Origin of the sequence: Brevibacillus brevis, assembly GCF_022026395.1 — a bacterium.
GTDB lineage: Bacteria > Bacillota > Bacilli > Brevibacillales > Brevibacillaceae > Brevibacillus.
On sequence record NZ_CP041767.1, the window covers coordinates 2,951,185 to 3,066,527 of the forward strand.

At 44.9% G+C, this 115,343-nt stretch carries 94 protein-coding genes and 1 riboswitch (2 of these 95 only partly in view); of the genes, 85 read left to right on the forward strand and 9 right to left on the reverse strand.

Going from position 1 to position 115,343, the window contains the following annotated elements; all coding sequences use genetic code 11:
- The 11 genes from FO446_RS14415 to FO446_RS14465 all read left to right on the forward strand — a co-directional run.
- On the forward strand, positions 1–1,263 hold the 3' portion of the coding sequence (locus FO446_RS14415) for an ABC transporter ATP-binding protein (protein WP_173609243.1). 519 nt of this gene lie to the left of the window's left edge; only the last 1,263 of its 1,782 coding nucleotides appear in the window; its start codon lies off the left edge, out of view; it ends in the stop codon at positions 1,261–1,263.
- A gap of 2 nt (positions 1,264–1,265) precedes the next feature.
- Complete coding sequence (locus FO446_RS14420; RefSeq protein ID WP_237900954.1) at positions 1,266–3,065, forward strand: ABC transporter ATP-binding protein; 1,800 nt, start codon at positions 1,266–1,268, stop codon at positions 3,063–3,065.
- Complete coding sequence (locus FO446_RS14425; RefSeq protein WP_237900956.1) at positions 3,062–3,769, forward strand: 4'-phosphopantetheinyl transferase family protein; 708 nt, start codon at positions 3,062–3,064, stop codon at positions 3,767–3,769. The genes FO446_RS14420 and FO446_RS14425 overlap by 4 nt, the downstream gene beginning before the upstream one ends.
- A gap of 29 nt (positions 3,770–3,798) precedes the next feature.
- Positions 3,799–4,527, forward strand: coding sequence for a thioesterase II family protein (locus FO446_RS14430; RefSeq protein WP_237900958.1), 729 nt, complete (start codon positions 3,799–3,801; stop codon positions 4,525–4,527).
- A 51-nt stretch (positions 4,528–4,578) separates the two neighbouring features.
- Positions 4,579–6,162 carry a lipase family protein gene (locus FO446_RS14435; RefSeq protein ID WP_237900960.1) on the forward strand — a complete coding sequence of 528 codons (1,584 nt, stop codon included), beginning with the start codon at positions 4,579–4,581 and terminating at the stop codon, positions 6,160–6,162.
- Positions 6,163–6,418: 256 nt separating this feature from the next.
- Positions 6,419–7,222, forward strand: a complete 804-nt coding sequence (locus tag FO446_RS14440; RefSeq protein ID WP_221866969.1) for an extracellular solute-binding protein — start codon at positions 6,419–6,421, stop codon at positions 7,220–7,222.
- 12 nt (positions 7,223–7,234) lie between these two features.
- Positions 7,235–7,711: a COG4315 family predicted lipoprotein gene (locus FO446_RS14445; RefSeq protein WP_173609237.1), complete on the forward strand. Its 477-nt coding sequence runs from the start codon at positions 7,235–7,237 to the stop codon at positions 7,709–7,711.
- Positions 7,712–7,807: 96 nt separating this feature from the next.
- Complete coding sequence (locus FO446_RS14450) at positions 7,808–8,353, forward strand: RNA polymerase sigma factor (RefSeq protein ID WP_173609236.1); 546 nt, start codon at positions 7,808–7,810, stop codon at positions 8,351–8,353.
- Entirely contained in the window at positions 8,350–9,069 is a 720-nt protein-coding gene (locus FO446_RS14455; RefSeq protein ID WP_237900962.1) for an anti-sigma factor, read from the forward strand. Before FO446_RS14450 ends, FO446_RS14455 begins: the two co-directional genes overlap by 4 nt.
- Positions 9,070–9,538: 469 nt before the next feature.
- On the forward strand, positions 9,539–10,960 hold the full coding sequence (locus tag FO446_RS14460) for a serine hydrolase domain-containing protein (RefSeq protein WP_237900964.1): 1,422 nt from the start codon (positions 9,539–9,541) through the stop codon (positions 10,958–10,960).
- 24 nt (positions 10,961–10,984) lie between these two features.
- On the forward strand, positions 10,985–11,821 hold the full coding sequence (locus tag FO446_RS14465; protein ID WP_173609233.1) for a M55 family metallopeptidase: 837 nt from the start codon (positions 10,985–10,987) through the stop codon (positions 11,819–11,821).
- 51 nt (positions 11,822–11,872) lie between these two features.
- Here FO446_RS14465 and FO446_RS14470 read toward each other — a convergent pair whose 3' ends face one another.
- A complete protein-coding gene (locus tag FO446_RS14470; protein WP_237900966.1) occupies positions 11,873–12,535 on the reverse strand; it encodes an S-layer homology domain-containing protein in 663 nt (220 codons plus the stop codon).
- A gap of 234 nt (positions 12,536–12,769) precedes the next feature.
- Here FO446_RS14470 and FO446_RS14475 point away from each other — a divergent pair, with 234 nt between their 5' ends.
- Positions 12,770–13,621: a M15 family metallopeptidase gene (locus FO446_RS14475; RefSeq protein ID WP_173609231.1), complete on the forward strand. Its 852-nt coding sequence runs from the start codon at positions 12,770–12,772 to the stop codon at positions 13,619–13,621.
- Positions 13,622–13,742: 121 nt separating this feature from the next.
- Here the strand turns inward: FO446_RS14475 and FO446_RS14480 are convergent, their stop codons facing one another.
- A complete protein-coding gene (locus tag FO446_RS14480) occupies positions 13,743–14,486 on the reverse strand; it encodes a C40 family peptidase (protein WP_173609230.1) in 744 nt (247 codons plus the stop codon).
- A 147-nt stretch (positions 14,487–14,633) separates the two neighbouring features.
- Between FO446_RS14480 and FO446_RS14485 the strand changes: the two genes are divergently transcribed.
- The 3 genes from FO446_RS14485 to FO446_RS14495 all read left to right on the forward strand — a co-directional run bounded on the left by FO446_RS14485 (position 14,634) and on the right by FO446_RS14495 (position 17,278).
- The gene (locus tag FO446_RS14485; RefSeq protein ID WP_237900968.1) at positions 14,634–15,320 is read left to right on the forward strand and encodes a response regulator transcription factor; all 687 of its coding nucleotides are present in this window, start codon (positions 14,634–14,636) and stop codon (positions 15,318–15,320) included.
- A gap of 12 nt (positions 15,321–15,332) precedes the next feature.
- Positions 15,333–16,697, forward strand: coding sequence for a sensor histidine kinase (locus tag FO446_RS14490; protein ID WP_237900970.1), 1,365 nt, complete (start codon positions 15,333–15,335; stop codon positions 16,695–16,697).
- A 125-nt stretch (positions 16,698–16,822) separates the two neighbouring features.
- Positions 16,823–17,278: a hypothetical protein gene (locus FO446_RS14495; protein ID WP_237901064.1), complete on the forward strand. Its 456-nt coding sequence runs from the start codon at positions 16,823–16,825 to the stop codon at positions 17,276–17,278.
- A gap of 160 nt (positions 17,279–17,438) precedes the next feature.
- Here the strand turns inward: FO446_RS14495 and FO446_RS14500 are convergent, their stop codons facing one another.
- The gene (locus FO446_RS14500; RefSeq protein WP_221866964.1) at positions 17,439–18,332 is read right to left on the reverse strand and encodes a LysR family transcriptional regulator; all 894 of its coding nucleotides are present in this window, start codon (positions 18,330–18,332) and stop codon (positions 17,439–17,441) included.
- A 127-nt stretch (positions 18,333–18,459) separates the two neighbouring features.
- On the opposite strand from FO446_RS14500, the gene FO446_RS14505 reads away from it, so the two are divergent.
- From FO446_RS14505 to FO446_RS14520, 4 genes are all read left to right on the forward strand, one after another.
- On the forward strand, positions 18,460–19,143 hold the full coding sequence (locus tag FO446_RS14505) for an MOSC domain-containing protein (RefSeq protein WP_221866963.1): 684 nt from the start codon (positions 18,460–18,462) through the stop codon (positions 19,141–19,143).
- 131 nt (positions 19,144–19,274) lie between these two features.
- Entirely contained in the window at positions 19,275–19,844 is a 570-nt protein-coding gene (locus FO446_RS14510) for a cupin domain-containing protein (RefSeq protein ID WP_221866962.1), read from the forward strand.
- A gap of 138 nt (positions 19,845–19,982) precedes the next feature.
- Positions 19,983–21,803 carry a PAS domain S-box protein gene (locus FO446_RS14515; RefSeq protein WP_237900972.1) on the forward strand — a complete coding sequence of 607 codons (1,821 nt, stop codon included), beginning with the start codon at positions 19,983–19,985 and terminating at the stop codon, positions 21,801–21,803.
- 107 nt (positions 21,804–21,910) lie between these two features.
- Positions 21,911–22,552, forward strand: coding sequence for a YczE/YyaS/YitT family protein (locus FO446_RS14520; protein WP_237900974.1), 642 nt, complete (start codon positions 21,911–21,913; stop codon positions 22,550–22,552).
- Positions 22,553–22,585: 33 nt separating this feature from the next.
- On the opposite strand, the gene FO446_RS14525 is transcribed toward FO446_RS14520, so the two are convergent.
- The gene (locus FO446_RS14525; protein WP_173609221.1) at positions 22,586–23,785 is read right to left on the reverse strand and encodes an MFS transporter; all 1,200 of its coding nucleotides are present in this window, start codon (positions 23,783–23,785) and stop codon (positions 22,586–22,588) included.
- Between the two features lie 330 nt (positions 23,786–24,115).
- Between FO446_RS14525 and FO446_RS14530 the strand changes: the two genes are divergently transcribed.
- The 20 genes from FO446_RS14530 (at position 24,116) to FO446_RS14620 (ending at position 45,519) form a co-directional block, all read left to right on the forward strand.
- Positions 24,116–24,973, forward strand: coding sequence for a histidine racemase CntK family protein (locus tag FO446_RS14530; protein ID WP_237900976.1), 858 nt, complete (start codon positions 24,116–24,118; stop codon positions 24,971–24,973).
- Positions 24,970–25,776 carry a methyltransferase domain-containing protein gene (locus FO446_RS14535; RefSeq protein ID WP_237900978.1) on the forward strand — a complete coding sequence of 269 codons (807 nt, stop codon included), beginning with the start codon at positions 24,970–24,972 and terminating at the stop codon, positions 25,774–25,776. The genes FO446_RS14530 and FO446_RS14535 overlap by 4 nt, the downstream gene beginning before the upstream one ends.
- Positions 25,777–25,794: 18 nt before the next feature.
- Complete coding sequence (locus tag FO446_RS14540; protein WP_237900980.1) at positions 25,795–27,111, forward strand: opine metallophore biosynthesis dehydrogenase; 1,317 nt, start codon at positions 25,795–25,797, stop codon at positions 27,109–27,111.
- A 24-nt stretch (positions 27,112–27,135) separates the two neighbouring features.
- The gene (gene cntA, locus FO446_RS14545; protein ID WP_173609217.1) at positions 27,136–28,743 is read left to right on the forward strand and encodes a staphylopine-dependent metal ABC transporter substrate-binding lipoprotein; all 1,608 of its coding nucleotides are present in this window, start codon (positions 27,136–27,138) and stop codon (positions 28,741–28,743) included.
- 22 nt (positions 28,744–28,765) lie between these two features.
- Positions 28,766–29,698 (forward strand): nickel/cobalt ABC transporter permease, encoded by a 933-nt coding sequence (opp1B, locus tag FO446_RS14550; protein ID WP_173609216.1) that lies wholly within the window; start codon positions 28,766–28,768, stop codon positions 29,696–29,698.
- On the forward strand, positions 29,699–30,601 hold the full coding sequence (gene cntC, locus FO446_RS14555) for a staphylopine uptake ABC transporter permease subunit CntC (RefSeq protein ID WP_173609215.1): 903 nt from the start codon (positions 29,699–29,701) through the stop codon (positions 30,599–30,601).
- Complete coding sequence (cntD, locus tag FO446_RS14560) at positions 30,598–31,419, forward strand: staphylopine uptake ABC transporter ATP-binding protein CntD (protein ID WP_173609214.1); 822 nt, start codon at positions 30,598–30,600, stop codon at positions 31,417–31,419. Before cntC ends, cntD begins: the two co-directional genes overlap by 4 nt.
- Positions 31,406–32,149, forward strand: coding sequence for an ABC transporter ATP-binding protein (locus FO446_RS14565; RefSeq protein ID WP_173609213.1), 744 nt, complete (start codon positions 31,406–31,408; stop codon positions 32,147–32,149). The genes cntD and FO446_RS14565 overlap by 14 nt, the downstream gene beginning before the upstream one ends.
- A gap of 50 nt (positions 32,150–32,199) precedes the next feature.
- On the forward strand, positions 32,200–33,387 hold the full coding sequence (gene cntE / locus FO446_RS14570; protein WP_221866949.1) for a staphylopine family metallophore export MFS transporter CntE: 1,188 nt from the start codon (positions 32,200–32,202) through the stop codon (positions 33,385–33,387).
- 300 nt (positions 33,388–33,687) lie between these two features.
- Positions 33,688–34,761 carry a PAS domain-containing sensor histidine kinase gene (locus FO446_RS14575; protein WP_237900981.1) on the forward strand — a complete coding sequence of 358 codons (1,074 nt, stop codon included), beginning with the start codon at positions 33,688–33,690 and terminating at the stop codon, positions 34,759–34,761.
- The gene (locus tag FO446_RS14580; protein ID WP_173609210.1) at positions 34,758–35,402 is read left to right on the forward strand and encodes a response regulator; all 645 of its coding nucleotides are present in this window, start codon (positions 34,758–34,760) and stop codon (positions 35,400–35,402) included. Before FO446_RS14575 ends, FO446_RS14580 begins: the two co-directional genes overlap by 4 nt.
- Before the next feature lie 133 nt (positions 35,403–35,535).
- A complete protein-coding gene (locus FO446_RS14585; RefSeq protein ID WP_221866946.1) occupies positions 35,536–36,735 on the forward strand; it encodes an FAD/NAD(P)-binding oxidoreductase in 1,200 nt (399 codons plus the stop codon).
- 2 nt (positions 36,736–36,737) lie between these two features.
- Positions 36,738–36,860: a hypothetical protein gene (locus FO446_RS28935; RefSeq protein ID WP_255675804.1), complete on the forward strand. Its 123-nt coding sequence runs from the start codon at positions 36,738–36,740 to the stop codon at positions 36,858–36,860.
- A gap of 27 nt (positions 36,861–36,887) precedes the next feature.
- Positions 36,888–38,306 (forward strand): MBL fold metallo-hydrolase, encoded by a 1,419-nt coding sequence (locus tag FO446_RS14590; RefSeq protein ID WP_237900984.1) that lies wholly within the window; start codon positions 36,888–36,890, stop codon positions 38,304–38,306.
- A 30-nt stretch (positions 38,307–38,336) separates the two neighbouring features.
- Entirely contained in the window at positions 38,337–39,125 is a 789-nt protein-coding gene (locus tag FO446_RS14595; protein ID WP_237900986.1) for a sulfite exporter TauE/SafE family protein, read from the forward strand.
- A 51-nt stretch (positions 39,126–39,176) separates the two neighbouring features.
- A riboswitch (SAM riboswitch) is annotated at positions 39,177–39,303 on the forward strand.
- A gap of 149 nt (positions 39,304–39,452) precedes the next feature.
- A complete protein-coding gene (locus FO446_RS14600) occupies positions 39,453–40,715 on the forward strand; it encodes an aminopeptidase P N-terminal domain-containing protein (RefSeq protein ID WP_232772869.1) in 1,263 nt (420 codons plus the stop codon).
- A 157-nt stretch (positions 40,716–40,872) separates the two neighbouring features.
- A complete protein-coding gene (locus FO446_RS14605; RefSeq protein WP_237900988.1) occupies positions 40,873–42,267 on the forward strand; it encodes a helix-turn-helix domain-containing protein in 1,395 nt (464 codons plus the stop codon).
- A gap of 354 nt (positions 42,268–42,621) precedes the next feature.
- Positions 42,622–42,852: an aspartyl-phosphate phosphatase Spo0E family protein gene (locus FO446_RS14610; RefSeq protein ID WP_173609204.1), complete on the forward strand. Its 231-nt coding sequence runs from the start codon at positions 42,622–42,624 to the stop codon at positions 42,850–42,852.
- A gap of 197 nt (positions 42,853–43,049) precedes the next feature.
- Positions 43,050–44,540 (forward strand): aminotransferase-like domain-containing protein, encoded by a 1,491-nt coding sequence (locus FO446_RS14615; protein WP_237900990.1) that lies wholly within the window; start codon positions 43,050–43,052, stop codon positions 44,538–44,540.
- Between the two features lie 46 nt (positions 44,541–44,586).
- Positions 44,587–45,519, forward strand: a complete 933-nt coding sequence (locus tag FO446_RS14620; RefSeq protein WP_237900992.1) for a D-alanine--D-alanine ligase — start codon at positions 44,587–44,589, stop codon at positions 45,517–45,519.
- Positions 45,520–45,578: 59 nt separating this feature from the next.
- Here FO446_RS14620 and FO446_RS14625 read toward each other — a convergent pair whose 3' ends face one another.
- Positions 45,579–46,136, reverse strand: coding sequence for a helix-turn-helix domain-containing protein (locus FO446_RS14625; RefSeq protein WP_173609201.1), 558 nt, complete (start codon positions 46,134–46,136; stop codon positions 45,579–45,581).
- Between the two features lie 359 nt (positions 46,137–46,495).
- Here FO446_RS14625 and FO446_RS14630 point away from each other — a divergent pair, with 359 nt between their 5' ends.
- The 4 genes from FO446_RS14630 (at position 46,496) to FO446_RS14645 (ending at position 51,781) form a co-directional block, all read left to right on the forward strand.
- Positions 46,496–47,518 (forward strand): MerR family transcriptional regulator, encoded by a 1,023-nt coding sequence (locus FO446_RS14630; protein ID WP_221866938.1) that lies wholly within the window; start codon positions 46,496–46,498, stop codon positions 47,516–47,518.
- 97 nt (positions 47,519–47,615) lie between these two features.
- Complete coding sequence (locus FO446_RS14635) at positions 47,616–49,235, forward strand: ABC transporter substrate-binding protein (RefSeq protein WP_237900994.1); 1,620 nt, start codon at positions 47,616–47,618, stop codon at positions 49,233–49,235.
- Between the two features lie 27 nt (positions 49,236–49,262).
- Complete coding sequence (locus tag FO446_RS14640; RefSeq protein ID WP_237900996.1) at positions 49,263–50,699, forward strand: serine hydrolase domain-containing protein; 1,437 nt, start codon at positions 49,263–49,265, stop codon at positions 50,697–50,699.
- Complete coding sequence (locus FO446_RS14645; RefSeq protein ID WP_173609197.1) at positions 50,696–51,781, forward strand: serine hydrolase domain-containing protein; 1,086 nt, start codon at positions 50,696–50,698, stop codon at positions 51,779–51,781. The genes FO446_RS14640 and FO446_RS14645 overlap by 4 nt, the downstream gene beginning before the upstream one ends.
- A 58-nt stretch (positions 51,782–51,839) precedes the next feature.
- On the opposite strand, the gene FO446_RS14650 is transcribed toward FO446_RS14645, so the two are convergent.
- A complete protein-coding gene (locus tag FO446_RS14650) occupies positions 51,840–52,022 on the reverse strand; it encodes a response regulator transcription factor (RefSeq protein WP_173609196.1) in 183 nt (60 codons plus the stop codon).
- 3 nt (positions 52,023–52,025) lie between these two features.
- On the reverse strand, positions 52,026–53,099 hold the full coding sequence (locus FO446_RS14655; protein WP_237900998.1) for a hypothetical protein: 1,074 nt from the start codon (positions 53,097–53,099) through the stop codon (positions 52,026–52,028).
- Between the two features lie 397 nt (positions 53,100–53,496).
- Between FO446_RS14655 and FO446_RS14660 the strand changes: the two genes are divergently transcribed.
- From FO446_RS14660 to FO446_RS14855, 40 genes are all read left to right on the forward strand, one after another.
- On the forward strand, positions 53,497–55,752 hold the full coding sequence (locus tag FO446_RS14660; RefSeq protein WP_173609194.1) for an ATP-binding cassette domain-containing protein: 2,256 nt from the start codon (positions 53,497–53,499) through the stop codon (positions 55,750–55,752).
- A gap of 254 nt (positions 55,753–56,006) precedes the next feature.
- Positions 56,007–56,669 carry a TetR/AcrR family transcriptional regulator gene (locus FO446_RS14665; protein WP_237901000.1) on the forward strand — a complete coding sequence of 221 codons (663 nt, stop codon included), beginning with the start codon at positions 56,007–56,009 and terminating at the stop codon, positions 56,667–56,669.
- Positions 56,656–57,540: an amidohydrolase family protein gene (locus FO446_RS14670; RefSeq protein ID WP_237901004.1), complete on the forward strand. Its 885-nt coding sequence runs from the start codon at positions 56,656–56,658 to the stop codon at positions 57,538–57,540. The genes FO446_RS14665 and FO446_RS14670 overlap by 14 nt, the downstream gene beginning before the upstream one ends.
- Entirely contained in the window at positions 57,527–58,297 is a 771-nt protein-coding gene (locus FO446_RS14675) for an enoyl-CoA hydratase/isomerase family protein (protein WP_173609191.1), read from the forward strand. The genes FO446_RS14670 and FO446_RS14675 overlap by 14 nt, the downstream gene beginning before the upstream one ends.
- A 26-nt stretch (positions 58,298–58,323) precedes the next feature.
- Positions 58,324–59,889, forward strand: a complete 1,566-nt coding sequence (locus FO446_RS14680) for an AMP-binding protein (protein ID WP_229088223.1) — start codon at positions 58,324–58,326, stop codon at positions 59,887–59,889.
- Between the two features lie 25 nt (positions 59,890–59,914).
- The gene (locus tag FO446_RS14685) at positions 59,915–60,994 is read left to right on the forward strand and encodes a M42 family metallopeptidase (protein ID WP_237901006.1); all 1,080 of its coding nucleotides are present in this window, start codon (positions 59,915–59,917) and stop codon (positions 60,992–60,994) included.
- A 40-nt stretch (positions 60,995–61,034) separates the two neighbouring features.
- On the forward strand, positions 61,035–62,678 hold the full coding sequence (locus FO446_RS14690) for an ABC transporter substrate-binding protein (RefSeq protein ID WP_237901008.1): 1,644 nt from the start codon (positions 61,035–61,037) through the stop codon (positions 62,676–62,678).
- Between the two features lie 31 nt (positions 62,679–62,709).
- Positions 62,710–64,014 carry a serine hydrolase domain-containing protein gene (locus FO446_RS14695; RefSeq protein WP_237901010.1) on the forward strand — a complete coding sequence of 435 codons (1,305 nt, stop codon included), beginning with the start codon at positions 62,710–62,712 and terminating at the stop codon, positions 64,012–64,014.
- A gap of 35 nt (positions 64,015–64,049) precedes the next feature.
- The gene (nikB, locus tag FO446_RS14700) at positions 64,050–64,988 is read left to right on the forward strand and encodes a nickel ABC transporter permease (protein ID WP_237901011.1); all 939 of its coding nucleotides are present in this window, start codon (positions 64,050–64,052) and stop codon (positions 64,986–64,988) included.
- A 1-nt stretch (position 64,989) separates the two neighbouring features.
- Positions 64,990–65,883, forward strand: coding sequence for an ABC transporter permease (locus tag FO446_RS14705; RefSeq protein WP_232772883.1), 894 nt, complete (start codon positions 64,990–64,992; stop codon positions 65,881–65,883).
- 36 nt (positions 65,884–65,919) lie between these two features.
- Entirely contained in the window at positions 65,920–66,915 is a 996-nt protein-coding gene (locus FO446_RS14710; protein ID WP_237901013.1) for an ABC transporter ATP-binding protein, read from the forward strand.
- The gene (locus tag FO446_RS14715; RefSeq protein WP_237901015.1) at positions 66,912–67,895 is read left to right on the forward strand and encodes an ABC transporter ATP-binding protein; all 984 of its coding nucleotides are present in this window, start codon (positions 66,912–66,914) and stop codon (positions 67,893–67,895) included. The genes FO446_RS14710 and FO446_RS14715 overlap by 4 nt, the downstream gene beginning before the upstream one ends.
- Positions 67,896–67,926: 31 nt before the next feature.
- Positions 67,927–68,769, forward strand: coding sequence for a diaminopimelate epimerase (dapF, locus tag FO446_RS14720; RefSeq protein ID WP_237901017.1), 843 nt, complete (start codon positions 67,927–67,929; stop codon positions 68,767–68,769).
- 167 nt (positions 68,770–68,936) lie between these two features.
- Positions 68,937–69,491 carry a dihydrofolate reductase family protein gene (locus FO446_RS14725; RefSeq protein WP_173609181.1) on the forward strand — a complete coding sequence of 185 codons (555 nt, stop codon included), beginning with the start codon at positions 68,937–68,939 and terminating at the stop codon, positions 69,489–69,491.
- A gap of 273 nt (positions 69,492–69,764) precedes the next feature.
- Positions 69,765–71,012 (forward strand): peptidase T, encoded by a 1,248-nt coding sequence (gene pepT, locus FO446_RS14730; RefSeq protein ID WP_173609180.1) that lies wholly within the window; start codon positions 69,765–69,767, stop codon positions 71,010–71,012.
- Positions 71,013–71,300: 288 nt separating this feature from the next.
- Complete coding sequence (locus FO446_RS14735; RefSeq protein ID WP_173609179.1) at positions 71,301–71,897, forward strand: class I SAM-dependent methyltransferase; 597 nt, start codon at positions 71,301–71,303, stop codon at positions 71,895–71,897.
- A 354-nt stretch (positions 71,898–72,251) separates the two neighbouring features.
- Positions 72,252–74,435 (forward strand): catalase/peroxidase HPI, encoded by a 2,184-nt coding sequence (gene katG, locus FO446_RS14740; protein ID WP_173609178.1) that lies wholly within the window; start codon positions 72,252–72,254, stop codon positions 74,433–74,435.
- 305 nt (positions 74,436–74,740) lie between these two features.
- The gene (locus FO446_RS14745; RefSeq protein WP_173609177.1) at positions 74,741–75,526 is read left to right on the forward strand and encodes a hypothetical protein; all 786 of its coding nucleotides are present in this window, start codon (positions 74,741–74,743) and stop codon (positions 75,524–75,526) included.
- Between the two features lie 87 nt (positions 75,527–75,613).
- A complete protein-coding gene (locus FO446_RS14750) occupies positions 75,614–76,267 on the forward strand; it encodes a response regulator transcription factor (protein ID WP_173609176.1) in 654 nt (217 codons plus the stop codon).
- Positions 76,268–77,704 carry a sensor histidine kinase gene (locus FO446_RS14755; RefSeq protein WP_173609175.1) on the forward strand — a complete coding sequence of 479 codons (1,437 nt, stop codon included), beginning with the start codon at positions 76,268–76,270 and terminating at the stop codon, positions 77,702–77,704.
- A 261-nt stretch (positions 77,705–77,965) separates the two neighbouring features.
- A complete protein-coding gene (locus FO446_RS14760; protein WP_173609174.1) occupies positions 77,966–78,097 on the forward strand; it encodes a gallidermin family lantibiotic in 132 nt (43 codons plus the stop codon).
- 84 nt (positions 78,098–78,181) lie between these two features.
- The gene (locus FO446_RS14765) at positions 78,182–81,388 is read left to right on the forward strand and encodes a lantibiotic dehydratase (RefSeq protein ID WP_237901023.1); all 3,207 of its coding nucleotides are present in this window, start codon (positions 78,182–78,184) and stop codon (positions 81,386–81,388) included.
- On the forward strand, positions 81,369–83,243 hold the full coding sequence (locus FO446_RS14770) for an ABC transporter ATP-binding protein (RefSeq protein ID WP_237901024.1): 1,875 nt from the start codon (positions 81,369–81,371) through the stop codon (positions 83,241–83,243). The genes FO446_RS14765 and FO446_RS14770 overlap by 20 nt, the downstream gene beginning before the upstream one ends.
- Before the next feature lie 16 nt (positions 83,244–83,259).
- Entirely contained in the window at positions 83,260–84,660 is a 1,401-nt protein-coding gene (locus FO446_RS14775) for a lanthionine synthetase C family protein (protein ID WP_237901025.1), read from the forward strand.
- Between the two features lie 18 nt (positions 84,661–84,678).
- Complete coding sequence (locus FO446_RS14780) at positions 84,679–85,272, forward strand: flavoprotein (RefSeq protein WP_237901026.1); 594 nt, start codon at positions 84,679–84,681, stop codon at positions 85,270–85,272.
- 196 nt (positions 85,273–85,468) lie between these two features.
- Entirely contained in the window at positions 85,469–86,188 is a 720-nt protein-coding gene (locus tag FO446_RS14785) for a lipoprotein BA_5634 family protein (RefSeq protein WP_237901027.1), read from the forward strand.
- A 25-nt stretch (positions 86,189–86,213) separates the two neighbouring features.
- The gene (locus tag FO446_RS14790) at positions 86,214–86,900 is read left to right on the forward strand and encodes an ABC transporter ATP-binding protein (protein ID WP_221866914.1); all 687 of its coding nucleotides are present in this window, start codon (positions 86,214–86,216) and stop codon (positions 86,898–86,900) included.
- Positions 86,901–86,924: 24 nt separating this feature from the next.
- Positions 86,925–88,913, forward strand: coding sequence for an ABC transporter permease (locus FO446_RS14795; protein WP_237901028.1), 1,989 nt, complete (start codon positions 86,925–86,927; stop codon positions 88,911–88,913).
- 85 nt (positions 88,914–88,998) lie between these two features.
- Positions 88,999–89,697: a response regulator transcription factor gene (locus FO446_RS14800; RefSeq protein ID WP_217367011.1), complete on the forward strand. Its 699-nt coding sequence runs from the start codon at positions 88,999–89,001 to the stop codon at positions 89,695–89,697.
- A gap of 4 nt (positions 89,698–89,701) precedes the next feature.
- Positions 89,702–90,937 (forward strand): HAMP domain-containing sensor histidine kinase, encoded by a 1,236-nt coding sequence (locus FO446_RS14805; protein WP_237901065.1) that lies wholly within the window; start codon positions 89,702–89,704, stop codon positions 90,935–90,937.
- Positions 90,938–91,008: 71 nt separating this feature from the next.
- Positions 91,009–91,353, forward strand: a complete 345-nt coding sequence (locus FO446_RS14810) for a ribosomal maturation YjgA family protein (protein WP_237901029.1) — start codon at positions 91,009–91,011, stop codon at positions 91,351–91,353.
- A gap of 47 nt (positions 91,354–91,400) precedes the next feature.
- A complete protein-coding gene (locus FO446_RS14815; RefSeq protein ID WP_237901030.1) occupies positions 91,401–92,012 on the forward strand; it encodes a DUF4304 domain-containing protein in 612 nt (203 codons plus the stop codon).
- 158 nt (positions 92,013–92,170) lie between these two features.
- A complete protein-coding gene (locus FO446_RS14820) occupies positions 92,171–92,641 on the forward strand; it encodes a hypothetical protein (RefSeq protein ID WP_237901031.1) in 471 nt (156 codons plus the stop codon).
- Positions 92,642–93,010: 369 nt separating this feature from the next.
- Positions 93,011–93,268 carry an autorepressor SdpR family transcription factor gene (locus tag FO446_RS14825; protein ID WP_007729097.1) on the forward strand — a complete coding sequence of 86 codons (258 nt, stop codon included), beginning with the start codon at positions 93,011–93,013 and terminating at the stop codon, positions 93,266–93,268.
- Between the two features lie 16 nt (positions 93,269–93,284).
- Positions 93,285–93,908, forward strand: coding sequence for an SdpI family protein (locus FO446_RS14830; RefSeq protein ID WP_173609162.1), 624 nt, complete (start codon positions 93,285–93,287; stop codon positions 93,906–93,908).
- A gap of 1 nt (position 93,909) precedes the next feature.
- Positions 93,910–94,665, forward strand: coding sequence for a CPBP family intramembrane glutamic endopeptidase (locus FO446_RS14835; protein WP_221866909.1), 756 nt, complete (start codon positions 93,910–93,912; stop codon positions 94,663–94,665).
- A gap of 238 nt (positions 94,666–94,903) precedes the next feature.
- Complete coding sequence (locus FO446_RS14840) at positions 94,904–98,023, forward strand: efflux RND transporter permease subunit (protein ID WP_232772898.1); 3,120 nt, start codon at positions 94,904–94,906, stop codon at positions 98,021–98,023.
- A 24-nt stretch (positions 98,024–98,047) separates the two neighbouring features.
- A complete protein-coding gene (locus FO446_RS14845) occupies positions 98,048–99,382 on the forward strand; it encodes an efflux RND transporter periplasmic adaptor subunit (protein ID WP_232772899.1) in 1,335 nt (444 codons plus the stop codon).
- Between the two features lie 21 nt (positions 99,383–99,403).
- A complete protein-coding gene (gene lgrE, locus FO446_RS14850; RefSeq protein ID WP_221866906.1) occupies positions 99,404–100,186 on the forward strand; it encodes a linear gramicidin aldoreductase LgrE in 783 nt (260 codons plus the stop codon).
- A complete protein-coding gene (locus tag FO446_RS14855; protein WP_232772900.1) occupies positions 100,183–101,727 on the forward strand; it encodes an aldo/keto reductase in 1,545 nt (514 codons plus the stop codon). The genes lgrE and FO446_RS14855 overlap by 4 nt, the downstream gene beginning before the upstream one ends.
- An 83-nt stretch (positions 101,728–101,810) precedes the next feature.
- Here FO446_RS14855 and FO446_RS14860 read toward each other — a convergent pair whose 3' ends face one another.
- Entirely contained in the window at positions 101,811–102,575 is a 765-nt protein-coding gene (locus FO446_RS14860) for an ABC transporter permease (protein WP_173609156.1), read from the reverse strand.
- Position 102,576: 1 nt separating this feature from the next.
- Complete coding sequence (locus FO446_RS14865) at positions 102,577–103,512, reverse strand: ABC transporter ATP-binding protein (RefSeq protein ID WP_237901032.1); 936 nt, start codon at positions 103,510–103,512, stop codon at positions 102,577–102,579.
- A 490-nt stretch (positions 103,513–104,002) separates the two neighbouring features.
- Between FO446_RS14865 and FO446_RS14870 the strand changes: the two genes are divergently transcribed.
- Both FO446_RS14870 and lgrB read left to right on the forward strand, forming a co-directional pair.
- The gene (locus tag FO446_RS14870; protein ID WP_237901033.1) at positions 104,003–110,830 is read left to right on the forward strand and encodes a non-ribosomal peptide synthetase; all 6,828 of its coding nucleotides are present in this window, start codon (positions 104,003–104,005) and stop codon (positions 110,828–110,830) included.
- A 4-nt stretch (positions 110,831–110,834) separates the two neighbouring features.
- Positions 110,835–115,343 carry the start of a linear gramicidin non-ribosomal peptide synthetase LgrB gene (gene lgrB, locus FO446_RS14875; protein WP_269137336.1) on the forward strand. Its footprint extends 18,726 nt past the window's final position, so the window shows 4,509 of its 23,235 coding nt (coding positions 1–4,509); its start codon is at positions 110,835–110,837; its stop codon lies beyond the right edge, outside the window.

Below are 115,343 nucleotides of genomic sequence, written 5' to 3' on the forward strand. Positions count from 1 at the left end.
ATCCTCCCCGTCGCTATCGCGATCACAGGGTGGATGAGCAGACCGCTTCAAAAATATTCGGAGCAAATGCAGGACCATCTGGGTAAAACGAACGCAATCGCTCAGGATACGCTTTCCGGGATTCACATGGTCAAAGCTTTTCAATTGGAAGGTGTCCTGTATCGTAAATACCATGCGGGTATGAAGCAGGTTTTGAAAAATGCGTTCCAGGCAGAGAAGAAACGTGCGTGGATGACAGCACCAGGGATTTTATTGTTTTCTTCCCCCATTCTGTTTTTTGTTGCTTATGGTGGGTACTTGATTCAGGCGGGAGAATTGGATCTGGGCAGCTTGGTCGTTTTCAGCTATTTGCTTCACTTCATTATCGAACCTCTTTCACTCGCGCCCGTGTTGTTTGCCCAAGTACAAGAGACCTCAGGTGCGGCAAAGCGGCTGCAAGAAATTTTTTCACAGCCAGTTGAACAAAATGATCTGCCTGCGATTCCTGTTGATCCACAAGCGATTCCTGTACAGTTTGAGAACGTTACGTTTGGCTACGATCAGGTAAGGATTCTTGATGATGTTAGCTTTACGTTACATCCAAATAAGACCGTTGCGTTAGTTGGTGCAAGCGGAAGTGGAAAGAGCACCATCATGAAATTGCTGTGCGGGTTTTATCAAATGGAACCGGGCAACGGAAGACTCAATGTATTCGGGCATTCCATGACGGAGTGGAATATGCCGGACATGCGGAGCTATCTTTCCATGGTTTCTCAGGATACGACGCTATTTCCCGTGTCTATTGCGGAAAATATCTCATATGGACGAATTGATGCGACACAAGACGAGATTATCGCAGCGGCAAAAGCAGCCAATGCGCATCACTTTATCATGGAGCTGCCGCAAGGATATCAAACAAAAGTGGGAGAACGAGGCTCTCGTTTATCCGGAGGACAGAAACAGCGGATCGCGATTGCCCGAGCGATTTTGAAGGACGCCCCGATTCTGCTGCTGGATGAACCAACGTCTGCTTTAGATACAGAATCGGAAGCTCTGGTACAGGAAGCACTGGAAAATGTAATGAAAAATCGGACGGTTCTCGTCATTGCTCATCGACTGTCTACGATAAAAGACGCGGATGAAGTGCTCGTTTTGGAGCAAGGACAAATTGTTGAACGGGGTACACATTATGATTTGCTTGCCCAAGACGGCGCTTACACCAGATTGTATCAAAAACAGTTTGCCACAGAGACGCACAGCTCACTGGCAGCAGGGAGGGTATAGGCATGTTCATCAAGAGTTTGATGCGGGAACTACTTCAACTGCTGTCGTTTATGAAATCGAAAAAGCGAGCGTATATATTGGGACTCGTAGGAGACGGAATCGGTCAAGCAGCTGTATTGGTATCTTTACCTTTCGTATTCATGGATCTGACGGATTTTGCGAACACAAAAGACCCTGCTTTATTAACCAGAGCGATTGCCACCATGGCTGTGATGTTCCTCTTGCTAAGTATCCTGTCTCCATTTTTCAGCTACATCTATCGTCGATGCGTCCGTGAGCTCATTGCCAACATTCGGCTTCATGTCTATCAACGTTTGAGCAAGCTGCCTTTCGATTACTATGAGCAGCACCATTCGGGAGATACGATGTCGAGACTGGGCAATGATGTTGTCCTCATGGAAAACGCGTACGCAGAGCAATTGAAAACATTGAGCATCATCCTGCTGTCACTGATTGGCTCGATCATAGGAATGTTTGCAATGGATTGGAAAATTGCCGTCGTCTTGTTGATCGTAAGCGCATTGACTCTTTATGTGAATACGCTGTTTGCCAAGTCTGTACGGCGCATTGGAGACCGAATGCAGCAGCAGATGGGGATTGGGACAGAAAGATTAAACGATTTTTTGTCTGGGTTGCCCATCATCAAAATGTTTCATTTACATAACGTTGTGACCGCCCGTTACACGGCAGCAAATGAAGAAGTAGCTTCGTCTGCCATCAAACAAGGGCATAAACACGGATTATTGGAAGGGACCAATTTCTTCATCCAATTCGTAAGCTTCGGAGGAATGCTTGTTTTTGGAATCATGATGGTGTCCAAACAAATAATCGGGTTGGGTGTGCTGGTTGCTCTGGTTCAACAACAGATGCTTGTAACACTGGCCTTTCTCCAGCTTGGCCAAGTCATTACAGCGTTGCAGAGCTCGCTAGCTGGCGCTTCTCGGGTTGTCGATTTTCTGAATGAACCTCTCGAACCGGAAGAGTATCAGCAGAGCACCGACAAACACCAGTATTGCGAAAGCATGCTGAAACTGGAGCAGGTCGTTTTCGGATACAACGAAGATACAAATGTGCTGGATGGTGTTTCGTTACGAGTCGAGCAAGGCCAAATGGCTGGCCTAGTCGGATCGAGTGGAAGTGGAAAAAGCACCGTCATGAAACTTCTGTTAGGGTATTACCCACCTGCGAGCGGCTCTCTTTATTTACTGGGCAAGCCCATGGGCGCCTATTCTCTCGCAGAAATCAGAAGCTTGATCTCATACGTGCCTCAGGATGCCTTTTTGTTCGAAGGAACGATTGAAGACAATATCCGTTACGGCTGCTTGAATGCTTCGGAAGAGGATGTCATCCAGGCAAGCAAAGCTGCGTATGCGCATGATTTTATTATGGAACTGCCAGATGGCTACCAGACAAAAACAGGAGAACGCGGTGCCAAGCTATCCGGCGGCCAGCGTCAGCGAATTGCCATTGCCAGAGCTATCTTGAAAAATGCACCGATTCTTTTACTGGACGAAGCAACCTCTGCTTTGGATGCAGAATCGGAATATTGGGTGCAGCAAGCATTAACTGCACTCATGAAAGATAAAACAGTACTTGTCATCGCTCATCGCCTGTCGACTGTAGAGGCTGCCGATGTGATTTACGTGATGGATCAAGGAAAGGTTATCGAGCAAGGGCGCCATGTGGAATTAATGCAGTACAACGGCATCTATGCCAACTTGTATGAAGTGCAGCAGCGAAAGGATCGAGCAGATCAAATGAGTAGCCTGGAATTGACCGAAAGAAGGGTGAGCGCTACATGATTGCCATTTACGCTTTGAAATGTCCTGCTGTCATGGAGAAAGAGTCGTTCAACCGATTTTTACAAGCACTGCCCGAAGAAAAACGGGAACGGGTCAATCGTTTCAGAAATCCGGCTGACTCCTATCGGGCGTTGCTCGCGGACGTGCTGGTACGTTCTCTCATTTGTGAAGTCTACGAGATTTCCAATGACGAAATCGAGTATGACTACAATGCATACGGAAAACCTTTTTTGAAATCATTTCCCAACTTCTGCTTTAACGTCTCGCATTCCGGGGAATGGGTCGTCTGCGCCACGCATGACGCGCAGGTGGGGATTGATGTGGAGCAAATATGTCCGATTGATTTGGATATTGCCACTCATTATTTTGCAACAGCCGAAGTAGAGGATCTCTTGGCAAAACATCCAGATGAACAGGTTTCATATTTTTACGACCTTTGGACTTTGAAGGAGAGCTATATAAAAGCGAGAGGCATGGGGCTATCCATCCCGTTGCAATCATTCGCCATAAGAAAAAACCTGGACCAATCGATTACGATATCGCAAAGTGATTCCCGCGATGCTTGGGCATTTCATCAGTATGAGATCGATCCAGGTTACAAATTATCAGTATGCGCGACTGCCAATCGGTTTGCTGCTCAAGTAGTGATGAGGGATTTACAAGATTTGGATCAGGCTATTTTTCATAGAAAGATGTCGAGATAATACGCAATGAGGAAAGGGAGGGGTAAGAGATGAAATTGTTCTGCTTTCCGTACGCAGGTGGGCTTCCCAGCATCTATTACGGGTGGAAGCGGGTAGTGTCGCCAGCGTTATTGGAAATTGATCCATTCGAGGTACGGCCTTCATTAATTGGCGATAGCATGGTTCTTTCCACCTCGTTTTATGAGGTCTTGGAGGATGTATACAACCGGATTACACCAGAGCTGGGGGAAGAACCTTTTGCCTTTTTTGGCCACAGTATGGGCGGATTAATTGCGTTTGAACTGACGCGAAAGCTGTTGCAGAATGGAAAGCCACTGCCCCAGCACTTGTTCCTGTCTGCCTCCCGCGTGCCACATGCGTATCAGAAGCTGGTGAAAACATACAACCTGCCGCATGACGAGTTCATCGAATCGCTTCGTACACTTGGGGGCACTCCCAATGAAGTTTTGGATAATCACGAGATCTTGGAGGTATTTTTGCCTATGATTCGCGCTGATTTCCAGGCCGTGCAAACTTATGAAATGAATTATGAGCTTCCCAAACAAATCCCTGTCAATATGACGGTATTGTTTGGGAAAGAAGATTCTATTGAAATCCAAGATATTGTGGCATGGCGAGACTATTGCGGGGGAGAATGCAAATTTTACCCCATGCCTGGTGGGCATTTCTTTATTCATCAGCAAATGAATACGATCATGGTGATTATTCAAGACACATTGAAGGTAGAACAGGCAGTTGCAATCCGTGCACCATTTTAACAATTGTGTACGGCAACAATAAATCCAAAGGTGAAGGTTGGTGTTCTTTTCATGAATCAGAAAGCACTATCTCGTTTGCTAGCGGCCGTTACATTATCAACGGCGCTGGTCTACCCGCAAGCAGCAAGCGCAGCCGCTCCAGCTCCGGTTTTGCATGACGACAATCCAAGTGGTCATTTTGGTGACTGGTACACAGGTGCGGTTCCTCCCAATGCATCCAAAGACAAGCCCGTGATCCTGTTTGTCCAGGGTCTGCACTCCACCTACAATACCTGGTATACAACAGACGGATATTATGATGCAGCCTATAACGCCGGGTATCGTACCGCATTTGTACAACTGAAGGACGCGGATGGTACTGGTGGCAACATGTGGACAAACGGAGCGAAGCTCGCCGAAGTCATTAAAAAGGTTGCAGATTATTACGGTGTTTCCAAAATCAATATCATTGCACATTCCAAAGGTGGCATCGATACACAGACAGCGCTCGTTCACTATGGCGCACATCCGTATGTCAACGTAGTTCACCAGCTTTCCACGCCAAACAAAGGTTCAGAATTGGCTGACATGGCGTACAGCAACTGGGCGGGATGGCTCGCTGACATTCTTGGCAAAAAAGATGATGCCGTGTATTCCCTGCAAACGTCCTATATGGCCAACTTCCGTGCGCAGACTGACAGCCGTAGCGAAAATAGTTCAACAAAGACATACATGGCCGCTGGAACAGGGGATGATGGCTGGTTTAGTGCTACCTGGTTTGGTCATGCGGTTCTTCCTGGTGAAGACGATGGAGCCGTTTCTGTTGAGTCTGCCTTCGGTTTGCCGTATGGGATCAAGAGCTTTACAAAAGACGTTTCCCACGGTCAAATAGCGAAAGCCTCACAAACATGGGATCTGGTTCAGCCAAAATTGCAAAACGCATCCATTAAAGAACGTGCAAATAAAATAAGCAAAGACAAATCGAAAGAAACCACTGTGGAAGAAAGCTCCGTTATTCTCCGCGGAGGCGAAGTGGAAGACAACACCTCCGAAACATTTTTCTTGGAGAGCGGAATCGATAAGCTGAATCTTGATACGATGACCTCGTCGGAAGACACCGTTGTGACCCTGATCAGTCCGTCTGGCAAAGAGTATGAGGCCGATCTTAGTAAAAAAAGCAACTCGGAAGATGAGCCCGGGATATTCCAAGATGCTGTTCATCACTTCATTGAAGTAGAGGAACCTGAAGCAGGCGAATGGACACTTGAAGTGGAGGGCTCTGACGACGCCTTTTTCATGGTTGGTTCCGTGGATGGTGGAGAAGAAGCGAAAGTAAAGGCGAGCAAAAAGGTATTCAAGAAAGGCGACAAAGCGAAGATTTCCGTCGACCTGGGCAAAAACGAAATTGATCAATCGTTACTGGAAAAAGCAAACCTGACTCGTTCCATGAACGGCGAAAAAGCAAGCGTCCTTGATGAAGTGAAGTTTGCCGTAAAAGAAGATGAGCTTACTGGCAATTTTACTGTGCCGACGAAGCCAGGTGTTTATAATCTCTCCTTTGACGTAACTGGCATCAATGAGGATGGCGAACCATTTACACGCTCTATTAATTACAACTTTGCGGTAACAAATAACGATGGAGAATTAGAAAAATAAGAGCAAACTATTTTACGGCCCTGAAAAAGGGTCGTTTTTTTCTGTTTACAACGGCATCTCAAAGACAAAGATCACCACACCTGGCCAGACTGGCGTAGGTTGTGCGGAGATCTTTATTTATTCTTCACCAGTCTAGTTTTTCATCGTTTCATGTAACTTTCTAACTATTTCACAATTACAATCAAACCGTTTACAGCCTCCCTTCGTTTCCTTTGATAGTACCATTAAAAAACAAGTGTGAAATGGAGGAAGAATCATGAGGAAGACCGTGTGCCTAGCAGTTCTACTGCTTTTTTTCACTACGGCTGCCGGAATGTCAGCCTATGCACAAATGGACGGTAAGCCAGCGTCCCAGGCGACACCAAATTCTAGCCAAAGTGACCAAGTCATCCGGGTGTACGGACCAGGTGGACCACTTGGACCGATCAAAGAAGCTGCTGAACATTTTTCAGCTGAGACGGGAATGAAGGTGGAAATAACAGCCGGACCAGAGAGCAAGTGGATCGGTCAAGCAAAGCAAGATGCAGATATTATTTTCGGTGGCTCCGAGTATATGCTGCAGGACTTTATCTTTAACTACCCCGACATGATCGACACCAAAACACGTACGGAGCTTTACGCACGTGCTGCAGGAATATTGGTGAGGAAAGGAAATCCTAAGAAGATTGAAAGTCTGGAGGATTTAACGAAAAAGGGAGTAAAAATAATGGATGTGAATGGGGCTGGCCAGCTTGGCCTGTGGGAAGACCTGGCAGGCAGAAAAGGGCTGATCGGAGGCATTACTCAAAATATTACCGTTTCTGTAAAGTCGAGTGCCGAAGCCATTGAACGATGGAAATCGAATTCCAGTCTGGACGCCTGGATTACCTATGAATCGTGGCATTACCGGCTCCAGGATGTGACTGACCTGGTCGAACTGCCCGAAGAAGAAAAACTCTATCGTGGAACGCCGATCGCCCTGACAAAAATCACTGATCAGAAAAAAGAGGCACAGCAATTTATTGATTATTTAAGAACGGAAAAATCTCACCAAATCTTTCAAAAATGGGGCTGGAAGTAAGGAGGAACATACATGAAAAAAGTAGTTTTTACACTTGCACTGCTTTTGATTATTTTTGCTTTGGCTGCTTGTGGAAAAAGCACGGAGGTAAAAACAGAGGCGGTTCAACCCGATCAAGCCCAAACGGAACCAACTAAATCGGAACAAGCCCTCCAGCTTTTGAAGAATGAAAAAGCTGGAGAGTATTTGGCGGATCCACAGGGAAGGGCCCTGTATTACTTTAAAAAGGACGAAGCAGGAAAAAGCAATTGCAGCGGGGAATGCCTGGCAAACTGGCCGGCATTTACCCAGGAGAATTTCGCAGTCCCAGAAGGTTTTGACAAAAAGGATTTCGGTACGATCACAAGAGAAGACAACGGGAAGAAGCAGGTTACATACAAAGGCTTTCCTCTCTATTATTTTGCAAAAGACCAGCAAGAAGGGGATATAAACGGACAAGGAGTAAAAGAAGTATGGTTTGTCGTAAACAGCGAAACAACATTTGAATAAGCCTCCCAGGGAACGATCAGTCGCGGTCGTTCCCATCTTTACTTTTAAAAAAGGGTTATGGCAGTATAATTTTTATCCAAAAGCAGGGAGTGCCACATGAAAGAAAATTACGATGCGGAATTAATGCGATTGGTTAACGAAAAAAATGGTCACGCATTAGAGGAGCTCTATGATCGATATATAAAGCTTGTTTACGGCTTCGTTATGAAGTTTTGCAATGGGAATGAGGATAAGACGAAAGAAATTATTCAGCTGGTCTTTTTGAGGCTATGGACAACAAACAGCCATTACGATCCTGCTCAAGGCAGCTTTGTAAATTGGCTGCTCACGATTACCCGCAATATATGCATTGACTACCTTCGCAAAGAGAAGAAGCATACGCAACACCATCAAGAGGAACATGAAGAGATCGCCGATCCTGCAAATGCAGTCGAGCAACGAGTAAATACGAATGATATTGCGATGGCGAAAAACAAATTGCCGACGGCCCAAAGAAAATTAATCGATCTGCTATATTGGAAAGGGTATTCTCTTTCAGAGATCGCCAAGCTGGAACAAGAGCCGCTTGGCACGATTAAAAGCAGGCTTCACCAGGCTCTTAAAGGATTGAGGAAGCATCTGGAACTGGAGGATATAAAATGAGAAGGGTTTGTGATCATTTAATTTCATATATAGCAAATGAGCTCAAGGAGAGCGAACACATGGCCTTTGCTGAACATTTAAAGAATTGTGTGGAGTGTAAAAAAGAATATCAGGAATTATCCCAGGCCTGGCATGCTTTGCCGTTCGATTATACCGAAATCGAGGTGCCTGAATCGCTAAAAGGCGAGGTACTGGGGTTTGTTTTTGAGCCCAAAAGAAGCGGTACGGAAACATTCATGGCTAAGATGAGCAAGCTCGCCATGATGCTTAAAAGCCAGTTCACTCCCGTTTCAACGAGTATGGTGACCGTCTTGTTTCTCGCGTTTATTGGCCTTGGAATAGCGAATATACAAGTAGAAAATCGCCATGCGGAAAATGTCCCCATTGAAATTGTAACGGCGATTCCCTTAAAAGCAGCCAATCAAAGCCACCCGGAAACAAACGGTATCGCCTATATTGTCCAGCAGGGATCAGAGAAAAATTTGGTGGTGCAGGTTCACGAATTGCCCGGCGTCGAAGGTTCACAGGTTTACCAGGTTTGGCTGCTGAAAAACAGCAAGAGAGAAAATGGTGGCATATTCAAGCCGGACGAAAACGGATTCGGATTACTGACCTACCAGCTCGCCGAAGGGCAGACTTTTGATCAAATCGGCATTACTGTCGAACCAGACGCAAACAGCAGACAACCAAGAGGAAAAAAAATAGCCGGCTCATAGATGGTAACAGAAAAGGACAGATTCATATTTTAAATATCTGGTTAACCGTATCGTGCGAACGTGTGCTCATCTTCAAGAAACTTCCCCTATGGATTCCGCATATGTCCACACGGCTCGGCCAGTTGAGCCTTATGGGTTCGATAGTAAGGCAAACACAAACAGAGGCTGCTGGTGTTAAAACCGGCAGCTATTACTCTATTTTTTATTCTAATAAGAGATTGTTTCTTTTACATTTTAAAGTTTCTGATTGACGTGCGTCATACAAGACGAAGGGCCATTTTTATTTAATTGTGTTTCGTTGTGAAAATTAATTATTTTCAGAATTATATATTGTTGTTTTTTCATCTGCCGCTTATAATTCTACTAGTGCATGAACTTCATATCCTTGTTTTTTTGAAGTGTACACTTCGGAATTAAAAAACTGAAATTGCTTTCCGGTTTGTATGTAATAAATCTAAGGAGGTATGACATGAAGATGAATGAGTGGGAAGCGTCATTTGAAGCATACGTCGAAAAGCTGATGGATGATTTTCAGGTTCCCGGTGCGATCATTGCGGTAGCCAAAGACGGGGAACTCGCTTACGAAAAAGGGTTTGGTTATCGAGACCGCGAAAAGCAAGCTCCTATCGATCTGGATACGGTATTTGGCATCGGGTCAATTACGAAGTCGTTTACATGCATGGCGATCATGCAGCTTCAGGAAGAAGGAAAGCTTTCCGTACATGATCCGGTCATCACGTATTTGCCTGAGTTTCGCACACCGGATGAAGCCCAAACGAAGAGCATCACCATTCATCATTTCATGACCCATACCCTCGGATTTCCACCACTTCCATCTCTCATTCCCGCAATGCTACGCAGTTTACAAGCCGATCCGACAGCACAAGAATTACTCCAACATTTTGAAGCGCAATGTAAACACCCAATCGATACCTTCGAAGACCTCATGGCATATATAGAGAAGCTGCCCTTCGAATTGTTGGGACCTGCCGGGACAGAATTCAGCTATTCGAACGAAGCTTTTGGCTTGCTGGGGGCAATTATTGAGGGTGTCAGCGGCAAAACATATGAAGACTATGTTAAAGAGCATATTTTACAGCCGGTTGGCATGGAACGAACGGTTTTTCATGTAGAGGAATTAGGAGAGGACGACAATACTACCATGCTGTACACATGTCGCATGAATGATGGTGTTCGTGAGGTTGTACGTGCCCCTGGTTGGTGGGATGCTCCCTCCATGCGTGCAGCAGGCTTTCTCAAATCGTCCGCACGTGACATGCTTCGGTATGCGGATGTCTATCGGACAGGCGGGCTTTCAAATGGAGCGAGAATCATCTCGGGAGATAGCGTGTCACAAATGGCTGCTCCTCATGTACGCATTGACTTGAGTCGCAGCTATGGTTACGGACTCGGCGTACTTCCATTTACTGAAGATTACACGTTACTCACCCATACCGGCGGCTTAAAAGGGATCACAGCACAAATGTTCATCATCCCAGAGGCGGGAGTAACCGGCGTTCTTTTGACCAACATGGATGATGCCCCCATTACCAATCTGACATTAGGTTTATTGAACAGCATGTTCGGTCGCCCGCTCGAGACGCAGTTCGCCACGTTTCCCGATAGGGAAGTGTCGCTTGATTCCTTGCAGCAATGCCCTGGTACATATAAATCAGGAGAAGGAGACGCAGTAGAGATTAGATTCGATGAAGCACAGAGACAGCTCTTACTCGTTTTAGGCAATGATGTGTTTCCACTGCGTTCCGTGGGCGAAGACACGTTTCTGTTCACGCGCCACAACATCGATTCACTCATCCGCTTTGTTCGCCATCCAGACGGTAAGATCAAGCGCATGGCCTTTGGATCACGCCAAATACCGAAAGCAACCTAATCGAAGATAGGGAGGAAGTTTCTCATGAAGGTGTTTATTTCGTTGGACATGGAAGGGATATCCGGACTTAGTGAATGGGAGGATGTGATCCCCGGTCGTAGACATTACGAAGCGGGGAGAAGACTGCTGACCCAAGATGTTAATGCGGCGATTGAGGGTGCACTGGAAGCAGGAGCTACCGAAATTATCGTCAATGAGTCTCATGGACCGATGAACAATATCATCCTGGAAGAATTGCACCCACAGGCAGATGTCATCCGCGGTTTTTTCAAGCCTCTCTGTATGATGCAGGGAATCGACAGTAGCTGCGATGCCGCATTTTTCATCGGTTATCATGGAAAAGCGGGAACAGGAGATGCAGTACTCAATCATACACTGTCTGGCCTCGCTATCCATAGGCTTATCTTAAATGGCAAAGAGGTGGGCGAAGCGGGTTTAAATGCAGCAATCGCAGGAGCCTTCGGTGTCCCAGTCGTACTCGTTACCGGAGATTCCCAAACGGCTAAGGAGGTGGAAGAACATATCCCTGGAGTCTTTACAGTCGCTGTAAAAACAGGGATAACTGGACTCTCGTCGCAAGCGATGCATCCCGTCCGTGCGAGAGAGCTGATCCGTCAGCGGGCAAAAGAGGCATTGCTCCATCGCAATACAGTGAAACCGCTTGAGCAAAGAGTAGAGAATACGATAGAAGTCGAGTTTACAAAATCACAATTTGCCACAGCAGTCAGCTGGATGCCAGGAATTGAACTCATCGAAGGACGCACGGTACGCTTCCATTCGTCTGATCTTGTCAGTATGATGCCTGTCTTGCAAGCGATGCTGTTGATAACCGGGCAAGTAAATCAGATGATTACTGGTTAAGTAAGTAAAAAATGCAGCCCCTCTTCACGAGGATCGCTGCATTTTTTTGTTTTAGTTCAAAGGCTTATGGTTTTTCAAATAAGCAAGGGCATTATAAATAATTTCGGCTGCCTCTTCACGCGTGATGGGCTTTTGCGGATGGAGCTTGTTTTCCTTATCCAATTCGATCACATCTCTTGCCAAAGCTCGTTGAATGGAGCCTTGATAATCCACGGTGAGGTCATGATCATCTTTGATTTCTACCGGCACTAGTTTGATCATGGGAAGATTACCTTTGGTCTCCATCACTCTCATCAGCTGGTGAATGAATTGCTCTTTAGTCCATTCAGCGTTCGGATCGAGATCAGCTGGTAACTCCAAACCGTTCACAGCCGCTATGATGAGACTCTCTGCATACCAAGCCTCGTTATCTGCTTTGGAAAAAAAGTCAGTGGCTTGTGGAGCTTTTACAAAACGGATCGCTGCCAGATTCAAATCAAAGGCATTTACAATCAGTTGAATACCTTGAGCAGCTGTTATCGTTTCATTAGGTGCGAACTTGTTATCATCTACGCCTTTTATCACACCTTCTTGCTGTAAGGAAAGAATTTTATCCTTTGCTCCAGATTGGACGAGATCCGTAAAAGGAGTCGTTGCAGCAAAGCTTGGTTGGGCGAATGACACGGTTAACAATGCAAGGAAAGAAAGAGAAATCGTACGTTGTCTGACATTCATGGTAGCCACCTCGTCTATTTTTGAAGTTTCACTCCATTTGACGAGCAATAATTGACAACGTTTCAGCTTTCCTTTGCTCCTATCGAATATCAAGGGACCTTGAAAATTTTCAGTTTGTTTACAGTAAAAATATTTAAGGAAAACTTTATCTTTTGACCACGATTTCATTTAACATTGCCTAGTACCATCATATTGAAAAAAACAACATGCGCTCGAACCATGGAGGAAATGGAAATGAAAAAGAGGTTTCTCTTACTAGGTATTCTTTTATTGCTATTGGGTTATCCATTCTTGCGGACATTCATAGATGCTTTATGGGAACAAAAAGAGCCGTACACGGCAGCTTTCCCGAAATACAAAGCGATTCGCGTTGAACAAGACCAGATTTATCAGGGCGATCTGTTATTAGTCAACAAGAACCATCCGATCCATTCAGAGGCTGTCCCATCCGATGTGATCCTTTTGTCTTCGCACAAATATTTGGTGGAAGGCTATCGCTTGCAAGATAATTCTATTGAATTGTCTGAGAACGCAGCGGAGGCGTTCAACGAGATGGCCGGTGCAGCAAGCAGTGACAATGTAAATGATTTTATGATCAAAAGCGGCTATCGAAGTTTGGAAAAAACGGGAAAACCGGCTGAAGAAAAGGGACATGACGAAGGTGCATTGCCAGATTGTTTTAACGAACATCATTTGGGAACAGCCTTGGATGTTGCATCCACACAAATGAAAATCGACCAATCTCCTGAAGGGAAGTGGCTACAAGAAAACGCTTGGAAATACGGGTTCATTCTTCGCTATCCAAAGGAAAAGGTCACAATCACTGGCATTCCTTATAATCCTATGCATTACCGATTTATAGGTTTGCCACACAGCGCTATTATGCAGGAGCGTCAATTCTCCCTGGAGGAATACGTGAATTACTTGCGAGAAGCAAAGGAAGTGTCGGGGAGTATAAATGGTGGCGACTACAAAATTTATTATTATCCGGTAAATACTAGCATCATGATTCAAGTGCCTACCAATGGAAAATATGTGCTTTCAGGCGACAATCAGGAAGGTGTCATTGTGACAGAGTTTTTGTAGTTTAATGATTCTTTTTCAAGGAGGGCGTAACGGAACATGTTTCTCTTGCTTCCTTCGTTACAGTGATGATGAAAAAGACTGCTGAAGCACTCAGCAGTCTTTTTGTGTTGCACGAAGATGATTAAATCACACGTCTTCCAAGCTCAAAGCGTTTTTCCCAGGAAGTCCCTTTGAATTTAGTTGTTGTAACTCCAGGCTTACCGTACGTGTGCAGCAGCTTATTGTCTCCAGCGTAGATGGCAACATGGGTAATGCGAGAAGACGAGCTGCCATAGCTGTGGAAGAACACGAGATCCCCTTTTTGCAGTTGATCCTTCGAGACTTTTTGACCGACTTTGGACTGTTGTCGCGAGTCTCTAGGCAGTTTTACGCCAACCTCTTTAAACACTCGCTGTGTAAAGGAAGAGCAATCAAATGTACGTGTTGTTTTTTTGCTCGAACCGTATTTATAGGGAACGCCTTTATACTTCAATCCTTCGGAAATGACCTGATCGGCAATGTCGGAAGAGGAGGCAGAAGTATTGTGATCAAATGAAGGAGCAGTATCTTTCGTCTGTTTATTCAGATTACTATCAGTAGTACTTTCCTCGTTGGCTGCCAGGTCGTTATTCATACCATCTTGAACCATTTGATCAAATTGGTCCATTTCAGCCTGTCCATTGCCCTGATTTGCAATGGATTCTTCGATAATCTGTTGCAGGTTCTGGTCATTCTTATGTTTTTTCTGCAGTTTATCCTGATTATGTGTAGTTGTGGAGGTGAGACCTGTCTCAGAAGCCGCGTAGGCTTGTCCGTTCATGAGAAGAGAAGTTCCCATTAGAATAGCTACGACCGCAGTAGTACCTTTCCAGTTTCGCTTTGTCATGATGTTCCTCCTTCTGAATGGTTCATCTTGTTGTATGTTTCTCATCCACGCTTTTATCGTACAGAATAAAACTAAGATTCCCGGTAGAATTTCATGAGAGTTTCCTGAGAAAACTGTTGGTAAGATATTCAAACGGAGATGATATGCATGCCTACGCCAGATGGAAAAGGCTATTTGCTGCTCGTGGAGGATGAGCATAACTTGGCAAGATACTTACAGTTGGAGTTGGAGAATGAAGGATTTTCGACGGATATTGAATACGACGGGCTTTCCGGATTAGAAAAGGCACTGACGATTGAGTACGACCTCATTCTTCTGGATGTCATGTTGCCCGAATTATCGGGGATCGAACTATGCCGGCGCATACGGGAAACCAAGGATGTCCCCATTATCATGATCACGGCTCGTGGAGAGGTTCCAGATATCGTCACGGGGCTAGACAGTGGAGCCAATGACTATCTGGCGAAGCCGTTTGCCATCGAGGAGTTGTTTGCCCGGATTCGGGCCTTGTTACGTCAGCGGGAATCAAAAGCAAATCAGGAGATAGTGGTTGGTCGCTTGCGTATCCAGCCCAACGCACGGCGAGTGTTCTTCGATGACGAGGAAATCATGTTGACCCCACGCGAGTTTGATTTGCTTTATTATCTGGTTCAAAACAAAGAGCAAGCGGTCTCGCGAGAGCAAATTCTTACAGCCGTTTGGGGCTTTGACTTTATGGGGAATACCAACATCGTGGATGTGTATATCCGGTATTTGCGGAACAAGATTGAAAGTGATCCATCCGTCAAACTGATACATACTGTTCGAGGAATCGGCTATACACTACGAGATTAGAAGGAGAACGCAGTGCTTACACCTCGCAGATACTCACTCAAATGGAGACTGACACTGTTTTTTAGCTCTGGCATGCTGGTTTTGCTTCTCTTTTTGTCTATTTTTATTTTTTTCAGTACCTCTAATCTCGTCCATCAACATGAGCAAAAATTACTCAATCAAAAAGCGACGGCCATCGCAGCCGATTTGAAAACAGAAATCACCGAAGAAGCATCGCTGAGGATTCCCTATTTGACTCGTTTGTTAACGAATTACGCTGACGTCAATCAATTCATCAACATCAGCGACCAAAACGGCAAGGAAATCGCTTCGATACGGGGAGCCAATTGGACAAAAGAGCCGGAAGACTATTATGAAAGGACCTTGGTCGCTAAAGAACCTGTGCAGCTACCGTTCACATCGGAGCTTTTGTTTGTGCAAATTTCTACTACGACAGAAGCGCTTGAATGGTATTTTTCCATCCTGCTCACGATTCTTTTTCTTTCGGCCTTTTTTACCTTGCTACTTTCGGCGATAGGAGGCTACTGGTTGAGCAACTGGGGACTGAAGCCTCTCGATCATCTTATCCAGCAAATCCATTCCATTTTCCCTCAACGCCTCTCCCAGCGAATTCACCATCATCACGTAGAGAGTGAAATCTACGAGTTGATCCATGCCTTTAATCTGTTGTTAGATCGCATGGAAGAAGCAATGGTCTATCAGCAGCGATTCGTCACAGATGCCTCTCACGAATTGCGTACACCGCTCTCGATAATTGAAGGCTATGTAAGTCTTCTGCAAAGATGGGGGCAGCACAAACCTGAAGTAAGGGACGAAGCACTCGCAGCTGTGGAGCAGGAGTGTAAACGACTTTTCAAACTCATTGATGACCTGTTGTCGCTAGCCAAATTGCAGCATAACTCACAACTAGGCTCAAGGAAAGTCGTGCAGCCACTAACCCCTCTGCTTCTGGAAGTAAAGCAAGCGTGGGTTCCCATTTTCCCTCCACAAATTAAGCTGCTTTTTGAATGGGAAGAAGCGATTGTCCTTTTGATGGATCGGGAGCGGATTCGCCAGTTGTTGGACATCCTTTTGGACAATGCACGGAAATATACAGATGAAGGACAAGTGAAGGTACGCGCATATGGGGATGAAGAGGCTGTGCACATTGTGGTAGAGGATACAGGGATCGGTATTCAGGCAAAAGAGATTCCCCACCTTTTTAAGCGATTTTATCGTGTGGACAAATCCCGTACGCGAAAAAGGGGCGGAAGCGGGATTGGTCTGGCCATCGCCCAAGCGATTGTCGCAGATCACGAGGGAAGCATCTCTATTGCTCCTTCTGCGGATAGAGGCTTGAGTGTTCATGTTTCGTTGAAAAAAGCGGGAATAGATTGACGACATGAAAGAGTAACGATTGGCTCTGTGAGCGTGCATTCCAGAGCCTTCGTTTCTCATAGTGTTCTGATTTATGAACATGTAAAATGAAAGGGAGTCAATACAAAGAGTCATCCTTGACGGAGGTGCTTATAGTGGGTAAGGCCCATAAATACATACATAGTAAAATCGAAATACGCCAAGATCAGATGAAGGGTTTTCAGCATCCCCAATACGTCATTACAATCAATGACATCACTTTGAATGACTATTTGAATCAAAATACTCAGAGTCGTTCTTTTGATTTATTAGTGCCACCTATCGGACTGTTTGATAATCGCGATCAACAAAAAGTCCTCGCATTGCTTTCTTTTACAAATGTTGCTCTTCCTATTTTGGTTTGTTCGGATGACATGGATTTCTCTTGTACAGTTGTCACCACGTATGTAGAGGAGGCGAAGGATTACATCATTTGGAAAACGTTCGGATATGGCGTGGAGATGTCAAAACCGATCCATGTTCCGCCTTTAGCTTTCGAAAAAAGCCAGTATAGAGAATTTGTTGAAGCGTTCAAAGGCTTTATTCATCGTGATTCCCTATGATAACCATAAGCTGCATTCATTTTCATTTTAAGCCGAATACAGGTGATTCATAAGTACCTGAGTACCTGACAAATGATAGGGAATACCTATCGAAATGATAACAACGATGCTATTGAACAATGATTCGCCTCATCATAAACTAATCTTGACTCACGCATGATCAACCTTCATCACGCTTAACCGAAGCAATCAACTGCTCCATAAAAACTCGGCTTGCTGCACACAAATACTTGTTTTTCCGGTAAACGATACCGATTTGCGCCGTCATATTAGGTTGTTGGATCGGAATCGTGCGAATCCGTTTATCATCGATATAGTCGAGGTAGCCTTTCGAAAGTACCGTGACACCGACACCTTGCCCGACCATATTCGTAATCGATTCCATTGTGGTCATTTCCAAAACAGGCTGTGGCGAGAAGCCCAGCTCCTTACACCTTTCATCAATCAACTGACGCAAAAAGTACGTGTTCGGTAATAAAATGCAGGGGGTTTCTTTCAAAATCGCAAGCGAAACAAACGTTTCCTTCGCGAGCGGATGATCCGCAGGAACTCCTAATGCCAGATTTTCTGTATAGAGCGGAATGGTTTCCAGATCGTCATGCTCCATAGGCAAAAAAACAATCCCCAGATCGAGTTCGTTTTTCAGAAGTCCTTCATAAATATCACCGGTTCTCAACCCGAAAACAGACAATTCAACCTTTGGATAACGCTGGTGAAACTCAATAACAGTAGGTGGGAGCAAGTAATTGACAACTGTCAGCAGTACACCAATCTTTAAGGCACCTCTGCTTAAGCCTTGCAGCTCGCTAATCGCTGCACGCGCCTGTGACAATTCATGAAACACATGATAGCTATGGTGAAGCAATGTTTTGCCTGCTTCCGTCATAACCGTTCGTTTGCCGATGCGATCAAACAAGGGCATGCCGATTTCATGCTCAAGCAAGCGGATTTGCTGACTGAGTGAAGGCTGTGCAATACCCAATTTCTCGGCTGCACGAGTAAAATTCAACTCCTGGCACAGTGCCATAAAGTACTCTAATTGCTTGAGCTCCAACGACCATCCCTCCAGCGATTTATGATCTAATAATAGGATTTTCCTATCATTATAGAATAAACCATTATGAATTTATATGAATGTACTGCACAATATACATTTTCATGAAAGTATGAGGTGATCGCTTGTGAATATCGAAATCCTTTCGATAAATGTAGGGAAACCCAAACAGGTACCGTATCAAAACAAAGAGGTTTCTACCGGTATTTACAAAACCCCGACCACAAAGGCTCTATATTTATCCTTTTTGAACTTGGAGGGAGATGGGCAAGCAGATCTTGTCCACCATGGAGGGAAAGAAAAGGCTGTATGCGTCTATCCCTATGAGCACTACCCATTTTGGGAGGCTGAATTACAGACGGAGCTTCCAATCGGTGCCTTCGGAGAAAATTTGACGATCCGAGGATTAGTAGAAACGGATGTTTGTATCGGTGATACCTTTCAGCTAGGGGAAGCGGTCGTACAGGTGAGTCAACCGAGACAGCCCTGTTACAAATTGTCTGTACGATACGGTGTACCTGAAATGCTGCTTAAGGTACAGGAGACAGGCTATACCGGCTTCTATTTTCGCGTGTTGAAAGAAGGGCTGGTATCGCATTCAGATGTGTTGACAAGGCTCTCGCGCCATCCAAAGGCAATAACTGTATCGTATGCAAACCGAATCATGCATCAAGAAAAAGACAATATCGATGGCATGAAGAATCTGTTGGAGGTAGAAGAACTGTCCTCAAATTGGCGAGCGACCTTTAGCAAACGATTATCCGGCGTGGAAATTGATACCCGTGAAAGGATGACCGGCCACCAAGCATAACGACAATAAAGGCAAGGAAGAATGTGATGGTTGTGTAGTACCATCTGAAGTTGCTCTTCGGCATAGTTACCTGTCATCAGGTAGCTACATAGGCTAAAGGGTAAATCCTTTACACTGGAGAGGAGATTGAGATGTACAACAACTATTACCATTACCATCAAGGGTATTATCCCGTGCTTGCCGGCTGGAATAACAGCCATTTTCACTATGGGTGGAGCCCTCATTATTACAACTGGGGCCATGCAAATGGGAATCGATACTGGGATCGTTATCAGAATACCATCGAATTGAGAGATTATGGACCAAAGCCTTTTGTCGTGAATATTGAGCAAGCCACAAAGCAAAACAACACATTTCGTACGGCATTATGGACAGGGAAGCACTTGCAGGTGACGCTAATGAGCATAAATGTTGGAGACGACATTGGTTTAGAAAACCATCCGAATACAGATCAATTCATCCGAGTGGAAGAAGGTCAAGGACTGGTTCGGATGGGCGATCGCCAAGATCATTTAGATTTTGAACGAAGAGTCAATGATAACGATGCCATCATGGTTCCCGCGGGCACATGGCACAATGTCATCAATACAGGCAATACGCCGCTTAAGGTATATTCCATCTATGCGCCACCGCAACATCCCTTTGGCACTGTTCATGAGACAAAAGCCAGTGCCATGGCTTCTGAGCAAAACCCTCAATAAGAAATGGTGCCAGAATATCCCGCTCCTTTTTAAGGGGCGGGATTTTTTTAGTGGGATAGATATTTTCTCAAGGATATTTTCAACGGGCATAGAATATTAACATTATTCACAATCTTCGTTTAAGGAAGGTATAAACCTATGGATAAAGAAGCTCAGCGAATCAACCTTAGACAAGAACAGTTCAACATGAAAGAGCTGCTTCAGTCACTTGTTGAAACGACTACGGACGCGATTTCAATTAGGGACATGCAGGGTAATATACTTTTTTTGAATAGTGCTTTTGAAAAAATCTATGGTTGGACATATCAAGATCTCCTGAATGACCCGTACTGTCTTGTACCTGAAGATCTCATTAACGAGACAAAGGACATTTTCCACGAGATTAAATTTGCAGGAAAAAATATAACGGGCTATGAGACCGTGCGTCAACGAAAAGATGGCGAGATCGTTCAAGTTGGTCTAACAGCTTCCCCTATAAGAGATACAGAAGGTACGATTGTAGGCACTTCAGTCATCGCCAGAGATATAACGGACCGCAAAATGGCGGAAGAAGCACTTGTGAAAAGCGAGGCAAAGTACCGCATCCTTGTAGAAAATACGAGTGATGTTATTTGCCAACATGATGTACACATGAATAATCTTTTTGTATCTCCTTCTATCGAACACCACTTGGGATACACTCAGGATGAATTTCTTCAAACGAATAGTTTTGATCTCATTCACCCTGATGATGTAAAAACCGTGAAAGATCTGCGTTCCTTAATCTCTATGCATCCCCAAAATGTTCAAATGGAGATTCGATTACGTCATAAAAATGGATCGTGGGTGTATTGGGAGTCACGTTGTGTTCCGATTATGTCTGAGAACAAAGAGATTGATAGCTTTCTATTCGTTTCACGCAATATCACCGAGCGGAAACACTCCGAAGAAGCCTTGCGCAAGAGCGAGGAACAATATCGCTTCATTGCCGAACACACGGCGGACTTCATTTCCGTGATGGATAAGTACGGTCACGTATCATATAGTTCACCTTCCCATGTGAAGAAATTAGGTACGAGCCATATTATTTTTGAGAACATACATCCAGAAGATGCAGCACTCGTCTGTGAGCGATTTTCCACGATGATTCAGTTCGATATCCCGGTTACATGTGAGTATCGATACAAACTGGAAAACGAGAAATGGATCTACCTCGAATCAAGAGGGATGCCGTTTTTTAGCTCGGATGGCGGAAATCAATACTTCATCAACATTACACGTGACATAACGGAGAGGAAACAAAATGAAGAACTTCTCCGCAGAACAGAGAAGTTGTCCGTCATCGGTGAATTGGCTGCAAGTATCGCGCACGAAATAAGAAATCCGCTTACGGCATTGAAAGGCTTTATCCAATATTTGCGGCCAACACTATCGGGGGGCGCTACTTATACAGACATTATGTTGTCCGAGTTAGATCGAATCAACTTTATCGTGAGTGAGCTACTTGTATTGGCCAAACCGCAAACGCTGAATGTGAAGCGGATTCTTTTACACCCGCTCATTGAAAGCGTGGTAAAGTTTCTTGAATCAGAAGCAAGTCTAAACAACACTACAATCAACACAATATTCAGTCATTCTCCGATAGCGATTAATGGAGAAGAAAATCAAGTAAAACAAGTCTTTATCAATATATTGAAGAATTCCCTCGATGCTATCACGACGAATGGCATAATCAGCATAGAAACCACATGTCTACCTAATAACCAAGTGCTGATACGTTTTACCGACAATGGATGTGGCATTTCCCAAGAACTGCTGCCCAGGCTCGGTGAACCGTTTTATACCACGAAAGAGAAAGGAACAGGCTTAGGTTTACTTGTCAGCAATAAAATAATGAAAGATCATCAAGGAACCATCACCATCTCAAGTGAGATCAACCAGGGTACCATCGTGGAAATCATGTTTCCCATTTCGAAATAGGAAGGTGATCCTTATGAATTCGCAAATCGTTTTTGATAAGGTAGCATTCACCAAATCTCCACCTACGCGCGTTGGAAAAGTCAGAATAATTAAAGGGGGAGAAATTCATGTGGAGGAAGTTTCTGCTTCATCCGCTTGCAGTTCGATACAGTGTGTTTATGATCGGACTGGCGGTCATGGCGTTAGGCATAGGCATGATGATTGAGGCTCATTTAGGTGTTGCGCCATGGGATACACTGCATATTGGATTACAGAAGACATTTGGACTGACCATCGGCATATGGTCGCAGATCGTGGGAGCCATGATCATTCTCGCTTCCTACATCATTGGCAAGATCCGGCCTAACGTGGGTATGTTTTTAAACATGTTTTTCTTTGGGCTGTTTATTGACATTTTTATGTGGCTGAACTGGATTCCTACAGGAGAGACGGTTGTAGAACGAGCTATTTTGTTCGTTGTCGGTCTGCTTATCTATACGATCGGAACAGGGATGTATATATCACCACGATTGGGAGCAGGTCCACGTGACAGTTTTATGTTAGCATTACATGAACGAATGGGATGGGGCATCGGTAAAGTCAGGATCGGTATAGAGTGCACGGTCATGGTGTTGGGCTTGTCACTTGGCGGGCCTGTTTCGGTGGGGACATTTGTGACGGCCCTTGCCATTGGACCGCTGATCAAGCAGTTTATTCCGATGTGGGAACGAATTTTGGCAAAACCGTACGGAACAGCAAAAACAGGGTAAAAGAAAAAAGGGTGCTCATACTGAGTACCCTTTTCAACTTTGTTGCGGCTTGCGTTCAGCCAGATAGGATGCGATTCCCAAAATCAGACCCATTCCTACGAGCATCGCACCGACCCATGGGAGGGAGGTTATATCAAGATGTGTAATCACCCATCCACCAATGAAAGCGCCAGTAGCATTTCCTAGATTTCCGGCAGAATGACTGGAGGTAGAAGCAAGTGCTGGTGCATTCTGAGCGAGATTCATCACCCGTACTTGCAGCCCTGGAAATACAGCGAAAGAAGCAGCTCCCCAAAGAAAGATGGTCAATATGGCAGCTATGGGACTATACAGGGTAAACGTAAACAGCGTCAGAATGATGCATATTGTTAAGTAAAGTCCGAGAATGGAGGGCATCAGCTTCCAATCCGCAAGCTTTCCGCCCACGATATTGCCGATGGTCACACCACAGCCGAAGAGGACAAGAATCCACGTTACATGATACTCAGCAAAACCGGTAATTTGCGTCAGCAGTGGCGTTATATACGTAAATACGGTGAATAAACCTGCATTGCCTAGCGCTCCGATCAAGAGGTATAGAAGAAGCTTCGGCTTGAGTAGGGCAGTAATTTGCCCAGTGATACTCCCCGTATTTTCTTGCCGGATGTTTGGGACGAAAATGAGTATTCCGATCAGTGCTATCATTCCCATGATCGCAATAGAGCCAAATGAGGCCCGCCATCCCATGTGTTGACCAATGAAAGTCCCCAGAGGCACACCAATAATATTAGCAATCGTCAGACCTGCCATCATAATGGAAACCGCTGCGGCACGTTTGTCAGGACTTACAAGACTGGAGGCTACAACAGCCCCAACCCCAAAGAACGTCCCGTGCGTCAAAGCGGTGATCAGGCGTGCTCCCATCAGTATTTCGTAGTTGGGAGCAAACACAGAGATTCCGTTCCCGAGAATAAATAGAATCATAAGGAGACAGAGTAGCTTCTTTTGGGGAATCCGATGGGTGAGGACTGTCAGGATCGGTGCGCCGACGGCTACCCCCAGAGCATACATGGTAATGAGTTGTCCCGCAGATGAAATACTGACATTCAAATCCTCTGCAACATTCGGCAAAAGCCCCATAATGACAAATTCCGTCATCCCAATGGCAAAAGAACCGACGGTAAGAGAGAGCAATGAGATAGAAGACTTTTCCTTGTTGACCTGTTTCTTGGTAGTAGTTTGAGATAACGCCATGAAGTCAATACAACCTTTCTGTACGATAAAATCCGTTTGTGGTGCGGGTAAAGATTACCTGTTCCACTTTGTTAAGTCAAGGTATTCTTCTTGTATAAATGTAAAAATCCTACTAGAAAATACTAGAGCGCATCCCTGGAAGGGTGATCGAGTTCGAGAAAAGGAATAAAGAACGACAAGTCTACCGTTGACAGACACCCAAATTGTGGTTATGATTTACTCGATAATAATCGTAATCATTACGGTTTATTTTTTTAAACATTAAATCGTAATGATTACGATTAATCTAAGGTCATTAGCTTTTTATCAAAAATAAGAGGGTAGGTTGAGATGAAACGGGAAATCGATTTTATAAAGTTTAATCCCACACAAAATATGACCATTCTTGTGAAAAACGATCATCCAGCTGAAGAGTATACGCACATCGCCTCAAAAATGATGTCCTACGCTAGTGTCCATGCTGAACAAGTGGGTTTTATTGAAAAACCGAATAATCATGGAGCAGCAGCACATCTACAAATGGCTGGGGGTGAGTTTTGCGGCAACGCATGCATGGCATTAGCGTTGCTTATCGCACATGAAAATGGTCTACAGCATCATGATTTGACCGAAATTGTTTTGGAAGCTTCCGGCACAGATCATTTCGTTGTTTGTCAAGTGAAAAGAATTAAAGACGAATATTACTGTCAAGTTTCGATGCCTCTTCCCAAAAAGATCGAGCAGCAGTCAATCAACTATGATGGCGACGAAATAAACATGGTGATTGTGAGGTATCAAGATTTCTTTCACATCGTGATTGAAGTAGACCAGTTCAGTGAGGCGGTAAGAAAACGTGCGGAATCTTTAGCCAAGCTGCTTGGTGTAACAGTAGGGTTGAGTTTAATCGGGGTGCTATTGTATCAGCCAGCTTCGAATGAATTGGCTCCACTTATCTTTGTTCCGTCATTAGATAGCATGATCTGGGAAAACGGCTGTGGGTCAGGTACTGCTTCACTTGGGGCCTATCTGGCTTGGAAAAAGCAAGGCGATATTGCTGCTCACATCAGGCAACCGGGAGGCACGATTCATGTAACGGCCTCTTGGCAAAAAGAAGAAGTAACAAGTCTCAAAATAGAGGGTGCAGTCGGAATCGTGGCACAAGGCAAAGCATTCATCGAGATTCAAGATAGCAAGGGGAGAACAGAATGAATAGACCAGAACAGTTGCATCAACAGTTGACTGCATTTCTAGAAAGGTTCACCCATTTAGCCGATCGATATGACGGTACCATCCATTACAGCTCGGAGTTAGAGACGATCATCGATGAGTATTCTACTTTCATAACGGATGAAAGAAACAAAGAAGCCTGGGAGCAGATAGAACAGCCAATCGCAAACCAATTGAACCAGCTTGTGGAGAATGTAAGGAAATCGTCGGCGATTTGCGTTGCGATTATGGAGAAATATCGTGCGCTGAAGCTGCTAAAAGGGATTGACGATAAGACCGACTACTTTCAAAACATAGAATCTTGTATTGAAAAAGAATTTGGGAGTTTTCAAGTTACTGTTGATTCAAAGGTGTTGATGGTAGGCTCAGGTTCCTTTCCCATGACGCCATTATTGATTGCGAAGCGGACTGGAGCAGAAGTAGTTGGTATCGACATTGATGAGGAGGCCATCGAACTAGGGCGGAGTGTTGTAGAAAGGCTGGGAAGTGGATTGTCTATCCGCTTGGAGAAAGAGTTTGTGGAACGACTTGATATGACGAAGGATGCAACCCATATCATCTTTAGTTCAACGGTTGCAAATAAGTATGATCTCCTGGAACAATTACATCCATTGACAAATGACCAAGTGATCGTGGCGATGCGATACGGCAATCAAATGAAATCCCTTTTTAACTACCCGATGAGAGAGGTAGATCAGCGGAAATGGAGGCTGATTGAAACCATCTTGCGTCCCGAGCATGTATTTGATATCGCGTTGTACAAAAAAGCATCGGCTGCATGCTGATCTTAAAAGGAGGTTTCTATGGGTGATATGAAACGAATCTTGCTATTGGGAACAGGTCCTGCTTCCATTCAAATGGCTGTCATGCTTAAAAAACATTGGAATTGTTGCGTCGGGGTCGTTGGGCGTGAGTCTGTTCGTTCCAAATCATTCTTTACTGCACTTAAGCAAAGCAGTCAGCAAATTCGCGCAGATATTCAAAATGAAAAGCATCAAAAGATGGAAGGCGAATGCCAAATCGATCATGTATTCCATGGATACGGGAGCGTTACAGGGGAATGGGATACCTTCATATTATCTGTCACAACAGATGCATATACAGAGGTTTTACAACAAATAAATGATCAGGTTTTACAACGAATAACGTGCATGGTTTTGGTTTCTCCCACCTTTGGTTCCAACAGTTTACTACGCCATTATTTAAACAGGATTGGTTCGAATGCGGAGATTATCAGTTTTTCTACATACCTTGGCGATACACGCTGGTTCCATGATAAGCCTTCAAATCGAGTGATTACGACAGGGGTTAAGAAAAAGCTTTACATCGGCTCGACGCGCTCTTTCTCCCCGAATGTAAAAAGACTTTGTGAGTTATTTGAGCAAGTAGGTATTCAGTTGGAAGTCATGGACTCTCCTATCGAAGCGGAAACGCGAAACATATCGCTATACGTGCATCCGCCACTGTTTATGAATGCTTTCTCCCTTCGTGTGATATTTGGAGAGGAACCAATCAAAAAGTACGTATACAAAATGTTTCCAGAGGGCCCCATCACGCAATATCTCATACGCGATATGCTGGCTCAATGGAAAGAGATTACCAAAGTGGTGGAAAAGCTCAATATAAAAGGGCTCAATTTGCTAAAGTTCATGACAGATGACAACTATCCGGTCAGGCTGGAAAGTCTATCACGTGATGATATCGAAAACTTCGTTCAGTATGAAACGATTCATCAAGAGTATTTATTGTTCATTCGATATACCTCACTGTTGATTGATCCTTTTTCGGAGCCAGATTCAGATGGTAGATACTTCGATTTTTCTGCTGTCCCCATCCAGAAAATATTTATGAATAAAGAAGGGTATTGGGATATCCCGCGCATGCCAAAGGAAGATTACTATCGGATAAAAATGATTCAGGGCATTGCAAGATACATAGATATCAGCTGCCCGACAATTGATACATTCATTGAAACGTACGAGAGTAAAATTTCGGAAGCTGCGCGAACACGTAAGGGTGAACAGTTATCGGATGCGTTCGTTGTGCAAAGCTTTGCAGAAGATTTGAAAATGATATGTAGTGAGATCGAAAAGGGTATCGGATCAAAGAAACCATACTAACACGTATTTTCTGGAGGAAATGGTATGACAAGAAGAATGGGATCTTTATTAAGGACTTTCATGGTCTCCGTCGTTCTGCTGGTTGGCTGCAGTAACGGTGATATGGAAAAAACGGAGTCAACCAATAAAGGGAAAGAGATCGTGTATGCCACTTCGAAAGATATTAACGATATGAACCCACATTTTTATTCCGGCTCCATGCCAGCTCAAGGGATGGTGTACGAATCGTTGGTGGAAAATACAGAAGATGGGATCAAACCTTCGTTGGCTGAATCTTGGGAAGTTTCCGAAGATGGAAAAGTCTACACGTTTCATTTGAGAAAAAACGTGACGTTTCATGATGGAGAGCTGTTTAATGCGGAAGCAGTAAAAAAGAATATCGAAGCGGTGCAAAGCAATGCAAGCAAGCATTCCTGGATCAAGCTATCAACAAAGATCGTGGCCTGCAATGTACTCGATGAGTATACGGTTGAACTGGTCTTATCCGAACCGTACTACCCGACTCTGGTCGAATTGTCGATGACAAGACCTTATGTATTCATCTCGCCAAAAAATTTTGTGAACGGGGGAACCAAAGATGGTGTTAGTGGTTATAACGGAACGGGTCCCTATAAGCTCACTGAGCATAAAGTCGATCAGTATGCCGTATTTGAAACGAATGAAAATTATTGGGGTGGCCCACCTAAAGTGAAGAAAATCACAGCCAAAGTACTTCCCGCAGGAGAAACTACTTTCTTGGCACTGCAAAAGGGAGAAGTCAACTTTGTATTTACGGATGATCGAGGAGCTAATAGTCTCGATGTGGCAGCCATGAATCAATTTGTTGAATCAGGTGAACACCAAATCATTCGCAGTCAACCAATGAACACAGGCATAATTGTCGCCAATAGCAGCAAAACAGAGAGCCCTGTATATGAAAAGGCTGTACGCGTAGCGTTTTGGCATGCGATTGACAGAGAGACCATCAGCAAACAAATATTTGAAGGCACGGAACAACCAGCGTATACCCTTTTCTCTTCGAATGTGAATTACGCCAACGTGAAATTAGAGAAGCGGGGGTACGATTTGGAAAAAGCGAAGAAGATTTTGGAGGAGGAAGGCTGGGTTATCGGGAATGCGGGCGAATTCAGAACGAAAAACGGAAAGCCATTAACAGTGAAGCTCTATTATGATGTAAATTCGTCCACGCAAAAAACGCAGGCTGAATTGATTCAAAATACGGTAAAAAGGATTGGGGTTCATCTGGAGATTATTGGCGAGGAGTCATCTTCGATTGCGAACAGAAGGTCTACAGGTGACTATGACCTGCTTTTTAATCAAACATGGGGACTCGCGTATGATCCGCAGAGCACAATCGCTGCTTTTACCTCCAAGTCTTCCTATTACCATTCGACAAGAGGCATCGCGCAAGCTGATGAGCTCTATAAAAAAATAGAAGAAGTCATGGTGACGACTGATGAGGAACATAGAAAATCGTTATATACCGATATTTTGACCATGGTCCATGAGGAAGCCGTATTTATTCCGATTACGAATGGAAGAGTCACGATCCTGGCTCCCAAAAACCTGCAGGGTATCTCGTTTAAGCAAACGCAATTCGAGCTTCCATTTGAGCGGATGTACTTTGAATAAATACGGAAAAAAGGAGCATGCCATGGGTAGCTATATCATCAAAAGGTTCATGCTATCGATTCCTTTGGTCCTGATCGTATCGTTTGTAACGTTTTCTTTCATTCATCTATCTCCCATGGATCCTGCCGAAGTGGTCCTGCATTCGCAAGGCATCCCCACAATAACGGATGAGTTACTTGCGCAAACCAGAGCGAAACTTGGGATGGACCAACCCTTTTTGACCCGGTACGTAAACTGGGTTGCTTCATGCTTGCAGCTTGATTTTGGAGATTCATACATAACGGGAAAACCCGTGTGGTCTATGCTAGGACCAGCCTTTTTCCACACATTAAAGCTGACGTTGGTTTCGGCCTTTGCCATCGTTTCGCTGTCCATCGTTTTGGGAGTGGCATGCGCATTGAACGCAGGCAAATGGGTGGACAAATCAGTCAGAGGCGTTTCATTTTTCCTGACATCGATGCCGTCCTATTGGCTCGCCGCTCTGCTGATCTGGTATTTTTCCGTCAAGCTGGATTTGCTTCCGACAAGCGGAATGGAATCGTACAAAAGCTATGTATTGCCCGTTGTTGTGATTACAATCAGCTATGCCGGCATCTATTTTCGAATCATCAGAAGTTCCATGTTAAGCAACATGAATGAAGACTATGTTCTCTACGCAAGGGCATGCGGCTTATCGGAGAAAAAGATCGCGATGCACATTCTCAGAAATTCATTGCAGGTGGCCATTTCCGTATTTTGCATGGCGATTCCCATCATTTTGGGAAGCACAGTCGTCGTGGAAAACATCTTTGCTTGGCCGGGACTCGGTACGCTAAGCGTCAAATCCATTTTAAGCAGGGATTTTCCGATCATTCAAGCCTATGTCCTTGTGTTGGCAGTCGCTTTTATTCTGTTCAACACCGTTTCCGACATCATCAATGCGGCATTGAAACCCAAAATAAGGGATGGTCTATAGATGAATCGATTACAAAATGTGTGGAAAGACAAGGTTGCTGTCCTATCCTTATCCATTATCTCGCTTACAGCAATGGCTGGGATATTTGCACCTTTCGTTGCACCGCATGATCCCGCAGAAGTACATATGGAGCTTCGATTTGCATCCGCATCATGGGAGTATCTCTTGGGCAACGACCACTTAGGGCGATGCGTTTTATCCAGACTCATTTACGCGATTCGTCCCAGCATGCTATGGGTCTTCGCTGCGCTGCTCCTATCTGTATTGATTGGGTCAATTGTAGGGGTTCTTGCGGGTTACTTTCGTGGAAAAACAGATGCCTTCTTGATGCGTGTTTGCGATGTAATCCTTTCTTTTCCGGGATATGTCATGACCCTGGCGATTATCGGCATTTTGGGAGTAGGCTTTGAAAATGTAATCATCGCCTTTGTATTGATGAAATGGGCGTGGTTTGCTCGAATCATCAGAGCGTCAGTCATGCAATATGCGGAATCCGACTATGTAAAATTCTCAAAGGCAATCGGCGCAAGCAATATGGGAATCATGATCAGGCACATGATTCCGGTTGCATTGCCCGACATTGCTGTCATTTCAAGCAGCTCCTTCGGTTCGATGATTTTGCAAATATCGGGATTCTCTTTCCTCGGTTTAGGCATTCAAGCACCGGAAGCAGAGTGGGGCATGATGTTGAATGAAGCGAGAGACGTCATGTTTTCCCGCCCGGAATTCATGCTAGCACCCGGTTTGACCATCGTGATCGTCGTATCGGCCATTAACTATTTGTCTGATACGCTTCAAGTTGCTTTAGATCCCAAATTGATGACTTCTACCTATAACCAGCAAGGGTTAATAAGAGCCTCTGCCGTGAAGCTCGAAGGAAAAGGGGTGGCAACCGGGAGATGAACATTTTGGAGGTAAATAACCTGAAAATCTGGGACAGCCGCAATGATCAAGTGATCGTTCCAAACAGTTCCTTTCATGTGAAGCAGGGAAGCTGTCTGGCCATTGTTGGAGAAAGCGGAAGCGGGAAGTCGGTTACGTGCAAGGCTATCATGCGATTGAATAAGGCCGGGCTTCGCCAATCGGGAGACATTCTATTACGAGGAGAAAACCTCATGGAGCTCTCAGAACAGGAGATGAGGAAAAAGAGGGGAAAGCAGCTTTGTATGATTTTACAGAATGGCATGCGTGCCTTTGATCCCTCTTGCGTGGTGGGCGTTCATTTAAAGGAAACGCTAGTGGAGCATTTTGGATGGAGCCGTGACGAAATCACAACCAAAATGAAAAATGCCATGGAAAGCGTCATGCTGAAAGACCCGATAGAGGTAATGAATAAGTATCCCCACCAGTTGTCGGGTGGAACGCTGCAGCGGGTCATGATTGCGCTGGCTATCGTATTGGAGCCTGACATTCTGATTGCGGATGAACCCACGACAGCACTCGATACAATCTCGCAGTTCGAAGTGGTTGAACAGTTCCTGCAATTGCGCGATCGAATGGGCTGCTCGATGATCTTCATCTCTCACGATTTAGGGATTGTCAAATTAATGGCAGATGAGGTTCTCGTCATGAAAGAAGGAGAAATTGTTGAAAACGGGATGACCCAAGCCATCTTCTCTGAACCGCAGCATACCTATACCCGCTACTTGCTCTCCACGAAGCTGGCGATGAATCAACATTTTAAGAGGGTCATGGGAGGAGTTAGTATTGCTGAGCGTTGAGTGTGTAGAGAAATCATACAGAAAAGGCGGATTGTTCTCAAGGGAAAGAGAGCAAGTGTTGAGTAACATTAGCTTCGAATGCAAGTCTGGGGAGTGTCTCGGCATCATCGGAGAAAGCGGAAGTGGTAAATCGACATTAGGAAGATTGCTCCTGGGGATAGAAAAGCCTGATCGAGGTACCATCTTGTTTGAGGGCAAAAAAGTAGAGGATCGAAAAGTAAGAACAGGGAATATCAGCGCTGTATTTCAAGATTACACTTCTTCGATCAATCCATTATATACGATTGAGGATGCCATTCGGGAGCCTTTGCAAATGAAAAGAAGGGGACGAAAAGATGTTCGAAGCGAGATTGATCATTTATTAAGTCAAGTAGGGTTGGATCCTTCCTATCGAAAGAAATATCCTCATGAGCTATCAGGGGGGGAGGCTCAGAGGGTATGCATAGCGAGAGCCATTTCAACGGAACCGAGATGCATTCTATTCGATGAAGCAATCAGTTCATTGGATGGGTCTGTGCAAATGCAAGTGCTTGATTTACTAAAAGACTTGAGAAAACGTTACAAGATTGGCTATATCTTCATCACTCATGATATACAGGCTGCCGCCTATATTTGCGACAGAGTCATGATCATACGAAATGGTGAGATCGAAGAGATTGTGAGGGTTGAAGAATTAAAAGATGTTCAATCCGCCTATACGAAGAAACTGCTGCAAATGACTATTGCTTAAAGGAATTGGCAATGAGAGTGAGCAGAGGATCAGAGGGAGGAGCAAGAGCTATGAGAGGGGCTCTGTCTTGGCCATTTTTACGATTATACATATTGACTCTTTTGTATTTTAGTGCGAACTCTATTCTGAATGTCATTATTCCGTTAAAGGGTGCAGAGTTGGGTGCGACCAATACAACAATTGGAGTCGTTATGGGAGCGTATCTGTTTACAACCATGTTTTTTCGGCCGTGGGCAGGCCATATCATCCAAAAACATGGACCAATCAAAGTGCTCCGCACGATTCTTATTTTCAATGGAGCGGCTCTCATTTTATATACGTTTACTGAATTAGAGGGGTTTATTGTTGCCCGAATTCTGCAAGGGATGTGTACCGCTTTTTTCTCCATGGCCTTACAGCTAGGGATTATTGATGCGTTGCCGGACAAGGATCGTTCACAAGGGATCTCTCTGTATTCCTTATGTGCTTATTTGCCTGGTATTATTGGCCCTCTACTCGCTTTAGGCATCTGGCAAGCGGGGGATAGCTCATATTTTACAGTTGCCATGGTCACCATTGCGATCCTTACAGGAGTAGTGGGTTATAGCGCCAGCATCGACAAAAAAGTAGCTGAGCCTGCTCCGGGTCAGACTGAACAGGGAGCAACCATGCTTGGTTCCGTGAGCCAATTGGTCAAAAACCCGTATTTATGTAAATGCAGCGTCCTGATGCTGGTGGCATCCATTATATTTGGAGCTGTGACAACCTTTATACCGCTGTACGCTGTACAAATCAACTACGGGAATGCGGGAATTTTCCTGATGCTTCAAGCGGGTACCGTCGTATTATCACGGTTTGTGTTGAGAAAAAAAATTCCATCAGACGGCAAGTGGCGTTCCTCGTTTATGATGGGAATTATGCTCATTCTTGCGGTAGCGGCGTTAAGTGTAAGCTTTTCTAGCGTGGGTGGAGCAGCCTTTCTCTACGTAGGGGCCATATTAATGGGAATTGCTCAAGCCCTTCTTTATCCAACGTTAACGACGTATTTGACATTTGTTCTACCAAAGACGGATCGCAATGTGTTAATCGGGTTATTCATAGCTATGGCCGATTTGGGTGTTTCTCTGGGAGGAGTCATCATGGGGCCAGTTGCTGATCATTTCTCTTATTCCTTTATGTATATGATTTGTGCAATCTTAGGTGTGACGATGATCATTTTTGCCTATGAACGAAGCAAAGCTTCTGTTGGATTACAATAAAACCGATGATGTTCATTGCTGAAGCTCAATCGTGGAAGCAAGAAAACGGTTATCCGTAGATCGTCTTTGGGCACGGAGGAAAATATTCAGGTGGCAAGCCGAGTACATGTTAGGAGATGATACCTAGCGTTTACTCGGCTTTTTCATACGCAGATGCAAAGAACAGCACAGTATCTATTTGACCATCATTTAGCGTCACAAAAGATAGGGGAAGGTACCTATTTGAAAGGTGCTCCCTGTCTTTTACGATTGGGTCATAGGGGAAATGATCCCAATATCTTTCAGTATGGAGGACCAATAATGGATCAAAGTCCGACTTGTTTTGAACGCTCTGGCGATGAAGGAAAGGCGATGGATAACGGGTATCTGAAACAAATCTTCGACCACTTGCAGGACGGGATTATTCTCATGGATCAGGAACGAAAAATCATGGTAATGAACCCATCCGCAGAGAAAATGACCGGTTGGAAACGAGGAGAAAAGGTCCCGTTCTGCTCCTACTGCCAAAACAGAGAGTTGGAACCGGGAGAAGAACGATGTTATTTGCTCGCCAAACGGGAGGTTCCCTATTTTCTTTCTGCGATGCCTACCTATGAAGGACGGTACGTAGACATGGAGATGAGCACGGCTGTCATCTATGAAAATGGTGAACAAAACATGCAGGATGTCCTATTAGTTTTAAAAGATATGACGGTCAAGAAAAAAGAAGAGGAGGTCAGAATCTCCAAGCAGGTGCTGCAAAAAACGCTAGAAGCTCAAGAAAATGAACATAAGCGCCTGGCCCGTGAGCTGCACGACGGCGTAGGACAATCCTTGTATTCCGTTTCGGTAGGCATTCAAGCGATTCAAGCGCGCCTCAACGAGAAAGGACAATTCCGGGACTTCATGCAAGAGATCGTAAATGAGCTGGAAAAAGCGATACAAGACGTCAAGCTGTATTCTCTACAGCTGCGTCCGCATAGTCTCGATCAACTGGGTCTGATTCCTACGGTACGGCATCTGGTTTCCAGCTTGAACAAAGCACATCAGGATGTTTCCATTACCTTTTCCTACAGTAATGTCAGTGATCATTTTCAGCCAAACTTGGAAATCAATCTGTACCGTGTCATCCAGGAAAGCTTACATAATGCACTGAAGTACGCGAAGGCGACACTCATTGAGGTGATCTTGTACAAGGAGGACGACCTACTGACTTTGCTGATTCAGGACAATGGAATTGGATTTGTGCGCGATCAGGTTCAAGTTGGTCTGGGCCTCAAACATATGGAAGAACGAGTGGATCAAATGGAGGGGACTCTTCAGATTCAATCCGTGCTTCACGAAGGTACTTCGATCAAGGTAACGGTAGTAGGACAGGGAGGGGGAGTAGAGTGATACGGGTGCTTTTGGTTGATGATCACACGATGATTCGGAAGGGATTGCGTGTGCTTCTCGAAAGTTACTCTCAAATTAAAATTGTCGGAGAGAGTCACACAGGCAATGATGCCATCCTGAAAGCCAATGAGCTAAAACCCGATGTAGTGCTCATGGATTTGTCATTGCCGAATGGGCTGGATGGGTTTACCGCGAGCAATGAGATTCGCAAGTCGAATTCTTTCGCGAAAATCGTCATCTTGACCATGCATGACGAGGAGATTTTTGTCCAGAAAGCCATCACCGTCGGAGCCCATGGATACATTTTAAAAAACAGCCATGGAGAGCTGCTGTATCAAGCCATTGTGGAGGTTTACAGAGGCAAGCGCTTTTACAAGACTTCTGTATCGCAAGAGATCATTAATCTATGGCTGAAATCGGATGCCAAAACGATACCTTCTGTTTTAACGCTACGTGAAAAGGAGCTAGTCAGACTCATTGTGCTTGGCTATACCAATAAGGAAATAGCAGATAAGCTGTTGATCAGTGTCAAAACTGTGGAGAACCACAAAACGAATATCATGCAGAAACTAGGACTGGATTCTAAGCATCAATTGATCCAATACGCCATAAAAAATAGATATCTCGATTTGGCGTTTTAATTTGCATAGATCAAAAAGTAGGGGACTTCCCCTATATGGAAAAAAGGACAGGCGAATAAACTGAATAGAGAGACTACACCTTAAGAACCATCATCGTACACTTGGAAACCATATCGTCGTCGAAGGAGGAACTATGGCAAAACAAGTACACTATACGGTTGTCATCGTGGGAGCAGGCTCAGCCGGTATCTCTGTTGCTGCCCGTCTCGTCCGGGCTTCCAAAAGGCTCAGAGGACAAGTCGCCATCATCGATCCCGCATCCAAGCATTATTATCAGCCTTTGTGGACATTAGTCGGAGGTGGTGCTGCAAAAAAGGAGAAATCCGAGCGTGATCTCTCTGCACTGATTCCCGCAGGCGTCGACTGGATTTGCGATGCGGTCACCATGTTTCAACCAGAACAACATACGCTTCATACGAAACAGGGGGCCGTCTTTTCCTATGACTACCTCGTTGTTGCTGCCGGTCTGCAACTAGATTGGGAAGGGGTAAAGGGCTTGAAGGATGCCGTTGGGAAAAACGGTGTTTGCAGCAACTACGCATACCAAACGGTTGAAAGTACATGGGAAGCCATCCGGAGTTTTAAAGGCGGTACTGCCATTTTTACCCACCCGAATTCACCCGTAAAGTGTGGCGGGGCCCCTCAGAAAATCATGTATTTGGCCGATGACTACTTTCGCAAGCTACAAGTTCGCAATCAGTCACAGATCATTTTTGCATCGGCAAAGGGAAGTATTTTTGACGTTCCAACGTATGCTAATACCCTCAACAACGTCATTCGTCGAAAGAACATCGAAACGAGATACAAGCACAACCTATTGGAAGTGCGGGCGGATACGAAAGAAGCTGTATTCGAGAATCTGGAAACCAAAGAGCAGGAAGTATGGAAGTATGACATGCTTCATGTGACCCCTCCCATGAAAGCGCCCGATTTCATTGCAAACAGCGCATTGGCAGACACAGGGGGTTGGGTGGATGTCGATCCATTTACACTTGTGCACAAAAGGTTTCCCACTATTTTCGGTATTGGCGATTGCACGAATCTTCCCACGTCCAAAACCGGAGCTGCGATTCGCAAACAGGCACCAGTCGTCGAGAAAAACCTGCTCGCGCTGATCAATGGGACTCCATTGGCTGCCAAGTATGACGGTTATACATCCTGCCCACTCGTAACGGGGTACAACAAACTCGTGCTAGCCGAATTTGATTACAACCTGACACCGTGTGAAACCTTTCCTTTTGACCAATCCAAAGAGAGATTCAGTATGTACCTGATGAAAAGAGAACTGCTTCCCATCCTTTATTGGAATGGCATGCTTAAAGGATTGATGTAAATGTGTCCACGCAAGTAGAGTATGGCGTGGCTGTCTTCCAAAAAGCAAAAGTGCGAGCCGAGCGTAAAAGCGAATCTGTTTCCGTGGCGCTTCTCGAAGTTCTCGCGGAAAAATTAAACGAATAAGAGATGTTGTAAAGGGAGGAATGAACCATGTTATTGCGTTACTTTTTTGATGAGAAATTGGCCCATGCATCCTATCTGGTTGGCTGCCAAAAAACCGGGGAGGCGATTGTGATCGATCCTGCCCGTAATCTGGCTCCTTATTTTCAAGTCGCCAAAGCAGAGGGAGTTACCATTGTAGCCGCCACGGAAACCCACATTCACGCTGATTTTGTATCTGGTGCAAGGGAATTGGGGGCAGTTCACCAAGCGAAGCTGTTTTTATCCAATGAGGGCGATGAAGACTGGAAATATCAATACTTGGAGGGTTTGGACCATCAGCTTGTCCACGATGGAGATCGTTTTTTTATCGGAAACTTGCTATTTGAAGTTATGCATACGCCTGGCCATACGCCTGAGAGCATCTCCTTCCTTTTGACTGACCATGGAGGGAATGCAGATCGCCCCATCGGGATCTTCACGGGAGATTTCGTCTTTGTCGGCGATATCGGCAGACCGGATTTGCTCGAAAAAGCGGCGGGAATGAAGGGTACGTCCGAGTCAGGTGCACGAGACATGTTCCAGTCCCTCCAAAAATTCAAGCAACTGCCGGATTATATGCAGGTATGGCCAGCTCATGGCGCAGGAAGTGCTTGCGGGAAAGCACTGGGGGCCGTGCCGTCTTCTACCGTCGGCTACGAAAAACTCTTTAACTGGGCGATGTCACACTCTAGTGAAGAGGAATTCGTTCAGGCACTCCTTGATGGACAACCAGAGCCGCCAACGTATTTTGCAGTGATGAAGCGCGTGAATAAGGAAGGCCCTGCTTTGCTCAAGGAACTCCCCGTTGTTCAAGAGTTCAACTCGCTTGAAGCGGTCAAGGAATCGGTGGAAAACGGACAGCTGATCGATACGCGTCCTTTTCAGAAATTTGCGAAGGGGCATCTGGCGGGAACTCTTCACATTCCTTTTAACAAGTCATTTGCCAACTGGGCGGGCTGGATTGTCGATTACAATCGCCCGGTTCACATTCTGGCCAACCCAGATGAGCTGGACGAGATTTTGCAAGCCCTGCATTCCGTAGGGATTGATCATGTCACAGGATATATCGACTGCGGCAAGTTAATAGAAAGGGAAGCGTCTTCGCTCGAGACAATCGAGGAGGTAACACCGCTGGAGATTGCAGATCGCGTGGAAAAAGGAGAGGTTCACGTAGTAGATGTTCGTAATTTGGCTGAGTGGAAGGAAGGACACATTCCGGATGCACAGCACATCATGCTCGGTACACTCGCCGTGCGGCTGGTTGAGATTCCTCGCGAGAAGCCACTTCTTGTACAGTGCCGTTCCGGTGCCCGATCCGCTATTGGCGCCAGCATTCTGAAAGCAAACGGATTCAAAGAAGTGATGAATTTGAGCGGCGGAATATTGAAATGGCAACGAGACGGCTTGGCAGTCGTAGAACTAGGATAAAACGAAGCGAGGAGTTGCAAGGGTGAGCCTATGACTATCGACCTCGTAATCACACTGTTTGTTATCGGTTTCGCGGGATCATTTATCTCTGGTCTCGTCGGGATCGGGGGCTCCATCATCAAGTATCCGATGCTTCTGTACATTCCGCCCGCCCTTGGATTCGTTGCTTACACAGCTCACCAAGTATCCGGAATAAGTGCCGTCCAAGTATTTTTTGCCACCCTGGCTGCTGTTTGGACTCTACGCAAAGATCAGCTTATCCATTACCAGCTCGTTGTGTACATGGGAAGTGCCATTATTGTAGGGAGCTTGCTTGGAGGATATGGAGGAAAATATCTTTCAGCAGATGCCGTCAATATCGTCTACGCCATTCTGGCCACCATTGCTGTAATCTTGATGTTCCTGCCAAAAAAGCGAATGGACGAACGTGAACAGACGACCGAGATGATCTTTCATAAGCCAACAGCTGTATTATCCGCTTTGATTGTCGGTGGTGCCTCTGGAATTGTAGGGGCAGCTGGCGCTTTTATTTTGGTTCCCATCATGTTGATCATCCTTAGGATACCGATAAGAGTTGCGATTGCTTCCTCTCTTGCCATCACCTTCCTTTCTTCCATTGGATCGACCATAGGAAAATGGATGGCAGGGGATATATTGTTTTGGCCATCCGTGATCATGGTATTCGCCAGCATCTTGGCAGCGCCGCTCGGTACAAAGGTCAGCAAACGTTTGGACACCCGGATTCTCCAAACCATTCTAGCCTTGTTGATCCTAGCCACGACAATTAAGATTTGGGCCGACATTCTTGCATTTCCATAAATAATAAAGAAAAATAAAAGAATGTTCTATGAAATTACATTTCATAGAACATTCTTATCGAGAGTGGTGGAGGGACTGGCCCGATGAAACCCGGCAACCTTCGTAATCTACGGTGACAAGGAGCAGTTTGCATAAAGCAACTGCTCTTTGTTGAAACTCGTTTCCCAATTGATGAAAGTATCCTAAAATAAAGAAGAAAGGAGGATACTTTCAAACTGAAATCGGCAGAAAATTATCAGACTATACTGAACTTGAAGCGATCAAGAACGCTTTTCACAATCGATATCAATCCGTGAAGAAACTCACGAACGAAGGGGTATCAAACATATGACAAACACCATACATTCAATAGAATTCATCAAGCGCCGTCAAAAACTCGCGGAAAAAATGCCTGACCACAGCGCACTTGTCCTCTTTTCAGGGGTTGTCAAGACACGCAGCAATGACGATAAATATCTGTTTTCACCAAACCGCAACTTCTATTATCTAACGGGCATTTCGCGCAGCAACCTCATTCTCATGATCACAAAACGCGCTGGCATCGTAAACGAAACGCTATTTCTTCAGCGCCCAAATGAGCTGGAAGCGAAATGGACAGGGGCGGTCTTATCCGATCAAGAGGCGAAGGAGCAATCTGGTATTGAACACTTCGACTATCTCGATGAGTGGCTGGAGTCATTTGGAGTCTTTGTGAGGCGCTGCGAAGGCAAGTCCTCACTCTATCTTGACTTGTATCGCTATCAGTGGAGCGACGAGCTGACCCCTGCAGACAATTTTGCCGAAGACGCGCAGAAGAAATACCGGACCCTTCAAATTCACGATGCGGGCCCATGGCTGAAAGAACTGCGTATGTTGAAGAGTTCGGCCGAAATCGAAGAGATCAGACGTGCGATTACGATCACGGATGAAGCAATCCGGCGCATGTGGTCGTATGCACGTCCTGGAATCATGGAATATGAACTAGAGGCGCACTATGATTTCACGTTGAAGTCGCACGGTGTTCGCGAGCTTCCTTATTTACCCATTATTGCTAGTGGCGTCAATGCTACTATCTTGCACTATGAAGCGAATAATCAGCGTGCGGTAGATGGTGACTTGGTCCTCCTCGACCTCGGTGCAGCATCGAATTACTATGCGGCTGATATTTCGCGAACGTTTCCCGTAAATGGTCGCTTTACTGAACGACAGAAAGCGATCTATCAACTCGTGCTCGAAGCAGAAATCAAGACCATCGAAGCAGTGAAGCCTGGTGTCACACTTTCAGAACTCAATGATGTTACGAAACAGGTCCTGACAGATGGTCTGCTACGTCTCGGTCTCATCCAAGACAGCAGTGAGCTCTCCAAATACTACTATCATTCCGTGTCACATCACCTTGGACTGGATACGCACGATTTCTCAGATTACAATGTTGGCTTGCAGCCTGGTATGGTGATCACGATTGAACCAGGTCTGTACATAGAGGAAGAAGCCATTGGGATTCGGATTGAAGATAATGTGTTGGTAACAGCAGAGGGCTGCGAGATACTCTCGTCACAGATCCCGAAGGAAATCGAGGAAGTGGAAATGTTGATTGGGAAAAAGGAATAGCGAAAGCTTAGTGTAACCATAACAAGCTCTGTTATGGTTACTTGCATGTGAACATCTCCTTACAAAAACTAGTAAAACGATAAAGAAATGTCTAATACATCTTCCAAAAAAAACCATTTGATTGTAAAATAAAGTAAAACTAAAAGGGTGATCCAATATGGGGGGACTGCTAGGGACATTGCACCAGTCGCTGCGGTCAGAAATCGAACAACATCGGCGAGCGCGCGGTTATACATTAAGCAAACTAGGGGATTTAACTGGTATTAATCCGGGGACATTGAGCGAGATTCTAAATGGGAATCCACCTCGGGCTATCACAATAGGTCAATTAGATGCGCTCGCTTCGGTGTTTGGCTACGAGCCAGGCTGGATGTATGAACTATATCCCGATGAATGTTTATATGAAGGGAAAATTTCGCGCCCCCGATTGATACCTTATTTGATTCGAAGCGCTGAGAATAGGCGAAAGGATTGCATTGAAGCTGTTGCCTCCCAATTGTTGGAGAATCCCAAAAATATTTCCATCCTTTTTACTGTGGCAGAGCAATTATATGAGGAGGGAAAACTGGGAAAGGCGGTGCCATTCTATGAGTACGTAATTGAGAACGAGAAAGATAGCTACTCAACCCAGTTTGTGATGAGTCACTACCGATTATTTCAGGCAATTCTCGGGACAAATGCCGATGAAAATGAGAAGGCTGTTATTCGCTTTTCATTATATCGAAAGCGATTACCCGAAACGGATCAATTAGACGCCTTATTAAATTTGGCGAAGGTTTGTTTCACTTTGCAAAAATGGAGTGAAGCAGAAACTTACGCAGATGAGCTACGAGAGCTTTCCAAAATTATTTATCAAGATAAGCTGCAAAAACGCAGAAAAAATCGAGCGGCAGAGTTGATAAAAACAGAACGCCCACTCGTCTACTACTATGGAATGGGTTATTTATATAAAGGATTAGTCTTACAGATGCAAGGCGCTTATTCACACTCGAAAGAATATGTACAAGCATACGCCGATTTATATTGGTTTGAACTTCTGGACGATGAAGGGTTACGAATCGTTGAGCGGTTTGCTGTCTTTGCGAAAGCGAATTTTTACACACTGGAAGTATTAATGGGAAATGAAGATATCATTAAGGAATACACCGACTATCTGGCGGAGCAGCCTGATGAAATACTTCCGGGCCTCGTTACAATTATGGAAGCTGCTAATAAATATCATTTTTGTGTCGATGAGGTTTTATTACGCCTCTCTGAAGATATTGGTAGATTCCATGAACGAACATTGTTGGTTAATATGGTTCAGCACCTCCAATATCGATATCAGAAAGCAATATATGATTTTACAAAGTGGCGCATTGAAAGTGGACTCAATGAAACCCTGCACTGTTTCGTACTATCGAATTTGATGAATCGACATTATGATGCTCTGCAATGTGTACAGTTGTTTGAAAAATATCGACATCTTGCTTCTCCATCACAGATTCTCCAATATCAAGCCATTGTAATTGGAGAGAAGAAGGCTGAAGCTACATTTATAAACGAGTTGTAGGACGCTGTATCAACAATTACTAAAAAAGATGATAAGTAGAGAGGATGAAAAAGAATGAAAAATGTATTCCTGGCCCTTCTTCTAACGTTTGGGTTTAGCAGTGGCATCGTTTACGAACCACAAAAGTCTGAGGCCCAACACGTAATTAACTATCAGCATGGTGCAGATTTTTAGAAACAGTTTTTATAAGACACGAAAAAACATCCTTTCGATAGGATGTTTTTTTCTATTCAATTTTTTCTTAGTTGGTGAATTCTTGCATATTGATTTATAGTTATTAATGTCATATTTTGTAAATCATAGGAGGTGCTTAACATAAAAGGTATCGCAAGTTCATTAGAAAGGGACGTCTCTGTGCACCCAGGAACATCCCCGAAAAGCAAGGGCACGTTCTGGGGCGCGGGAATAGAAGTAAGTCGCCACCACTTGGATCTGGAAACAAGCATCGAACAACTACGACAGCAAATGATTGAATTGGCTGGAAAACATGGTCTAACAAGTGACGTAGTGTTGGGGGTAAGCCAGCAATTGGACAAGTATATAGTGATGGCGCAAAACAACCATAAAGTGGATAGCATTTGGTAAAGGATCCACGATCGGTCTATTAAAACTGATTGCAAAAGAGGAACCCTTAAGAAAAATGGGTTCTTTTTTACGTCATTTTTACCGCCGGATGGATGCTGACCGCTTCAGAGGAACCACCGAAGGATGAAAAATCCAGTGAGGTGGTTCTTTTTTTCTCTCGTCTCCCATGCCATCATTATAGACGGGGGCGATGAAGGATGTTCCAGGATTTCAAGCTTGTTGGTGACCGTCCAGTCGCGATACAAGTGAAAGAATACGTCAAACGTTTAATTATCAAAGGTGCGCTTCAGGCAGATCAAAAGCTGCCCTCCACCCGAGAAATGAGCAGTCTGTTAAAAGTGAGTCGCAATTCGGTCATTGCTGCATACGAAGGTTTAGAGGATGACGGATTTACGTATGCGATTCCAGGAAAAGGCAGTTATGTTACCACGATGGTGGGCCATTTGACTGCGCATAACGAAGGAACTGACGGCTATGCCTCCTGGCAAATCGACTGGAAGGCACGAATGAACGAATATGCTGTATCTGCTGTAGAACTAGACATGATGAAGCAAGGCATACGCGGCAAAAAAGGAACCATTTCATTCACAAGCATCGCGCCGGATGAGCAGTTATTTGACTTGGGGGATGTAAGGCGGGCGTTTTTGGATCGGATGGCAGTCGAAGGGCAGGTCTTACTCAACTACGGCTATGCCAAGGGCTACAAGCCACTGATCGATTACTTGATGCGATATATGGAGAATAAGGGCGTCGATTTAAGCGGTAAGGATATGCTGATAACAAACGGGTTTACAGAAGGGTTTGACATCGTGTTGTCGGTACTTCGTCCTTCTGCGCGCCGTGGGGCAGCCATTTGTGAAAATCCGACCCATCATACAGCGATCAAGAATTTGAAGTTGCAAGGATTTGAGATTACCGGCATTCCGATGGAGAGTGATGGTATGGATGTGGAGCAGCTTGAGGCGGTGTTGCATAAGCAGACAAACAGCTTCGATTTGGCCTATTTGACTCCTTCCTATCACAATCCGACAGGCATAGTCATGTCGCCAGCGAAGCGCAGTGCGGTTATGAAATTACTGATGCATTATCAGATTCCTGTGATCGAGGATGGATTCAACGAGGAGTTGCGCTACTCGGGAGCGCATGTTGCGCCATTAATCGCGACAGCAGGGCAGGGGAATGGTGTCATCTATATTGGTAGCTTCTCCAAGGTACTGTTCCCTGGATTGCGAGTGGGCTGGTTGCTCGGAGACAAGGCATTGATCGACAATCTGGAAAGCATTAAGCGTGCACGCACCATTCACACTTCAACCATCGATCAATCAATACTCTATCAATATTTGCTAAATGGAAACTTTGATAAATATGTCAAAAAAGCCCGTATGGAATATAAGCGCAAATATGAACTGACAAAGGCATGCTGTGAAGTATATCTCCCTGAGGCGCAGTTAACTGGGGACGGGGGCTTGCATTTGTTTCTTACCTTTCCGCAAGGCGTAAATACACGCCAACTGCTAGAAGCTTGCACAGAGCAAGGGGTCATTTTTACACCGGGGGACAAGTTTTTTATTCAAGAAGGAACAGGGACGAATACTTTGCGACTAGGTTTTTCACGAGTAACGGATGAAAATATCGAGCGGGGCATTCAGATAATCGGCAAACAGGTGCGCCCCTTTCTGGAGAGATAACGATTACAAACTACACAACCATTTGGAAGAAAAATGAGGTGTCATCATGAAGATAGGCGTTATTATGGGTGGTATTTCTTCAGAGCGAGAAGTTTCGCTGAAGACTGGTCAAGAGATGATCAATCATTTGGATCGGAGTCGCTACGAGGCAGTTCCCATTGTCATTACTCAGCGAGCGGATTTAATCACGCAGGTACAGCAGGCTGGCATCGATTTCGCGCTGTTGGCACTGCATGGTCAATATGGTGAGGATGGCACAGTGCAGGGAGCACTGGAGACACTTGGTATTCCCTATACAGGAAGCGGTGTCCTGGCAAGCAGCCTATGCATGAATAAACAACTGTCCAAGATGCTGTTGAAGGCAGCGGGCATTCAAACGCCTGCAGGACTTTACTGGAAGGACGTTTATGATCCACAAGCGGTGAAGCAATTGGGTTACCCGGTGATTGTGAAGCCAAACTTGGGGGGATCCAGCATAGGTGTCCAGCTCGTGCAAAATGAGAAGGAGCTGCTGTCGGCTGTTCAGGAAGCCAGTCATTTGGATCAGGGGATCTTGATTGAGCCCTATTTGAAAGGGACGGAGTTAACCTGCGCGATTCTGGATGGCGAGGTACTACCGATAATCGGCATTCGCTCCGCACATTCAGAGTGGTTCGACTACCGAGCGAAATATGAGGATGGGGGCGCGGAGGAGAAGGTGATCGAGCTTCCTCCCGTTACCCAGCAGCGTGTGCGCGAGGCTGCGCTCGCAAGCTACCAACTGCTGAAGTGCAAAGTCTATGCAAGGGTCGATATGATTTTGTGTCAGGATATACCTTACGTATTAGAAGTGAACACCTTACCGGGGATGACCGCCAACAGCCTGTTTCCAAAGAGTGCAGGTGCAGCAGGTATGACCTTTACACATCTGTTAGACCGTATTATTGCCAGCTCGCTCCACGAACGGAAACGGGAATGGGGGAACACTGTAACAGGATAACATCTATAAGAGTGATCTAACGGAAGAGAAACCCTACATGTATGGGGTTTCTCTTTGTTTCATTGACTGGAGTAGTGAATGACTACGGAACATTTTACAATACGATCTCCGTTGTTTCGATAAATGTGGGGCCTGTCTGCTTTAAAAATAAGAGTATCCTCTGACTCAACTACGTAAACTTGTTCATTGACGACAACCTCTAGCGTGCCTTCATTTACGAGAATAAACTCCTCAACGCCAGTAGTATGCGGTTCTGCTATACGCTCGCATCCTGGTTCAAGGGTTACTGAAAAGATCTCAAACTGCTGTTCGGGATTATATGGGACTAGTGGATACACACGATATTGACCGTTATTTTCAATAATGGGGTTTACTTCCTTCTTTTTTATGATCGTGACATTCGGCTTGTATTGACTAACGAGTGAAGAAAAGGACAAGCGCAACCCACTAGCTATTTTCCAAAGGGTAGTGATGGTTGGAGCAGACTTGCCTCTCTCAATTTGTCCGAGCATCGTTTTGCTAACCCCTGTTATTTCAGAAGTTTTATCCAAGCTCAAGTTTCTTTCTTTTCGGATACGCTTTATATTCTCACCAATATTTGTGTGAAACTCTTCCATAAATACCCTCCATTGAATTCGGACGTTATATTCCACGTATGTACGCTATATTCTGCAATTAATCTGTATATAGCTCGGACCAGACACTATATAGTCCAAAATATACGAAAAGAGGTGCTATGTCTATGGAGAACAAGATCTTTCAAGGATCACGGAAAATTCCGATGGAAATGTTGCTGCTGTGTTAACGATTAATCATTCAGGTCTGAGCTATTAAAGCACAGATCCCTATGAATAATTCCAACCGTCCGATCTTGTTTACGAAATCAGGTGTCAAGAACCACCGGGCTTTTTCATATTGCCTCTTGAATCTCAAGTGACATGAGGTTTTATAATTGGCTAAAGGGGGGTGTTATAACGTGCACGCAAAGGCGAGGAACAGATTAGACACCACACAAAATCAACAGAACGATCTAACAACAAAGGAAGTGAAGTTCTCCATAGGACAAGTGGCGAAAATGACAGGATCTTCTGTACCCACTGTTCGGTATTATGACGAGATTGGCCTGCTTTCACCTGCTGAGATAACTCCTGGAGGTCATCGTATGTATACAGCAGAGGAAATATGGCGGTTAAAACTGATCCTAACCCTGCGCTATTTAAACTTTGGAATTGATGATATTAAGAGAATGTTAGCTGGGGATATCCCTGTTGATATGGCGATAGAATGGCAAATCGAAGCTTTGGACATCCAAATGCGTACACTTGCCAGCATGAAGACTATTTTGGAACAAACAAAGCAGAGTAAGGACGGCAATGATTCTTTGAGCTATATGCACGAGCTTATTGAATCGATTTCCACAAATGCATTGGAACGAGAAAAGTTTATTTTGGAAAAAATGTTTTCGTCCGTTTTTCCTGAACAATTTCCGGTTGAATGGCGAGAGATATTTTTACTAGGGGTTAACGTCTCTTCGTTGCTGGAAGGCAATCTTTCGGCGGCGCAAACGGCTGCATTAGATGAGTTGGAGGCAATGTTTAATGATCCACAGATTGTCCGGGAAATGAAGCATAATGTTATGTCCTTCCTGGAAGTAGTTCACCTACCTAAAATCAGTGTGGAGATGTGGACTGCCAGAATGCTTAAAAACCATAAACAGCTGTTGAAAGCAGCAGAGCAACATGCAACTCCAGATAGTCCTGTCGTACAGGCGAATATTCAAGAGTATGTGTTGCTGTTTGCGGATGTTGACGAACTTCCTGTCTCGCAATCATTTTTCCGTCGATTTGCTGAATGGTTGCTTTCAAGCCAAACCGAAAATCTCGAGCGCTTTAGAAGAATTTGTATAATCCTGTACCCAGGTCTGCAATCGTATATGAAAACAAATGAATTATTCTACCAAGGAGTACAGTGGAAGCTTCAACAACTGGATAACGAGTAAAAGTACTCTTTGTTACAGCTTGCGGAGGAGGTGAAATCATCTGTCATCATCGGAAGTTCTTTCAAATTGAAAAGGGCGGGAGGTGGCATGCTGACACATGAAAAAAAACAACCGAAAAACGTACAGTGTCTTTATAGGGGGATTTGTCACGCTATGTCTGTTCCTGGTGGTTGGTTGCAGCACGCAAACAATTGTTCCAACCTGGCAACAGGAGAGTGCCAAACCAAAATCGGGCGGAACCATTACAGTAGCGTACCCTTATGAACCAGATACATTAGATGCTCACATGTCTGCTGGATCTGCTGGGGTCTATACCTGGTTGCTCGGTGGATCTCTGCTCTATAAGGATCCTGCATCAAACGAATACAAGCCCTCTCTAGCTAGTGACTTTAAAATTTCTGAGGATGGCAAAACGTGGACCTTCACCATTCGTTCCGGGATTACCTTTCACGATGGGACACCGCTGACCGCAAAAAGTTTTAAGGAAACCTTCGATCGTGCACTTAATCCGCAGACAAAAGCAAAAACAGCCGCTGAGGTAATGGCTCCAATAAAAAGTGTGAAAGCGCCAGACGATCAGACCCTCGTTCTGGAACTACATGAACCCAATACTGCCTTCCTCGATTCGCTAGGGAATTATATTACACAGCCCTTATCATTGAAAGCGATTGAAAACGCTGGGGAGGATTATGTCAGGAGTCCTGTGGGAGTAGGGCCGTGGAAGTTTGAGAGTTGGAATACGGGGGAAGCTGTCACCTATGTTAGAAATGAAGCTTTTCAGTGGGGAGAACCATATTATGAAAATCAAGGTCCTCCAAGAGCCGACAAGCTTGTCATAAAAGCGATTGCTGACAGCCAACTCAGATTGTCAGCGCTAGAGAGTGGTGCTATCGATGTAGCAACGGAAATACCTGTGAAAGACGCGATCTATTATCGGAATAATTCGAAATATCAAGTGATAGAACGCTTGCGTCCAGGACTGGGCTTATTGATGGAGATGAATTTGAAGAGACCACCGTTTGAAGATATTCAGGTGCGTAAAGCATTTCATATGCTCATCAATAAAGAAGCCATTGTCCAGGCTGTTACGAAGGGAGAAGGCGAAGTAGCCCATACGCCATTATCTCCATCGACGCTAGGGTATGACAAATCCTTAGAAAAGTACGGGTACGCGTATAATGTGAGCGAAGCCAAGAAATTGTTGGACGATGCTGGTTGGAAAGTAAATGGAAGTGGTGTGAGAGAAAAGGACGGAAAAACACTGAGTCTGAATTTACTCAGTACCGCAGATTTTGACAAAGAAGCCCAATTGCTCCAAGCCATGCTGGGAGAGGCTGGTATCAACATAAAGATACAGAATCTGGAAATAGCAGGGTACATGCAGGAAGTCATCAAAGGAAATTTTGATGTAACGTTGATATCGGGCGTCTATGATGATCCTGATATTTTATACTTTTATTTCCATTCCACCGGTGCCTACAACCTGTCTGGTGTAAAAGACGACAAGCTGGACGCCCTCCTTTTGAAAGGGCGGACAACCTTACAGACTCATGTCAGAAAGCAAGTGTATATGGATGTACAAAAGCATCTCATTGAGCAAGCGTACGTTGTCCCTCTTTATTACGATAAGGCCTATACTGTCATAAATTCTCGAGTAAAAGGAGTAAAGTGGACATCTGTCATGCCGACATATAATGACAGCTGGGTCGAGAACTAACTACATGCCAACAAAGGAGAGAAGCGCATGCAACATAACGGATGGATTGATTCTTTTGAAAAATATGCCCAAAATTTGATAACCAAAAGTCAGGTTCCTGGTGTTTGTATGGGATTAGCAAAGGATGGTGAAATCTTCTATAGTAACGGATTTGGCTTCCGTGATGTGGAACGGCAGTTAGGAGTTACAATCGATACGGTTTTTGGTATCGGATCGATAACAAAATCCTTTACCTGTGCGGCAGTCATGCAATTACAAGAGGCGGGTAAGTTATCCGTACATGACCCTGTTGTCAAATACTTGCCGGAATTCCGTCTGAAAAATCTTGATGTGGGGCAAATCACGATTCATCATTTTATGACGAATACGAGTGGAATTCCCCCCTTGCCCACATTTTTGGCAAGTGTGATGCGAAGCTTGGAAGCGAACGAGGTAGAAGACCTTCCATTGATGCAAAACCAGGCAGATGAAACGGTCCCAATCGATACGTACGAAGACCTGATGAGTGTAATCTCTACTTTAGATTTAGAGCTGCTAGGGCCACCAGGCACGGAGTTCAGTTATTCCAATGACTGCTTCGCCTTGCTGGGAGCGATCATTGAACGCGTCAGCGGGAAGTCGTATGAGGCTTATGTCAAGGAGCATATCATCGATCCAATCGGGATGGAGCACACGAGCTTTTTTCTGGAAGAGCTAAATGGCTATGAGAATATTACAAAGCTGTATATCATGCGAGACAGAGGCGATTACAAGGAAGTACTCTCATCTCCGAACTGGTGGGATTCTCCCGCTTCTCGGGCGGCAGGATTTATAAAATCAACCGTGCGGGATATGTTGAAATATACGGACATGTTCTGCAAAGGTGGGCTTACCGCACGGGGTAATCGTATCCTGACCCCGGAAAGTGTACAACAAATGATAACCCCTTACTTTCCGACTGACTTGGTACCTGGTCAATTTTACGGATATGGCTTGGTCATAACAACTGACTACTATGGAAAAACATTAGTGGAGCATAGTGGTGGTATTAAAGGGGTTACGGCTCAGATGTGCTTTTTTCCCGAAACAGGACTAACCGGAGTGGCACTGTCCAATCTAGAATTGTCGCCGGTTCTGGCGGTTATGGTGGGTGCGCTAAACAGTCTGGAAAACCGCCCTCCTGAATCCTCTCATCTGGTTAGCAAGATTGATTTCCTAACTGAGGAAGCAATGAATCAATTCGTGGGGGATTATCATTCTAGTGAGTTTGGGACATTGCCGGTCCGATTGGAAAATGGTCAGCTAATGCTCTCTTTTTTGGGAGAAAACTACGTAATGAAGCCGTTTTCTGAAGATCTCTTTGTAGTCCGGGCTTTTGGTACAGATTTCGCGGCACGGTTTATCAGAGCTGAAAAGAATAAGATTGTTCGAATGGCTTTTTCGGGGAGACAATTTACAAAAACGAGTGGGGGAAACGAAAAATGACACTGGGAGCCAACGTAAGTGATGCAAGATGCCGCCAGCTTGATGAGCTTTTTTCTGCGATTGCTGAACAAAATAATTGGAGCGGCAACATCTTGATTTTGGAAGAAGGAAAACCTTTTTATCAAAATTCCATAGGAATGGCCAATCTGGAAACGGCCGAGAGATTGTCACCGCATTCTGTATTTGAGCTTGCATCCGTTTCCAAGGCGTTTACAGCAATGGGCATCATGATCTTGCAAGAGCAAGGGAAGCTCGACTATACAGATACAGTGAACAGCTTCTTCCCAGATTTCCCTTATGACGATATTACCGTAGAGAACCTACTTGTGCACACATCCGGTTTGCCAGATTACATGGATTTATTTGCAGAACATTGGGACAAATCGAAAATCGCGACGAATCAAGACATCCTCGAACAGCTAATCAAGCATCGACCCACCGTATTGTTTCCACCCAATGAAAAGTATGAGTATAGTAATACTGGCTATGCATTATTGGCTTCTATCGTAGAACACGTAGCTGGTACACGATTTGCCGATTTCTTGCAGCAACACATTTTTCAACCACTAGATATGCAGCACACGAAAGTGTACAACCGAAGACATTCTCCTGAGTTGATCCAGCATTACGCCTACGGTTACTTGTATTCTGCTCCATCTGAAGCACTAGTGTTACCGGATGAATCAAGTGAGCAGGATTTTGTCATTTATCTGGATGGCATTCAGGGAGACGGCGCGGTCAGTTCAACACTGGATGACTTGCGTAAGTGGGACAGAGCTCTCTACACAGAAAAGCTGGTCAAAAAAGCAACACTAGAGAGAGCGTTTTCCCCAGTGCAGCTTAGTGACAACAGTCTATCTCATTATGGGTATGGCTGGCGGCTACGTGAAGATCAGGTGACAGGAAAAGTCGTGCATCACGGCGGAAGCTGGCCGGGGTATAGAAGCTGGCTAAGACGTTACATTCAAAAAGATAAAACGATTATTTATCTCACAAACGTGGACCAGGAACGGGAGTGGACAGAAAAAGTAGTAGAGGCAGTCGAGAATATTTTATTCGAACAACCGTATGTCATGCCGTAACCATTGTTAGGTACATAAAAAAGAGGAGCCGCCATCTACGGTTCCTCTTTTTTTCGATTTACACAAGCATTTTTTTCACCAGTTGTGTCCGGTTGCTGACATCCATCTTTTCAAAAATGGATTTCAAATGCTTTTTTACCGTTACTTCGCTCAAATACAAGCGGGCAGCGATTTCGGCGTTCGTTAATCCCTCCAGAACAAGAGCGGCTACTTCCCTTTCTCGTACCGTCAGTATGCTCATGTTCTACGAGGTAACCATGCCCTGTGAAGCTGGTAGAGCAGGAGATGGAACCGCTTCTTCTTCCAAATGCAAATCCGCATCCAATCCCGATCGTTTGAGCAGCTTTTGCAAGTAAGCGGGGAGATGCTCGCCTTGCGTATCACGAAAAAATACGAGTGTGGGTGTTACTCCATCGTAGTTGGTGTGGGTGGCAAATTCGGCAATATCAAATCCCAAACTTTCATGGGCGGCTTTGAAAAAGGGAAATGGTGCAGGTGAACACAACAAAAACTCCCCAGTGAACATCAACCCATGCAGCAAATGGCCAATGGCAGTGTGTTGGGAAACATCCTCGTAATCGTCTTGATGAATCGTGTGAATGAACCAGCCTGCTCGTGCGTGTTCTGGCACGGAGAACCGTTCTAGGTCTTGTTTGGATAGCGCAGTAAAATAGGAACGGGAGCCGGAATGTTCCATCAGATAAGGAAGAGTTTTTTCATTGATGGGAACAACTGCGGCAAGTGCCGAGATCGCTCCGTTTTCATTGCGCAGAACGCGAAGTACGTCATACCCGAGAGAGAATAGTCGGTCATGATCAAGCCAATTCAATGGGTACAAGGTTTGCTCCGCTGTCAGGTGAAAACCAAAATGGCGGTTTGTATGCGGATCAAACAGTTTGATTGTTTTAGGGGAGGGACAGAGTCGCTGGTTGCGGATATACTCCAGCAGTTCTTCCCGATGACCAATGTGGATCGATTCGAATGGTTGGGGTAATGGATCGAACCAATTTAAAAAAGCGCGAATGAGTGCGTCACCTAAAAAGAAGGTTAGCTCCAATGCCTCTGGAGTGCGGACCGAATGGGCTGACTTGGTGAACTTCTCATAATAGTAGTAAACGGACCGCTTTTGCAAATCTGCAAAATGAAGCGGAGTGCGTGCCCGCATGTCCTGGGCGATTGCTTCTCTCATCAAGGAATGAATCGTCCAGCCGCTGTCCACTTTCCGTACAAACGAAAATCGGATCAATTGGAAAAACTCGGACGCCGTAATTTCCCTTTTCAATAAAAAAGACAGATTATCCTGATTGAAGTGACGCAATACGGCAGCAGCTTCGACGAGCGGACGCAGTATCTTTTTCGCTGATCCGAATTTTGATCCGGAGCATGCGGCGCTGACCGATGATCCCTATGTATTCGGCATCAATTTGGATCTGACACCCCAAGACCTGATCACAGCCGAGCGACTCGTCTCCTGCACAGAAGCTGGGTGCACAGGCTTGGATTTCGAGATTTGCAAACGTGCCTCCATCGGTCATCCTAATCAAAAGGGAGCCCAGGCGTACGCGAACGCAATTTTGCCTCTTCTGTAATCAAGCAAAGAAACATGGGATGATTGACAATGAAAAGCTGTTGGAGGAACTGATGTTCCCTAACAGCTTTTTCATGGTACAATGTAAATATAAGTAAAACTGAATACTATCGGAAGGATGATGGGCATGAGCGAGTCTAATCAGGAGTATATCGTAATCTCGGGTGCGAGGGAAAACAATCTCAAGAACGTCTCCTTACGTATTCCCAAGCGGAAGATTACGATCTTCACCGGTGTATCTGGGTCCGGCAAGTCGTCGATCGTCTTCGATACGATCGCTGCAGAATCCACACGATTGCTGAATGAAAACTTCAGCATGTTCGTTCGCAATTTCCTGCCGCGCTATCCGCAGCCGGATACGGACGCGATCGAGAACCTGAGCATGGCAGTTATCGTGGACCAGAAGCGGTTGGGCGGCGGTTCCCATTCCACGATGGGCACGATTACCGATATTTCTCCCATTCTCCGTCTTCTCTTCTCCCGAGTAGGAAAGCCCTATGTTGGACAAGCGCACATGTTCTCTTTTAACGATCCACAAGGTATGTGTCCCGAATGCAACGGGATCGGTCGCAAATTAGGCGTCGACCTCAGCAAGGCAGTAGACATGTCCAAGTCGTTGAATGAAGGGGCAATCATGCTGCCGGACTATAAAGTGGACAGCTGGGATTGGACGATCATCGTGCAGTCGGGTTCGTTCGATCCAGACAAGAAGCTGAGCGATTATTCGGAAGTGGAACTGGAGCAACTGCTCTATGGCAAGGCGAGAAAAGTGAAGATGGATTTCGCAGGGAAGGCAACGAATATTACAGTGGAAGGCGTTATTGAGAAGTTCACCAACAAATACATTAAGCAGGATGTAAAGACGAAGTCTGAGCGTACACAAAAAGCTGTTGCGCCGTTCATCTCTGAGGGTCCCTGCCCAAGCTGCCTCGGAGCAAGACTCAGTCAAGCCGCGCTAAACTGCAAAATCAACGGACTTAATATTGCGGAGATGTCCTCCATGGAGGTCGGTCGGCTTATCCGCGTCATTCAAGAGATTGACGATTCAGTTGCTGCACCGATGGTCAAATCGCTGACGGAGCGGTTGCAGCATCTGGTCGATATCGGACTGGACTACTTGACGCTGGACCGTGAGACGGATACATTGTCCGGCGGCGAGTCACAGCGCGTCAAGATGGTGAAGCACCTGAGCGGCAGTCTGGTGGATGTCACTTACATTTTCGATGAGCCCAGTGTTGGCCTGCACCCGCGTGATGTGCATAGACTAAACGAATTGCTTCAGAAGCTGCGCGACAAGGGCAATACCGTCATTGTCGTCGAGCATGATCCTGATGTAATCAAGGTGGCAGATCATATCGTCGACGTCGGTCCTCACGCCGGCAGCCACGGCGGTACCATCGTGTATGAAGGAAACTTCCAAGGTCTGCTAGAGTCAGGGACTCTGACTGGTACCCATATGAATCGGCCGCTCCAACTAAAGCAAGATTCCAGGAAAGCGACTGGCAAGCTGACCATCGAAAACGCCACACTTCACAACCTGCAAAATGTTAATGTTGATATTCCAACAGGAGTGCTGACGGTCGTTACCGGTGTCGCGGGCTCCGGCAAGAGTACGCTGATTAACGAAGTATTCCTCGCCAAGCATCCAGATGCGATTGTCATCGACCAATCGGCGGTAGGCGTGTCAACGCGCTCGAATCCCGCGACCTACACAGGGATTATGGATGATGTGCGAAAGGCGTTTGCTTCCGCGAACAAGGTCAACCAAGGTTTGTTCAGCTTCAACTCCAAGGGTGCTTGCGAGAACTGCCAAGGACTGGGTGTTGTGTATACAGACCTTGCATTCCTTGAAAGCGTAAAGTTGCCGTGCGAAGTATGTGGAGGTAGACGGTTCAAGGAAGAGGTGCTCGCGTACAAACTGAACGGCAAGTCAATTGCAGAAGTACTGGAGATGACCGTGGAGCAGGCATTGGAATTTTTTGAGCTAAAAGAGGTTGTGCGCAAGCTCCAGGCGATGAGTGATGTAGGGTTGAACTATATTACACTCGGCCAGCCGCTCAGCACGCTCTCGGGCGGGGAATGTCAGCGCATCAAGCTGGCAAGCGAGCTGCACAAGAAGGGCAGCATCTATGTGATGGACGAGCCGACGACTGGGCTGCATATGTCCGATATCGGTCACCTTCTGGAGATCATGAACCGCCTCGTGGATGCAGGCAATACGGTAATCGTCATCGAACACAACCTCGATGTGATCAGCCAAGCGGATTGGATTATCGATATGGGGCCGGACGGAGGCAGCAACGGCGGTCAGGTGGTCTTCGAGGGCACACCTCCGCAGATCATCCATGCGGAGCAATCGATCACGGGTAGATACTTGAAGTAATGAAACATAACGAAATCAGATCTCCTCATGGGAAACCGGAGGAGATTTTTGTTATGTCAAAATAAATATCAGAAAATAAAAAATAATCTTGACATTAAATCGGGTGATTAGTAAAGTGGTGATTACAAACAGCCTATCGATCGATCGATCGACTAACCTCAAAAAGCAAATGATGGTACCTGGTACCGCCACAAGTAACTGGACATGAGGGACTCTCTTTTCCTGCAATCATCGGTAGAAAGGAGCGCGCTTTTTTGACAAAAGAAAAAATATTTCAAGCAGCATTACGGCTATTCGCAAGAAAAGGTTTTGAAGCAACCAGCATACGTGATATCGCCCTAGAAGCAGAGGTAACCTCTTCCACCCTTTATCATTACATGAAGACAAAAGAGGATCTGCTCGTTGCCATCATGCAAGAAGGATTACAGACTCTTCTTGGGAATGCAAAGGAAGTACTCGCTGAGCTTGAAGCGCCCGAACAGCAATTGGCAGCATTTGTACAGCTTCATGTTACCAGCCATGCCATTGATAAGCTAACAGCGCTAGTAGTAGATACCGAGTTCCGTGCGCTGACAGGAAATACGCGCGAAGAAATTGCCAAGTTGCGCAGTGAATATGAGCTACTCTGGCAGCGTATTTTAACGGGCGGATTAGAGGGGGGCGTATTTACAATAGAAAATACCAAGCTTGCCGTCCTGGCTTTGCTTCAAATGTGCACGGGCGTCGCCCATTGGTACTCGCCCGATGGCCCAAATTCATTGGAAGAAATCAGCTTGAATTTTTCGGATATGGCGCTTGCACTCGTTCAGGCAAAGCGAAACGGCCAACAACTGACTGTCGCTGATTTGGATCTGCCTGAACCCGCTCGTTTTTTTATGAAACCATGGCTGGGGGTTACGGCGGATGAACATTCTTGATGCCCGTGTCCGCTTGCCACAGCAGTTCCGTGAGGCGCGCCTAGGTGAAATGCGAAATGAGTACGTCGGGCAATATGATGCGGTGTTACAAGTAAGATCGACTATCACGAAAACGCTCGACGATTTGATTCAAGAAATGAAGGAATCAGGAGTAGACCACGCCATTATGCACGCAGAATACGAATTCGGCGAGGATGGGGATGCGCTGAATGAAGCATTGGCAAAAGTCATATCCGCTCACACCAGGCTCTTCTCAGGATTCGGTACGGTTTCAATGGAGCATTTCAGACCGATGCGCGCTGTCCAACAAGTGAGCCGCATCAAAGAACTGGGCTTTCTGGGAGTAAACATCCAGCCTGCATTTTTTGAGATGCCGATCGATGATCGCAAATTATATCCCTTATACGCAAAGGCTGCCGAGTTAGGCTTGGCAGTTGCTATTCATACCGGAATTAATTATTCGATGATTCATCCCATCCGGAATGAACACCCGCTGTTGCTGGATCAAGTCGCCTGTGATTTTCCGGAATTAACATTGATTGCGTGTCATGGGGGATGGCCCTGGGTGCCCGAAATGGTTGCCGTAGCGCGCAAGCACCCCAATGTTCTGATGGATTTGGGCGGGCTTTCTCCAAAGTATTTGGGAGTGCAAGGAGCAGGGTGGGAAATGATGTACAGGTTAGCTAACAACCTCTTGCAAGATCAAATCCTCTTTGCAACAGACTGGCCTGTATTTCCTCTGGAACGCGCGATTGCAGAATGGAAGGAATTAAGCATAAAGCCCGAGGTGCTGGAGAAGGTGCTCGGTTCGAATGCAAAAGCATTGATTTCCAAAATAAAGGCGGAGGTAAAAAAGGATGACAACACGTAAGGCGGTGGTAGAGTGTGAGATCCATCAAGAGGTAGGCTGGATTCACCTGAATCGCCCCGAGCGGTTAAATGCGGTGATTCCACAATTGGTAGAGGAGCTGTATGGATCGCTCGACAAGTTGGAACGGAAAGGAGTAAGGGCAGCAATACTGGCTGGCCGCGGGAATGCTTTTTGTGCAGGACATGATTTGCGGCATGAAGAAAAGCCTGCAAATGAGGCTGAGCTTCGCCTTAATTTACAGAAGATTCAGGATATAACCCGAAAGATCCAGCGTGTTCCTTTCCCGGTGATCGCTGCGGTCCATGGTTATGCATTAGGAGCAGGGTGTGAGTTTGCGCTCGGATGCGATTTGATCATCGCCGCTCAAGATGCCGAATTCGGCTTTCCCGAAGTGAGTGTGGGACTTAGTGTTACCGGAGGGATTTCGCATATCCTTCCCATCACGATCGGACTGGTCCGGGCGAAAGAATTGCTGTTTTCGGGCGAAAGGTTTGGTGCATCGCAAGCACTGCAGTTAGGACTCGTCAACAAGGTAGTGGATCATAAAGTGTTAGCTGAAGAAGCTGACAAGTGGGCGAAACGGTTAGCAGAGCTCCCGCAAGTAGCGCTTGCAAAAGCCAAATTTGCGCTAAATCGCGGGGCACAATGCGATCTGGAGGCAGCTTTTGAATTGGAGATCGAGCATGCGCTGGCAACCGTGCAAACGATTGAATCCAAGCAGGCGGCTGAAGGGTTCCGAAAAAAAGGATCGGTTTAGAGAAGGAGGGCTGAAACCTTTTGGACGTGCAAGAAATCAAGTCTTTGACGGCACGGGCGGCCAAACGATGGGGAGAAAAAATCGGGCTTGTCTTTGATGAATGGAATGAACAACTGTCATTTAAGGAGATAGAAGACCGTTCCAACCAAATCGCCAACATGCTCCAAGTGCTGGGCGTTGGCTATGGGGATCGGGTAGCCGTCATGCTGAGGAACCAGCCGGAATTCCCGCTTACCTGGCTGGCGTTGGCAAAACTAGGCGCGAATATCGTGCCGATAAATATAAATTACAAAGAGTACGATGCACAGTATATCCTCCACCACTCCGAAGCAATCGTTATCGTCACTTCACAGGAGTTTTTATCCCTGCTACAGAAGATCAGACCTTCCTTACAAACCCTCCAAACAATCCTCTCAGTAGACCAATCAGACGATCCCAACGTTGTCGATTTCAGAGCAATGTGTGAGACAGCGCCCACGACTCCAACAGCGCTTACCGTTTTTCCTGAAACTTTAGTCAACATCCAGTATACATCCGGCACGACAGGCTTCCCCAAAGGGTGTATGCTCTCACATGAATATTGGCTCACCATAGCAAACAAGATGGTCGAGCAGCATCCCCATTTGACCCATTCAGATGTACTGTTAACGGCGCAGCCCTTTTACTATATGGACCCGCAGTGGAATTTGCTGGGGGCAATCGCTGTAGGGGCAAAGCTTGTGGTTCTCGATCGATTTCATCCCTCTACATTTTGGCAGAAAGTACGGCAATATGGCGTTACTTTTTTCTACTGTCTGGGAATCATGCCCACGCTCATGGTCAAAGCACCACGCTCACCATTTGACAGGGAAAATAACGTTCGCACCATCCTTTGCTCGGCCATTCCCCCGCATCTGCACCGCGAATTGGAAGAGCGATGGGGCGCGCCATGGTATGAGGTTTTTGGCATGACAGAGACAGGCGGAGATATTTCGGTTAAACCACAAGATCATGACCGATTGCTCGGAACAGGCTGCATCGGAAAACCGGATAAAGACCGGACTGTCCGCATTGTTGATACTCAAAATCGCCCCGTTTCGAGGGGGGAGGTTGGCGAGCTCCTCCTGCGCGGCTTGGGGATGATGGATGGCTACTATAAAGATCCTGATGCGACTTGCGCTGCCTTTCAGGGCGGCTGGTTCCACACCGGAGATTTGGTGCGAATGGACGAAGACGGATACATCTATTATGTCGGCAGAAAAAAGGAGATGATTCGCCGGAGTGGGGAAAATATTTCGGCTACTGAGGTTGAGGAAGTCATGAAAATGCATCCGGCTGTGCAATATGCCGCCTGCCTTCCATTGAAGGACGAAATACGCGGGGAAGAAATCAAGGCATACGTGGTAGTGAAAGCGGGCCAAACGGTGTCTCCTCATGAATTGATCTCTCATTGCACCGAGCATCTTGCTTACTACAAGGTTCCACGATATTGGGAATACCGTAGTGAATTGCCTCGTACCCCATCTGAGCGTATAGCCAAGCATGTACTGGCGAACGAAAAAGCAGATCTTCGCATCGGTTCCTATGATCGAATGGATGATACATGGAGATAACCTGCAAATGGAGAGGAAGATATGAATGAATAGTTGGGTAAAGGTACTGAAAGAGCTGACAGAGGCTTCCGGCGTTCCCGGACAAGAACAGGAAGTGCGAGAATTAATACGCATGCACTTGGAACCGCTTACAGAAAAAGTGTTCACAGATAATCTGGGAAGCATAATCGGTCAGAAAACAGGCCTGGCCAATGGACCGAAAATCATGATGATGGGCCATATGGATGAAGTGGGGTTCATGGTAACGCGTGTGATGAAGGATGGATTCATCGCCTTCCAGCCGCTTGGTGGCTGGTGGTCGCAGGTGATGCTGGCACAGCGCGTGAACATTAAAACACGCAAAGGGGATATTGTCGGCGTAATCGGGTCAAAACCGCCGCATCTGCTGTCTTCGGAAGAACGAAAGAAAGTGGTTGAAATCGAGCGGATGTACATCGATATCGGAGCATCCAGCGAAGAACAGGCAAAGGAGCTGGGAATTCGCCCGGGTGATCCAATTGTACCGATCTGCCCTTTCACGGTGATGGCAAATGACAAGATGTATATGGCAAAAGCGCTCGATAATCGCGGCGGTTGTCTGACAGCCATTGAAGTGATGAAACAGTTGCAAGAAACGGATCATCCCAACATCGTATTTAGCGGCGCTACTGCACAAGAAGAAGTGGGATGCCGCGGCGCATTCACGAGCACCTATATGGTGCAGCCGGATCTATTCATTGCATTGGAGACGGGGATAACGTTTGACACGCCGGGAAGAGCCGACTCTCCTAATTTGCCTGATATCAAGTGCGGTGGCGGGCCTACGATTGGTCTATTCGACGGCTCGCTCGTGCCCAATCGGAAGTTGCGGGATCTGTTATTTGATACGGCGGAAGAGGAAGGCATCCCGTATCAATATGGTGCTATTGCAGGTGCGGGTACGGACGCAGGAGCAGCTCATATGGTTGGCAAAGGGGCTCCATCCATCGTCATTGCAATCCCTGCGCGTTATATCCACAGTCACGCTTCGATTCTCCATCATGATGATGTGGAAAATACGGTCAAATTGCTGACGGCTCTCGTCAAAAAGCTGGATCAAAAAACGGTTGATTGGCTCAAATCGTAGGGGGCGAGGATATTTCCCAAACAAGGGAGTGGTGTCATTCATGTGGATAAGAAAGCGGGAAAGCGCCACGTTTGTGAGCATTGTCCTTTCCTGTTTCGTACTGCTGGCAATCGTGTCCGGCTGCGATGCACCTGCAACGAAACAAGGTACGGATGTAGGAAATAAAGATGCCAGTATATCCGAGAAAAAGGGAGGAACGATCACCGTCGCGATCGGCAGTGAACCAGATACACTCGATGTCCACAAATCGACAACGTTAAGCACGGAGGGGGTCGCACTCAATCTAGGGGGGGCTCTCCTTTACAGAGATCCCCAAACAAATGAGGTTAATCCCCATCTGGCGGAATCGTACTCCATTTCGGAAGATGGGAAGACATGGACATTTCGGATTCGCAAAGGCGTTACCTTTCATGATGGGACACTGCTTACTGCACAGGCGTACAAGCGAACGTTTGAGCGGGCCATGTCTCCGGAAATCGCTCCGAAAGGCGTAGGGATGGTTCTTGGCATCATCAAATCGATTAAAACACCAGATGATCAGACCCTTATTTTGGAGTTGAATGAACCGTCTGCCACACTCCTCACCTATTTCACTTCCGCGAGCTGGATGCAGCCACTCTCGGTGGACGCTGTGCAAAAGTTTGGGGATCAATACGGAAGGAATCCGGTCGGTGTCGGTCCATGGAAGATGGAGGGCTGGAAATCAGGAGATTCAATCACGCTGATTCAGAATGATGCGTATCGCTGGGCAACGCCCTTCTTTAAAAATCAAGGAGCACCGAGGCCGGACAAATTAGTTCTGAAATTGATTCGAAATCCGCAAACGGCTGTCGCTGCTTTGGAAAGCGGAACCATCGACATCGCTGATCTGCCTGCGAAAGACGCGAAGAAATTCAAGAACAACGATCGTTTTACCGTACTGGAGCAGACAAAGCGCGGTTTGGGGCTGTTTGTCGAGCTGAACTTGAAAAACGAAATTTTACAAGATAAAAACGTACGCAAAGCGTTGCAAATGGCAGTAAAGAAAGAGGCTATCGTGCAGTCGCATCTGCAAGGCGAAGGAATTGTTGCAGATGGACCGCTGCCAGCAAATTTGTTCGGATACGATCAATCCATTGCCCAATATGCATACAAATACAACCCCGAGGAAGCGGTGAAGCTCCTGGAAGAAGCCGGATGGAAACTGAATGCACAAGGGATGAGGGAGAAAGCAGGAAAACCGCTTCATCTCGAATTGTTGAGTATGGAAGTATGGTCTCAACCTGCCCAGTTGATGCAAGGAATGTTCAAAGCAATTGGGGTAGACGTGAAAATCATTACTCTGGAAGGCAGCGCAGTCGACCAGTTAACTGCTGCCGGCACATTTGACTTGGCGCTGGATGGATACGTCGCTGATGACCCTGATATCTTGTTTCCGTTCATGCATTCAAGTCAGATCGGTGGGATGAATCGTTCAGCTATCCATGACAAAACGATCGATTCCTTACTGGAAAAGGGACAGGTGACGATGAAGAGCGACGATAGAGCAAAAATCTATGAAGATCTTCAGAAGCGCGCTGTAGAGGAGGCGTTTTGGATTCCCATTTACACGGAAAAACGGTTTGTCGTGGTAAACAACCGTGTTCAGGGATTGATGCTTGATCCATCCGGACTGAAATGGTATCAGGACGTGTGGGTTAAGTAAGCGGAGAAACAAAAAACAAGGAGAACAGGTGATGAACAATCAGGAATGGATCGTGAGTTATGAGGAGTTTGTCCGAGAAACAATGTTGGGATGCAAGGTGCCTGGAGCTGCAATTGGAGTGGCCAAACACGGACAGCTCATTTATGCCAAAGGCTTCGGCTATCGAGATATTGAGCAAGGTCAGGTAGTGACAGTTGATACTTTGTTCGGAATCGCTTCGATTACGAAATCGTTCACCGCTATTGCGATCATGCAGCTACAGGAAGCCGGAAAACTGACGGTTGCCGATCCTGTTTCCCGTTTTCTGCCAGAGTTTCAAGTAAAAACGGGAAGTGGTGGAACGGAAGCAATCACCATTCACAACTTTCTAACTCATTCCTCCGGTTTGCCGCCATTATCTTGCGTCGATGAAGCACTCAAGCGTGGGATAAATACTTATGAGGAATTGATGACTTATATGGCACAACTGGAATTTCCTTTATTGGGCGCACCAGGTACGGAGTTCAGTTATTCCAATGATTGCTATACGCTACTGGGAGCAATTGTTGAGCGGGCAAGCGGCAAGCCATATTCGACGTATGTGAAGGAGCATATTCTCCAACCGGCGGGAATGCAGCATAGTTGCTTTTCTTTGGCGGAGTTGCACGGGTACGAGGATAGAACATCGCTATTTGAGACACCGCCGTTTCAATCATCCGGCGGATTAAAATCAACGCTCACCGATATGATGAGATACACCGAGCTGTTTCGAACGAAAGGTTTGATTGGCAAGGAACGGATTCTTCGCACGGAAAGTGTACAGCAGATGATCACCCCTTATTTCCGCTGCGAACAAAATCAATATTACGGGTATGGTGTAGCGATTACACCCAATTTCTACGGTGCTGTGATGCTGGGCCATAGCGGCAGAGAAAAAGGGATCCAAGCCCACATGAGTATCATCCCGGAATACGGACTGGCTACCGTGGTGCTCACTAATCTCAGTGGTTCGCCGGCTGCCGCATTGGCACATGGCACGTTTCACTGCATTGAGAATCGTCCGGCGAAATCAACGCATGTCACGTATAAGGAATATGACCTCCCGACAGAGCGTCTGCATGAATATGCGGGCGAGTATGGCTCTATGGAAGGAATTCATCTTCAGGTAAGCGTGGATGCAGGTACGCTGATCATAACGGTAGATCATTCGGACTCATTCTCTTTAAAAGCTATCGACGAAGACGTTTTTCTCGCGAACGTTGACGGGTCGGATCAAACCGTACGCTTTATACGAGACAAAAATCAAACGGTAATTCGCATGATGGGCTCTTATCGCCAAATTCCCAAGCGAGTTTAGCCATACGCATTCTGGAAGAGAGGAGTGAACGAATCATGAAACAGTACTTGTTGAATCGGGTGCTATCAGGAGTGATTGTCCTCCTCGGCATTTCCATCTTTTCGTTTGCGCTCGTTCATTTTATTCCTGGTGATCCGGTACGGATTATGATAGGGGAAAAGGCTACAAAAGCACAAGTGGAACAGTTGCGTGAACAAATGGGGCTAAATCAGCCCCTTCCTCATCAGTACCTGACCTACATGAAAAAAGTCATCCAAGGAGATTTCGGGACCTCCTTACAAACAGAAAGACCAGTCATCGTGGAAATAATGGAACGGTTTCCGGCAACGGCCAAACTAGCCTTTGCTGGGATTGGCATCGCGGTTGTCATTGGCTTAACGATGGGAATGATTGCTGCGAAATACAAGAATACACTCTTGGACTTTATGCTGATGGCGGCAGCTTCGATCGGATTATCGCTGCCGAGCTTCTGGCTGGGGTTAATCGTCATTATGTTATTTTCCGTTCAATTAGGCTGGTTTCCAATCGCGGGTGGTACGGGATGGAAGGATCTTGTTTTGCCTGCGTGTACCTTGGGCGTTTTGTCTTCCGCGATGATCAGCCGACTGACGCGTTCAGGTATGGTCGAAGTGCTTTCCCATGATTACATTCGAACGGCACGGGCCAAGGGCTTAAGGGAGTCGATCATCCTATTCCGACACGCGTTGTGCAATGTCATGATTCCTGTTGTTACGGTGGTGGGCTTGCAAATCGCGACTTTGCTGGGCGGGGCAGTTATCATCGAACAAGTGTTCAACTGGCCTGGAATTGGCACATTAGCTATCGGAGCGATTTCAGCCCGTGATTTTCCGATGATTCAGGGCATTGTGCTGCTGATGGGCTTCATCTATGTCGTGGTAAATATGATGGTCGACTTGCTGTATGGTTTGATTGATCCGCGTGTCGACCTCATTACGGAAAAGGAGGGGCGGTAAATTGAATGATGTGAGCAAAACCGCCGCACATGGGGCGACGCATGCCAAATCCCCGATGTTTCCCACGCTTGCATTTTGGGGGGAAATCAAGAAACAGCGAGCAGCAAAACTAAGCTTGGTGGTGCTTTTACTTATATCTGCGATTGGAATCGTCGGGCCTTGGATCGCTCCTTATGACCCTACTGAAAGTAACTACGATGCCTTTTTGCAAGGACCGTCTGCCAAGCATGTTCTCGGAACGGATGCGATCGGCCGCGATTTACTTTCCCGTATTTTATACGGAACGCGCGTTACGCTTGTGGTTGCTGTCATGGCGGTCGGCATCACAGTAGTGGCAGGAACGATGATTGGTGTCATCAGTGCGTATGTGGGAGGATTCATTGATCACCTGCTCATGCGGATTATGGATATTTTGCTCGCCTTGCCGGGGATCATTTTGGCCTTGGCCATTGTCGCGGCGCTTGGACCGAGTCAAACCAATGCGATGATCGCAATCGGCATTTCTTCCATTCCCAGCTTTGCACGTCTGATCAGGGCAGCGACGCTCGTCATCATGTCGTCTGGATATGTGGAAGCCAGCAGATCGATCGGCACGCCGAGCTGGTGGATCATTCTTTTTCAGGTGATCCCCAATATTACGAATGTATTGTTCGTTTACATGACACTGTTCGTCGGGGGAGCGATTCTCGATACGGCTGCATTGGGCTTTATCGGCTTGGGCGCACAGCCGCCGACGCCCGAATGGGGGACCATGCTGAATGAAGGAAAAGATTATTTGTCCGATGCCTGGTGGCTTGCGACATACCCGGGATTGGCCATCACCATTGTCGTGTTGGCTGTAAACCGGCTGGGAGATGCCTTGCGTGATATTTTTGATCCTCGTACGCAAAAGTAAAAGGGCAATAAGAGGATGGGAGAGGGGATTCCATTGATGGACAATGTATTGGAAGTGACAGGGCTGACAACCCGGTTCTCGAAAGAGTCGGGCACGATTACGGTGGTTGATCAGCTTGATTTACATGTGAAAAAAGGGGAGACGCTGGGAATTGTCGGAGAGTCGGGGTGCGGCAAGAGCGTTACTTCGCTCTCGCTCATGCGACTGTTGGACAATAATGCCACTTTGAGTGGAAGCATTCGATTCAACGGGAAAGAAGTGCTTGCGCTGAGTGAAGCCGAGATGCGCAGTCTCAGAGGCAAGGAAATGGCGATGATTTTTCAGGAACCGATGCATTCGTTAAATCCGGTGTTGACGATCGGCCGACAAATCAGTGAGGTACTGCACGCGCATGAGGGGGAAAGCAAAGCGGCGGTAAAGCAACGGGTACTGGATTTGCTTACGGTGGTGGGCATCTCCCGAGTGGAAGAGATTTACAGGGATTACCCGCACCGTTTGTCAGGAGGAATGAGGCAACGGGTGATGATTGCCATGGCGATCGCTTGTAATCCGTCATTACTGATCGCTGATGAACCGACGACCGCATTGGATGTGACCATTCAAGCGCAAATCTTGAATCTGATCAAAAAAATCAGAAGGGATATCGGCATGTCAGTGATCATGATAACGCATGATTTAGGGGTGATCGCTGAAGTGTGCGACCGCGTTATGGTGATGTATGCGGGACAAGCGATTGAGATAGCGGACGTAAGGTCGTTGCTGCGCGATCCGAAGCACCCGTACACCGCGGGTTTGCTCCAATCGACACCAAGGCAACGCGCAAAGAGGCTTTACAGCATAAAAGGCAGTGTGCCGACACCGGAAAACAAACCCAATGGGTGCCGGTTTGCCCCGCGATGCGATAAAGTGATGGCGATATGTTGGGAGCGGAATCCTGTTCTCCATCCAGTAGATCAGCATTCTTCTTGTCGATGCTGGTTATTTTCCCAAGACAAAGGTCATGAACAGGAAAGCTCGGTGGTAGGTGGATGATGACTCCACTCCTGGAAGTGAAAGGGCTGCGCAAGCTGTTTCGCATGAAAAAAGGGTGGCTTCAACAACCGCAATATGTTCATGCTCTAAACGGGATTGATGTGAGCGTCTATGAAGGAGAAACGCTAGGGATTGTCGGGGAGTCAGGATGCGGAAAGTCTACATTGGGAAAATGTATTCTGCGTTTGCTGGAGCCCGTCCAAGGCGAAATTCGTTTCCAAGGGAACGAAATAGGAAAAATGAACAAAAATGAAATGCGTGCCGTTAGGCGAAATATGCAAATGGTTTTTCAAAATCCATTTGAAACATTGAACCCGAAACTAACGATCGGGCACATCTTGACGGAACCACTGATTTCGCATGGTATTCCCCGACAGCATCGACAAGCGCTACTGGAAGAAACGATTGAGATTGTCGGCATGAGCAAGCAGCATCTATCTCGTTATCCTCACGAATTTTCCGGAGGGCAAAGACAACGAATTGGCATCGCCCGCGCCCTGATTCTTCGGCCAAAGCTGATTATCGCAGATGAGCCTGTTTCCGCACTAGATGTGTCGATTCAATCGCAAATCCTTAATTTGCTGCAGGATTTGCAAGAACAATTTTCCTTGACCTATGTCTTCATTTCTCATGATTTGAGCGTAGTTGAGCACATTGCCGATAAAGTGGCGGTCATGTATTTAGGTGAAATCATCGAGTATGCTGAGAAAGAGAAGCTATTTGGACGACCGCTGCATCCCTATACACAAGCGTTGCTTTCAGCCAAACCCATTACCGATCCTGATGATATACGAGAGCAAATTGTGTTATCGGGGGATCTCCCGTCTCCGACTAATCCTCCGAAGGGATGCAAATTCCATCCGCGCTGCCGTTCCAGCATGGAAATTTGCAAAGTCGAGTTGCCAAAGCTCAGTGAAATAGAAGGGCAATCGGTCGCTTGTCATCTCTATCAATCATTTCGCGCAATCGATCCTTCTTAAGCAAGGTAAATCAGATAAAAGGAGGAGCGAAATGTTTGATCTTGGGATCCCGTTTACAAAAATGAATGGCTGTGGCAACGACTTTATTATAGTAGACAATCGCGATGGCCTGTTGAACGAGGTTGCGCTTTCAGCCTTTGTCCAACATGTATGCAGGCGAGGCACTTCAATCGGTGCGGATGGGTTCATGCTGCTGGAGAACTCCAACATCGCCGATTTTAAGATGAGGTATTTTAACGCAGATGGCAGTGAAGGAGAAATGTGCGGCAACGGTGCAAGGTGCATGTCGCGCTTTGCTTACCAAATCGGAGCAGCCAAGACGAAGATGAGTTTCGAAACGATGGCCGGCATCTATCAGGCAGAGCTCAATCAAAACGGCGTGAAGGTCAAGTTCCCCGACGTTCAATTGCAAGCGCTGAAGCTGAATCAACCATATGAGTGGGACGGACCGAATAGCGTCTACCACTACGGTGTTGTCGGCGTTCCCCATACGGTCTGGTTTGTCGAAAATGTTTTCGCGATAACGGACGACCAGCTCAGAGAATGGGGCCGAATGGTCAGAAATGATGAGAAGCAGTTTCCCAATGGTACGAATGTAAATTTTGTGGAACCGATTGATAGGCAAACGCTTCGCATCAGAACCTATGAGCGCGGAGTAGAGGCAGAGACCTACGCGTGCGGTTCCGGATCGACTGCTGCAGCAATCATTGCAGGTGTTTTAGGACATGTAGACACCTCTGTAAACCTGCTTACTCGAGGGGGACCACTTAAAATTTCTTACCATCTCACAGATTATGCTGCCGAATCCGTTTACTTGGAAGGCAACTCAAAGCTGGTAGCAGAAGGACATTTATTGCCCGATGCATGGACATGAGAACGCGTGGTAAGGGAGAATGTATAACCGGGGCAACCGCGTTTTCCCCACATGCATGGTCCATCTATCGCCAATGAAGTGAGCTTTTTTGTATGACGAATAAGACACAAGGTGACATGTTTAATGGTCTAAAATGGGTGGTAGATCAACGAAAGGAGTAACCACTCATGAAACGAAGAATCATAGTAGATTTAGCTGTTACTTTAGATGGGTTTATTGAAGGGAAAAATGGAGAAGTTGATTGGTGCATAATGGACTTTGAGATGGGGTTTGTGGATTTCTTACATGAAATAGACACGATTCTATACGGAAGAAAAAGTTATGATTTATGGGGGCAATTTACGCCGGAAAATGAACATACAGATACTGAAAAAGAGATTTGGTCATTGGTTCATAGTAAAGAAAAATATGTGTTTTCCAAGACACAAAAAGGGACGGATAATAAAGCAATATTCATCAATGATAATATTCTTGAAGAAGTAAACCTACTAAAGAATAAGCCTGGGAAAGATATCTGGCTATATGGTGGAGCTAGTCTTATGACAACTTTTATCAATTTAGAACTTGTAGATGAATTTCGTTTATCTGTTCACCCTGTTATTTTAGGTGAAGGAAAACCGTTGTTTATGGATATAAAACAGAGGTTGAATCTAACGTTGGTGAAAACACGAACGTTCTCCTCTGGCGTTGTGCAACTCATTTATCATTGGAATGGGAAGTAATACTGGATAGAAATTTCAATCAAACCAGCGGTGAGTCTAAGACTATATTTTCAGGTCTTGGTTCGCCGTTGGTTTATTTTTCAGAGTTAGTGCCAAAACGAATTTCGATGAGGCTGGGAGCATTTAGTTAACTGTCTAGAAACGTAATGGAAGGGCATTTGAAAGCATCAGGCTATTGATTGAAGAATCGATGGGGATCGTGGTAGAATTTGTCACGAGATTGCTTCATTCTAAAATAGGTTTGACTAATTGTACTGGAGCTGAGATAAGACCATGAAAACGGAGATCATGAATAGATTCATCTCTTACGCACAAGTTGATACACAATCCGATGAGAACAGCGAAACGTGCCCCTCAACACCAGGGCAGCTCGTGCTGGCCCAAATGCTTGTTGACGAACTACAAGCCATAGGTATGCAGGAAGTTACGATGGATTCGAACGGTTATGTAATGGCAACCCTACCGTCCAATACAGATAAAAAAATACCCACAATCGGTTTTCTTGCTCATATGGATACGGCCACCGATTTTACCGGCGCTGACGTGAAGCCGCAAGTCATTGAAAATTACAACGGCCAAGACATTGTCTTGAATGAAGCACTGAATATTGTCCTTTCGCCGCGCGAGTTTCCAGAGCTGGCTGGTTACAAAGGCCACACCTTAATCACGACAGACGGCACCACATTGCTTGGCGCTGATGATAAAGCCGGTATTGCCGAAATCATGACCGCCATGGCTTATCTGATTCGCCATCCAGAACTGAAACACGGGAAAGTAAGAGTGGCCTTTACCCCGGATGAAGAAATCGGAAGAGGCCCAGATAAATTTGATGTTTCCGCCTTCGACGCAGTATATGCCTATACGATGGATGGCGGCCCTCTTGGCGGAATCGAATACGAGAGTTTTAATGCGGCATCAGCGACCATTATTTGTAAAGGGAAGAACGTTCACCCCGGCTCGGCCAAAGGGAAAATGGTTAACGCCGCTAAAATAGCCATGGAGCTGCATGGAAAGCTGCCGACTGACGAAGCTCCTGAGGAGACGGAGGGCTACGAAGGCTTCTATCATCTGTCTTCCATTCAAGGTGACGTCGAGCAAACGCAGCTTCGCTATTTAATCCGGGACCACGATCGCAATCGGTTTCAGGAGAGGAAGTCCGAACTGGCTCGTATCGTAGAAGAATTACAGAAAAAATACGGAGAAAATCGAATTGAACTCGAAATCAAAGATGAATACTTCAACATGCGGGAAAAGATTGAGCCTGTAATGGAAGTAGTGGACATTGCCACGCAAGCACTAGAAAACCTCGGAATTGTGCCGAGTATCCAGCCGATTCGCGGTGGTACGGATGGCTCCCAGCTATCTTACATGGGGTTGCCAACACCGAATATTTTCACAGGCGGGGAAAACTACCACGGGCGGTTCGAATATGTTTCCGTTGACAACATGATGCACGCTGTGAACACCATCATCGAAATCGTGAAGCTGCATGAGCAAAGAGTTCTTAAGACCCATGCCTGAAGACGGTTACCCCATCGTTGGATTTCATGACCAAATAAAGGGTCTTTATCTGACTGTTATGCATTCAGCTGTTACATTAGCTCTCATCAAATTGAAGCAAAGCGAGAAATGGGCGGATGTCTAGTAGAGACGATTCGCCCTTTACCATATCGCTGGTAAGTCCGCTCTGCCTGCAGAGATATTATAGATATGATAACTCCACAATAGTCATTGTAAGTAACCAGAGCGTGTTTTGTAGCTACGTTGCTTTTTTACACTCATTAAAGACATAAAGGGAGGCCGGTAAGTATGGGGAATATTTGGAATGAGCGTTATAAGACAGACGAATATTACTACGGGGAAGAACCAAACATATTTATTCAACAACAAGCTTTCCGCTTAGAACAATCTCAAAAAGTTATTGCGTTTGCAGAGGGTGAAGGCCGGAATGCAGTTTTTTTAGCAAAAAAAAATCTTGAAGTGACAGCCATTGACTATTCGGAAAGCGGATTGCAAAAAACAAGAAAACTGGCTCACAAGCATGGCGTTCACGTGCATACCCAAAAAATTGACCTGTTGGAGGAAGATGTCCCGCGAGAGGAATATGACGCTGCCATTATGGTATATGGACATTTCAAAAAAGACGCTCAAACCACGGTTCTTAATAAAATGAAAAAGGCGTTAAGGCCTAAAGGAATTCTCATGCTTGAGGTATTTTCCGAGGAACAAGTAAAGTATGGTACAGGCGGCCCTTCAGAACGTGAAATGCTATATGAACCAAAAGATATTCTTGCTTGGTGCGAAGGGCATGAGGTGCTCCATTTCTTCTATGGCGAACAAGAGCGTATCGCAGGAAAGGCACACACTGGATTAGCCCATGTCATTCAGCTTGTATTAAGAAAATGATAGAGAATCATCGTAAGCGAAGTTGAACCGTTTTCGCACTAAAAGCCCACTCATTCCGTAAGGGAGAAAAGTGGGCTTTTTCTGATAACAAACCATAATCACATGGAAAAGAGGCTAACGAGCTGGTGACAAGATCATAATCTACAAGGTCCATGCATACGTTAGAATCAGCATAATATCGAAAATGAAAGAGTTCATATATTTTATCGTATTCATGAGATGCCAATCGCAACTGTCCATAAATCCTTACGATGAAAAAAGCAAAAAGATGTTGATTTCCCCTGTTAACTGCTATATAAATTAATTAGAAGTATTATTATTTAATACTTAATTTAAATGACGGGAGAGGGACAAATGGACTCTATGGCAACTGCTAACACTGGAAAGTGCCCGTTTTCGCACGGTAGCACTACGAATCACAACCCTAGTGCTACATCGAACAAACACTGGTGGCCCAACCAGTTGAACTTGAACATCCTGCATCAGCATGACAGAAAATCTAACCCGATGAGCGAAGACTTCAATTATGCAGAAGAGTTCAAAAAGTTGGACTACCAGGCCCTCAAGCAGGATCTTTATGATCTAATGACAAACAGCCAAGATTGGTGGCCTGCCGACTACGGACATTATGGGCCATTATTTATCCGTATGGCTTGGCACTCCGCTGGTACATATCGTACAGGAGACGGCCGTGGCGGTGCTGGAACCGGCACACAGCGTTTCGCTCCCCTTAACAGCTGGCCAGACAATGCCAACCTTGACAAAGCTCGTCGACTTCTATGGCCGATCAAGCAAAAATATGGCAACAAGATCTCTTGGGCAGACTTGTATATTCTAGCAGGTAATGCTGCTATTGAATCCATGGGCGGGAAGACAATCGGTTTTGGAGGCGGACGCGCGGATGTTTGGCATCCAGAAGAAGATATTTACTGGGGTGCTGAAAAGGAATGGCTAGGTGATAAGCGTTACACCGGCGATCGTGATCTCGAGAATCCGCTCGCTGCTGTTCAAATGGGTCTGATTTATGTGAACCCCGAAGGTCCGAACGGGAATCCAGATCCGCTTGCTAGTGCTCGTGACATTCGCGAAACCTTCAAACGCATGGGAATGAACGATGAAGAAACCGTTGCACTTGTAGCAGGCGGTCATACATTTGGGAAGGCTCACGGCGCAGGAGATGCTGCTCTTGTAGGCCCAGAGCCGGAAGCTGCTCCTTTGGAAGCAATGGGCTTAGGATGGCAGAGCACACACGGTTCCGGTAAAGGTCGCGACGCCATCAGCAGCGGTATTGAAGGTGCATGGACTGCGAATCCGACACAATGGGATAATGGATTCTTTGAACTCTTGTTCGGATATGAATGGGAGCTGACCAAGAGCCCAGCAGGTGCACACCAATGGGTTGCTGTAAATCCTGCTGATGAGCATCTTGCACCGGATGCAGAAGATGCGTCCGTTCGTGTTCCAACGATGATGACCACTGCGGATATGGCCTTGCGTATGGACCCAGTATACGAAAAGATTTCACGTCGTTACTATGAGAATCCAGAAGAGTTTGCAGATGCATTTGCAACTGCATGGTTCAAACTCACACACCGCGACATGGGACCTCGCTCAAGATATTTAGGTCCAGAAGTTCCAGAAGAAGATTTTATCTGGCAAGATCCTATACCCGCTGCTGAATATGAATTAACAGATGCCGATGTAGCAGAACTGAAAACACGGATTTTAGACTCTGGCCTTACCGTCAGCGAGCTGGTAACAACGGCTTGGGCTTCCGCATGTACCTTCCGTGGCTCGGATATGCGTGGCGGCGCGAATGGAGCGCGCATCCGTCTTGCTCCCCAGAAGGAGTGGGAAGTCAATGAGCCGAAAAAACTTGAAAAGGTGCTTACGATCCTGGGAGTCATTCAAGAGGACTTTGGTAAAAAAGTCAGTATGGCCGATTTGATCGTACTGGGCGGTAGCGCCGCAGTAGAAAAAGCTGCACAGGATGCTGGCTTTGATGTAACGGTTCCTTTTGCCCCAGGACGTGGCGATGCTACCCAAGAGCAGACAGATGAAGAAAGCTTTGCTGTGCTCGAGCCAATTGCTGATGGTTTCAGGAACTACCAGAAGAAGCAATATCGTGTCAGTCCTGCGGAACTCCTGATAGACAAGGCACAGCTACTAAACCTGACTGCTCCTGAAATGACGGCACTTGTTGGCGGTATGCGTGTTATTGGTACAAACCACGGGGGCACACAACACGGTGTATTTACGGATCGGGTAGGTACACTCACGAACGACTTCTTTGTTAACTTGCTAGATATGGGCGTACAGTGGAAGCCAGTAGACGGTGGCGTATTTGAAGGACGTGATCGCAAAACCGGTGAACTCTTGCGTACAGCGACTGCTGTTGACCTCGTGTTCGGTTCAAACTCTGTTCTGCGTGCCATTGCAGAAGTCTATGCCCAAGACGATAACAAAGAAAAGTTTGTCCGAGACTTCATTGCTGCATGGGTGAAGGTAATGAATGCAGATCGTTTCGATCTTAAATAAGCATAATCTGAAAATATAAAGCAAAGAACAGTATTTGTTGTTGGATACTGTTCTTTGCTTTTCTTTCTATAGTAGTATTAGTAATTGAATGGTAGGAATGCAATACCCCCCTCTTGGAAACCATCTGAAGCAAGCCTCCAGGTGGTTTTCAATCTTCCCTGTAACAACGAACGAAATGGTTTTTATAGAATTTACAACTTGGAGACAACTGAAAGATACTTTTAACATATGAACGCTATATTCTATTACCTGTAACAAGGGTTTCGTGCCCAAACCAAAAATAAAACATTTCAGGAGGCATTACCATGAACAAAAAAAATATTCTCGTTTTTTCAATGGCACTAACAATTGTAGGCGGTGCTACAGCAGCGGTATTTGCAAGCGATAACGCGATTCAATCTACGAAAAACAAAGTCGTAACTTTGGTAAGCAAATCAGGAAATGACACAAATCAATCCACTGTAGCTAAAGTAACAAACGGAAAGATTAGTGATGAAGAAGCGGTAAAAATGGCAACGAAAGCTCTAAAAGACTACATGGAGCTTGACGCGAAATCTTTTGGTGAGGCGCATGTAAATCGAACGAACAACCAAGAAGACTTTAAGTTCTTTATGGATTTATATTCAAAAGAAGATGCAGCTGTATTAAAAGAAAACGCCAAAAAAGAAACGGCAGATGTTATCGTAGTACAGTTTGCTCGTGCTGAAGACTTAAACCAGCCAATGCCATCTTCTAATCGCATTGTCATAAATGAAAAAACAGGTGAAATTGTTTCTTTAACTGCTTTCACTAATGAAGATCGAAGCTCAGAGACAACAATCGATGATGCGAAAGTTAAAACTGCGGTTATCAGCTTTTTTGGTAAACAACAGAAAAACGTTAAGGAAAATACGATGAAGGTTAGTAAGACCGCTAGCTCCGGAACCGTACGTGTTCTTTGTAACCTGGAAGATGGAAGAGATGTAGAGATGACAATTAGTCTGAAGAATTATTCCGTATCTAGTTATGAGATTAATTATGACAGACTACTCCCTCTACCTTCCGAAGAAAAAGACCACAGTGAGAATTTCAGAGGACTGAAAGTGAATTAAAAATTGGCGGATTGATTAGATGGAGTAAGTGCCCGAAATGGTACTTACTCCATCTAACCGTTACAAAAGGAACGAGGTAAAAACTGTATGATAAAAATTTTAGTGGTTGAAGATGATATCGCCGTAGCAAATTTAATAAAATTGAATTTAAATACGGCAAATTATGAGAGTTCCATCGTTTTTGATGGAGAGGAAGCCCTAAATGTGATTGAAAGAGATCGTTTTGATCTCATACTTTTGGATGTCATGCTTCCGAAAGTTGATGGATTTACTTTATTTGAAAAAATTAAACCTTTAGGGATACCTGTCATTTTTTTAACTGCGAAAAGTTCTGTCACAGATAAGGTGTATGGATTAAAAGCAGGAGTCGATGACTATATTACGAAACCCTTTGAAGGAATTGAATTACTCGCCAGGATTGAAAATGTATTAAGGCATTACAATAAAAAAAGCAACATCATAAATTTTAAAGACACAGAAGTATACTTGGAAGAAATGAAGGTGAAAAAGAACGGTGAATTGATAGAGCTTACCTTGAAGGAGTTCGAATTATTGGTGTTTTTAGTGCAAAATAAAAACATCGTGTTAACGAGGGAAAAAATCATAGAAAAAATTTGGGGATATGACTACGTTGGCGAGACTCGGACGATTGACAACCATATACAAAAGCTAAGAAGAAAGCTGGGATGGAAAGAGGAAATTAAAACAGTATTTAAATTGGGATATAGGCTGGAGGAATAAATGAAATTTTGGCAGCGGATATTTTTATGTACATTAATCATATTCGAAATCTTTTTTGTACCAGCATCCATTTACCTTATTAATAGCAGCTTTGAACTCAATCTCAATATGGAGATCCGCTCCGGGATAAGTGAACAAGATCGATTTGCTAACTCTTTAGAATCAAATCTATATCTACTTAAAGTTCAAAAGTCTTCAACCCCAGATGCAGAAGGAGTTGGCAAAGCAAACATAGATTCCATGATTCGTACGTACTTGGACAACCTCGGAGAACAGGATGTGTATTTGGATGTAATAGATGAAAAAAACGAAGTCGTTTTTAGCCATTTTAAAAATAACAAGATAACTCTTACGAATCGAGAAGAATTAAACATCCCATCCGATAAAGTAAATTACATCATACGGGATCTAGGGGAAAAGACGTACTTATTTATAGCGAAGAATATGTATTTGGAAAATAATCACTATAAGCTTTCTTACGTGAAAGATATTTCGAGTGTTTATGAAAATAGACAAGACCTATTAAGCCTTTTAATCAAGTTAAATGCTCTTATTTCAGCAATTTTGGTCATCGTTACCATCATCATGAGCATGTATATCGTAAAACCGATTAATAAACTAATCCAGTCAACAAGAATAATTGCAGGCGGGAATTTCAGCGAAAGAGTCATGGTCAAATCGAAGGATGAAATCGGATTGTTAGCGGAAAATTTCAATATGATGGCCGTTGATGTAGAAGATAAAGTAAACCAGCTTAAAAGATCTTCAGAAGACAAGCAAAGGTTTATCGATAACCTGGTACATGAACTTCGGACTCCTTTAACTTCGATCATAGGCTATGCGGATTATTTACGGACAAATAAATATGATGAAGAGACTTATATCAACTCATTAAGCTTTATCTATGAAGAAGGAAAGCGGCTGGAGAAATTGACATTTAAGCTTATGGAGCTCATTGTTTTGCGAAAAGAAGACTATGAGTTAAAAAAGGGAAATCTTGACGAGCTTTTTGTGGAAATCAAACATTCCTTTATACCAAAGCTGAACATAAAGAATATAGAACTTGAAATATCAACGGAGAATCTGAGTGTTTTCATGGATAAGGATTTGATGAAAATTTTACTTGCAAACCTGATAGACAATGCCATTAAAGCATCGAAGAACAACGATAAAATACTGCTACGCTCATACAGAGATACGGAGTCAAGAATTATTCTTGAAGTGAAAGATACAGGGATTGGTATTCCTGATGACGACATAAACAAAGTCTTTGAGCCATTCTTTATGTCCGACAAATCGAGATCGAGAGCGAATGGAGGAGGCCTCGGGCTCGGGCTTTCTTTATGTAAGGAGATAGCTAACATTCATGACGCTGAAATAAGAATAGAAAGTAAGCTCGGTGAAGGTACTATTATCCAATTGGTTTTTCATTGTTAACAACCGGGAGCAAGAGGAAATTCTTGAGACGATTTCTTTGTGACGAGAGACAAGCCATGTTCATTGGATTTTTTTCAATGAGACATGGTTTTTTCTGTTTAAAAAACGTTAAGAGTAAAAAAATAAAAAAACTCTATGAATTTTTAAAAAATACCCTTTACTGGTAATAATTACTATTTTATTATTGTAAGCGTAACCAAGCACTTACAAACGCGCGTGAAGTTCTGGGTACGAATATTAAAATTTGAGGAGGAACAAAAAATGCAAAACGATCTGTTTGATTTGGATGTTCAAGTAAAAGAGGTAAATCAAGTACAATCGGATTCAGTAGTGAGCGACATCATCTGCACTACATTCTGCTCAGTTACTTGGTGCCAAAGCAACTGCTGCTAATTTAGTTTGACGCTGGAGGAGCATCGCGATAAGCGATGTTCTTCCTTTATAGTCTCACTTCATGCATAGGAAAGAGGGGTATGAATGGCCAAGCAGATGTTAGAGAGGGAGCTGACTACTCGCTACCCTGAGAACAAGAAGGAGGGTAACCTATATGCCTCAGCTGACTTTTTTATGCTACGGGTACCACTGTATCCAATAGAAACCTTCTATGAATCAAATAAAACCAGTGATTATCTAGCTGCTATAAAGGAATATGCGAAGGACGAAAAGGTACGAGAAGCTATTCTCATCTCTAGTCCATCGCTTTACGAAGCATTGCCGAATCTAGAAGGCGATCCTACTTCTCGAAAGACCAAGCAGGCACTATCTAGTTTTGTTCGTTTTTTGTTAAGGATGAGTACCCGTGCCACTCCATATGGCTTATTCGCTGGTGTTGCTCTGGGCTCATTCACTGACAAGACAAACGTCTCTTTGAAAGACTCACACCTTCACCAAAAACGTACACGTCCAGACATGGAATGGTTGCTTGCAATCATTCAGAGAATAGAGCAACGACTAGATGTAGTTAAACAGTTAAAAGTACAACGAAATCACGCTTCCGTACAGGTCGGCGGGCGAATGGAACTTACGTTTGCCACTGAATACGGGCAAATGAAATGGTTAGATGGTAAACAAAAAGAGAGGATTTCTATCCGTGCTACAGAAGTGGTGCACACCGTGTTTGATCTGGCAAAAAAGCCGATCCTATTTGAACAATTAATTGCAAGGTTGATGGAAAAGTACCCTGAGGCGGGGGAACAGAAAGTAACCGGACTACTATGGCAATTATTTTCTCAAGAATTTTTGATTAGCGAATTACGTCCACCACTCACGGTAGCAACTCCATTTGCTTATGTGATGGAGCGCCTTGCATTACTTGATGGTGTACAGGATATATATTCAGAATTAGCTGCGATTCAAGCAAGAATGAAACAGTACGATGGACTTCCGATTGGAACAGGGATACAAGGCTTTCAAGAATTAATTACGCGGATGAAGGTTCTTGAAGCAAGCATTATGCCCGTACAAGTAGACCTCCATGTAGGTAATCACAGCGTATCTTTACACAAGGGTATAGGTGAAGAAGTAGCAAAAGCGGTGGAATGTCTGTGGCGACTATCCTTACCACAGCGAGGAGCAGCCCATCTAAGAAGTTACCATAAGGACTTTTTGGAGAAATACGGAACGTCAAGAGAAGTCCCCGTTTTGGAGCTTCTTAGTGATGAGGTTGGTTTAGGGGCTCCAGCAGGATATATGTTTCCACAAAGCAGTCGAAGAGAGCCAGTGTCGCCTCTGAAGTATTCTGAGAAGCGTGAAGCTAGTTTGATGAGAAAAGTAGTTCATGCGATTGCAACAAAAACAAGAGAAATAGAAATTACTAATGATCTTCTCGACCAGCTAGATACAGAGCCAGTAGATACGAAATACGCACCGGATTCCTTGGAAATGTACGTGGAGGTAATCGGACCCTCACAGGATGCAATCGATCAAGGAGACTATCTACTAGAGGTAGCACCCATGCCTGGTTCAGCTAAGGTGGGTCAATCGTTTGGGAGATTCTTCGATATACTCGGACCAGAAGCGATAGAGAAACATGAACAGGTCCATAATCAAATACAGGAACAACATGAAGATGTGATCTTTGTTGATGCCAATTATCTTTCAGCCGTTGGTCGTCATGCCAATATCGTACTCCACCCATCCGTTAGCAAATATGAACTGGCCATTGGTACGAATTGCTCAGAGAAGACTCTACATTCCCTTCAACTTGAGGATATTGTGGTAGGTGCCACTATAGAGCATTTCTATCTGAGATCCCGTACACATGGAAAGAAACTAATTTTTTCATCGGATAATATGCTTAATTTCAAGAATGCTCCAAATATTTATCGTTTCTTGCGTGAAGTTTCTATGGAAAATGTACGTCTTTGGAGTCCATTCTCTTGGGGGAATATGGATGCCTCGCCGTATCTTCCACGTGTTCGATATGGAAAAACCATCTTATCACCTGCTATTTGGAAGGTGACACCAGATTCTCTTGGGCTGAAGGGAGATCCGAAAGAAGACAAAATCTGGAATGAAGCTTTTGCTACATGGAGAATCGCGTGGGATCTACCACGATATGCGTACATGGCATTCGGTGACAACCGTATTTTGTTAGATTTGGATAATCCTTATCATATAGAAGAGTTGCGTACAGAATTGTTCAAGACAAGCAGCATTCAACTCCGTGAAAAAATCGGGGGTACAGAAGAGTATTGGGTCACTGGACCAGAGGGGCATTTTTCGATGGAATGTGTGGTTCCATTACTGAGAAGACCACATATTGAGAAGAAAAAAAATACCCCCTCCTATCAAAATGAAAATGTTCTATCTAAGGAGCAATACACAAAACTTCCTGGAAGTGATTGGCTGTTTTTAAAACTGTATGGGGGCCACCAGAGACAGGATGAATTTATCGTTGATCAGATACGTGTGTTTGCCGATTCCATGGTTAAAAAAGGAGCGGCAGACGAATGGTTTTTCATGCGATACATAGACCCGGGCCATCATATTCGCCTCCGTTTTCACGGCAAGCCCGAAAAGCTTATGCAGGAGATTTTTCCAGAACTTTACCCTTGGATTCAAGAGTGTCAACGAGAAGGATTCATTCAAAGAATGGTCATTGATACATATGATCGCGAAGTAGAAAGATACGGTGGACCATCGATCATGGCTGATGCGGAGCGAGTATTTGCTAAAGATAGCCAGACGACTGCGAATCTTTTGAGATTATTGCGGTTCCGTCAAACGAATCTACCTGACTATGTTTTGGCTACGATTAGTATTATTGACATAATGACTAGATTCGGACTGGGTTTCGAACAGCAACTGGCATGGATGGAAATGCGTGTGAAAAAGGATGCCCATAGAGAAGAATTCCGAAAATGGCGCAAACCATTGCTTTCTCTCGCTGATCCGCGGAACGATTGGCAAGGATTGCGTAGTCATCCAAGTGGGGAAGCCATTTGTGAAGCAATGGCCTTGAGAGCGGATGTGATGGAGGATTTTGGAAGGCTTGTAGCTGAGGGTGAACAAAACCATTCTCTTTGGAGTTCCCCATCGATGATCATGGGCAGCTTGATCCATTTACATTGCAATCGCTTATTTGGAGTAAGGCGAGAAATGGAAGATAAAGCGATGGCCTTTGTACGCCATACTTTACACAGCCAGCTTCACTGGAGGGAGAATGTTGGTGACTCCGTTTAAGCACAACAGCAATCGATTAGAAACGATTCGAAATGTATTTGTTTCCTTCTCTCATTGGCCGAGTGTTTTTCGTTTACTGTATCAAACAAATCCTCGTTACTTTGCGATTGTTATGATATTGACGATTCTAAGTAGCTTGATTCCTGTAGGTGTGATTATTGCCACGCAATCATTAATTAATGCGGCAGTCGCCATTTCTGCAGGTGGCGGGATCGTTCCGCTTATTATCGCGTTTGGGCTGTTCGCGTTTCTCGCCGCGATCCGCGATATTCTCAAACATGTTGACCTGGTCTATAAAACGTTGTATCAAGAACTGTTATCCAATCATGTAAACCTATTGATCATGAATAAAGCTACGCGACTTCCTTATTCAAGTTTTGAGGATGCCGGAATCTATGACCAGCTTCAACGAGCAAAGCAAGATTCCACGTTTCGCCCCTATCAGTTATTTCAACAGGTGATAAGTATTATTAGTAATGTGATTGTATTACTGTCTGTATCCGCTATGCTGATCGCTTGGAAGTGGTGGCTAGCAGTATTTTTGCTCTTGCTACCTATTTGTTCTACTTTCTCATTTATTCGATTAGGACAAGAGGAATTCATGATTGACCACAACCGAGCTTCTGATCGTCGTAAGCAATATTATCTGATGAATTTATTGACCAGCGATTCATCAGTAAAAGAATTAAAAATCTTTCAACTTGGCCCATTTCTGGTCGAGAGATATCGCAAATATTACGAGCGATTTTTTAATCAAGACAAGGCAATGGTGATAAAAAGGACAAAGGTGGCGCTTGGGTTTCAAGCTCTGTCACTTCTTGCTGTAGTATCGATGCAGTCGTATGTCGTATGGGAAACGATGTTAGGTACGATTGCAGTAGGCAGCTTGATAGCGTTTATCCAAGCGATATCTTACACCCAAACAACCTCCACAGATCTTATGCAAACGATCTTTAACATGTATCAAAACAATCTGTACATTAGTCAGTTATTTACATTTCTAGCAGTGCCAGATGAAAACAGATTAGCAATTTCAGAAAGTGATCCATGTGAGAAAAACGCGTCTGGTTTAGAGTTTCGCAATGTCTCGTTTAAATATCAAGGTGTCGAGTCCTATGCGTTACGGAATGTAAGCTTCGTCATTCGTCCAGGAGAAACGCTAGCATTAGTAGGAGGGAACGGTTCAGGAAAATCGACCATCGTAAAATTAATTACGCAATTGTATCAACCGACAGAAGGCGAAATCTTGTATGATGGTAAGCCAATTTACCACTATGAGGAGAATGAATGGCGCCAAAAAATTAGCGCCTTGTTTCAGGATTTTATTAAATATGAGATGGCAGTCAATGAAAACATTGGCTTTGGTAACTATCTAAAAGCTGATGATGAAGCAGCAATAATCGATGCAAGCAAACAGGCCGGAGCAGATGAAATGATTAAACGTCTTCCGCAGCAGTTTCATACTCAGCTTGGAAAATGGTTTGCGGATGGGTATCAGATTTCAGGGGGACAGTGGCAGCGTATTGCCATCTCTCGTGCTTACATGCGCGATGCGGATTTATACATTCTTGACGAGCCGACAGCAGCACTAGACCCTCAAGCAGAGCAAGAAGTATTCACTCGGTTCCGTGAAATGCCCCAAAATAAAATGGGATTATTTATTTCCCATCGATTCTCAACTGTTCGATATGCCAACCAGATTCTTGTCCTAAAACAAGGAGAGATCATTGAAGCGGGTACGCATAAGGATCTACTAGCAGAAAACGGCGTTTATGCATCTCTTTTTCACATGCAGGCTTCTTTTTATCTGGAAGAAACGGATGAATCGACAAGACAGATGGTTGGACAAATGTAAAAGAGAGAGGAAAAGTATGGAGACAAATAAAGCAGTGGTAACGACTAATCCAGCATGGAAAGGGATGAAAAATGAAGAGTTAAGAACAAAGGCTTTATCTACTGCGCTCAAGGTAGCCGAGTGTTTGAGAGATCCCATTCAAGTAGAAAAAGTCGTAATGAATAAAGATAACATCAGTGTCGTAGGGCCGATTCATCAACAGCCTTGGGGGGCTGCTACTCTTTCTCACGGATATCCCGGTACGATACTCTTTTTTGCCGAGCTGGATCGACATTTCCCTGATCAAGGTTGGAATATAGTTGCTCATGAACATCTTCTTGCTCTTCAAGAAAAAATTAAGGCCGTTGGAATTTCAAGCGAATCCATGTTTGGTGGAGTAGCAGGTATTTGCTTTGCTACGCTGGTAGCTTCACGCAATCGGGAGCATTATCAGCGTTTTCTTGGACAGCTGGATCAATTGCTCGCTAAACGAACTGCGGTCATACTTGAAGATGAGTATGTCCTTAATAAAAAAAGAGGGGGAAGTAATCCTCATATCTATGATGCTATTAAAGGTGTAGCAGGCATTGGACGGTACTTACTGGCAAGTAAGCAAATCGATGTTCTTCATGCCGCCTTACAGGATGTTTTGCAATATCTCGTATATATAAGTCAGCCAAGAGATTATGAAGATGGTAGAAAAATACCAGGGTGGTACTTGACCCAAGAGATGCAGTATTTAGACATTGATAAAGAGTTGTATCCGAAAGGAAATTTTAACGTAGGACTTGCTCATGGGATTCCCGGACCATTAGCCTTATTATCACTTGCTTTGAAAGAAGGAGTAGAAGTAACTGGTCAGAGAGAGGCAATACGTAGCATAGCTGAATGGTTGGTGCGCTGGAAGGAAAAGGACGCTAATGGGATTATGTGGAGAGGTAGAGTGAAATTAGAGGAAGAGCTAGGGGAAGAAGTGCTTTCTCCGCAGTCGTTTCGACGTGATGCATGGTGCTATGGCACACCAGGGGTAGCTCGTTCGCTCTATCTAGCGGGTGAAGCTTTGCAAGATTCATCTTATTGTCATCTGGCTATTCAAGCTTATGATGATGTTTTCAAGCGATCAGAAACCGATTGGAATCTGTACGCAGATACGTTTTGTCATGGAAAAGCGGGGCTTATGCAAATGACGCTTAGAATGGCAACAACTACAGATGACGAGCGCTATCAACCACATATCGCGTATTTAGCTAAGTGCCTAATAGATAATTTTAATCCGTTACTCCCTTTTGGTTATCAAGATATAGAACCAAATGGTGACGGAAAAGTAAGGCTCAATAAGGCAGGCGCACTTGAAGGTGCAGCCGGTATTGGTCTTGCTCTTCTTTCTGCAAGCAGTAATCAAGAGCCACAATGGGATCAGCCATTCCTGTTGGCCTAGAAGAGGAGAAATCAAAGGATGACACACGATCCATTTCTGAAGGAGAAGAAACTTTTGCTCGGAATATCAGGCTCGATTGCCGTTATAGGAGTGTCTCCTTATCTTAGTATGTTTCGAGCCCTTTTCAAAGAGGTAAAAGTCGTGATGACTGAACAGGCGGCAACACTCATCCCGCCGTCTACGATTTTATTTTACTGTGACGAGATATTTATAGATGAAGAGCCTAGTCTTGAGAAAAAAATGAACCACGTTGAGTTAGCACGGTGGGCAGATCTGTTCGTTGTTTTGCCAGCGACGGCGAATGTAATTGGACAAGCTGCAAACGGACTTGCCCCTAACTTGCTAACCTCCACTATTCTAGCGCATCCAAAACCCGTTATGTTCTTTCCAAATATGAATCGATTAATGTGGACAAAAAATGTGGTTCAGCGAAATGTAAACCAGCTCCGAGAGGACGGTCACATTGTTGTGAATCCAGTAGAAGCTATGGCTTATGAAGTAGCATCTGGCACCACGCAGCCTAACTTCGTCTTGCCACAAGGACCATCGGTGATGCAGGAAATGAGAAATGTATTACTTCAACGAGAAGAAAGCACAACTACATCTTTATAAGAGAAAAGACTGCTTCGGCTTCTTTTGCCAGTGAAGCGGTCTTTTTTGATTTATCCTGCGGGAGGAGACTGATGCTTGGCTCCATTCTTACTAAATTGTAAGAAAGAAGGTCAAAATCGTTAGACAAGAGTCATTCAATTGCAGGAAAGTCTCGTCTATAATCCAGACATAAATCGTTTTTAAAGGAGCAGTTAAGATGAAAAAAGTAATAGGTTTCTTGTTGGCTATTGTCATTTTTGCAGGGATTGGATTCGGAGTAAACCGATATGTAGAAGGTCCATCACAACCGGTCGATGGCGTTCTCGTAATCGGCACAGAAAAAGATGCGAATAAGGTCAAAGAGTTGTATAAAGATAACACCAAACAAGCGATGGACTACAAAATCAAATTGGTTACAACGAAAAAAATTACGAAATTGTCAGAGCAAGGTCAGAAAGAAACAGGTCAAGAATTTGATACTAGAGAGATCAAATATTCGGTTGTTACTCGAGCCACCGCTGAGCAATTCGTCAAGAAGGGGATTCTCAGAGCCAGACAAGAGCCAAACAGCACATCTATTATTTCAGACCCTGTTACCAGCATAAAACAATTATCGAATGGTCAAAATCTGTTTTACTCTTATAGTGATGATGAAATGAAGAATGGCCAAATTGATTTGAACGGCAAGATGGTACCTGTAGCCCATGTAAACCATCAGATGTGGATCGGGTATATACCACAAGCGGATCTTGTTATCGTTGACGAACAGACTTACAACCAATTAACCGAAGCAGAGTCAACGCTCTCCTTGATCCAGTTTGAAAATCGCAGCTTCGATTATAAGAAGAAAGATCAGGTGAACCAAGTCTTACAAGAAATCGAGAAGGTGTACACAAATAGTGAAGACAAAGTAAACTTCGTAGACGTACAAGATTGAGTTTGGGTGATGAGAGGGTGACTGTATGGAAGTTGTACGAATGGAAAACGTAGTAAAAAGTTATGGGGAAGGCAATAGCAAGGTAGATGCGTTAAAGGGGATTCACCTTTCGATTCAGCAAGGAGAGTTTGTTTCCATCGTTGGTGTTTCCGGCTCTGGTAAAAGTACACTGCTGCATATTTTAGGCGGGTTGGATCGTCCAACTTCAGGACAAGTATTCATTGGGGATCATAATATTTACGATTATTCAGATGATGAGCTTTCGATATTCAGAAGAAGAAAAGTCGGGTTTATTTTTCAATTTTTTAATTTGATCCCGGTATTGAATGTCCAGGAAAATATCGCGTTGCCCATGTTATTGGATGAGGAACCGATAGATATGAAGTATCTGGATGAACTTATTGAAATCCTGGGTCTCCATGAACGGAAAGACCACTTGCCTTCCGAGTTATCGGGAGGTCAACAGCAACGGGTCTCCATCGGCAGAGCCTTAATGAATCGGCCGCATTTGATTTTGGCGGATGAGCCCACTGGGAATCTGGATACACGAAATACGAAGGAAGTCATAGATTTATTACGATTGACTGCCAAAAAATACAATCAAACCATTGTCTTGATAACTCACGATCTCGCGATTGCTTCGGCTTCTGACCGGATCATCACGATAGAAGACGGTACGATCATTTCAGACCAACGGCTTGCTGCGAATTAGCTAAAAGACTGGAGGAGAATGATTTTGATCAGCAGCTATAAACAATTAAGCAGCAAGTATTTAAAGGGGAATATGAAACGAACGGTTTTGACTTTGATCGGAATCATACTCTCTGTAGCGTTAATTTCGACAGTCGGTCTTTTTATGAAAGGATCACAACTATCCCAAATCGAGAACATCAAGAAGATAAACGGGTTTTCTTTTCATCTCGGTATTTCCAATTACGATGAAGCACTATTAAACAAAATCAAATATAATCCTCAAATTGCTTCGTATGGCTTGATGTCTCAGGGCGGAATCGTTCCGGTTGGAGATGGAGATGTTTCTATTCAAAAGAATTTCGCTGATCATAGCGCATTGGCGTTTTTAACCTACAGTCTCGCTGATGGCAGATTACCAGCCAATGAGCATGAAGCAGCTGTCGATTCATGGACGCTTCCTTTTTTGAAAAAGGGTCTTCAGATCGGCGACTCATTTGAATTGGATGGTCAAACCTTTCAACTGGTTGGTTTACTGGATAATCGGGCGTTCACTCAGAGAAATAAAGTGGGTCGTTTCCTAACCTATAAACATGATTTTGCTATCGGAGAGGGTAGGATCTTAGTCGAAATAAACGAGAAAGCGGACTTTAAAGAGGTAATAGGTGAGATAAAATCACTTACGAAAGACGAGGATCTGGTTATCAATGAGGAATTGATCAAAGTTTTGAAACCAGGATCGAATCAATCGATTCTGGCCGTGCTCGTCATCGTTGTTAGTATTGTTGTGATCGCGACAGTTGTGGTGATTTACAACGCTTTTCAAATCAGCGTCGTAGAGCGGATGAAGCAGTTCGGGATGCTCCGAAGCATCGGTGCTACGCGAAAGCAAATTAGACAAATCGTGATGAGAGAAGCGGCTGTGCTGGCTGTCATCGCCATTCCGGTTGGACTTGTATGTAGCATATTGGCGGTCGCTGCTCTCCAATCCATTTTCTCGATCATTTTAGAAGAGGGTGCAGGTGTTTCGTTCTTTCATATCGATTGGTGGATTTTATTCATCAGTTCGATCATTACGCTGACGGCCGTACTAGCGTCCAGTTATTACCCAGCTTTTTTTGCGGGCAGAATATCCCCACTGCTGGCCATCAGCAGCAGGTTATCCATCAAAAAAGAAGCGATCAAAAAACATAAGAATAACGTGTTGAAAAAGCCGTTATCTTTTCCTTTGAGCCTAGCCTTGAAAAATGTCAAAAGAAATAAAAATCGTTATACCATCACGATTCTATCCATCATTATATCCAGCGTCTTGTTTATTACTTTCTCGTCAATGATGGATATGGCATTTGCATCCAAATATGTGAAGGACTTATCTGCGAAAACTGATCTATCCATCTACCTGAAACAAGATCATGATGATTCTTCAGCAGAAAGACAGCAAATTTTGGAGCTTTTGAAGTCAGTTGAAAATGTATCCGCAGTGAAGGAACAGGACATCCATTTTGAAATCGATTTGAAGGATAAGACTCAATCTCTTGCAACTGTTGCTCACATCGAGGACTCTGTTGGAAAAAAACACGCCATTTCCATTGTAAATCACATCGATGAGAATAAAGTGAAGAAAGATTCGGAGCTCGTCATAAAAGTGCTGGTATACAGTTTTATCACAGTCATTTCTTTGATTGGCAGTCTCAATATCCTTAATACGATTACGATCAGCATCATCATCAGACGAAAAGAACTTGCTGCGTTAAAATCCATAGGCATGTCACAAAGGGATTTGAAAAAAATGATCATCTATGAAGCGCTGATTTACGGTTTTTCTGGAAGTTTGCAAGGGATCTTTTTCGGTTGTATACTGTCTTATATTATCTATTTGGCGGCTTCCGGTGTCTTGAGGGTCGAATGGACGATCCCCTACGAAGCTTGTCTCATTACGTTTGTTTCAGCTTTGATCATCAGCTTTTTATCTGTTCTATTGCCACTGAGAAAAATTCAAAAAGATAATCTTATCGATGTGATCAGGGAACAATGATAAAATGGGCCTGGCTATTTTATAGTCGGGCTTTTCGGATTGGTCAATGGCTGAACACTGGAATGAAAATGAGGAGAGGACAACCTTGCATAAAATATTGCTCGTGGAAGATGATGAGGCGCTTGGTCTAGCCATCGAATTCTCATTGAGAAATGAAGGCTATGAGGTAGTCAGAGCCTCTAGTGTAAAAGAAGCCAAACACCAGTTTGAACTTCAACCTTTTGATTTGGCGATCCTAGATGTCGGCCTTCCAGATGGAAACGGCTATGATTTATGTCTGCATTTCAAAAAACAAAACGATTCATCGGTTGTTATCTTCTTAACGGCCTTGGATGAGGAAGCAAATGTAGTAATGGGACTGGATATTGGCGGAGACGATTATATAACGAAACCATTCCGAGTCAAAGAATTCATGTCCAGAGTGAAAGTGCAATTGCGCAAACGTGGACGGTTGCAAACATCTTCTATCACTTTAGTATCTGAAAATATAAAAATGGATACGAACCTCGTCAAGGCTTATAAAAATCAGGAAAGCATTCCATTAACCAATCTTGAATACAAGCTTCTGCTTACTTTCATGATGAACGCCCATAAAGCACTAAAAAGAGATGATCTCTTGATGAAAGTATCGGAAGGAGAAGATGCTTTTTTTGATGAAAACACGCTTTCTGTATACATCAAGCGTCTAAGAGATAAAGTGGAAGATGACCCCAAAAATCCGCAGTTTATCGTCACCCAAAGAGGATTAGGCTATCGGTGGAATAAGGATGTGAGTAGCGAGTAAGATGATGAAGAATACCGAATTGAAAGGGTATATGACGATACTGGCCGTTCTGTTATCACTATTTACCATTCACCAGATTATTGCCCATCAACTGTTTTATGATGCTGTGAAAAGCGACTCCATTGCAACCTGGGGTGAAATTACGGCTAGATTGGTTGAACAAAATCCCGAGAATGAAGCGGAAATTATGAAGGTCTTAACAAATCACGCATCTAATTCAAATGAGTATCGGGAAAAAGGAAGAGAGCTCTTTAGACAGTATGGATTATATGAAGATTTGGAGTCAGAGCTTTTTCCCCTATTAAATAAACATATTTCCAGCCATAATCAATGGATTTATTGGGGATTGATTTGTTTCGGATTGATTCTGCTAGGCGCAAGCTATATGCAATTCAAGATGGTCTTCCATAAAATTAGACAACTTACTTCCGCAGCTAAAAAAATAATCGACGGGGACTACTCGGTAGTCATCAATGAAAATAAGGAAGGGGATCTTGCCAAACTAGCGGCTTCCTTTCGTTCCATGAAGGATATTATCCGAAAAAGCATGCAGGATCTTCTGGAAGAGAAAGAGTTTTTAGCACAAATTCTGCAAGATATCTCCCATCAATTAAAAACGCCTCTTTCCACGATATCCATATACAATGAAATGTTATTAAATGCAGAGCTGCCTCGTCAGCAGCAAGTTCAACTTTTGCAAAATAATGAAGTTCAAATCTCCAGAATGAATGTCTTAATTCAAAATTTGTTAAAAGTAGCGAAAATCGACGCCAGAGCTATTTCGTTTGTTAAAGAACCAGCCAATTTGGTGGAGACGATCGAGGAAGTTCTGGATGGCTTGGCAAAGATGGTCATTGATAAGGATATAGCGATTGACTGGGATGCGCCCAAGGAAATCGTCGTTGTCCATGATAAACTATGGATGCAGGAAGCTTTGATGAACCTGCTGAAGAATGCGATCGAACATTCAAAACCCGGCAGTACAATCATCATTCACGTAAAAGATACGCCTATTTATACGGAGTTGGTGATTCAAGACTTTGGAGAAGGAATTGCAACTAAGGAATTGGCGCATATTTTTGATCGATTTTACAAAGCAACAGATTCTAAAAAGCATGATTCGACTGGGATTGGATTGGCGCTAGTCAAAGCCATTGTCGAAGCACATCGTGCCTTGATTAAAGTGGAGAGTGAGAAAGACAGCTTTACAAAATTTACGATTACTTTCATAAAGTTTTGATTACGCGTAACAAGCACTCCACGTGTGGATGGAGAGCCAGGGGTGGCTATATCGTAGCCGTTTTTGCTGTTATGGCTTTGGGTTTAGGGTCCAGAGTATTCGACGATGTGTTGCCTGTCTTTGTAGCTGAGCATTTTGGCGATGCATTATGGGCGTGCATGATCTACTTCGGCTTTCGCACTTGTTATACTTATAAAAAGATTTCTTTTTCACTGTGGTGCAGCCTCGCGTTTTGCTTTGCGATCGAGGGCAGCCAATTGTATCAGGCCGGTTGGATCATTTACCTACGGGAGACAACGCTTGGGGCGTTGGTATTAGGAAAAGGCTTTTTGACGGCGGATCTTGTGCGGTACACGGTGGGAGCAGCCATCGCTGCCTTGCTCGACCTAGCCTGGCCTTGGCGTAAGCGCTCCTGATTTTGGGCGGATGTACGACATACCAAAAAAATCTTCTAGGAGGGATCATGTTGCAGCAGCTCTTTACTGATATGATGAAACAGGACGTAAAGCCGTTCCTTTCTAAGCGTGGCTTCGCAAAGAAGGGTTTGAATTTCACTAAGAAAACCGAAAGCCTCATCTACATGTTCAACTTCCAAAAATCTGCTGGCAATGCAGCGAACCATGTAATGTTTTATGTGAACTGTGGTATTTATGCACCGGAGTTGGCACAAATACAATCGAGAGAGATTCTAACAGCACCTCTAGAAGCGGAGTGTCACTTCAGAGCAAGAATGGGGGAGATTGTTGAGTCTGTACCAGATCGATTTTCAATCACTCCGGATACGAATATGGATGATGTAAGAAAAACACTTCTAAGTGGATTAGAAGAGGCGATTCATTTCTATGAAACGATGACCAGTGCCAGATCTATTGTGGATTATTACACTTCAGGGCCATTTTTACATCTGAGCGAAGAGAGCTTTCATTTGCTATTCCAATCCAATGATGTAGCAGCGGCTAAACATTATTGGAAGGCTTTGCAGGAAAAGTACGGAACAGAAAAGCGATGGACCATATTCGAGAATAAATACACGGCCATCTTCAATAAATATGGAGTGGAATTTGATAAGCGATAAAAACAGCGGTCAGTCTAAGACTTTATATGCAGGTCTTAGGTGGCCGCTGTCTCATTTAGTGGAGTTAGCACAAAACCAATTTTTGGCAAAATAGGCGAACGAGTTAGGCGTAAAATCCATAACGTAAAGTGTGTGAAAGCCAATGGAGGAGGGAATATATGTACGGGTGGTATCCGCAAGAGGGTTATTATCCAATTTCGGCGGGAGAAGGCAGACACTACAACGATTACGAATTACTGAGACACATTGCCAGATTAGAGCGACGTCTGGCGGAAGTACAAGAAGCCTTGTCAGCATGTACAAAAAAGAATGACGCATTAAAAAAGGATTTAGAAGTTGTCAGACAGCAAAGCCCAGTGCAAACCCAGAATGATCAAACCTATCAACAACCAGCAGTAGATAAAGTAAATGTCAAATGCATAGCAGCGACAGGGACATCGGTAACCTTTGAAATATCGGGAAGAAGTTTAACATTTGATAGCGATTATTATGGGAAATATGTAGGCGATTATACCCCTGGAAAAGTATACGTAGCCATGGCGGATTATGGAGCGGGGCAAATCTATCTAACCATTAAGGATGATAATGAAATTTGGCATACCTTTAGATATTCACGAATCCAATCGTAATTGACAAGATGTGCTCATGAAAGTCGGCGGAAACAATAGAATGAGATTGCTCGCTTAGATTGATTCTTGTCGAGTGATATATCCAAGGATACTGACTGCGTGTTGCCAGAAAATGCTTATGTCACTCGACATTCTACTTACTTTGGAATTGCTATGGAAGTAAATACTTATCTGAGTTAGGATAAACTGTATCAGAATGGTTGGATAAATTTTGTAATTTGTGGTAGAATTGATATGGAAATGAACGATTCAAAAAACTTCCTCCTTCCAGTTGTGCCTTACGATCTGGCACAAGGCATTTTTCAATTCAATATTTAGATAAATTCCTAAATATCTAAAAATGACGTATGAAAGTAGGATCGATTGATTATGTCAATGAATTACGCATTTAAGGCACTCTCTGATCCCACAAGAAGAAAGATTCTTGACCTTTTGCGGGAGAAAGATATGACGGCTGGAGAAATTGCCGATCATTTTCAAATGACAAAGCCCAGCATCTCCCACCACCTCAGCTTGTTGAAACAGGCACAAATGGTTTACGACGAACGAAAAGGGCAAAACATTTACTACTCTCTGAATACGACCGTTTTTCAAGACTTATTAAAATGGTTTATACAATTCCATTAGAAAGTGAGGGAGTCACATGAATAAGTCCAATTTGTCTCTATTATTATTTGCCATCAGTGTAGTCATAAGTGTATTTTGCTATCCCTCCATGCCGGATCAGATGGTCATTCATTGGGGACCAAATGGTGAACCGAATGGTTTTGCGCCTAAGGTTGTGGGTGTAGCCTTCATTCCGGTTGTGATGCTGTTTCTCTTCGTGGCTGTTCGCAGTCAAAAACAGTATTACCAAAAGTTCCAAAGCAGTCACGATACAATCTTGCATACATTAATGATCGTACTTCTCGTCATCCATAGCGTGATAATCGCATATGGATATGGGTATATGTTAAATATTGGGATATTCGTAACCCTTATTTTGGGGATTCTGTTTGTAACAATAGGGAATTTTATGCCTCGTTTTCGACATAACTATCTGATTGGGATACGCACGCCATGGTCACTCGCTAGTGAAGAGGTCTGGAAAAATACCCACCTACTGAGTTCCCGTGTGTTCTTCATCGGAGGAATTCTCATCATGCTCACCTCATTCTTACCAACAACCTTACATTACATCCTAATGTTGATCATTGTGTTGGTGACAATTCTGATTTCTATTGCAAGCAGCCACTACTATTACAAAAAAACAGGAAGGAGAAAGTAAAATGAAAAACTTGAAAATAGCATTTCTGTTATCGTTGGTGAGCGCTATCGGTTTTATCGCAGCTATTCCCTATTTGCTGGCAATTGGCGGGGATGCATTAGCCCTGGTACCTCTCCCGATCCCGGTTGCAATGGCAATTTTCGTCTTACAAGGAACCATCATGGCGTTTCTGTTTTCGTGGATTGGATTGACTTTCGCAACCAAGGTTGGGTTGGATGCCCCTGTCCTTCGGAAGTGGTTATATAAAACGGGTGGAGAGTCCTTTCATAAAAAGGGAATCATTCAAGCAGTCATCTTTGGATTTGCAGCAACAGGTCTGCTGCTCCTACTGGAATTCGCCGTTTTCCAACCATTACTACCAATCTTGGCAGAAAAAGCCCAAGACGTAGAAGTGTCGGTTTGGGCAGGCATCCTGACAGCCATTCAAGGTGGAGTATACGAGGAAGTCATGGTTCGTTTATTCATGATGACCATGATCGTGTGGATTTTGAGCAAGTTATTCGGACGTAAATCCTCCCCTAAGCCATGGATGTACTGGGCAGGCATCATTGGGGCAGCCCTTATATTTGGGCTTGGTCATCTCCCTGCGGCAAATGTTTATTTTGGTGAGATTACCCCGCTTTTGTTCATTCGCACGCTCGCCCTTAATGGGGTGGCAGGTATATTATACGGATACCTCTACTGGAAGCGCGGGCTGGAGTACGCAATGATTGCACACGCGATCGGGGATATCGTCCTTCATGGTTTCATTCAATAAGACCGTTTCCCTCACGATTCCGTGTGAGTAGAAAACATACAATTTTTTAACATTTCGAGAGCTTAATCGAGTAAGCAGATCAAAAACTCCGTCGTAAGGTGGTTTTTGGTCTTCTTTCTGTTTGGTCAAGAAAGCGGTATGAAAAACAAATTTTAATTTTTATGGAAATTTATTGAATACGGAAAAAATGAGGGGTAATATAGAGGATGGAATTTATTAGGAATGAGGGGGGCATGCCTTGCGTTTTCTAACGAATTTTTCTCTCAGAAATTCAACAGCTATTATTATTATGAGCCTGCTTATCGTAGTTAGTGGAATCATTGCCGCTATGTCTCTCAAGGTAGAGAACATGCCGGATATCACTTTCCCTGTGCTTCTAGTCAATACGACTTATCCGGATGCATCACCAGAAGATGTTCTCGATGATGTAACGAAGCCATTGGAACGTGAAGTTGGGCATGTAACGGGCGTTAAGGCAGTGGAGTCATACTCAAGCAACAATAGTTCCACGCTACAGGTTTACTTGGAGACCGGTTCAGATGTACAAGCTGTCAGGGACGAGCTGGAAAGAAGAATCTCCAGTATCGCGCTTCCCAGTAAAGTAAACAGACCGCAAGTAATGATTCAGGGCTTCAGCAATCAACCCGTCTATTATCTGTTCGTGACAGGACAGGATAAGGAGAGTGGACTCGATCATTTTGACAACGATGTAAAAGAAACCGTACTCAAAGAGTTAGAAGGCATTGAAAGTGTTGATAAAGTATCAACAATAGGCGGGCAATTCAAAGAAATGAAAATCCTGCCAAAGGTAGATGCGCTAAACTACTACGGAATCTCTCCGTTGCAGTTGAAACAGCTTTTACTTGACAATCACGTAGCCCTGCCTATCGGTTCGATCATCGAGGATGGGGAAGAGCGCATCATTCGCGTGGTGAGCCGTTACCTCACAGTGGAAGATATTCGTAACACCAAGATATTCCTCCCAAGTGACCCTAAAAATGGGCTTACCTACGTAAGACTTGGCGATATCGCTGAAATCAATTTTGATGAAGTCGTTAATTCGATCAGCCGCTATAACGGAAAGAATGGAATTAACATCAATATTTACAAAACGCGTGACGCCAATGCGGTAGAAACCGGTGATGCCATTAATGCAAAATTATCCCTTTTGAAAGAAGAGTACCCGAACTTAACCTTTACCACGATTTATGATACTTCTGTCGATATCAAGAATTCGATTAACGGCATGCTCAAGGAAGGCTTGCTTGGAGCTATTATGGCTTCTGTAGTCATTTTGCTGTTTTTACGTCATGTAAAAGCGACCCTCATCGTCCTAGTCTCGATCCCAACATCCATCTTAGTAAGTCTGATTTTCATGTCCTGGATGGACATTACTCTCAATATGATCACACTGTTCGGGATGGCAGTGGCTGTAGGACGAGTCGTGGATGACAGTATCGTCGTTATCGAGAATATTTTCCGCCATTTGCAATTGAACAAAGAACGCAAGGAAAGCTTGATTCAAATCGCCACCCACGAAATGCTACATGCCATTACCTCATCGACTTTTACGACAACCGCCGTATTTTTACCCATTGTATTTGTTGGGGGGATGATCGGAGAAGTATTCCGCCCATTTGCACTAACCGTCGTCTGCTCGCTGTTTGCCTCACTATTAGTAGCCGTGACGATTGTTCCACTGTTAGCCAAGCTGATGATTTTAAAAGACCACAATATCAAGGAATATGAACATGGGAAAGGGTCTGACACGTACAGGAAGTTGCTTCAATGGTCACTCAACCGCAAGCCTGCTGTCGGATTTCTGTCACTCGTTCTATTTGTCGCAAGTCTAGCGCTTCTCCCGTATATGAAATACGGTTTGTTTCCTGATCCGGAAGCGAAGTACATATTCGCACAAGTAACGATGCCAAAAGGTACACAACTAGATGGACTCGATCAAACGGTTGCCCAGGTCGAAAGTAAATTGATGGAGCAGCCTGAAGTAGAGTACATAGAAATCAATCTTGGCTCTGAAAATGAAGCGGAAATACGCCAATCGAACCAAGCCCTCTTACTAATCAAAATAGGGCAAGATGTGAATCTCGACCAAACCATCAAAAAATTTGAGGGAATCGTCAAACCTATGATTCCACTAGGAACCGAAATGGCCTTGACGAAACCTGGTAGCAGCGATACCAACAAGTTCAAGGTGATTCTGTATGGACCAGATCTGGATCGTTTGAAAGAGGCAAGCGAAATTGTCAAATCAAACTTGAAAGTAAGTCCGCTGTTGACCAACGTGAAGGACAATCTGAATGATTTCAAAAATGAAGTTGTCATCAAAGTCGATAGAGACAAAGCCTCGGAACTGGGCGTTTCCCCTGTACAGGTGGCTCAAGAAGTCAACCTCCTGGTCTCGGATACCCGAATTGGCAAGATCAAAGTCGACGACAAAGACTATAGTCTCTTCTTTGGACTCAGTGAAAACCATGCGAAATCGTTAGAGGAACTGAATAATATCTACATCCAAACGCCAAGCAAGCAACAAGTTCGTTTGGTGGACTTTGCCGAGATTGACCAAGAAAAAGTCCAATCACAAATCATGCGCAAGGACGAAAAACAATTCGTGCAAATTACAGCAGATATCACGAGCGACAACAAAGGTGGTGCGAGTAATTTCCTGTTTGCGATGTTGCAAGCGGAAAAATTGCCTGCTGGAGTTACATTGTCATCTGAAGGTGTCTCAAGTGACATGGAAAAAAGCTTTAAAGATATGCTTTTAGCCATTGGTGCAGCGATTTTTATCGTCTACATCGTCATGCTCATCACTTTTGGCAATGCTACAGCTCCGCTCGCGATTCTACTGTCCCTGCCACTTGCTGTGATCGGCGGATTATTTGGTCTGTTCATTTCGGATACCGTTCTCGATATAACGGCACTTATCGGCTTTTTGATGCTGGTCGGAATCGTTGTTACCAATGCAATTGTGTATGTGGACAATATCCAGCAGCGAAGACTGGAAGGGACTTCTATGCGTGAGGCAGTTGTCGAAGCTGGCGTTACCCGCGTACGACCCATTATTATGACGGCTGTTGCGACAGTCAGTGCGCTCTTGCCACTTTACCTCGGCTTTTCTGAAGGGGCCTTGATGACTAAAAGCTTGGCGATTGTGGTCATTGGTGGACTCGTTACTTCGACGATCCTGACCTTGTTCGTGGTTCCTATCGGGTATGAATTGCTGTATCGGATCAAAAAAGAGTTTTTTGCCCCTGATACCAAAGAAGCGGAGATCGAGCCAAGTGAAGATATGTTCATTTCCGTACTGAGAAGTTTACGCGATATGAAAAAGTCTGGGTAAGGCAGAGGGAGGAGTTTACTTAATATGAAGAAGACGAAGCTAATCAGCTCAGGCGTGGCATGTCTTTTAGGCTTGACAATACTGTCGGGATGCAATTCACAATCCGTAGACAATACCAATTCAAAAGAAGGAAGAACACCAACCGAAAGCCAGTCCGGCACTGAGGTTGAAACCATTAAAGTGGAGAATTCCGTTGATGTTCAAGTAGAGGAAGTCATAGAAGGAGAACTCAAAGACTCTGACAGGTTGCTTGCAGAGGTATTCGCTAACACGGATGTGAGTATTTACGGCAAAACTACCGGAACCGTCTCTCAAATCCTGGTAAAGAAAGGGGATACAGTAAAAAAAGGACAAGTCATCGGAAAGCTGGATCAAACCGAAGCGCAATTGAAACTGCGCCAAGCTGAGGCAGCATTAGCAGTCGCCAACGCAAATCTTGAGCATTCCAACAAAATGGGGACGTCTGGCGAATTGGCTAACAGTCAACTGAAGCAGGCGGAGCAAACCTATGCGAGTGTCAAGCGTACGATGGAACAAGGATTGACGCTCGCGCAGGCAAATTACAACCGCTCAAAAAAGCTGTTTGAACAGAAAGCTTTGTCCAAAGGTGAGCTTGAGAATGCGGAAAACGCGTATCTGCAAGCAAAAAACCAGTATCAAAGCCAGCTGGATCAGGCGCAAACCGCTTTGATTACTGCACGGTCACAAGTGAATACAGCCGATAAAAATGGACGAGTCACGCAAGCAAATGTGCAACAAGGAAAGGTTGAAGTGGATATTTCCAGGAATGCATTGGAAAACACACTGATCAAATCAACAATTGACGGCATTATTACCGATATCCAAGTCCAAGAAGGCGATACAATCAACCCGCAAAAGCCTATTGCAACGGTAATAAACCTTGACCCGATGATTGTGAAGGTGAATGTGTCTGAAAAAGCGTTGGCAAGCTTTCAAAAAGGAACACAGCTAAATTTGCAGGTTCCGTCCCAAAATATCAAGGTCAAGGGCAGTATTACCTACGTGGGACTAAAGGCTTCTGACCAATCCAAGCTTTTCCCCGTGGAAATAGAAGTGCCAAATCCAAAAGGCACGTTACTACCCGGAATGAAGGCAGAAGTCTCTTCAATCAATGGACAAGCAGGGATTCTCATACCAACAGATGCGATCCTCGAGCGAAATGGGAAATCGGTAGCCTACGTCGTGAATGGAGAAAGAGTAGCTGAGAAGGAAATCTCGATTGCTTCGAAAGGAACGGAGAAGACACTAATCAGCTCTGGAGTGAAACCTGGAGACAAGGTAGTTATCAAGGGGCAATCACAATTAAAAGATAATGCAAAGATTCGCATTGTTCCCTAAGTAATAGCGAGGAGGATACCTATGCAAAAGATGTACGTTTCCCAGAACAGATGGCTACTCTCTGCAAAAACGACGGCAGAGGCAGAAGTGCTATTATTTTGCTTTCACTATGCTGGTGGCCATGCTGGTATTTATCGGGATTGGCAAAAAAAGCTGCCTGTTCAGATTGGCGTTTGTCCTGTACAGCTCCCAGGCAGAAGTAATCGCTTTTTAGAGCCTTGCTACACGGATTTGTCTGTAATGATTCGTGATTTGGCAGAAGCGCTCCTTCCCTATCTGAATCGACCGTTTGCCTTTTTTGGACATAGCATGGGAACGCTGGTCAGCTTTGAGCTGGCCAGATATTTACGCAAACATTACAACCTCAAGCCGCAGCACCTGTTTGCATCCGGATACCATGCTCCACATCTACCAGATCCGGGTGAAGCCATCCATCATCTCCCGGATCAAGAGTTTCTGGAGGGCGTACGAACGATGAATGGCACGCCAAAGGAAATTTTTGAGGACCAGGAGATTCTGAATATGCTTCTCCCTACGCTTCGGGCCGATTTCACGATATGCGAGACGTATCGGTATCAAGACGAGGAGCCGCTGGAGTTGGGAATAACGGCCATTGGCGGTTGGCAGGACCCTGACTTTTCCATAACACATCTCGAAGCCTGGGCAGATCACACGAACGCTGCTTTTCAAACCTACATGCTGGAAGGGGACCATTTCTTCATCCATTCGCAACAGGACCAAGTCATTAGTATTGTGGGGTCAACTCTTCAAAATTATCTTACTGGGTACAGGGGGATAGGATGATGACAGGAAAAGCAACACGAGAGGGGACACAGCGCCTAGCTCAGGCCAATCCCCATCTTTTCTATAAGCAATTTGGCAGCTTCGATGTGTGGATCAGTCAGGTTGGATTCGGAACGTACCGGATTGATGAACAGGATGAGCAGTACCAGCAGGCTCTCCGTAAAGCGTTGCTCGAAGGAATTAACTTGATTGACACGAGTAGTATGTATACAAATGGGAGCGCCGAGAAAGTCATCGGTAATGTGCTGAAGCAGCTGATAAGTGAGGAAAAAATAAAGCGGGAAGAGCTTGTAATCGTGTCCAAGGCCGGTATCGTACAAGGCGAGGATTCCGAGGAAACGACGAAGAGGACAGCGGAAGGAAAACCGTATCAAGACTTCACGACGGTACACGAAGGAATGTCGATATGTATCCACCCTGAATATCTTCAAGACCAGCTGACACGTAGCCTGCAGCGCTTGCAGGTTGACACGATTGATTGCTACATGCTGCACAATCCAGAGTGGTATTTGCTATGGGCCAAAATGAAAAAGATCAAACAACAGGAAGCGTATGATGAATTATTAGAGCGAGTGGAGAAGGCTTTTCGACATCTGGAGAAAGAAGTAGAATCAGGTCGGATTCAATGCTATGGTGTCAGTGCCAATTCGTTTGTCAGCAATGTCAAAGAATTTGATTTTGTTGCGTTAGATACCCTCTGGGACATTGCAGAAAAGATTACGCCGAATCACCATTTTCGCGTCATCCAGTTTCCAATGAACATGTACGAATCCGGTGCCATACTGGAAAAAAGTCATGCGCAAGGCAAGAGTGCCTTGTTATTTGCCAAGGAAAAAGGGCTTGGTGTCATGACCAACCGGACGTTAGATGTGACAGCAAAGGAAAAAATCTTCCGCCTGACGAACATCCAACTAGATCAGAGCGCGGTCATTGACGAAAAAGAAGCCATTCGTCGAATCAAGGATTGCTTGAATCGTGTAGATGATGTAGAGGATCAGATCGTCTATCGCGTCTTGCCATTATTAAAAATGGAGAAGGAAGATGTGAAAGAGCTGAAGAAAAAAATATCATCTGGAGCTACACTTCGCAAATACTGGAAAAAGCTATACTCTGCCACAAATGTGCAAAATGTGAGAAACTTCTTGTTTGAACCGATCATCGAAGATATTCGCAATACGATTAAAAGGCATGAGGGCTTGGACGACCAGACGCAGCAATGGCTGGATACTTACAAGGCAGCTCTCATGGAGACAGCAGAAGCTTTGCAGAGCTACTACGCCCCGAAAGACTACCAGCGTTCACTGGATATCTCGAAAGAGCTGACGAGGGTGAAACCGCATTTAATGACAACAGATAACCTCAGCCAATCCGCGATTAGAACGATGCGTGCCACTCCAGAGGTGCACAGTGTCCTCGTAGGGATGAGACGTGAGCATTATGTAGAGGATGTACTAATGGAATTGAAGAGACCTTTAGATACGATCATGCAAGAAGAAGACTGGCATACGATGACGCAAACTCTCAAAGCGGTTATTGGCTAAAAACAAAACCCAAAAGTAAAACCACCTTATGGAATCGTGTAACAACAACGATTTCATAAGGTGGTTATTTTTCATCCCCTCGGTTATTTCCACTTGCTGATGATATGCTCGCGATCAAACACTTTAATACTTATCTGGAACAGGATCAGGGCTACCACCGCACAAAGCGTGACCATACCCAGATAGATTACCGGATTGCTCATCATGGAGAGGAAGATGACCTGACTGACAGCAAGTCCGATGATCGGCAGAACCAGTATGGCACCAAATTGTTGGGCTGCTGCGACGTTGTCAACTTTGGAGGAAACAATGACGCTCATGGATACGCTGATGATCGAAATAAATGGAACCAGCAGGAGCATCGCGAGAATAAATACGATGGAAAAATACTCGCCAGCATTGTCAAAGGTTGCAAAGATGAACCCTAGAAAAATTAGCTGTACCACCCAGGTCAAAGCGATGGAAGGCAAGGAGTAAGCTAAGACCTTACCGAGCAAAAACTCCTTGGTGGAAATCGGGGTGACCAGTACGCTTTCCAATGTTCCTGTCATTTTTTCCATGATGATACTCGTCGTGGCAAATGTTAAGGGGATCATCGCCGGTACAATCAGGAACAAAAGGAAGTAGAAGCGGGCAATCGCTATATGACCATCTGTACCTGCCATGTTAAGGAGGGGATTGGTCAATTTCATCAGGTTAAGGATGAACTCCATTTTACCGTTTTGGGCAAATACAGTAGTGATCAGAGCGACAATCAATATAACGAATGGTGCCGCAAGGTTCGTAATCAATACGGAGCGGGCAGCGAAAAGCTCTTTCCATTCCCGGAGAATAACAAATCCCGGCATCCTAGATCGCCTCCTTTTCTTGATTCAACAAGCTGAGATAGGAGTCCTCCAGTGACACGGAGATGGGTGCTATGTAATTGACGGTAATATCCGCAGCAACCAGCTTTTTGACCAGCTGAGGGTTTGAGGTCTTCGGATTGGCTACCCTCAGATGGAACTGATCTTCGGTGCGCTTATACGTCTCCACTTCCTCGGCGGCTTTAATGATCTGTTCCGATTTATTCAAATCCGCTCCTACGTCAAGAAGCACATTGTAGGTGGTCCACTCTTCGCGGAACTTCTGTGGGGTGGTTAATCGAATCACCTCACCCTTAATGATGGCGAATTCATGACATAACTCATCAATTTCTGCGAGGATATGTGAACAAAAGATGATCGTTTTTCCAGATGCAGCCCACTCGCGAATCAGATCTTTCAGCTTCCGGGTGCTGACCGGATCGAGATTGGCTGTGACCTCGTCTAAGAAAAGCACCTCTGGGTCGTGTAAAATCGCGCAAACAATCGAAAGTTTTTGTTTCATTCCCTTCGACAATCTGCCGGCAGGATCATTTCTTCTGTCCCACAAATCGAACTGGCGTAGCAAATACTCGATGCGTGAAGCACGCTTGGCTTTGGGAATCTGGTAGCAGGAGGCGAAGAATTCCAGGTTGTCCAACAGAGAAAGCTTGTCATACACCCCGGGAGATTCCGTTACACAACCAATTTTTTTGCGAATCTCTTCTTTATTTTTGCTGATTTGATGACCGAGGATAGTGACTTCTCCTGACGTAGGCTCAATGAGGCAGGACAAGATACGTAGAGAGGTTGTTTTTCCAGCTCCATTAGGTCCAAGTAGACCGAAAATTTTACCTTTGGGAATCGAGAGGGAAATGCCATCGAGAACTTTTTTGTCTCCAAACGATTTTTTGAGATCCTTAATGACGATTGCAGGCTCCATAAAAAAATCCCCTTTCCTAGATTTCTCTGTGACTCCAATTTCATGTGCAGCTCTCATATCGTAACCTTTTTATCCAATTCGGAATATTAAAAATCTGTAAAGGTAATGAGTTGATTACCAAATGGGCAAAACCAACTGGAGATGGAGACACAGAGGCAATTTCATATCAGAGTGAAATGTCAAATTGAGCGAAGTGCAGCATTGAAAACGGGAGTTGTCAGAAATTGTCAATTTTTACCAGTGGTAAACTTACCTCCTTTCATCGCTCAAAACAAGCAGAGTAGCGCCTTTTGGCGTTCTTTCCTCTATTTGTCGGGCCAAAAAAATAAAAAAATTTACATACAACTACTTGCAGAGAACCATATTTTTGAGTTATATGTAAAAACATGTAACAAAAAGTAAAAATGTGGTACAACTTCCATCTAGGATGATTTTCAATCGAAGTCAACTTTTTGTCAACGAAATTATGAGAAATGCTGGTGATGTTTTTTTGAGAATACTATTCCTAACAACATTCATGAGCAAAGAAAACAGGATTGTCCAGTATCTGGAATCAAGAAACCACGAAGTCATTGTGTGCACAAAAAAATGGGAGCAACAAACCGAATATTTCGAAGAGATTGACTATGTTGTCAGTTACGCGTACGGCTATATTCTGGGTAAGGAAATCGTTTCTCATTTCAAAGGGCGCATTGTCAATCTACATACATCCCTCTTGCCCTGGAGCAAGGGGAGAGACCCTGTTTTCTGGAGCATTTGGGATGAGACACCAAAAGGGGTTACGCTACACCTCATAGACGAGAACATCGATACCGGCAATATCCTTGTTCAGGAAGAGATTTCTTTTAATGACGATGATACGTTGATCGATTGTTACAACAAAGCGAATCAGGTGATTGAAGACCTGTTCATCCGAGAATGGGAGAACATTGTCAGCGGGCGGATCACACCTTTTCCACAACCAACTGGCGGATCGATTCACTACAAAAAAGACCGAGATTTCTACAAAAACCTGAATATGACTACCGTAAAAGAACTGCTGGCATTAAAGCGTTTTTGTGGGAAACGAACACAAGTAGAGAGGCAGAGCGATCTAACCTATCATCAGTTGTTTGAACGACAAGTCGAAGTGTCACCGGACAGTCTGGCAGCTGTATGTCAAGACCAGTCCTTGACATACAAACAGCTAAATGAGCGAGCCAATCAGTTAGCTCATAACCTTTGTGCCAAAGGAGTTAAGCCTGACGATCTTGTGGCGCTCATGATGGACAGATCACTGGACATGCTGGTGAGTATTCTCGCCGTTCTAAAGGCAGGGGCTGCATATCTCCCTATCGATCTGGATTATCCGGATGAACGAATCGCTTATATGCTAAACGACAGTAGTGCACCTGTTTTATTGACACAGACTCCCTTTATCGAAAAGGCGAAAAGCATCTGCGAACTAGAAGTGATGGACGTGTGTGACCCTGATAGCTTTAGCGACAGAAAAGAGAATCTACCGCACGTCAATCGATCAACAGATCTCGTCTATGTCATGTATACATCGGGATCGACCGGTTTGGCCAAAGGCGTGATGATCGAGCATGGCAACTTGGTAAATTTTTGTGAATGGCATCGCCAGTACTTTGAAGTGAGCCATGAAGACAAAGCCCTTGTCTATTCCAGTTTTTCATTTGACGGATCTGTATTGGATATTTTCCCCTATCTGCTTACGGGCGCTTCACTACACATCGTGCCAACTGCCCTGAAGTATGATCTGATTGCCTTGAATGATTATTGTAACCACGAAGGCATTACGATCAGCTTTTTTCCGACGGGAGCAGCTGAACAGTTCATGCAAATGGATAATCGTTCTTTTCGAGCGATGCTTACAGGCGGGGATGTGCTAAAAAAGGTTGATCGGCGCGGTGCTTACAAGCTGTACAACTTGTATGGACCGACAGAGTGCACGATTCTTGCTACTGTTTTTGAGGTGGACAAGCAATACCAGAGCATTCCGATTGGCAAGCCTATTGGTCATACCTCCATCTTAATTTTGGACGAAAAGCTGGCATTACAACCGATTGGGGTAGCAGGCGAGTTATTTATTCTCGGTAGAGGGTTGGGACGAGGGTATGTGAACCGACCAGATTTGACTGCTGAGAAATACATCATTCATCCGCAGACGGGGGAGCGCATGTACCGCACGGGAGACAGGGCACGCTGGTTGCCTGACGGGAACATCGAGTTCATGGGCCGCCTCGACAATTTGGTGAAAATTCGCGGGTATCGGATCGAGCCAGGAGAAATTGAACCATTCCTCATGAATCATCCAATGGTCGAAATGGCAACCGTTATCGCCAAAGAACGGGAGGATGGCCGCAAATACTTAGTTAGTTACTATGTTGCTCCTGATGAAATCCCTTTTCACGAGCTGAGGGAATGGCTCGGAAATGATCTTCCTGATTACATGATCCCGACTCACTTTGTTCAAATGGACGCGCTACCGCTCACCACGAATGGAAAGGTAGACAAGCGGGCATTGCCAGATGTACAGGGAGATGAGGAACTGCTGAGGGAATATTACGTCGGGCCGACTGATGAGCTTGAACAACAATTGGCTCACGTGTGGAGCAGTGTGCTAGGAATCTTGCAGGTGGGAATCGACGACCATTTTCTTGAATGCGGTGGGGACTCGATCAAGGCCATGCAGCTCATTTCCCAGTTCAAAAATATCGGATTCGATTTGAGATATGACCAGCTTTTTAAGCATCCAACGATTCGCCAATTGAAACGTTTGTTCACAGAGCAAGAGCAGACGAACATACCACCATTGCAAGAGCTGACCGTACAACAGCAATACGAAACATCCGCGGTGGAGAAACGGATGTACATTATCCAACAGCAGGATCCCGAGTCGATCGCATACAATGTGACATTCACGGTTGACTTTCCCCACTCCGTAGATGTGGAGCATATCCAGCTGGCCTTGCAACAGCTGGTGATACGTCACGAAGGATTACGAAGCACGTACCACATGTATCATGACGAAATCGTAAAGCGAATTGTCACGTGTTCCGAACTATCATTTGTCCGTCAGACGGGTGTAGAAGAGGTCCTGCACAGTCTACTTGCAGAGCACATCAAGCCATTCGACTTGGCAAAAGCGCCATTGCTCCGGGCTGGAATCATTGAAACTCCTGACAAAAAGGTTCTCTGGCTCGACTCCCATCACATCCTCATGGATGGATTATCCAAGTCGATTTTGTTACGGGAATTACAGACTTTACTCGAACAACAGCAGCTTCCCCCTTTAAAAAATACCTATAAGTCTTTTGCGCGATGGCAAAATGACTGGCATGCAAGCGAGGAATACAATCAGCAAGCAGCTTACTGGAAAACCCTTTTAGAGGGCGAGCTTCCCGTTGTCCAACTTCCAACACGAAAACGTCCGCCGCAACTGACATTTGATGGGGCTACGATCACGTATCGCGCAAACAAAGAACTCACCAGAAAGCTCAAGACCACAGCAACAAAGCATGATGGAACCCTCTATATGCTGATGCTTACCATCGTATCTGTCTGGCTATCCAAGATGAATAACGACAGCGAGCAAGTCATACTAGGTACCGTAACAGATGGAAGACAGCATCCTGATACGCGAGAGATACTTGGGATGTTCGTTAATACCTTGCCACTTCTACTCTCAATTGATCATGAAGAAAGCTTCTTACATAACCTGCAACAGGTGAAGCAAGAGCTTTTGTCCGCTTTGCAAAACCAGTACGTTCCCTTTGAAAAAATTCTCGAAGGCTCCGGCGCAAGACGCGACGGGAATCGTCATCCCCTGTTTGATGTGATGTTCATGATGCAAAGCACATCGGAGACAGGGTTGGAAAACTACACGCGTCATATCAACAACAGAATTAGCAAGTTCGACCTGACACTAGAAGCAGTGGAGCGGGACAATGAGCTACACATTGTCTTTGAATACAACACACGGTTGTTTGATGAATCCATGATCCACCGCATGATTGCGCAGTTTGAACACCTCCTTTTGCAAGCTGTTCACGCTTTGGAGGCGCAAGTTAAAACGTTTGAACTAATGCCCCAAGCGCAACGCCTCGATTTGTTACTAGGGGTAAACGATACATCCAAAACATACCCCGGCAAATTGATCATGCAGTTGTTAGAAGAATGGGCTGCTGTTACACCTGACAAGATCGCATTGGTTCTTGGCGAACAGTGCATGACGTATCGAGAGCTGAACGAACGAGCTAATCAACTGGCACATACCCTCCGGACAAAAGGGGTGAAACCAGACGATCTGGTGATGCTTATATCGGAACGATCCTTCGAGATGATAGTGGCCATTTTCGCCGTATTGAAAGCAGGTGGAGCCTATCTGCCGATCGATCCGAACAGTCCGGCTGACCGAATTTCCTACATTTTCACAGATAGCGGCGCCAAGATGGTGATGGCACAGTCCCGTTTCGTTGAAAAAGCAAGCTTTACAGCGGGTGTTATAGATCTGGACAGCGAGAGTAGCTTTTCCCCAGATACAAGCAATCTACCACTGGTTAACATGCCGGATGACCTCGTATATGTCATGTACACATCAGGCTCAACCGGGAAGCCCAAAGGCGTGATGATTGAACACGGGGGGCTGCTCAATGTGCTCCATGCCATGCAGGATGAATATCCGCTAATGAGTGAAGATGCGATCCTGCTGAAGACGACCTACATTTTTGATATCTCTGTAGCCGAAATTTTTGGATGGATACCTGGAAATGGAAAATTGGTGATTCTCGAGCCAGAGGCAGAAAAGAATCCCAAAGAAATATGGCACGCGTTAGTCCAAGAAGGGATCACCCACATCAATTTCGTGCCATCCATGTTGATTCCGTTCGTCGAATATCTGGAGGGGCGAAACGAAGCCAACCGATTGCGGTACATTCTTGCTTGTGGGGAAGCGATGCCGGACGATCTCGTGCCAAAAGTATATGAAGTACTGCCAGAGGTGAAATTGGAAAACATCTACGGGCCAACAGAAGCGACAATATACACGTCTCGCTATTCGCTCGCAAAAGACTCACTGGAGAATCCTGTCCCCATCGGAAAGCCTTTGCCCAACTATCGCATGTACATCGTCAATCGGTACGGACAATTGCAGCCAATAGGCGTTCCTGGCGAACTTTGTATAGCTGGGATCAGCTTGGCAAGAGGATATTTGAATAACGAAGAGCTGACAGCAGAAAAATTTGTTGCCCATCCATTAGAGGCTGGTAAGCGTATCTATCGCACAGGCGACCTGGCACGCTATCGTGAGGATGGCAATATCGAGTATCTCGGACGGATGGACCATCAGGTAAAAATTCGTGGATACCGCATCGAGCTGGAAGAAATTCGTAGCAAACTGATTCAGGAAGCGTCCATTAATGACGCGGTGGTTATGGCTCGAGTCGACCAGAACAATCAGGCATACTTGTGCGCCTATCTGCTTTCCGCGAAGGAATGGACAGTCAGTCAATTGCGAGACCTGCTTCGCCGTGAATTGCCAGAATATATGATACCCGCCCACTTCGTTCTCATGAAGGAGTTTCCGCTTACATCCAACGGTAAGCTAGATCGCAAGGCCCTCCCCGAACCAGATGGAAGTGTGGGAAGCGAAGTGGAATATGTGGCACCGCGCTCTGAAATGGAACAGATTCTTGCCACAGTTTGGGGAGAAGTACTTGGCATCGAGCGGGTAGGGATTCAAGACAGCTTTTTCGAGCTTGGTGGAGATTCGATCAAGGGTTTGCAAATTGCGTCTCGTCTGCAACGGATGAATCTCATAATGGCAGTCAATCATTTGTTTAAATATCCGACGATCGAACGAATGGCACCATTTGTCATTTCCGAAAGTATCATGATCGATCAGGGACTGGTAACAGGGCCTGTCTTGCTTACACCAATCCAGCACTACTTCTTTGAACGGATTACATCAAGTAGACATCACTGGAATCAAGCCATGATGGTTTTCAGCCGAGAGGGCTTCCATAGCGAACTATTGATGGAGTCTCTCCATGCACTTGTGCTTCATCATGATGCCCTGCGCATGAGCTTTATCGAATCGGATGAGGGATTTGTCCAGTTTAATCGGGACGACGATGGTAATCTGTTCGAATTCCATGTGTTTGATTTTACAGAAGAGCTGGACGCTCGTAACAAAGTGGAAGAAGAAGCAAGCCGTCTTCAATCCAGTATGAATTTACAGGAGGGGCCGCTCGTTCAAGTAGCGCTCTTCAAGACAAGAGTAGGTGACCATCTGCTTTTTGCGATTCACCATCTGGTTGTTGACGGTGTGTCCTGGCGAATCCTTCTGGAAGACTTCCGAATCGCCTATCAGCAAGTAGCCTCAGGTAATCCAATTGCTATAACGGAAAAAACACATTCTTATCAAAAATGGGCGAAAGAGCTGAAAACCTTTGCCAATAGCAAGAAGCTTGTCAATGAACTAGCTTATTGGAAAAAAGTCGAATCCATTCCTTGCCCTCCCTTACCGAAGGATCAGGAGACCATTTATCAGACCGAAATGGAGACGATAACAGCGTCGGTTCGTTTCTCCAAAACGGAGACGGAACAATTACTGCGCCATACAAATCACGCCTACCAAACGGAAACGCAAGAGATCTTGTTGACTGCCTTGGGAATGGCAATGCAGGAATGGACAGGGGCAAACGATGTAAAGGTCTTTTTGGAAGGACATGGACGTGAAGAGATTGTCAAAGGCTTGAATGTATCCCGTACGGTAGGTTGGTTCACTTCCCTTTTCCCTGTCGTGCTGCCTGTAGCCAAATCGGGCCAATTGGGGGAGCAGATCAAGCTGGTCAAAGAAACGATGCGTGCCATTCCTAATAAAGGAATCGGGTATGCCATCCTAAAGCATCTCACAGATTCCGAGCACAAACGAGACATCCATTTCACACGCCAACCCGAGGTTGTGTTCAATTATCTGGGACAGTACGATGCCGATCTGGACAATGAGCTTTTCACATTATCGGATCTACCAGAGGGTAGAGTACTAGGCCCTCATGCCGAGCGCATGCACCCGCTCGATATCTATGCCAAGATTATCGGTGGAGAGCTAGTTATCTATTTGAATTACAATCGCCATGAGTATCACAAAACGACGATAGACAAGCTCATGGGACTCTATCAATTTCATTTGAACGCTATTATTTTTCATTGTATAGAAAAGAAAGATTCTGAGTTAACACCGAGTGATTTCGTGGACAAGAAGCTCTCTCTGGAAGAACTCGATGACATTATGGACTTGATAGGCGATTTGTAAGTAAATGGAGCTCAGGAGGAGAGTAGACGTGTCAAGTAAAAAGATCGCCAATATATATCCGTTATCTCCCATGCAAGAGGGAATGTTATTTCATTCCCTCCTGGACGAAGGAACAGAGTCCTATTTCGAACAATTGCGCTTTACCATTAGAGGATTCATCGATCCAGCTATTCTCGAACAAAGCTTAAACGCGCTGATCGAGCGACACGATATTCTCCGAACTGTCTTTATCCTTGAGAAGGTTCAAAAGCCGCGACAAATTGTCCTTAAGGAAAGAAAGACAAACGTTCAGGTGATAGATATCACACACCTCTCTGAAGACGAGCAAGCTGTCTTTTTGGAGGACTTTGCGAAAAGAGAACGTCAGAAAAACTTTGATTTGGCAAAAGATGTGCTCATTCGTCTCACTCTTGTCCAAACCTCTTCTGACGCATATACACTGATCTGGAGTCACCATCACATTTTGCTAGATGGCTGGTGCATTCCGATTGTGTTACATGACTTTTTCCAAATCTATCAACAAGTAAAAGAAGAACGACCAGTCAATCTCGGCCAAGTTTATCCGTACAGCCAGTACATTAGCTGGTTAGGGGAACAGGATGCAGAAGAAGCAAAAGTCAATTGGTCACGGTATTTAAGTGGCTATGAGCCGAGCACATTTATTCAAAAGCAGGGTACCGGAATCAAATACAAGCAAGCAGAGCTGGTCTTTTCCATTGGTCAGTCGCTGACGAGCGACTTGAATCATATCGCTAGAAAATTGCAAGTAACGGTAAACAATCTCTTTCGTACAATCTGGGGCCTCATGTTGCAGCGCCAAAGCAATATTGATGACGTTGTATTCGGATCGGTTGTCTCTGGCCGTCCAATCGATATCCCGAACGTAGACCAGATGGTTGGACTTTTCATCAATACCGTACCTGTCCGTGTTCAGATGAGTGACAATCAAACGTTTTCTGATCTGGTGAAACAAGTACAAGAAGAGTCGAGTTCGCTGGAAAAATATCATTATCTTTCCCTCGCCGACATTCAAAAAAATCAACAATTGATCGATCATATCATTCTGTTTCAAAACTATCCGATGGGCGCAGAGCTTTTGGCCCGTCTGAACCAATATAACCAAGAATTCACTCTTACAAATCTGCATGCCTTTGAACAAACCAACTACGACCTAAACATAATGGTCACCTCAGACGATACCCTCACTGTTACGTATCTTTACAATGCATCCGTATTTACGGAAGATCAGCTCCAACACCTCAATCAGCAACTCACTACTATCATGACGCAAGTGACAAAAACACCGGATATCCTTTTGAAAAATCTAGAAGTGGTCAATTCCGAAGAGAAGCACCTTCAGCTCCATATTTTTAATGATACATATCGCAATTATCCTGTTGATTATTTGATTCACCAGATTTTTGAAGAGCGTGCAGAGAAACAACCACACCTCATTGCCCTAGTCATGGGAGAGCAAAAGCTTACGTATCGTGAGCTAAACGAAAAGGCAAATCAACTCGCTACATTTTTACGTGCAAAAGGGGTCGGGCCAGAAAGTATTGTCAGCTTGCTCACAGAACGCTCAGCGGAAATGATCATTGCCATTCTTGCGATTTTTAAAGCAGGCGGCGCATATTTACCAATCGACCCGGCTCACCCGAAAGAACGCATCGAATACATTTTACAAGACAGCGGCAGCGTGCTGCTTCTTACCAAAAAACGCTTTTTAGAAACAATTGATTTTGCTGATCGGATCTTTGATCTGGAGGCGGATGAGCTTTATCAGGGAGCACCGGGTAATCTTGCAAATGTAGCCCAAACGAGTAATCTTGCATACGTCATTTACACATCGGGTTCGACAGGCAAACCGAAAGGCGTCATGATCGAGCATGCGAGTCTATTGAACCAAATCTTCGCACTGCAAGAGCAATATCCGCTTCAAGAAAAAGATGCGTATTTGTTAAAAACAACCTACACCTTCGACGTATCCGTCGCAGAAATCTTCGGTTGGATTCTCGGTAACGGCAGACTGGTGATTCTCGAACCTGGCGCAGAAAAAGAACCTGACAAAATTTGGGAATCCATCGTTAATTATGACGTAACTCACGTCAATTTTGTTCCATCTATGCTCATTCTTTTTATCGAGTATCTCGAGGGGCGAAAAGAGGCAAACCGACTACGGTACATCATGGCTGCCGGGGAAGCAATGCCGAATGATCTTGCGCCAAGAGTATATAAAGTATTGCCAGAAGTGAAAGTGGAGAACATCTATGGTCCGACAGAAGCTACCATTTATGCTTCCTGCTTCTCACTCACGGCAGACTTGATAGAAAATCCTGTGCCTATTGGAAAGCCTTTGGCCAACTACCAAATGCATATCGTCAATCAACATGGGCAGTTACAGCCAATCGGGGTTCCTGGTGAATTATGCATTGCCGGAGCTGGATTGGCGAGGGGTTATCTAAACAATGAAGAGTTAACGAACGAAAAGTTTGTTCCCCACCCGTTTGAAGCAGGCAAACGCATGTACCGTACGGGCGACCTGGCTCGTTATCGCAAGGATGGAAACATTGAATACCTCGGACGCATTGACCATCAAGTGAAAATTCGCGGGTTCCGGATTGAGTTAAACGAAATTCGAAGCCGGTTGATCGAAGAAGAATCGATTCGCGATGCAGTGGTAGTGGCACAAACAGATCATAACCAACAAGCGTATCTATGCGCCTATATTATCGCCGACCAGATGTGGACTGTTGCCTCATTACGTACATTGCTTCGGCAAACCCTGCCAGATTACATGGTTCCGTCGCATTTCATTCAAATGGAAGAGTTCCCTCTGACCTCGAGTGGCAAAATTGATCGCAAAGCTTTGCCGCTCCCAGAGGGCAATGTGCAAACAGGCAACGCGTACAGTGCGCCGCGTAATCCGATTGAGGAATTGCTCGCCCGGATTTGGGAGGAGGTTCTCGGTGTATCACAGGTCGGAATCCACGATAACTTTTTCGAATTGGGAGGGCATTCGCTTTTAGCGACACAATTGCTGTCCCGTACATCCAAAGTATTTCAGACCCAGCTTCAGATGCGTGAGATTTTTACCTATCAGACGGTAGCAGAATTGGCTGAACGTATTCGACTCACTCGTCAAGGTACTGAGCCGATAAAGCAAAGCCCGATACAACCGTTTTCCTTGGACAGTTCCCAAGAGCTGCCACTGTCTTACGCCCAACAACGTCTATGGTTCCTTGATCGACTGATCCCGAATAGCGCCATGTACAACATTCCGGTCGGATTCCATCTGCGTGGAGCGGTTGATACGGATGTAATGGAACGTGCTTTGAATGAAATCATCAAACGGCATGAATCCCTTCGAACAACGATTAAGGACATAGAAGGACGAGCGGTTCAAGTGATTCATCCACATGTACATTTGTCACTTCCTGTCACTGATCTGCGCGAGATGCCAGCAGCGGAAAAAGACACGATCTGGATGAGTATGGTGGAAGAAGATGGCGCGACGCCATTTCAGCTGGATCAATGGCCATTGATGCGGGCAGCGTTGATCCGACTGGAGGAACAAGAGTCCGTAATCTGGATAAATATGCATCACATCATCTCAGACGGTTGGTCCATGGATGTATTCGTAAACGAGTTAAGCACAATCTATGAGGCATTCGTTAAAGAAGCAGAAGTACCGCTTGCCGATTTACCCATTCAATATCGGGATTACGCAGTTTGGCAACGAGAGAAATGGCAAGACAATGTATGGGAGCAGCAGCTCAGTTATTGGAAAAAGAAGCTGGGCCAGAGTGAACCACTTTTGCCACTTCCAACCGATCGTCCACGGACAGTCGTGCAAAGCTATCGCGGTGACAATTATTCTTTCTACGTGCCGAGGGAAGTAGGGCAAAAGCTACGCGAGCTTGGACGACAAGAAGGCGCGACTCTGTTCATGACGCTCTTAGCGGCATTTAAGCACTTCATGTACCGTTATACGCATACCACAGATATTCTGATCGGAACACCTGTTGCGGGACGTAATCGTCAGGAAATCGAAAACCTGATCGGATTCTTTGTCAACATGCTGGTTCTTCGTACGGACCTGTCGAACGACCCTACATTCGTTGAACTGTTGCGACGTGTTCGTGAGACGGCATTTGATGCTTTTGCCAACCAGGATATTCCTTTTGAAAAATTGGTGGATGAATTACAAATTGAGCGCAGTCTCAGCTACTCGCCGCTATTCCAGGTACTTTTCTCCGTACAGGGAATGTCAACGGGTGTACGTAAAGGCGAAACGATATCCATTACCCCTAATGAAGTCAATCTCAACAAGACGACCAAATTTGATCTGACTCTCACCATGATTGAAGACGAGGATCACGGACTGAAGGGTGTGTTTGAATACAGTACAGATCTATTTGATCGTACGACAATTGAGCGCATGGCAGAGCATTTCTGCAATCTTTTGCAAGCTGTTGCGGCCAATCCAGCGCAGAAAATAACGGAAGTTGAA

Excerpts from the sequence above, each read along its gene's own strand:
- FO446_RS14575 (WP_237900981.1), top strand. The coding sequence starts at position 33,688 with ATGGATCAAAGTCCGACTTGTTTTGAACGCTCTGGCGATGAAGGAAAG.
- FO446_RS14470 (WP_237900966.1), bottom strand. The coding sequence starts at position 12,535 with ATGAATGTCAGACAACGTACGATTTCTCTTTCTTTCCTTGCATTGTTA.
- FO446_RS14645 (WP_173609197.1), top strand. The coding sequence starts at position 50,696 with ATGACACTGGGAGCCAACGTAAGTGATGCAAGATGCCGCCAGCTTGAT.
- FO446_RS14815 (WP_237901030.1), top strand. The coding sequence starts at position 91,401 with ATGTTGCAGCAGCTCTTTACTGATATGATGAAACAGGACGTAAAGCCG.
- cntA (WP_173609217.1), top strand. The coding sequence starts at position 27,136 with ATGACAAGAAGAATGGGATCTTTATTAAGGACTTTCATGGTCTCCGTC.
- FO446_RS14760 (WP_173609174.1), top strand. The coding sequence starts at position 77,966 with ATGCAAAACGATCTGTTTGATTTGGATGTTCAAGTAAAAGAGGTAAAT.
- FO446_RS14670 (WP_237901004.1), top strand. The coding sequence starts at position 56,656 with ATGAACATTCTTGATGCCCGTGTCCGCTTGCCACAGCAGTTCCGTGAG.
- FO446_RS14695 (WP_237901010.1), top strand. The coding sequence starts at position 62,710 with ATGAACAATCAGGAATGGATCGTGAGTTATGAGGAGTTTGTCCGAGAA.
- FO446_RS14810 (WP_237901029.1), top strand. The coding sequence starts at position 91,009 with ATGGCTTTGGGTTTAGGGTCCAGAGTATTCGACGATGTGTTGCCTGTC.
- FO446_RS14485 (WP_237900968.1), top strand. The coding sequence starts at position 14,634 with ATGCCTACGCCAGATGGAAAAGGCTATTTGCTGCTCGTGGAGGATGAG.
- nikB (WP_237901011.1), top strand. The coding sequence starts at position 64,050 with ATGAAACAGTACTTGTTGAATCGGGTGCTATCAGGAGTGATTGTCCTC.
- FO446_RS14435 (WP_237900960.1), top strand. The coding sequence starts at position 4,579 with ATGAATCAGAAAGCACTATCTCGTTTGCTAGCGGCCGTTACATTATCA.
- FO446_RS14530 (WP_237900976.1), top strand. The coding sequence starts at position 24,116 with ATGAAACGGGAAATCGATTTTATAAAGTTTAATCCCACACAAAATATG.
- FO446_RS14775 (WP_237901025.1), top strand. The coding sequence starts at position 83,260 with ATGGAGACAAATAAAGCAGTGGTAACGACTAATCCAGCATGGAAAGGG.
- FO446_RS14515 (WP_237900972.1), top strand. The coding sequence starts at position 19,983 with ATGGATAAAGAAGCTCAGCGAATCAACCTTAGACAAGAACAGTTCAAC.
- FO446_RS14480 (WP_173609230.1), bottom strand. The coding sequence starts at position 14,486 with ATGACAAAGCGAAACTGGAAAGGTACTACTGCGGTCGTAGCTATTCTA.
- FO446_RS14430 (WP_237900958.1), top strand. The coding sequence starts at position 3,799 with ATGAAATTGTTCTGCTTTCCGTACGCAGGTGGGCTTCCCAGCATCTAT.
- FO446_RS14615 (WP_237900990.1), top strand. The coding sequence starts at position 43,050 with ATGTTCCAGGATTTCAAGCTTGTTGGTGACCGTCCAGTCGCGATACAA.
- FO446_RS14785 (WP_237901027.1), top strand. The coding sequence starts at position 85,469 with ATGAAAAAAGTAATAGGTTTCTTGTTGGCTATTGTCATTTTTGCAGGG.
- FO446_RS14765 (WP_237901023.1), top strand. The coding sequence starts at position 78,182 with ATGGCCAAGCAGATGTTAGAGAGGGAGCTGACTACTCGCTACCCTGAG.
- FO446_RS14625 (WP_173609201.1), bottom strand. The coding sequence starts at position 46,136 with ATGGAAGAGTTTCACACAAATATTGGTGAGAATATAAAGCGTATCCGA.
- FO446_RS14590 (WP_237900984.1), top strand. The coding sequence starts at position 36,888 with ATGTTATTGCGTTACTTTTTTGATGAGAAATTGGCCCATGCATCCTAT.
- cntE (WP_221866949.1), top strand. The coding sequence starts at position 32,200 with ATGAGAGGGGCTCTGTCTTGGCCATTTTTACGATTATACATATTGACT.
- FO446_RS14595 (WP_237900986.1), top strand. The coding sequence starts at position 38,337 with ATGACTATCGACCTCGTAATCACACTGTTTGTTATCGGTTTCGCGGGA.
- FO446_RS14425 (WP_237900956.1), top strand. The coding sequence starts at position 3,062 with ATGATTGCCATTTACGCTTTGAAATGTCCTGCTGTCATGGAGAAAGAG.
- FO446_RS14830 (WP_173609162.1), top strand. The coding sequence starts at position 93,285 with ATGAATAAGTCCAATTTGTCTCTATTATTATTTGCCATCAGTGTAGTC.
- FO446_RS14535 (WP_237900978.1), top strand. The coding sequence starts at position 24,970 with ATGAATAGACCAGAACAGTTGCATCAACAGTTGACTGCATTTCTAGAA.
- FO446_RS14445 (WP_173609237.1), top strand. The coding sequence starts at position 7,235 with ATGAAAAAAGTAGTTTTTACACTTGCACTGCTTTTGATTATTTTTGCT.
- FO446_RS14865 (WP_237901032.1), bottom strand. The coding sequence starts at position 103,512 with ATGGAGCCTGCAATCGTCATTAAGGATCTCAAAAAATCGTTTGGAGAC.
- FO446_RS14635 (WP_237900994.1), top strand. The coding sequence starts at position 47,616 with ATGAAAAAAAACAACCGAAAAACGTACAGTGTCTTTATAGGGGGATTT.
- FO446_RS14825 (WP_007729097.1), top strand. The coding sequence starts at position 93,011 with ATGTCAATGAATTACGCATTTAAGGCACTCTCTGATCCCACAAGAAGA.
- FO446_RS14440 (WP_221866969.1), top strand. The coding sequence starts at position 6,419 with ATGAGGAAGACCGTGTGCCTAGCAGTTCTACTGCTTTTTTTCACTACG.
- FO446_RS14685 (WP_237901006.1), top strand. The coding sequence starts at position 59,915 with ATGAATAGTTGGGTAAAGGTACTGAAAGAGCTGACAGAGGCTTCCGGC.
- FO446_RS14660 (WP_173609194.1), top strand. The coding sequence starts at position 53,497 with ATGAGCGAGTCTAATCAGGAGTATATCGTAATCTCGGGTGCGAGGGAA.
- FO446_RS14735 (WP_173609179.1), top strand. The coding sequence starts at position 71,301 with ATGGGGAATATTTGGAATGAGCGTTATAAGACAGACGAATATTACTAC.
- FO446_RS14805 (WP_237901065.1), top strand. The coding sequence starts at position 89,702 with ATGAAGAATACCGAATTGAAAGGGTATATGACGATACTGGCCGTTCTG.
- FO446_RS14520 (WP_237900974.1), top strand. The coding sequence starts at position 21,911 with ATGTGGAGGAAGTTTCTGCTTCATCCGCTTGCAGTTCGATACAGTGTG.
- FO446_RS14835 (WP_221866909.1), top strand. The coding sequence starts at position 93,910 with ATGAAAAACTTGAAAATAGCATTTCTGTTATCGTTGGTGAGCGCTATC.
- FO446_RS14650 (WP_173609196.1), bottom strand. The coding sequence starts at position 52,022 with ATGAGCATACTGACGGTACGAGAAAGGGAAGTAGCCGCTCTTGTTCTG.
- FO446_RS14845 (WP_232772899.1), top strand. The coding sequence starts at position 98,048 with ATGAAGAAGACGAAGCTAATCAGCTCAGGCGTGGCATGTCTTTTAGGC.
- FO446_RS14510 (WP_221866962.1), top strand. The coding sequence starts at position 19,275 with ATGTACAACAACTATTACCATTACCATCAAGGGTATTATCCCGTGCTT.
- FO446_RS14675 (WP_173609191.1), top strand. The coding sequence starts at position 57,527 with ATGACAACACGTAAGGCGGTGGTAGAGTGTGAGATCCATCAAGAGGTA.
- FO446_RS14525 (WP_173609221.1), bottom strand. The coding sequence starts at position 23,785 with ATGGCGTTATCTCAAACTACTACCAAGAAACAGGTCAACAAGGAAAAG.
- dapF (WP_237901017.1), top strand. The coding sequence starts at position 67,927 with ATGTTTGATCTTGGGATCCCGTTTACAAAAATGAATGGCTGTGGCAAC.
- FO446_RS14715 (WP_237901015.1), top strand. The coding sequence starts at position 66,912 with ATGATGACTCCACTCCTGGAAGTGAAAGGGCTGCGCAAGCTGTTTCGC.
- FO446_RS14600 (WP_232772869.1), top strand. The coding sequence starts at position 39,453 with ATGACAAACACCATACATTCAATAGAATTCATCAAGCGCCGTCAAAAA.
- katG (WP_173609178.1), top strand. The coding sequence starts at position 72,252 with ATGGACTCTATGGCAACTGCTAACACTGGAAAGTGCCCGTTTTCGCAC.
- FO446_RS14620 (WP_237900992.1), top strand. The coding sequence starts at position 44,587 with ATGAAGATAGGCGTTATTATGGGTGGTATTTCTTCAGAGCGAGAAGTT.
- FO446_RS14475 (WP_173609231.1), top strand. The coding sequence starts at position 12,770 with ATGAAAAAGAGGTTTCTCTTACTAGGTATTCTTTTATTGCTATTGGGT.
- FO446_RS14710 (WP_237901013.1), top strand. The coding sequence starts at position 65,920 with ATGGACAATGTATTGGAAGTGACAGGGCTGACAACCCGGTTCTCGAAA.
- FO446_RS14585 (WP_221866946.1), top strand. The coding sequence starts at position 35,536 with ATGGCAAAACAAGTACACTATACGGTTGTCATCGTGGGAGCAGGCTCA.
- FO446_RS14820 (WP_237901031.1), top strand. The coding sequence starts at position 92,171 with ATGTACGGGTGGTATCCGCAAGAGGGTTATTATCCAATTTCGGCGGGA.
- FO446_RS14455 (WP_237900962.1), top strand. The coding sequence starts at position 8,350 with ATGAGAAGGGTTTGTGATCATTTAATTTCATATATAGCAAATGAGCTC.
- FO446_RS14790 (WP_221866914.1), top strand. The coding sequence starts at position 86,214 with ATGGAAGTTGTACGAATGGAAAACGTAGTAAAAAGTTATGGGGAAGGC.
- FO446_RS14755 (WP_173609175.1), top strand. The coding sequence starts at position 76,268 with ATGAAATTTTGGCAGCGGATATTTTTATGTACATTAATCATATTCGAA.
- FO446_RS14860 (WP_173609156.1), bottom strand. The coding sequence starts at position 102,575 with ATGCCGGGATTTGTTATTCTCCGGGAATGGAAAGAGCTTTTCGCTGCC.
- FO446_RS14540 (WP_237900980.1), top strand. The coding sequence starts at position 25,795 with ATGGGTGATATGAAACGAATCTTGCTATTGGGAACAGGTCCTGCTTCC.
- cntD (WP_173609214.1), top strand. The coding sequence starts at position 30,598 with ATGAACATTTTGGAGGTAAATAACCTGAAAATCTGGGACAGCCGCAAT.
- FO446_RS14690 (WP_237901008.1), top strand. The coding sequence starts at position 61,035 with ATGTGGATAAGAAAGCGGGAAAGCGCCACGTTTGTGAGCATTGTCCTT.
- FO446_RS14855 (WP_232772900.1), top strand. The coding sequence starts at position 100,183 with ATGATGACAGGAAAAGCAACACGAGAGGGGACACAGCGCCTAGCTCAG.
- FO446_RS14460 (WP_237900964.1), top strand. The coding sequence starts at position 9,539 with ATGAAGATGAATGAGTGGGAAGCGTCATTTGAAGCATACGTCGAAAAG.
- FO446_RS14770 (WP_237901024.1), top strand. The coding sequence starts at position 81,369 with ATGTTGGTGACTCCGTTTAAGCACAACAGCAATCGATTAGAAACGATT.
- FO446_RS14780 (WP_237901026.1), top strand. The coding sequence starts at position 84,679 with ATGACACACGATCCATTTCTGAAGGAGAAGAAACTTTTGCTCGGAATA.
- FO446_RS14605 (WP_237900988.1), top strand. The coding sequence starts at position 40,873 with ATGGGGGGACTGCTAGGGACATTGCACCAGTCGCTGCGGTCAGAAATC.
- FO446_RS14750 (WP_173609176.1), top strand. The coding sequence starts at position 75,614 with ATGATAAAAATTTTAGTGGTTGAAGATGATATCGCCGTAGCAAATTTA.
- pepT (WP_173609180.1), top strand. The coding sequence starts at position 69,765 with ATGAAAACGGAGATCATGAATAGATTCATCTCTTACGCACAAGTTGAT.
- FO446_RS14640 (WP_237900996.1), top strand. The coding sequence starts at position 49,263 with ATGCAACATAACGGATGGATTGATTCTTTTGAAAAATATGCCCAAAAT.
- FO446_RS14725 (WP_173609181.1), top strand. The coding sequence starts at position 68,937 with ATGAAACGAAGAATCATAGTAGATTTAGCTGTTACTTTAGATGGGTTT.
- opp1B (WP_173609216.1), top strand. The coding sequence starts at position 28,766 with ATGGGTAGCTATATCATCAAAAGGTTCATGCTATCGATTCCTTTGGTC.
- FO446_RS14450 (WP_173609236.1), top strand. The coding sequence starts at position 7,808 with ATGAAAGAAAATTACGATGCGGAATTAATGCGATTGGTTAACGAAAAA.
- FO446_RS14420 (WP_237900954.1), top strand. The coding sequence starts at position 1,266 with ATGTTCATCAAGAGTTTGATGCGGGAACTACTTCAACTGCTGTCGTTT.
- FO446_RS14745 (WP_173609177.1), top strand. The coding sequence starts at position 74,741 with ATGAACAAAAAAAATATTCTCGTTTTTTCAATGGCACTAACAATTGTA.
- FO446_RS14465 (WP_173609233.1), top strand. The coding sequence starts at position 10,985 with ATGAAGGTGTTTATTTCGTTGGACATGGAAGGGATATCCGGACTTAGT.
- cntC (WP_173609215.1), top strand. The coding sequence starts at position 29,699 with ATGAATCGATTACAAAATGTGTGGAAAGACAAGGTTGCTGTCCTATCC.
- lgrE (WP_221866906.1), top strand. The coding sequence starts at position 99,404 with ATGCAAAAGATGTACGTTTCCCAGAACAGATGGCTACTCTCTGCAAAA.